The organism is Escherichia sp. 10290, assembly GCF_030295155.1.
Taxonomy (GTDB): Bacteria; Pseudomonadota; Gammaproteobacteria; order Enterobacterales; family Enterobacteriaceae; genus Escherichia; species Escherichia coli_F.
The window spans coordinates 5,117,441-5,232,137 of record NZ_AP025741.1 but is presented as its reverse complement, the minus strand read 5'-3'; the positions used below and the strand labels follow the sequence as shown (position 1 = coordinate 5,232,137).

The window sequence follows — 114,697 nt, the reverse complement described above, 5'->3', positions numbered from 1 at the left end:
ATTTCAGGATAATCCGTAATTTGCTGGCGCGATTCACCTGAGCGCGACATTGAGATTATTTGTTAAGATTGTTGCGGTCGCTTTACTCCATAAACATTGCAGGGAAAGTTTTATGAAAACGTTAGGTGAATTTATTGTCGAAAAGCAGCACGAGTTTTCTCATGCTACCGGTGAGCTCACTGCTTTGCTGTCGGCAATAAAACTGGGCGCCAAGATTATCCATCGCGATATCAACAAAGCAGGACTGGTTGATATCCTGGGTGCCAGCGGTGCTGAGAACGTGCAGGGCGAGGTTCAGCAGAAACTCGACTTGTTCGCTAATGAAAAACTGAAAGCCGCACTGAAAGCACGCGATATCGTTGCGGGCATTGCCTCTGAAGAAGAAGATGAGATTGTCGTCTTTGAAGGCTGTGAACACGCAAAATACGTGGTGCTGATGGACCCACTGGATGGCTCGTCCAACATCGATGTTAACGTCTCTGTCGGTACCATTTTCTCCATTTACCGCCGCGTTACGCCTGTTGGTACGCCGGTAACGGAAGAAGACTTCCTCCAGCCTGGTAACAAACAGGTTGCGGCAGGTTACGTGGTATACGGCTCCTCTACCATGTTGGTTTACACCACCGGATGCGGTGTTCACGCCTTTACTTACGATCCTTCGCTTGGCGTTTTCTGCCTGTGCCAGGAACGGATGCGCTTCCCGGAGAAAGGCAAAACCTACTCCATCAACGAAGGGAACTACATTAAGTTTCCAAACGGGGTGAAGAAGTACATTAAATTCTGCCAGGAAGAAGATAAGTCTACCAACCGCCCGTATACCTCACGTTATATCGGTTCACTGGTCGCGGATTTCCACCGTAACCTGCTGAAAGGTGGGATTTATCTCTACCCAAGCACCGCCAGCCACCCGGACGGTAAACTGCGTTTACTGTATGAGTGCAACCCGATGGCGTTCCTCGCGGAACAAGCGGGCGGTAAAGCGAGCGATGGCAAAGAGCGTATTCTGGATATCATCCCGGAAACCCTGCACCAGCGCCGTTCGTTCTTTGTCGGCAATGACCATATGGTTGAAGATGTCGAACGCTTTATCCGTGAGTTCCCGGACGCGTAATCTCCTGCGCCTCTCCACACGGAGAGGCGTTATTATTCCTGCGCAATATTGATTCTTGTCACTGGCGAACTCTGGCGATTCTCCCACAGCACCGTTAATCCACGCTGTAAGGCAATAAAAATGAACAGCAAAATGCCGATAGCGATTTTCGTCCACCATGAGCTCAGCGTGCCATCAAAGTTTATGTAAGTCTGAATTAGCCCCTGAATCGCCACGCCAAAAAGCGTCCCTAATACCGTTCCAACGCCGCCGCTCAAAAGTGTACCGCCAATCACCACCGACGCGATAGCGTCCAGTTCCACACCTACGCCCGCCAGCGCATATCCAGCCTGGGTATAAATCGAGAAGACTATCCCCGCCAGTGTTGCCAGCCCGGTGGAGAGCATATAAATGCGTATAGTGGTGCTGCGAGTGGAAATCCCCATCAGGTTCGCCGACGTCGCGTTGCCACCAATGGCATATACCTGATTACCAAAACGGGTACGATGCGCGAGGAATATGCCGATAACTACCACCGCCAGCATCAGTAGCCCCATCGCACTTAAGCGACCGCCGCCAGGGATTTTCCATGCAAGGCTTGAGAGCGTGTCATAAACAGGATGGTTTATCGGGATCGATTCTTCCGAAACGAGATAGCTGACGCCGCGCAAAAAGAACATTCCTGCCAGGGTAATGATAAACGCCGGGATCTTCAGGGCGTCGATCAGAAGCCCCATAAATGCGCCGAAGGCACAGCCCATCACCAGCACCAGTGGAAACGCCAGCAGCGGCGAGAGGCCGAAATCGCCAATCACTTTTGCCAGAAACACGCCGGTAAAGGCGATCACCGAACCGACGGAGAGATCGATCCCACCGGAGAGGATCACAAAGGTCATGCCAACGGCGATGATCCCCAGAAAAGCGTTATCGGTCAGGATATTGCAGATCACTCTTGTGGAAGCAAAACCGGGAAACTGCGTCAGACAGTAGAGATAACCCAGCACAAAGACGCCGATGGTGATCATAAGCGGCAGGTTACGTTTTATCACGGCTACGCACTCCTTTAATCAGACTGATAAAGCGTTGCGACTGAACAATCAGCACGCAAAGCACCACCACTGCTTTCACTACCTGGTTCATCTCTGGCGGAAAGCCAGAAAGTAAAATTCCGGTGTTCATCCCCTGAATAATCAGCGCCCCTACCACTGAGAGCAGCAGGTTAAAACGCCCGCCCATCAGCGATCCACCGCCAATCACCACCGCAAGAATGGCGTCCAGCTCCAGCCATAATCCGGCGTTGTTGGCATCGGCACCGCGAATATCCGCCGCCACGATAATGCCCGCAATCGCCGCACACAGCCCGCTCAACACATAAGTGAGCATGACGATGATTCGTGTGTTGACTCCGGCATTTTTTGCCGCCCGAATGTTGATACCAACGGCTTCGATAAACATCCCCAGTGCCGTTTTGCGGGTCAACAGCCAGAAGAGGAGAAGCGTCAGTACCGCAATAATGACTGGTGTTGGCAGGAACACCAGCGATCCGCTGCCAAACCATGAGAGATCCGGCGAGTTAAACGTGACGATCTGTCCGGAGGTGATCAGTTGCGCCACGCCGCGCCCGGCGACCATCAGGATCAGGGTGGCGACAAACGGCTGAATTTTGAGGATCGCTACAAGTATGCCGTTCCACAACCCCGCCAGGATGCCGGTGCCCAGGGCGCTTAACAAAACAATCGGCAGGCTGAATCCCGCGACCGTCATCGCAGCCGTTGTGGCTCCGGCGATAGCCATCACCGCCCCTACGGAGAGATCGATACCACCGGTGGCGATAACCAGCGTCATACCGATAGCCAACAGCGCAACGGGTGCCGCACGGTTAAGAATGTCGATGGGGCTACCGAACAAACGCCCATCCTGAAGCACGACCTGCCAGAAATGCGGGGCCACCAGGCTATCGACCAGCAGCACCAGCAATAGCGCCGCCAGCTGCGGCATTCCCGTTGGCCAGCGAAAGCGCCTTTTCGGCGGCGTAGTGTCCGGGAGAGATTGAGGCATCACACAGTTCTCCTTACGCCGCAATGGCGTTCATGATCGCCGGAACGGAAAGCTCTGCCAACGGGATCTCCGCAACCTGTTTGCGATCGCGCATGATAATCACCCGGTCGGCATAGCCCACCAGCTCTTCCAGTTCGGAGGAGATCACCAGCAGCGCCAGACCATCGGCGCATAGCGTTTCGATCAGGCGGATGATCTCAGCGTGGGCGCCAACGTCAATGCCACGCGTTGGCTCGTCGAGGATCAGAAATTGCGGCCGGGTCAGTAGCCAGCGTGAGAGCAGCACTTTTTGCTGATTGCCACCGGAGAGAAACTCAATCGGCTGTTCGCTGGAAGGTGTGCGAATGCCAAGCTGGCGGATAAAGCGTTCGGCAATCTCTTGCTGTTCTTTGCGCGAAATTGGCCGTAACCAGCCGCGCTGGGCCTGGAGAGCGAGGATGATATTTTCCCGCACCGAGGCGGCGGCGATGATGCCATCGGTTTTCCTGTCTTCCGGGCAGAAGCCGATACCCAGTACCGAAGCCTGATGTGGCGATCGCAGGGTTTGCTGTTTGCCTTTGATCAACGCCGTGCCGCTGTCAGCAGGTTTGATCCCGAAGATCACTTCGGCGGTTTCGGTACGTCCTGATCCCAGCAAGCCTGCCAGGCCAACGATCTCGCCGGGGCGTACTTCGAGATCAAACGGTGCGATCGTTCCTTTTTTGCCGTAATTTTTGAACGCGGCAACGGGTTTGTCGCTCAGCAATGTTCGTCCGGCACGCTGTAGCGCGTGGGTGTCCAGCTCGCGCCCCAGCATCATTTTTACCAGTTCGATCTGCGGTAGCTCGCGGGTTTCCCGACAGCCTACGAAACTGCCGTTGCGTAAGACGGTGATCCGATCGCTGACCTGATAGACCTGATCGAGAAAGTGAGTGACAAAGATCAGGCTGACGCCGCGATCGCGCAATTGACGCATCAGGCCAAACAGTAACTCTACTTCCTGAGTGTCGAGGCTGGCGGTGGGTTCATCGAGGATCAGCACTTTGGCGGAGAGATCGATGGCCCGGCAAATGGCGACGATTTGCTGCATCGCGACTGAAAAGCGGTTGAGCGGTTCCCGCACGTCGAGGGAGAAACCGTAAGATGCCATCAGTTCGGTGGCGCGCTTTTCCATCTCTTTACGGCGTAGAAGGCCGAAACGTTTGGGTTCGCGACCTATGAATAGATTATCAGCGACCGACATATTGGGTAGCAGGTTGACTTCCTGATAGACGGTGCCGATGCCGAGTTGTTGTGCGTGGGCGGTATTTTTCGGTGAGATAGTCTGGCCTTCCAGCCAGATGGTGCCACGATCGGCGTGGTAGACACCGGTTAATGCTTTGATTAGCGTTGATTTTCCCGCCCCGTTTTCACCGAGCAGCGCCATAATTTCACCACGGCGCAGGCTGAAATCAACGTTGTCTAACGCTTTGAGGCCGGGGAAAAATTTACTTAATCCTTCGGTGCGGAGGATTTCCTGGTGTTGGTTAGTATTCATAGTTTCCCCCGTAGTAAAGCGTGCGCCAGATAAGACACAACAGCGTCGCATCAGGCATCTCGCACAACCGCCGGATGCGGCGTGAATGCCTTATCCGGCGGCCCACAAGTCGGCATCAGGCATTGATGCCCCTCAATACCCCATGTTTTTCTTCTTCTCTAACTCTTCTTTTGCAGTATCAGGCAGATAAAGGGTGGACTTGGTCAGGGTCAGCTTTTCAGGCAGGGTGCCGTCTTTTTTATATTTCTCCAGCGCATCAAAAGCGGGGCCTGCCATGTTCGGCGTCAGTTCAACGCTGGCGTTCGCTTCGCCATCAATCATCGCTTTGTAGATGTCCGGCACGCCGTCGATAGAGCCTGTCAGGATATCTTTGCCCGGTTTCAGGCCCGCTTCTTTAATTGCCTGAATTGCACCAATCACCATGTCATCGTTATGGGCGTAAACCATGCAGATGTTTTTGCCGTTGTTTTCCGCTTTGATAAAGCTCTCCATCACTTCTTTGCCTTTACTACGGGTAAAGTCACCTGACTGCGAGCGGATAATTTTGATATTTGGCGCATTCTTAATGGCTTCGGCAAAGCCTTTCTTACGGTCAATGGCGACACTGGCCCCAACGGTGCCCTGCAGCTCCACCACGTTACACGGTTTGCCATTCACTTCTTTTACCAGCCAGTCACCGATCAATTTGCCTTCGAGGATGTTGTCGGCAGTGACGGTGGTCATATAGAGAGATTTGTCTTTCACATCGATGGAACGGTCAAGCAAGAAGACCGGGATTTCGGCATCTTTCGCCTCTTTTAATACCGGCTCCCAACCGGTCGCTACCACCGGAGCGATAAAGATCGCATCCACCCCTTGCGCGACGAAGGAACGTACCGCTTTAATCTGGTTTTCCTGCTTTTGCTGACCATCGGCAATTTTCAACGTAATTCCGCGCTTTTCGGCTTCACTTTTCGCCACATTGGTTTCTGCGGCGCGCCAGCCGGATTCCGATCCGACCTGCGAAAATCCAACGGTTAATGGAGCAGCCAACGCCATAGACGACATGGCTGCCGAGACTGCAGAGACTACAAGTAAGCGTTTCCACATAGGGTTGTCCTCGTCGGGGTAATTATTATTGGTGAAAAGATGTTCGCGAAAAAACTATAGACAATTCGTTATGTAACGGATTGCGTTACATCACACTTCAAAAAAGTAAATAAAACGTTAATCACAAGTTTGTAATCGCTTTCATCTCACTATGAAAAATGCGGCTACGGTTATGGATTTTCCTGCTCTGTAAACCTTCTTAAAACTGGCGAAAAAGGAAAATGAAGACGAAAACAAGCGAAGACATTCGGCGCGAGTTGGCTATAATACTCGGCACTTGTTTGCCACATATTTTTAAAGGAAACAGACATGAGCTTACTCAACGTCCCTGCGGGTAAAGATCTGCCGGAAGACATCTACGTTGTTATTGAGATCCCGGCTAACGCAGATCCGATCAAATACGAAATCGACAAAGAGAGCGGCGCACTGTTCGTTGACCGCTTCATGTCCACCGCGATGTTCTATCCGTGCAACTACGGTTACATCAACCACACCCTGTCTCTGGACGGTGACCCGGTTGACGTACTGGTCCCGACTCCGTACCCGCTGCAGCCGGGTTCCGTGATTCGCTGCCGTCCGGTTGGCGTTCTGAAAATGACCGACGAAGCCGGTGAAGATGCGAAACTGATTGCTGTTCCGCACACCAAGCTGAGCAAAGAATACGATCACATCAAAGACGTTAACGATCTGCCTGAACTGCTGAAAGCACAGATCGCTCACTTCTTCGAGCACTACAAAGACCTCGAAAAAGGCAAGTGGGTGAAAGTTGAAGGCTGGGAAAACGCAGAAGCCGCTAAAGCTGAAATCGTTGCCTCCTTCGAGCGCGCAAAGAATAAATAAGTTCTTCTAGTGCCATAACCCTGAACGCCGGGCTTCGGTTAGTAAGGGTTTTTTATGCCCGCGATAAATAAACTGTCTATTCCCCTATCATTATTCTCAGCGCTTGCAAGGCTTGAACGGTAAGAACAAGCAAACACGACCACCATTTTGCTGTTCATAGCCGCTTGCTGGAAATTAGCCGACCTCACTCATTCTCACCGTTCAAAGCATGCCCCCGTTTTACCCCTACGTAATTGTGAACGCCAGCAGAGTTTTTTATGCGTTTACGGATATGGAAAGCGGCTCGGAGAGAAAAGCTAAAGATAGGGAAGTTACAAAAAAAATCGCGAGATACATCGCATAAAACAACGCCACCCGAAGGTGGCGTGCTTTTATTATTACTTATCCCTGTCTAACCAGTCGCCGCTTTCAATTAGCTTTAATCCATCGACGGGTCGTTGATAAACGTACATCCATGCACTCCCGTACGGCGTCTGAATCAACTGGCGCGCGTATTCACCGCCCCTGGTGCGCAAGGCATCAAGTTCGGCCAGCGTGGCGTTGTCAATACGATAAACTTCACCGTGTACTGTTCCGTTCCCCGGAACTGCGCCTGGATAGTGGCCCAGGCTATACAACTGGTAGTTATCGATACTGAAATCGCCCAGTAACTGGGCATTGGTCATCCAGTGACTGTTGCCTTGTTTGTGGCGTAAACTGCCGTAGACAAATATTCGCATTGCTAAAACTCGAACTGATAGAGCAAATCCAGTGCCTGGTCTACACCAGACACGGCTTCCAGATATAGCTTAGGCATCAGGCGATAACGTAACGTGAGTGTTGCTATTGAGTCAAATATACCCACGCCGTATTTCACTTGCAGACCTGGCAATACATAGCCGCTGACCACCACCTGGGAGGAGTCGCCTACTCCCTCTGTGTCGAGCGCTAAATTGCTTACGCCAAACGTCTCGCCGATTTTACCCACAATCTGACCACTTTGTGCAACCCCCAGACCAATCAGCATTGAGGTCATCGCCGCACTGTCACTCTGATCGCTCTCCAACCCTTGTCCACGTAGCAGGTAGGAAAGCGCGGCCTGTTGCGACATCGCCGGGTCAGAGAAGATCTCCGCTTTCGGTTCGTCTGCCAGACCAGTGACGCGAACTCCGGCGATTACGTCGTCTTCTGTAGCATCCGGGTTACGAATAGCTTCGATATTAAGATACGGTTGATCCGGCGGACCAGAGAACAGTAGCTCACCCTTACGCACAATCAGATCCTGACCATAAGCATGGAAGCGACCTTCAGGGATGTTGATCTGCCCGTTCAGGCCCAGTCCTTGTTTGTCCTGTACGACGTTGAGATCGCCCGTCAGCCGCGCTTTCAGGCCGAAGGCGTCAATGCGCACATTGTTGCCAACGTGGACAATCAGGTTGCTGTTAATCGGAATCGACGCCGTTTTCGGCTCTTCCGGTTGCAGGTTATCGTTAAGCATCACCACATCGCTGGAAACGCCCACCGCGCTTTCCGGCAGCTCATGCACCACAATGCGCGCCCAAGGGACATCCACGCGACCGTCGAGAGTAAACAGGTTTGGTGTAGCCTCGAATACAACATCTGGTGATACATCCATTCGTACCATCGGCGGCACGGTGATACGCACTTTACTGCCCTTCGCTGTTACCCGCGCCCGCCAGTTTTCAATCTGGCTCCAGTCGGCGTCACCGCTCAGGTAGATTTCTCCCTGTTGGGTCCGCACAGTACCAGCAAGCGTCGAGCGCATACCGTTAAAGTTGACCGCAAGCTGGCTCGGTTGCATATCAAACGGCATAAAGTTGCCGTCGATATCCACACCCGTAACCTGGAGCTGACCAAACAACTGCGGGCTTTGTACATCACCCCCCAGACGCAAGTTGGCACTCACCATCCCCGCTGCTTTTTCCCCACGGGTAAAGATGGGGTTTATCATCGCAAGGTTGAAGTTACGGATATTGACGTTACCACCAAGATTACGGCGGCCTTGTGGATCGGTCACCTGCACCTGCCCATCAAACTGGCCGTTATTGGTCAGGCGGATGGTCCAGCCCAGTTCGGCACGGTTGTTACGCAACTCCGCTGTCAGATTCAGCGTCTGAAACGCCACGGGCAGCGCCGCATCGTTGACGGTTTGCGTTACCTGCACGTTACGCCCCGAAAGGGTGATACTCCCCTGTGGCAGCCCTTCTTTAGTGGTGTCCCAGGCGACATCCGCTTTACCCGTGAAGATACCGCTGGCCTGAGTGGTTTCTGGCATAAACGGTTTCAGCATGGCCAGGTCGAAGCGGTTGAGATTCACCACCGCACGCCCTTCAGCCCCGGCATCAATGGTTTGTGGCACGCACAGTTCTGCATTCGGGTTAAGCCAGCAGTGTGGCCCGATGCTGATTTTTTGCTCCTGATTGCGGTAGTCCAGCGCAATATCACGGGTCAGCGTCCACGGACCGACTGGTGTCTGGAAGCGGGTATTGCTAAGTGTTCCCTTCCAGCGTTCTTCTTTGCGATCAAAACTGCCTGCCAGATTAAGCTGCCCGGAAACCGGTTCGCCCTGAATCCGCAACTGTAGCTCATGCTGCTTTTCGCTGCCTTTGGCATTCAGGGTGACGAGGTTGATATTCACATCCGGCTGCGAGATTTGCTCAACGCGCACGTCGAGTTTACCCGCAATCTGGTCGGTGGATTTGATATCACCTTCTACGCGAACCTGCGCCACGGAAAGTTCCTGCCAGCGCAGGCCGCGCGCGGTGATATCGGCCAGCAGCTGCGGTGCTTCCACCGTGCCGCGTACTTTCACCAGCCCTTTCGCTGTACCGCCAAGCCCCGGCAGCGCGTTATCCAGCCCCGGCGCGTTGATGGTAGCATCAAGATTGAGATCTTTTACCCCCAGCTCGCCTTTCACTTCAGCACTGTTTGGCCCCAGTTCCAGATGCAACCCAGGGATCATCCACTGCATATAACTGTTGCCTTTCAGCGTGCCGTCAACGTTCACTTTGTTCTGTTTGACGTTACCAGTCAGCTTCAGTTCTGGCACCTCCATCTGCCAGGTGCCGCCGTAAAGGCTACCGCGGGTTTTAATCAAGCCATTGAGTTTCGACGGCCACTCCGGGAACTCTTTGGCGGTGTTAATGCCGTTAAGCGTTAGCTCACCGCGCCAGCTAATTGCCTGCTGCCAGTCGAGCAACGCCTTGAGTTCAGTTTTCCCTTCCAGCGCCGCGACGGTAAGTTTGTCGAGATTGACCTGCTGTTCATTACCTTTGGCATCAAGGGTAATGGTGGCTGGCGGGATCTCCTGTCCCTTCACTGCCGTGCGCATAGAGAGCGTGTAATCGGTCATTTTACCGGTGAGTTTCAATTTCAGACCATCCGCCTGATACTGTTTCTCACCAGTGAACGGCCAGTAAAGCTGTTTGCTGTTCACTTCCACGTTGAGCGGCAATCCAGCTTCTGCCAGCCGCGTCTGGGCGCGCAGATCCATATCTACCGGGCCAGAAAGGTTAACGCCTATCTCCAGCTGTTCGCGCAGCGCACCACCCACTTTCAGCTTCACCTTTTCGCCTTTCAGCGGCTCCACGTTCAGTGTGCTGTTGAGGGTGATATCCACCGGCCAGTTGTCTGATAGCTGCGCCGTGCCGCTGGCGTTGACGATCCCTTGATTGGAATCGATATCCAGGGCGTCCAGTTTGGTATTACCGTCGATGCTGCTCACTTTCAGCAGCATGGTGCTCACGGTGATGTCCGTGTCGCCCGTCACGCGCAGCTGCTCACCCTTAAACTCTTCAATATTCAGGTTGAGCGGCAAATGCACGTCGGTCATTTCCGGCAATACCGGGTGAGAAAAGAGATCTTTCAGCGTTTCGCCGAGCGGTTTTTCATCCGGCTGCGGATTTTCAATCTTCGGTTCGACCACTTCTTCCTGCGCCACTTCCGCCACTTTCGGCAAAGCAATCAACAGGCCTTTCAGCGACGTCGGTTTCAGGGTCAGGGTTTTCTCCTGCCAGTTCAGGCCGGAGGTGAAGTCCATCACCGACACCGTGGTGTCATCAATCTTGATGTTGACGTTGTCCAGCGCCACCCGCGTCAGGGTGATGGGATAGGGCGTGGAGAGATCCAGCGGCCCACTGTCTTCTTCTTCAACCTGTTCAGAAGGGGGCATTTTTTTGCTGTCGATGTTGACCTGAATGTCTTTCAGCGCCAGGTCATTAATGCAAACGCTGCTGTTCCACAGACAATCCAGCCCGACCGCCAGATGTAGATTACCCGCTTTTACCGCCACGCCTGGCTGCTCATAACGAACATCAGACAAGGTGAGATCGCGCCAGCCACCACTGACCTTGCCAATATCCAGCCCCGGCACCCAGCGATCCGCCGCTTTAAATACCAGATGCAAGCCGCTGGTGGTGCCCACCAGAAACGCCACCGAACCCAGCAACAGTAAAATAACGATAACTACGCCGAGGCTGATTTTTTTCCATAAACTCATAATTCTGGCCCCAGACCGATGTAAAACTGTAATCCGTGTTCGTCTTTATCCGCGACCGGTACGGCAAAATCGAGTTTGATTGGCCCGACCGGCGATTCCCAGCGCACGCCAACCCCGGTGCCAGTTTTAAAGTTACTACGACGGATATCGCTTACCGCTTCGCCGCTATCGACAAACACCGCGCCCCACCATTTTCCGGTGACGTTGTACTGGTACTCCAGCGATCCGGTTATCAACTTCGAGGCCCCTTTCAGGTCGCCGTCCGGGTATTTCGGGGCGATAGATTTGTATTTATAGCCACGAATACTGCGGTCGCCCCCGGCGAAGAAACGCAGATCCGGCGGTACTTTGTCGAAGTCACCCGTTTCAATCCAGCCCAACGTACCGCGCGTAACAAAACGATGGCGATCGTACAGTGTACGGATCCAGACGTTTTGCGCCTGGAAAACGGAGAAATCGACATCTGAGCCCCAGGCGGTGTTGGAGTAGTCGATAGAGTAGCGTTGCGAGTCGCCCCAGGTTGGCATCAGGCCACCGCGAGAACGCGTGCGGCTAATCATCACCCCCGGATAAAACAGCATCGTGGTGTTGGTGACTTCGCCCTGAGTAAAGTGGTCGAGACTCCAGCGCAGGTTAATCGCGCGTTGCCAGCCGCTGGAAAGATCCCAGTAGCGAGAAGCCACCAGCGTCGTGGAGTCAGACTCGGTATCGTTCAGGTCAGTACGCTTAAAACCGCCCTGCACCAAATAATATTGTTCCAGGGGGTTCTTAAGCAGTGGAATTTTATAGCTGAAATCAAGGATCTGCTCCGGTGCAGAAATACTGGTGCTGGTGGTCAGGCTATGACCGTACGAGTTCATCCATGGTTTTTTCCACGTCGCCTTAACTCGTGGCCCCACGTCCGTAGAGTAACCGACCCCGGTTTCGATGGTGTTTTCTGTGCGCGGCGAAACCACGCCCGTCAACGGTAATACTTTCGTTTCGCGCGCTTTATCAAATTGTGGTGCCACCACCACCGAATTAAACCAGCCGGTAGCAGAAAGTCGGCGGTTCAGTTCCGCCAGATCTTTCGATTCGTACTCATCGCCCTCTTTGAACGGCACCAGATTTTGCAGGTATTCGTCACGAATTTGTGATCCTTCAAAGGTCACATGCCCAAAGCGGTAACGTTCGCCACTATTATAATCAATATCCCAGAAGGCTTTATGCAGGCCGAGCGCAATGCCCAGCTGCGCTTTGGTAAATTCGCTATCGAAATAGCCTTTACGCAACGCAATGCTGGTTAAGGACTTTTTGAAATTTTCATAATCGCCCTGGTTCAGAACAGTGCCAATCGCCGGGCGAGTATCGAGCAATTTCAAATAGTCTTTATCGGTCCGCGCGCCACCGCGCAATACCACATCGGTGCCACCAATTAACACCGGAACGCCTGGCGTGACTTTGGCGATCAATACCTGCCGCCCTTTCTTTGGCGGTGGACGGAGATCAAATTCAATGGTCGGCTGGTAATAACCCAGCGCTTTCAGACCTTCGCGGATGGCATCATCGACGCGTGCGCGAAAGCGACGGTCTGGCGTCACTTCATCACTTTCAATTGTTGAAAGCTGTGCACGAACGTTCTTTTCCAGTTGTCCCGATAACCCTTCGACCTGTAGACGGACGTTCGCGGCGAAGGCAGATCCGCTTAAGCAGAGTAAGCTTACACAGCATAACTGTCGGATATAGCGCACATTTTCTCCTGAATATCCTTTATTCCTGCCCCTGGAACGCCGTTAAACGGCTTAACAAAAATCCAGTAATATGGATTAAAAAGCAGACTAAACCCCAAATATTTCTTATGTTTTACTTTAGACCTATTCACGGTGGTTATTGTGTGCAAATACGTCTCTTGTTACAACCTTAACCCCAATGACCGATTTTCGGGAGAGCGACACCATGAGTTTATTTGATAAAAAGCATCTGGTTTCCCCCGCCGATGCCCTGCCTGGACGTAACACCCCGATGCCCGTAGCCACGCTGCATGCGGTCAATGGTCACTCAATGACCAATGTACCTGACGGAATGGAGATTGCCATTTTTGCGATGGGTTGTTTCTGGGGTGTGGAGCGTCTGTTCTGGCAGTTACCCGGCGTTTACAGCACCGCCGCAGGTTACACCGGCGGATATACGCCAAACCCCACTTATCGGGAAGTGTGCTCCGGTGATACTGGTCATGCCGAAGCGGTACGCATTGTTTACGATCCTTCCGTCATCAGCTATGAGCAGTTGCTACAGGTATTTTGGGAGAATCACGATCCCGCCCAGGGAATGCGTCAGGGCAATGACCACGGCACGCAGTATCGTTCAGCGATTTATCCGCTGACCCCAGAACAGGATGCCGCCGCTCGTGCCAGTCTGGAGCGTTTTCAGGCGGCGATGCTTGCCGCCGATGACGATCGTCACATCACCACGGAAATCGCTAACGCCTCACCATTTTATTATGCCGAAGATGACCACCAGCAATATCTGCATAAAAACCCATATGGTTACTGTGGAATTGGCGGAATTGGCGTCTGTCTGCCGCCGGAAGCATAGCGTTACGGTTACAAATTCAGATTGTTGATAAAGTGAGCTTTGTATATGCCGGATGCGGCGTAAACGCCTTGCCAGGCCTACAAAACCCTCAAAATTCAATGCATTGCAGAGACTTCGTAGGCCTGAACAGCATAGCGCATCAGGCAGTTTTGCATTTATCAGTCGTCTGAATTTTAACCCTCTGGCGACTTTACAGTACCTTACGCTATACTAGCCACTGAAAATGCCGGTTCACTTTCTTCGAATCGGCTTTCAATGTGTATTTCACACAAATTAATCAACTTCCCCTTCCGAGGATCTGGCCTGAAAGGTCGGATAAGATATGTTAAACAGTATTTTTGTCATACTCTGCTTGATCGCTGTAAGTGCGTTCTTCTCGATGTCCGAGATCTCACTTGCCGCTTCACGCAAAATCAAACTAAAACTGCTGGCTGATGAAGGCAATATAAATGCCCAACGCGTTCTGAATATGCAAGAAAATCCTGGCATGTTCTTTACCGTGGTACAAATCGGTCTTAACGCAGTGGCGATTCTCGGCGGTATTGTCGGTGATGCGGCGTTTTCTCCAGCTTTTCACAGCCTGTTCTCCCGCTATATGTCGGCGGAACTCTCTGAGCAACTGAGCTTTATTCTCTCTTTCTCGTTAGTAACTGGCATGTTTATCCTGTTTGCGGATTTAACTCCGAAACGCATCGGTATGATTGCGCCAGAAGCGGTGGCTTTGCGTATCATCAACCCGATGCGCTTCTGCCTGTACGTTTGCACCCCGTTGGTGTGGTTCTTCAACGGCCTGGCGAACATGATCTTCCGTATCTTTAAACTGCCAATGGTACGTAAAGATGACATCACTTCTGATGACATCTATGCAGTTGTGGAAGCAGGTGCACTGGCGGGCGTGTTACGTAAACAGGAACACGAGCTGATAGAAAACGTCTTTGAGCTGGAATCCCGTACCGTTCCGTCGTCAATGACACCGCGTGAAAACGTGATTTGGTTTGATCTCCACGAAGATGAGCAAAGTCTGAAGAATAAGGTGGCGGAACATCCGCACTCGAAATTTCTCGTCTGTAATGAAGATATTGACCACATCATCGGCTATGTCGATTCTAAAGACCTGCTGAACCGCGTGCTGGCTAACCAAAGCCTGGCACTGAACAGCGGCGTACAAATTCGCAACACACTGATTGTGCCGGATACATTAACCCTTTCAGAGGCATTGGAAAGTTTTAAAACTGCGGGTGAAGACTTCGCGGTGATCATGAACGAGTACGCGCTGGTCGTTGGGATCATCACCCTCAACGACGTAATGACCACACTAATGGGCGATCTGGTCGGTCAGGGACTGGAAGAGCAGATTGTCGCCCGTGATGAGAACTCATGGTTGATTGATGGCGGCACCCCGATTGACGACGTAATGCGTGTGCTGGATATTGATGAGTTCCCGCAGTCAGGCAACTACGAAACCATCGGCGGCTTTATGATGTTTATGCTGCGTAAAATCCCGAAACGCACCGACTCGGTGAAATTCGCCGGCTACAAATTTGAAGTGGTGGATATCGATAACTACCGCATCGACCAGTTGCTGGTAACGCGGATCGACAGCAAGGCCACCGCCCTTTCGCCCAAACTGCCTGACGTTAAAGATAAAGAAGAAAACGTCGCGTAACCCCAAGAAACATCAACGGCTCCTGAATCAGGAGCCGTCTTATTTACTGCATAGCACTTTGGTTAAGCCATCTCTGTTTGCAGACGCATAACCTGACGGTTAACTTCGGACATCACTGACAAATGCAGCTTATCCTTCACTTTTGGGATAAGAATCTTACCCTTATCAAATTCAAAAGCGCCAACGTCCTTGATGTATAACCGTCCACGGAACAGGATCTTTACGTACTTCGCCACCTGCAGTGGGTTGTACCGTTGGAAAATTTTCATTGTTATCTCCTGCTGAGTATTACGCCTTTGCGGTGCCACAATCGGCCCAACTATTATGAGGCGCAAATTTTAATGCTTAGTGACTATAGACTATCCGGGTAATGTTTCCACCGCGTATAACTTTTTTTACCTAAAGGTTACAATTATTCAGAATTATCTTTTTACCGAAGCGCGGTCTTCAGTATAAGCATTCATTTTTCATATGATTTGTGCGCTTGACCGCAAACTGGCATCACACTTGCGGGAAATTCGATAAATAGCACATATGATTAAAATTCAGACCCCAAGTGGTCGGATCACCTGCATATCATAAGAAGGATACACCATGACCCTACGTAAGATTCTGGCACTCACCTGCCTGCTGTTGCCGATGATGGCTTCCGCACATCAGTTTGAAACCGGTCAACGAGTGCCACCGATAGGCATTACCGATCGGGGCGAGTTGGTGCTTGATAAAGATCAGTTTAGCTACAAAACCTGGAACAGCGCGCAGTTAGTGGGAAAAGTGCGAGTACTGCAACATATTGCTGGTCGCACCTCTGCAAAAGAGAAAAACGCGACGCTGATTGAAGCGATTAAATCAGCAAAGTTACCGCACGATCGTTACCAGACCACCACCATTGTGAACACCGACGACGCGATTCCGGGTTCTGGCATGTTTGTGCGCAGCAGTCTGGAGAGTAATAAAAAGCTTTATCCCTGGTCGCAGTTTATTGTCGATAGCAATGGCATCGCGCGCGGTGCCTGGCAGCTAGATGAAGAAAGTTCCGCTGTAGCGGTGCTGGACAAAGACGGTCGAGTGCAATGGGCCAAAGACGGTGCGCTCACTCAGGAAGAGGTGCAGCAAGTGATGAACCTGCTGCAAAAGTTGCTCAAATAATGTTAATAACATAAATTCTGGAAAAATAAATTTCCCCTATCGATATATATGGGATAGGGGAATTAAGTCTCTGAGTTTTTACGCCGAACTCATACTAGTATCAATAACCCTTATTCGCGTTTAACGGTTTTACCTCTTTTTTAAACGCTTCAATGGTAGATTTATATTTCTTGTGAATCTTGTCTTCGGTATAATTACCGTTTGCGGCCAGATTTGCACTTACAATCGCTTCCACTTGCTCGGTTATTTCCACTTGTTGGTAACCTGCATTAACCAGAAAATTATAAATAAGAGAGTAATCTTCACCCTGCAAAAAAATATAAGAGCCAGTTCGAAGTTCCTCATCCCCTCCATAGATTTTAAGAGCAAAGCCCAAAGATTCTATGACCATGGCATAATTTCCATTATTTATTTTCTCGCAAAAATACCATCCTTCACATTCTTTAATGCTACCTCCTGGCCCTTCAAGTTCAAATTTACCCCGTTTTAATTTGCTTACTACATTCTCCAAATAAGCAGAATCGTAAGATAAGTTACCCGCCGCCTTCCGAAAATAACCGTTAATCCTTTCAGGTATGTCAGACTGTTTTTTCTGCAAAATATCATAGGCATACAATCTTCTATTTTGTGCTAGTGGAAATTCACGGTTTTTAAAGTCTATAAATGAGTTATACTCATTTATTGTTATAGGGATTTCTTCGTATTCAAATCCAGTGCCTCGCAATGTCATTGTATATTCGGCACCGTTATCTTTAAGGCGGAAGCTGATAAGAAAATTATCCATGGAGTGAACGGTTTCATCTTTTAATGAAAGCACCTGATAACTATTTTTATCGATCTGTGTTGCTCTAAGAAAGAACTCCCTTAAAATTAACAGACTATCATAATTCGAAATCCAATCCCTTTTCTTAAATGCATGCTGAATATTATTAAAGAAATTATTTGAATGTATTTTTGTATGCGATGACTTTACAAATAACTCCACTGCACCAAAAAAATTATTGTGTCTAATCTTGGGTAACATATGACAACCTTATTATATTTGGTTATTCTATGTCGCCATTAAATATCTTGTTAAAGAAGTAAACTATCAAAAAATGCTCATTATTAAGATATAACTCATTAGCGTTAGAATATTTACACTTTAAATACAATCCCTTTATATCTATAACTTTTTAGGTTGGAAACAAATCAGGATGGCAGAATCAGGAAATACACTGTTTCTGCCATATATATTTAATAAATAGAGACTCTGAACCCAGGATTCAGGAACGACTCGCGCGGGGTATAATCCAGCGGTTTACCCTGCCAGTCGTGAACGTGCGCTCCGGCCGCTGCCGCAACTGCGTGACCGGCGGCGGTGTCCCAAATATTGGTTGGCCCGAAACGCGGGTAAAGCTGCGCCTGCCCTTCCGCCACCAGGCAGAATTTCAGCGAAGAGCCGATAGACGTGGTTTGATGTTCGCCAAGCTGTTGCAGATACTCTTTCAGCTCCGCATCCGCATGGGAACGGCTGATCACCACCAGCGGCGGGCGCGCATCGCGGACCTGAATCTGCTTGCGTACACCGCACTCTTCTTTCCAGGCTTTGCCGTCTGCCGCGCTGTACATTACGTTCATTACCGGCGCATACACCACACCTAAAATCGGTTTGCCGTGGTCGATGAGCGCAATATTAACGGTGAATTCACCATTACGTTTAATAAACTCTTTAGTACCATCCAGCGGGTCTACCAGCCAGTAACGCTGCCAGTGTTGACGGACTTCCCAACCGGGAGGATCTTCTTCAGAAAGGACCGGAATATCCGGTGTCAGCGTACGTAAACCGTCCATGATAACGGTGTGTGCGGCAATATCCGCTGCCGTTACCGGAGAATTGTCCGCTTTGCTGACGACGTCCATCGGTTTCGTCCCGTCGTAGACCTGCATAATGGCATCGCCTGCATTCCGTGCAAGCTGGCATACTTGATCTAACATTTCTCCACCTCGTCTCTGTGAGCGGTGTTAACTTATTGTTTTACTTATACCCTATCGTTAAAGAATGCGCCAACTGTGATAGTGTCATCATTTTCAAAGCGTTAAATTGTGGCATTCTTCACTGTTCTAAAAGTAAGAGGTTTATTCTCCCTTTTCTTTCGAATTCCCGATGATAAAAGGATGTCCCTGATGATTAAGTTTAGCGCAACGCTCCTGGCCACGCTGATTGCCGCGAGTGTGAATGCAGCGACGGTCGATCTGCGTATCATGGAAACCACTGATTTGCATAGCAACATGATGGATTTCGATTATTACAAAGACACCGCCACGGAAAAATTCGGACTGGTACGTACGGCAAGCCTGATTAACGATGCCCGCAATGAAGTGAAAAACAGCGTACTGGTCGATAATGGCGATTTGATTCAGGGGAGTCCGCTGGCCGATTACATGTCGGCGAAAGGATTAAAAGCCGGAGATATTCATCCGGTCTATAAGGCATTGAATACGCTGGACTATACCGTCGGCACACTCGGTAACCACGAGTTTAACTACGGTCTGGATTACCTGAAAAATGCACTGGCAGGAGCGAAATTCCCTTATGTAAACGCCAACGTCATTGACGCTAAAACCAAACAGCCCATGTTTACACCGTATTTGATTAAAGACACCGAAGTGGTCGATAAAGACGGAAAAAAACAGACGCTGAAGATTGGCTATATTGGCGTCGTACCGCCGCAGATTATGGGATGGGATAAAGCTAATTTATCTGGCAAAGTCACCGTTAACGATATAACGGAAACTGTGCGCAAGTACGTACCTGAAATGCGCGAGAAAGGTGCCGATCTCGTTGTCGTTTTGGCGCATTCTGGTCTCTCTGCCGATCCGTATAAAGTGATGGCAGAAAACTCAGTTTATTACCTCAGTGAAATTCCGGGCGTTGATGCCATTATGTTTGGCCATGCTCACGCCGTCTTCCCGAGTAAAGATTTTGCGAATATCAAAGGGGCTGATATCGCCAAAGGCACGCTGAACGGCGTTCCGGCGGTAATGCCGGGCATGTGGGGCGATCATCTCGGCGTGGTCGATCTGCAACTCAATAATGACAGCGGAAAATGGCAGGTGACGCAGGCGAAAGCGGAAGCACGGCCAATTTACGATATCGCCAATAAAAAATCCCTCGCGGCGGAAGACAGCAAGCTGGTAGAAACACTTAAAGCCGATCACAACGCCACACGCCAGTTTGTCAGCAAACCAATCGGTAAATCTGCCGACAATATGTATAGCTATTTGGCGCTGGTGCAGGACGATCCGACCGTGCAGGTGGTGAATAATGCACAAAAAGCGTATGTCGAACATTACATTCAGGGCGATCCGGATCTGGCAAAACTGCCGGTGCTTTCAGCTGCCGCACCGTTTAAAGTCGGTGGTCGCAAAAATGATCCGGCAAGCTATGTGGAGGTGGAAAAAGGTCAGCTGACTTTCCGTAATGCTGCCGATCTTTATCTCTATCCCAATACGCTGATTGTGGTGAAAGCCAGCGGTAAAGAGGTGAAAGAGTGGCTGGAGTGCTCCGCCGGACAGTTTAACCAGATTGATCCTAACAGCACGAAACCGCAGTCACTCATCAACTGGGATAGTTTCCGCACCTATAACTTTGACGTCATTGATGGTGTGAATTATCAGATTGATGTTACTCAGCCCGCCCGCTATGACGGCGAGTGCCAGGTGGTTAATGCCAATGCGGAAAGAATTAAGAACCTGACCTTTAACGGCAAGCCGATTGATCCGAACGCGATGTTCCTCGTTGCCACCAATAACTATCGCGCTTACGGCGGCAAATTTGCAGGTACGGGCGATAGCCATATCGCTTTTGCTTCACCGGATGAGAACCGCTCGGTGCTGGCAGCGTGGATTGCAGATGAGTCGAAGCGTGCGGGAGAAATTCACCCGGCGGCAGATAACAACTGGCGTTTAGCACCGATTCCCGGCGATAAGAAACTGGATATCCGTTTCGAAACCTCTCCGTCAGATAAAGCCGCAGAGTTTATTAAAGAGAAAGGGCAGTATCCGATGAATAAAGTCGCGACCGATGATATCGGCTTTGCGATTTATCAGGTGGATTTGAGTAAGTAAAACACTTTTCCCGTCTATAGATATGAACCGCATCCGGCATTTATTGGCGGATGCGGTGCTGCTGCATCTTATCCGCCCTACAGGTCATGAACCGTAGGCCGAATAAGCGCAGCGCATCCGGCTGTTATGCCGCACGTTCATCCCGCACTGCCAACACCTCAGGCAAATTCAACTCAATCCAGTCCGCCAGTGCAGCAACCTTTTCGCTCACCTGCTCGCCCAGCGGCGTGAGGCTGTATTCCACATGCGGCGGCACCACCGGATAAGAGATACGGTTAAGAAACCCATCCTGCTCTAACGCCTGTAACGACTGCGCAAGCATCTTTTCACTCACCCCACCCATCTTGCGGCGCAGGTCGCTAAAACGGTGCGTACCTTCGCGAAGCGCGACCAGAATCAATACCCCCCAACGGCTGGTGACGTGTTTCAACACCTCGCGCGACGGGCACTGTTCGGCGAAGAGGTTACCCTCTTTCAGTTGTTGCGACAGGCTAGCCTGGCTCATTCATACTTACCTTTTTGTACGTACTTACTAAAAGTAAGTTTAGGTGGTAGCGTATTTAAACACAAGACAAACCGATGGAGGCTTCCCATGATCGCAATTACCGGCGCAACCGGCCAACTTGGTCACCATGTTATTAACTCCTTACTGAAAACCGTTCCTGCCAGCCAAATAGTGGCTATCGCGCGTAACCCGGCAAAAGCACACGCACTGACAGCACAAGGCATTACTGTACGTCAGGCTGACTACGGCGATGAAGCCGCACTGACATCTGCGCTTCAGGGTGTGGAAAAACTGCTGCTGATCTCTTCCAGCGAAGTGGGGCAACGTGCCCTGCAGCATCGAAATGTTATTAATGCCGCTAAGGCGGCGGGCGTGAAATTTATCGCTTATACCAGCCTGCTACATGCTGATACCTCCCCGCTCGGCCTCGCCGATGAGCACATCGAGACGGAGAAAATGCTGGCTGTTTCTGGCATCGCTTACACCTTGCTGCGCAACGGCTGGTACACCGAAAACTATCTCGCCAGCGCCCCGGCAGCACTGGAGCACGGCGTATTTATCGGTGCCGCGGGCGATGGCAAAATTGCCTCAGCTACGCGAGCTGATTATGCGGTAGCTGCGGCGCGCGTAATTAGCGAAGCAGGTCACGAAGGCAAGGTTTATGAACTGGCAGGTGATAGCGCCTGGACACTGACACAGTTAGCGGCGGAACTCACCAAACAGAGCGGCAAACAGGTTACCTATCAAAACCTGAGCGAAGCTGATTTCGCCGCGGCGCTGAAAAGCGTCGGTCTGCCTGACGGGCTGGCGGATATGCTGGCAGATTCTGACGTTGGCGCATCGAAAGGCGGCCTGTTTGATGACAGCAAAACGCTGAGCAAATTGATTGGCCGCCCAACGACAACATTAGCCGAGAGCGTAAGCCATCTTTTTAATGTTAATAACTAGTTAATTAAAGTGGCATCCTCCCGTATCCTCTCTGATAATGACGGGATGCGGGGAGCAATCATGTCTGCTTCCTGAACTTTCTTCTGACAGACCAATGGATGCCAGTAATGATTAGCGGCGTGCTGTACGCCCTGTTAGCAGGGTTGATGTGGGGGCTTATATTTGTCGGGCCGTTGATCGTGCCGGAATACCCGGCGATGTTGCAGTCGATGGGGCGTTATCTGGCGTTAGGGTTAATTGCGCTACCCATTGCCTGGCTGGGGCGCGTGCGTCTGCGTCAGTTAGCGCGTCGCGACTGGCTTACGGCCTTGATGCTCACTATGATGGGCAACCTTATCTATTACTTCTGTCTTGCCAGTGCCATTCAACGTACTGGCGCGCCTGTTTCCACGATGATTATCGGCACCCTGCCGGTGGTTATTCCTGTCTTCGCCAATCTGCTTTATAGCCAGCGTGACGGTAAACTCGCGTGGGGGAAACTCGCCCCGGCGCTGGTTTGTATTGGCATCGGCCTGGCATGTGTAAATATTGCTGAGTTAGACCACGGACTCCCCGATTTTGACTGGGCACGTTATGCCTCAGGCATCGTACTGGCGCTAGTCTCCGTGGTCTGCTGGGCGTGGTATGCCTTGCGCAACGCCCGTTGGCTGCGGGAAAACCCAGACAAACATCCGATGATGTGGGCGACGGCGCAGGCGCTGGTCACGCTGCCGGTTTCGCTCATCGGTTATCTTGTCGCCTGTTACTGGCTGAATACGCAAACGCCGGACTTCTCCCTACCTTTTGGCCCCCGTCCGCTGGTGTTTATTAGTCTGATGATTGCGATAGCCGTGCTTTGCTCATGGGTTGGCGCACTTTGCTGGAACGTCGCCAGCCAGCGATTACCAACGGTGATTCTCGGGCCGCTGATTGTCTTCGAAACGCTGGCAGGTTTGCTGTACACCTTTTTGTTACGCCAGCAAATGCCGCCGCTGATGACGCTGAGCGGTATCGCGCTGTTAGTGGTTGGCGTGGTCATTGCGGTCAGAGCAAAACCGGAAAAACCCTTAATTGAACCTGTCTCTGAAAGTTGACACGCTTGCAGTGAGTTAAATAAGCCTCTGCTACGTAAGGGTTATAGCATTCACCTTAAAGATGCATTTAAAATACATCTTATCTTATTAAGAATGAGGTATCAGCTATGGCTTATCGCGACCAACCTTTAGGTGAACTGGCGCTCTCTATTCCTCGCGCTTCGGCTCTGTTTCGTAAATATGATATGGATTACTGCTGTGGCGGTAAGCAAACGCTGGCGCGCGCGGCGGCACGTAAAGAACTGGATGTTGAGGTCATTGAAGCCGAACTGGCAAAGCTTGCTGAACAACCGATTGAGAAAGACTGGCGTAGCGCCCCACTGGCAGAAATCATCGACCATATCATCGTGCGCTACCACGATCGTCACCGTGAACAACTGCCGGAACTGATTCTGCAAGCGACTAAAGTCGAACGCGTTCACGCCGACAAACCGAGCGTGCCAAAAGGGCTGACAAAATACCTGACCATGCTGCATGAAGAGCTTTCCAGCCACATGATGAAAGAAGAGCAGATCCTCTTCCCGATGCTCAAACAAGGCATGGGTAGCCAGGCGATGGGGCCAATTAGCGTAATGGAAAGCGAGCACGATGAAGCGGGTGAACTGCTGGAAGTAATCAAACACACTACCAATAACGTCACACCGCCGCCGGAAGCCTGCACCACCTGGAAAGCGATGTATAACGGTATTAATGAACTGATTGATGACCTGATGGAGCACATCAGTCTGGAAAACAATGTGCTGTTCCCGCGCGCGCTGGCGGGTGAGTGATCTAAAAGCTGGATGGCATTGCGCCATCCAGCATGATAAAGCCGTTACTTCCGCAGTTCAGCAGTCCGCTTCTTACCAATAAACAACCAGCCCAACCCCAGCGCGATAAACCACAGCGGGGTAACCAGCAGCGCCTGGCGAGTGTCATCTTCCAGTGTCAGCAGCACGATCACGAACACAAAGAACGCCATACATACCCAGCACATCAGCTTACCGAGCGGCATCTTGTAGATTGATTTCTCATGCAGGTGCGGACGCTGTTTGCGATACACCAGGTATGAGCAAAGGATAATCGTCCAGACGAACATAAACAGAATCGCGGAAACAGTCGTGATCATCGTGAACGCGCCAATTACACTTGGATTCACATACAACATCACCACGCCGCCGAGCAGACAGATACAAGAGAAGGTCAGCCCTTTCGCTGGTACGGCGCGCTTAGAAAGTTTAGCGAACGCTTTCGGCGCAACACCTTCCTGGGCCAGACCAAACAGCATACGGCTGGTAGAGAAGACGCCGCTGTTAGCGGAAGACGCCGCAGAGGTCAGCACCACAAAGTTGATTACGCTGGCAGCCGCAGGCAAACCCACCAATACAAAAAGTTCAACGAACGGGCTTTTCTCCGGGACTACCGAACTCCACGGCGTCACGGACATAATCACAATCAGCGCGAAGACGTAGAACATAATGATACGGATCGGAATGGAGTTAATCGCACGTGGCAGTGATTTCTCCGGATCTTTCGTTTCCGCAGCGGTTGTACCGACCAGCTCAATCCCCACGAAAGCGAAAACCGCTATCTGGAATCCGGCAAAGAAGCCACTTAAACCTTTCGGGAACCAGCCGCCGTCATTCCACAAATGCGCAAACGACGCTTCCACACCGGTCGGTGACTGGAAGTGCATCATGACCATGACCAGGCCGACGACAATCAGTGACACGATGGCGACAATTTTGATCATCGCAAACCAGAACTCCATCTCACCGAACATTTTCACGGTAGCGAGGTTGAGCGTCAGCAGCAGCACTATCACCGCCAGCGAGGCAACCCAGTCGGAGAGATCGGGGAACCAGAACTGAGCATAGGCAGTGATGGCCACCACGTCCGCCATACCGGTAACCACCCAGCAGAACCAGTAGGTCCAGCCAGTGAAATATCCCGCCCATGGCCCCAGTAAATCGGAAGCGAAGTCACTAAAAGATTTGTATTCCAGATTCGAAAGCAGCAATTCCCCCATTGCCCGCATCACGAAAAAGAGCATAAAACCGATGATCATATAAACGAAGATGATCGACGGTCCGGCAAGGCTGATTGTTTTACCGGACCCCATAAACAACCCCGTACCAATGGCCCCACCAATGGCAATAAGCTGAATATGTCGGTTTGTGAGATTGCGCCGTAGCGACTGTTCAGCCGGAGCCTGATCATCGGCAACGACTTTTACCTGATCTACCATGTTTTTTTCTTCCTGTACCTGTCTGTGTTGTTCAGGCTCTGCGGCCTTTAGTCAGTCTATGATACGACGAATCTGTATCGGGACTCATCGATATTAGGTAACAATACGCGGGATGAATACTAAGATTTAGATCTAATGTTAATTTTATGTTTAAAGTGAGTGTCATATCACGGTGATAACGCGAAACAGCTCACAAAAATACACGCTTACGTGGTCTTTGCAACACAAAATAGCGCCATTTGGCAAACTGAAGGGTTTATTGCTGAATGCCTGCTCCCCTCTGGCTCGAGGGGAACAGAATGCGCTGCTTAGAGGATTTCCAGCAGTTCGACTTCAAACACCAGGGTGCTGAACGGAGGGATGGACGCGCCTGCGCCACGCTCGCCATAGGCCAGTTCCTGCGGGATAGTCAGTTCCCATTTAGAACCTACCGGCATCAGAGTCAGTGCTTCAATCCAGCCAGGGATCACGCCGTTAACCGGGAATTCAGCTGGCTCGCCACGGGCAACAGAGCTGTCAAACACAGTGCCGTCGATCAGTTTACCGGTGTAATGAACACGAACGCGGTCAGTGCGTGCCGGAATTGCGCCTTCCCCCTGATTGATCACGCGGAATTGCAGGCCAGATTCGGTGCTATTCACACCTTCTTTTTTGGCGTTTTCTTCCAGGTATTTCACACCTTCAGCAGCCATCGCCTGGAAACGCTGACGACGAACGGCATCGGCGCGTTCGTGGATTTCACGCAGCGCGCGGTGCACCACATCAACCGGAACAGCCGGATGTTTGCCTTCCAGCGCATCGGCAATGCCTGCAACCAGGGCTTCTGGCAGCAGCCCTTCCAGGCCTGATTCACTCAGTTGTTGCCCTACCTGCAAACCAATGCCGTAGCTTGCTTGCGCTTCGATGGTGTCAAAAGTTGGGGTGGTCATCGTATTTCCTTTCTTAGGGTATAAAGTAGCGGGCAGCATATCAGCCACACTTCTTTGGGTAAAACTTTGTCGCGGGAATGATGACAAATCCCGGGGAAAAAGAAACAATAGCAATATCCCGTATGAATATAATAAAGGCGGGTTTACCACGGACATCATAGCGTTAGCTTATTCATAGGCTATGATTGAGGAACAAGACGCGGAGCAGGAGGAAACCATGCCCGGGCGCTTTGAACTAAAACCAACCCTGGAGAAAGTCTGGCACGCGCCGGACAATTTTCGCTTCATGGACCCGCTACCGCCGATGCATCGTCGGGGGATCATTATTGCCGCTATTGTATTGGTGGTCGGATTTCTACTCCCGTCGGATGATACGCCAAACGCGCCGGTGGTGACGCGTGAAGCACAGTTAGATATTCAGTCGCAATCACAACCGCCGACAGAAGAACAGCTGCGGGCGCAATTAGTCACACCACAAAATGATCCTGATCAGGTGGCTCCGGTCGCTCCAGAACCGATACAGGAAGGCCAACCGGAAGAGCAGCCGCAAACCTCGCAAGTGCAACCTTTCCAGCCAGATAGCGGAATTGACAATCAATGGCGCTCTTATCGTGTCGAACCCGGTAAAACAATGGCGCAGCTGTTCCGCGACCACGGACTGCCCGCTACCGATGTCTATGCAATGGCGCAGGTAGAAGGCGCGGATAAGCCACTGAGTAATTTGCAAAATGGGCAGATGGTGAAAATCCGCCAGAACGCCAGCGGCGTGGTGACGGGCTTAACCATTGATACGGGAAATAATCAACAGGTTCTGTTTACCCGCCAGCCGGATGGCAGTTTTATTCGCGCGCGGTAGATGAAGGGTCAACCAGAAGCCAGCTAAGGATCGTCTCTTTGATGACCTTACGCCTGGCTTCCAGTGCCTGCGGTGAAACCATACTGATGTGATAAACCAGGCCAAGCGTATGTTGGTTGATCAAATAATATCCTCCAAGAGCAGCAATATTAATATTCACCTGCAACGGGTCGATATCTGGCTTAAAAATATTGCGCCGTTTGCCTTCAGCTAATAATGACTCCATTAACTGTAAGTGTGCGTGGTTAATTTCTAAAAGGCGCTGTGATTTTGCATAATGCACCCCTTTACTCTGGTTTTCACTATGCACAATTTTTAAAAACCAGGGGTTAGCAATGTAATAATCCCAGGTGAAATCGATAATTTTCTCAATGGCTTTTTGTGGCGGAAGACCTGAGAAATCAAGGGATTTTTCTTTTTGCCGAATATCATTCCAGGTATATTCCAGCACTTCGATAAATAAATTTTCTTTATTACCAAAGTGATGATAAACCGTCTGTTTACTGCACTCCGCGGCCTTGACGATATTATCGACTCTGGCCCCTTCGTAACCATATTCGGCAAATTCATTAACCGCACATAACAACAGCTTTTCCTTCAGGCTTTGTACGTTGCTGGTATCAAGATACATTCCGCTTCCCCACGTCTTCTTCGTGATGACTATCTTAACCCGATTTGTTAGAAGCTCCACTAAAATGGCTAAAAACTCGCAATTTCATCGGGTTATCAAATGCTCTGTGATCATTATCGCATATCAACCAACTAGATGGTTGATCTTTCTTGCCACACATTGCAAGCTAATCGTCACTTAAGGAAATAATATTCAAAAAGAGGGTTATTGTATGAAGTCAACACGTCCTGTTGCTGTCATCACTGGAGCCGCACGTGGTATTGGAAAGGGCTGTGCACTGGAACTTGCGCGTGGCGGATTTAATCTGCTGATTAATGATCGTCCGGATGCCGACAGCGTAGAAAAATTACATGCCACACAACAAGAATGTCTGGCGGAAGGCGTGGAAGTGATTTGCTTCCCTGCTGATGTTGGCGATCTCTCCCTTCATGAAGAGATGCTCGACGCGGCGCAAAACCAGTGGGGACGTCTGGACTGTCTACTCAACAACGCAGGCATTTCAGTGAAAAAACGCGGTGACCTCCTCGACCTCGAACCAGACAGCTTCGACCAAAACATTGCCATTAACACCCGTGCGCCGTTCTTCCTTGCTCAGGCATTCAGTAAGCGATTACTGGCACAGCCGAAACCGGAAGCAGAACTGCCGCACCGCTCGATTATTTTTGTCAGTTCCATAAACGCCATCATGCTGGCGATGAATCGCGGCGAATATACCATTGCAAAAACTGCCGTCTCCGCCGCAGCTCGTCTGTTTGCCGCTCGCCTTTGCAATGAACAAATTGGCGTTTATGAAGTGCGCCCTGGCCTAATCAAAACCGATATGACCATTCCGGCAACGGCTTATTACGACGAACTGATTGCTAAGGGGTTAGTGCCGTGGGGACGTTGGGGTTATCCGGCTGATATTGCCTCAACGGTCCGCGCGATGGCGGAAGGCAAACTGATTTACACCTGTGGTCAGGCGGTCGCCATCGACGGCGGCTTAAGTATGCCGCGCTTCTGAGGCTGAATCATGAGAGATCTGTTACAACGCCCGGATTTATTCAGTATCAATACTGCGACACTGGGCTATAAAACGCCGCTACCTGCCATTATTGATGCCTGCGCCGCACGCGGTATTGGCGCGATTGCCCCCTGGCGCAGGGAGTTGCAGGGTGAAGATCTCCAGCAAATCGCCCGCCAGCTTGCTGCCAGTAACATGAGCGTTTCCGGTTTGTGTCGTAGCACCTATTACACCGCGCCGACGCTGACGGAACGCAAACTGGCGATTGATGATAACCGCCGGGCGCTGGACGACGCCGCTGTACTGAACGCCGCCTGTTATATGCAGGTGGTTGGCGGTCTGCCAATGGGAACAAAAGATCTGTACGAAGCACGGGAACAGGTGAAACAAGGGATTCGCCAGTTGCTGCCACATTCGAAAGAGGTCGGCGTGCCAATTGCACTGGAGCCACTGCACCCGATGACTGCTGCCGATCGTTCTTGTCTGTGCACATTACGTCAGGCGCTGGACTGGTGTGATGAACTCGATCCCGATGGCGAATTTGGCCTCGGCGTGGCGGTAGATGTCTACCATGTCTGGTGGGACCCGGATCTCGCCAGTCAGATCCTGCGTGCCGGAAAACGCATCCTCGCGTTTCATGTTTCCGACTGGCTGGTGCCAACCACCGATTTAGTCAATGATCGGGGAATGCCGGGAGATGGCGTCATTAATATTCCCTCTATTCGTCGGCTGGTTGAAAACGCCGGATTTAATGGCGCTATTGAACTGGAAATATTCTCGCCGTACTGGTGGCAGAAAGATATTAACAGCACGCTGGATATTAGCGTCGATCGCATCGCGCATTATTGCTAAGGAATGATCATGAGTGACCAACCCGTTCTGTTCAGCAGAGCGGCGGCTTCCTGCCGCCTGACATTGAACCGTGAAGATAAATGTCATGCTATTAATGAAGAAATGATCGAATCTCTCGACCATTATTTAAATGAAATTGAAAACGACACCACATTACGATTAGTCGAATTAACGGCAACCGGCGATAAATTCTTTTGTGCGGGCGGCGATATTAAATCGTGGTCAGCCTATTCGCCATTAGATATGGGCAGAAAATGGATTAAACGCGGCAATGACGTTTTTAATCGCCTGCGCAATTTACCTCAATTAACGGTTGCGAATCTCAACGGTCATACTATCGGCGGTGGTATTGAACTTGCCTTGTGCTGCGATATTCGTATTGCCCGCCCCAGTGCGAAATTCTCTAATCCGGAAGTAATGCTCGGCATGGTGCCTGGCTGGATGGGCATTGAACGCGTGCTTAATCAGGTCGGTCCGGTGGTCGGTCGCCAGATGCTGATGCTGGGTAAACGCCTGACGGCGCAGGAAGCTCAGGCGGCGAATTTAATTGATGAAGTGGTAGAAAAAGAACAGGTGGAAAGCTGGATGGCGAATCAGTTAGCGCAGCTGGAAAAATGCGGTCCGGTGGCGCTCGCACATATCAAGCAACTGATTCTGGCTCTAGAAAATAAACATGCTGATTACCCGCACCAGTTACTGGCTGGATTAATGTCCGCCACTCAGGATTGCCAGCAGGCGACGCGCGCATTTGCCGAAAAAAGTAGCGTGAGCTTCCAAAATCAATAAGGAAATTGTATGCGTAAGATAACAACCGCCGAGACACTGGCGGCGCAAATTCAGGACGGCGCAACCATTGCCATTAGCGGTAATGGCGGCGGCATGGTGGAAGCGGACCATATTCTGGCTGCTATTGAAGCGCGTTTCCTGCAAACCGGACACCCGCGCGATCTGACATTAATCCACTCGCTGGGCATTGGCGATCGCGACTGCAAAGGCACTAACCGCTTCGCTCATGCAGATATGCTCAAACGCATCATTGCCGGACATTTTACCTGGTCGCCCAAGATGCAGGATCTGGTGAAAAACAATGCTATTGAAGCCTACTGCTTCCCTGGTGGCGTAATTCAGGCACTGCTGCGGGAGATCGGTGCCGGACGTCCAGGGCTTTTTACCCACGTTGGACTGGGATCGTTTGTTGATCCGCGCAACGGCGGCGGTAAGTCGAACGCCAGCACCACTGAGGATCTGGTAGAACTGATTGAAATCGACGGTGAAACCAAACTTCGTTATCGCCCTTTCAAAGTGGATTACGCGATTTTGCGTGGCACTTATGCTGATCCGCGTGGCAACGTCAGCCTCGAAGAAGAGGCGATTGATATGGATAGCTATTCCATGGCGCTGGCAGCACACAACAGCGGCGGCAAAGTGTTCGTACAGGTGCGCGATGTGCTGGAAGCTGGTGCCATTGAACCACGCCGGGTCAAATTACCGGGCATTCTGGTTGATGGCATCGTTGAACACCGCGAACAACCACAAACCTATCTTGGCGGTTACGATCTGACCATTAGCGGTCAGCATCGCCGTCTAAGTTCTAACGACGCAATTGAACTGGTTAGTCATCCGGTGCGCCGCCTGATTGCCCGTCGGGCAGCACGCGAACTGGTAGCTGGCGCTTCAACCAACTTTGGCTTTGGCATTCCCGGCGGCATTCCTGGGGTTGCACTGCGCGAAGGCGTGCCTTATCAAAGTTTATGGCTGAGCGTCGAGCAAGGCGTGCATAACGGTATGATGCTGGATGATGCTCTGTTCGGCTGCGCCCGTAACGCCGATGCCATTATTCCATCACTCGATCAATTCGAATTCTACAGTGGCGGAGGGATCGATATCACCTTCCTCGGCATGGGAGAGATGGATCAGCATGGTAACGTCAACGTCTCCCATCTCAATGGCAATCTCATTGGCCCCGGCGGATTTCTCGAAATTGCGCAAAACGCCCGTAAAGTGGTGTTCTGTGGCACGTTCGACGCCAAAGGTAGCAAGATTGATGTAACACCAGATGGCTTGCATATCGCCCAGTCAGGTCAAATCCCTAAACTGGTTACCCAGGTGGAAAAAATCACTTTTAGCGCCGCCTACGCACAGCAAAGCGGTCAGGAAGTGTTGTATATCACTGAACGTGCAGTATTCCAGTTAACGGCAGAAGGCGTTGAATTAATTGAAATCGCGCCGGGTGTGGAGATTGAACGCGACATTCTGCCGCATATGGCTTTCCGTCCAATTATCAATCAGCCACGCCTGATGGAAAGTAGCCTGTTTACGCCGATGGAGGATGCATGAGTCAGCTTGATGACACCCTCCTTGATGCGCTGACGCACGTCACTTTCCCGAAGGGTTTTGTGTCAGCAGAGCCAGCGTCAATTGTCACGGTTGAAGATGTCGATTACCCGATCTGGCAAGTTGATGCGCTAGTCGTTGGTAGCGGCGCGGCAGGGCTGCGCGCAGCGGTTGAACTTAAGCGCCGCCAGCAAAATGTGCTGATCGCCACCGCCGGGTTATATATGGGGACATCGGCATGTTCTGGTTCCGATAAACAGACGCTGTTTACCGCCGCTACCGCGGGCAACGGCGATAACTTCGCTAAACTGGCGGAAGCACTGGCGAGCGGTGGGGCGATGGATCACGACACCGCTTATGTCGAAGCGGTAGGTTCTCTGCACACTCTTGGCGGGTTGCAATATCTTGGTCTGGAATTACCGGAAGATCGCTATGGCGCAATTCTTCGTTATCAAACCGACCATGACGAAGCCGGGCGAGCAACCTCGTGTGGGCCGCGTACTTCTCGCCTAATGGTGAAAGTATTGCTGGAGGAAGTGCAGCGTCTTGCCATACCACTACTGACCAGTGCAACGGTGATTAAGCTCCTGCATCAGCACGGAGAGAATGGCGAAGATCGCGTTGCGGGGGCTATTCTCGCAACCGGTTCCCGCGCCTATAACCCTTGGGGGCTGGCTATTGTGACGGCGCCCAATGTGGTACTGGCAACGGGCGGACCGGGCGAGCTTTATCGCGACAGTGTTTATCCACATAAATGCTTCGGCTCGCTGGGGCTGGCGCTGGAAGAAGGTCTGACGCTAACCAATCTGACCGAAAGCCAGTTTGGTATAGGCACGCCGCGCAGCACGTTTCCGTGGAATTTGTCCGGCACCTATGTACAGGTGATCCCATATATCTATTCCGTGGATGCCGGGGGCAACGAGTATAACTTCCTCGCAGATTACTATCGCACCACCCAGGAGCTGGCTTCAAACATCTTCCGTAAAGGCTATCAGTGGCCGTTTCACGCCACACGAGTGATGGATTTTGGCTCCAGCTTGTTAGATATGGCAGTAGCGCAAGAGCAGCAATCAGGGCGTCAGGTATTTATGGATTTCAATCGCAATCCTGAACCTGTGCCGGGTGACCTGCCGTTCTCATTAGATCGACTGGACGACGACGTTCGCGCGTATCTGGAAAATAACGACGCTCTGGCACCATCGCCCATCGAACGACTGCAACGAATGAATCCGCTGTCTATCTCGCTGTATAAGATGCACGGTTACGATCTCACCACGCAGCCATTGCAGTTTGCCATGAATAATCAGCATATGAATGGCGGCATTGAAGTGGATATCTGGGGGCAAACCTCCCTGTCCGGCTGTTTCGCCGTGGGGGAAGTTGCTGGCACACACGGCGTCACTCGCCCTGGTGGTGCGGCATTGAATGCCGGGCAGGTTTTTGCTGTTCGTCTGGCACGTTTTATTGGTTGCACGCAAAAGCGGTCCGTTGAGGATGATGTCGCGCAGCTAGTAGCCTCACCTCTGCATACAATCAGAGAAGTTATCGCTCAGGCACTGGCAAACGAGAACGGAATGACGCTGGCAACGGTAAAAGAAAAAATCCAGGCGCGAATGTCTGATTACGCGGGATTTATTTGCCATGCTGATAAAGTTCGTCACGCCGCCCGTGACGCCATGCTGTTAAATGAATTTGCGCAGCAACATGGTCTAACTATCAACCACGCCGGTGAAATTGCCGAGCTATTTATGTGGCGGCATATGGCATTAACATCCGCTGCGGTGTTAAGCCAGCTATCACATTATATTGATGCTGGCGGTGGTAGTCGTGGAGCGCGGATGATTATTGATCCACAAGGAGAATATCTTCCACAAACTCGTCGCGGCGCAATCGAAGATTGGCGTTTTCGCTCTGAACAAGCTGAAGATAAAAATCACAGACTAACTCTCTCCTTTTCACAAGGTTTATTTATTAATGAAATTAAGTTCTTGAGAAACTTACCGCATATTAAAGGTATTTACTTTGAGAAGAATTGGCCTGATTTTCTTAACGGAACAATTTATCAGACACGGCATGAATAATATTGCAAAGGTTAATCACTATGCGAAATATAATCAGATCTATTAATTCATTGCTTTCCACATTGAACATTACCATTTTGGCAATTATTGTGATGTGCGTTACATGGCAAGTAGTAGCACGATTTATCTTTAAAAGCCCCAGCATTTTTACAGATGAACTTAGTCGTTTACTATTTATTTGTCTTGGACTTTTTGGTGGTGCTTATACTGCCGGACAAAACCGACATCTGGCCATTGATCTTCTGCCAATGATGCTAAAAGGAAAATCCCGACGTTATTTATTCTTATGTATTCAGGCCATTGTTATTCTTTTTGCCTCTATCATTATGGTTTATGGTGGCGGGTTATTAACACTGGACACATTTGATTCAGGGCAAACTTCTCCGGCTTTAGGCTGGCAGATGGGATATATTTACATGAGCATTCCAATAAGTGGCATCCTTATTATTATATACACCATAGATACAGTTTTAACCGAACTTAAACAACCACTCTAAAATAAGTAGGGATGGAGAAAACATGGATTACTGGTTACCGATCATTGTGTTATTTGGTGCTTTCTTTTTTATGTTGGCATTAGGTGTTCCTATTGTCTATGCTATTGGTTTATCAACACTGGCATCAATTACTACACAACTCGATTTCAACTCAGCGTTAAGTGTGGTTTCCCAAAAGTTAGCCTCCGGGTTAGATAGTTTTACGTTGTTGGCAATCCCATTTTTTATTTTGTCTGGCAACATTATGAATCACGGAGGAATAGCGCGACGATTAATCAACTTTGCCCGAATTCTCGGCGGTCGTCTGCCAGGCTCACTTGCCCACTGTAATATTCTTGCCAATATGCTGTTCGGGGCAATTTCTGGTTCAGCCGTGGCTTCGGCGGCTGCGATGGGCGGCGTCATGCATCCGCAACAGGTTAAAGAGGGCTACGACCCGGCATTCAGTACTGCAGTTAACGTTGCCTCTGCCCCGACGGGTTTGCTTATTCCACCCAGTAATACGTTAATCGTCTATTCACTGGTCAGTGGTGGTACTTCTATTGCCGCACTGTTCCTGGCAGGATATGTCCCGGGAATTTTATTGGGCCTGGCGCTGATGACTGTGGCTGGTATTATCGCGGTACGCCGGGGTTATCCAAAACCAGAACGTCCGACTTTGCGCCAGGCTGGAGTGGCAATATGGATGGCGATCCCCAGTATTTTCCTGATTGTATTAATTATGGGTGGTGTACTAAGCGGTATTTTTACCCCGACAGAAGCATCTGCAATTGCGGTAATTTATACCCTTTTCCTTGCACTGGTTCTTTATCGTGAAATATCAGTTAAAGATTTACCTAAGATATTTCTGGAGTCCGTCATTACCACTGCAATTGTCTTGTTGTTAATTGGTTCTTCAATGGGAATGTCATGGGCAATGTCAAACGCTGACGTTCCCTTCCTGATTCTCGATTTGCTTAACACTATTTCTGACAATCCAATAATCATCCTGCTTATTATCAATATTATCCTGTTGATTATCGGCACATTTATGGATATGACACCGGCAGTACTGATTTTTACGCCGATATTTTTACCCGTTGTCACCGAACTGGGTATGGACCCGATTCACTTTGGTATTGTCATGGTACTGAACATGTGTATCGGTATTTGTACTCCGCCTGTAGGCAGTGTGTTATTTGTCGGTTGTAGTGTATCTAAATTACCGATTAATAAAATTATCAAACCTATGCTGCCATTCTATGCCGTGATGGTATTGGTGCTGGCAATGGTTACCTATATTCCGCAAATCAGTATGGCATTGCCAAGAGCACTGGGCTACTGATATGCATTAACTGGCGGCACCTGCCGCCATATTTATTAGAAAAGGAACATCTATGAAAATAAAAGTATCCGCTGGCATTATCGGTGCTGTTCTTATGCTATCCGCAAGCCAGTCCTGGGCAGTAACATTAAAACTTAGCCATAATCAGGATAAATCTCATCCTGTTCATAAAGCGATGGAGTTCTTTGCGAAAAAGAGCAAAGAGTACTCTAACGGTGATATTACTATTCGTATTTATCCAAATGGAACATTGGGTACTCAACGAGAAACAATGGAGCTGATTCGTTCTGGTGCTATTCCGCTGGTAAAAACCAATGCGGCGGAGATGGAAGCCTTCGAGAGTTCGTATAAAATATTTAGCCTGCCTTATTTGTTCCGCGATCGTGATCATTATTATCAGGTCATGCAAGGCGATATCGGAAGGAAAATCCTCGACTCAACGAAAAGCAAAGGTTATTTCGGGCTGACTTTCTATGATGGAGGCGCCCGCAGTTTCTACGGTAATAAACCGGTACTGAAACCAGACGATCTGAAAGGCATGAAAGTCCGTGTCCAGCCAAGTCCTGGCGCAGTTGAAATGATCAAAGTCATGGGCGGTAACCCGACGCCACTGGATTACGGCGAGCTGTATACGGCCTTACAGCAGGGCGTGGTCGATATGGCAGAAAACAGCGTGATGGCACTGACCACTATGCGTCACGGTGAAGTGGCAAAATCCTTTAGCCTTGATGAGCACACCATGGTGCCCGATGTGGTTCTGATGAGTAATGCTGCATTTGATAAACTCAGCCCTGAAAATCAGGCAGTTATATTAAAAGCAGCGAAAGAATCGATGAGTTACATGAAGGAGTTATGGAGCGAGCAAGAGAAACAAGAATTTGCAAAACTGGATAAAATGGGCGTAAAAGTCTACCCGGTTGATAAAGCACCGTTTATCGAGAAAGTACAACCGATGTACGCAAACTTCGCTAAAGATAACCCTGCCCTTGCCCCAATGCTGGCTGATATTCAGGCGGCTAAGTAATTACCTTCATGGGGCTGCTTATTGTGGCCCTTATCGATATCAGCAAGTGCTCGCTATAAAAGCAAAACGCCGACCAATGGTCGGCGTTTTTACGTCTCGTTGAATAACGAATTATTCAGCTACTACGTTTACGATCACTTTCGCGAATACTTCGCTGTGAACCTGGAAGCTCACTTCGTGTTCGCCAGTGGTACGCAGAACGCCGTTCGGCAGACGAACTTCGCTCTTAGCCACTTCAACGCCAGCTGCAGTTACAGCGTCAGCGATGTCGCGAGTACCGATGGAACCGAACAGTTTACCTTCGTCGCCAGCTTTAGACGCGATGGTAACAGTTTCCAGTGCATTGATTTTCTCAGCGCGAGCATTAGCAGCTGCCAGAACTTCAGCCAGTTTAGCTTCCAGTTCAGCGCGACGTGCTTCGAAGAATTCAATGTTTTTCTTGGTAGCTGGAACAGCTTTACCCTGCGGTACCAGGAAGTTACGAGCATAGCCCGCTTTAACGTTTACCTGATCACCCAGGCTACCCAGGTTTGCTACTTTATCAAGCAGAATAACTTGCATTACCTTATCCTCTCAAAGTCGTATTAATGGACCGTGACCGATTACTGATGGCGATCAGTGTACGGCAGCAGGGACAGGTAGCGAGCGCGTTTGATAGCGCGAGCCAGCTGACGCTGGTATTTTGCACGGGTACCGGTGATACGGCTTGGGACAATCTTACCGCTTTCGGTGATGTAGTTTTTCAGCGTAGCGATATCTTTATAGTCGATCTCTTGAACGCCTTCCGCGGTGAAACGGCAGAACTTGCGACGACGGAAATAACGTGCCATATGGCTAGTCTCCAGAATCTATCAATTCAATCTGCTCGGCATGCAAAACCATTTTGCTCAGACCGTTCTTTGCCTTGTGGCATGAAATGAACCCCTGAACGGTTATGCGACTGCCGACCGTTATACTGTGAGTAATGGCCTGGTTTTCGTGTCCGCTAACAATAACGGGCATTTGACACCACGCCTGCCGGTGAAAGCCGGCTTCCTCCTGCACAGAACGATGCTCAAGCACGAACTGGCAGTGAGGAATTCCTGATGGACTGACCTTTCGAAGGGGAGTCCTGCACACGGTGCCGGACAACACCAGACGGTTGGTCATCAGAAATTACTCTTCAGAATCCCCAGCTTCAGCATCATCAGCGGTTTCGTTTGCGAAATCATCGCGACGCTCACGGCGCTCGTCTTTCGCTTTAACCATCGGAGATGCTTCGGTAACAGCGTGCTTGGTACGCATAACCATGCTGCGGATAACGGCATCGTTGAAGCGGAAGGTAGTTTCCAGCTCATCGATCACTTCCTGCGGAGCTTCAACGTTCATCAGAACGTAGTGTGCTTTGTGCAGTTTGTTGATCGGGTAAGCCAGCTGACGGCGGCCCCAGTCTTCCAGACGGTGGATCTTGCCTTCTGCACCAGTGATGGCAGCAGTGTAGCGCTCGATCATGCCCGGAACCTGTTCGCTCTGGTCAGGATGGACCATAAAAACGATTTCGTAATGACGCATCGAATTGCTCCTTACGGATTATTCAGCCTCCTGTCTGGGTCAGCCGAATCCCGGGGAGGCAAGGAACGTGTTAAAGGTCGGCTGAAAAATGACGCGTTATAGTACTGACATACCCCGTTAAACTCAAGGCCAGCCGACAAATAAATCTCATCTTTCACCAAATCGTACTAACACGCTGATTTGAAGTTCATCACACTTCATCATGGTGTTTTTTTGAACAACTGCATCAGAAATGGTCACCATCAACTTCTTTATCATTGATTAAAATTAAATCAGAAGATCACCACAAGAGGAGAGCACACAAAGTCAGCCGTCGAGGAGGTATCTATGTTCAGCCGTGTTTTAGCCCTTCTGGCTGTGCTTTTGCTAAGTGCAAATACATGGGCAGCCATTGAAATTAATAACCACCAGGCCAGAAATATGGACGATGTGCAAAGCTTAGGCGTGATTTATATCAATCATAATTTCGCCACTGAAAGCGAAGCGCGTCAGGCATTAAATGAAGAGACAAATGCGCAGGGCGCAACGTACTACCACGTGATTCTGATGCGGGAACCGGGGAGTAACGGCAACATGCACGCCAGCGCGGATATTTATCGCTAGCACCAGGTATAACCAACGAAACATTGCCATAGTTTGCTTTGCCCCCTTCTCAGGGGGCTTTTTTTGAAAAACGGCTGCGGACTTAGACCAGTTATCTCCCGAAGAAGGAAATTTCCGCAGCGCGTGTTTTACTTCTGCCCGTAATAGGCGTTAGGACCGTGCTTACGCATGAAGTGTTTATTCATGAGATAGCTGTCGATGTGATTCAGTTGTGGGTTAATGCCGCGGGCAATCCACGCCATTTTCGCCACTTCTTCCATCACCACCGCGTTATGCACCGCATCGTGAGCATCTTTCCCCCAGGCGAACGGCCCGTGCTGATACACCACAATTCCCGGCGTATGCAGCGGCTCGGCGTCACCCAGCGTTTCGATAATCACTTTGCCTGTGTTTAGCTCGTATTCCCCCTGCACTTCTTCTTCACTTAACCCACGCGTACACGGGATATCGCCAAAGAAGTAGTCAGCATGCGTGGTGCCTAATGCCGGGATCGCCAGCCCCGCTTGCGCCCATGCGGTGGCATGCGTGGAATGGGTATGGACAATGCCGCCAAGCGACGGATAACGACGGTAGAGTTCAAGATGCGTCGCAGTGTCGGAAGACGGACGATACTCCCCTTCCACCACCTTGCCGCTAATATCAACCACCACCATATCGTCTGCTTTCATGGTTTCGTAGGCGACACCGCTGGGCTTGATCACCACCAGCCCGCGTTCGCGGTCAATGGCGCTGACGTTACCCCAGGTAAAGGTCACCAGCCCGTAACGCGGCAGATCCATGTTGGCTTCAAATACCTGCTGTTTCAGCTTTTGCATTATGCCGCCTCCACCATGCCTGCTTTAGCCATGCGCGCTTTCACCCAATCACGCGCTTTCGCCACTTCTGCCGCCGGGTCTTCCGCCGTTTCGCTCCACATCTCAATCAGGTACGGCCCGCAATAGCCACTCTGTTTGAGCGTTTCAAAGCAACGTTCGAAATCCACCACACCCTCGCCAAACGGCACGTTTTTGAAGACGCCTGGTTTAGTGTCTTTCACATGCACCGCGACGATATGCCCGATTCCGGCCTGCAATTCCATCTGCACGTCGTTGTCCCACGCCGACAAGTTGCCGATATCCGGGTAGAGCTGGAACCACGGGTTGTTAAGATAGTGCGCGTAACCCAGCGCCTTGCTGATGGAGTTCATCAACGGGTAATCCATGATCTCCATTGCCAGCGTCACCTGCGCGCGGCTCGCCATCTCAACGCTCTCTTTCAGGCCGTCACGGAAACGACGACGCGTTTCGTTATTGGCTTCCTGATAGTAAACGTCGTAGCCCGCCAGTTGGATCACGCGAATACCGACATCCTGGGCGAACTGGATAGCTTTTCGCATAATCTCAAGCCCCTGCGCCCGCACTGCGTCATCTTCGCTGCCCAGCGGGAAACGACGATGAGCAGAAAGGCACATGGATGGTACGCGCACGCCGGTTTCAACAATCGCGTTCACCAGCGCCAGACGCTGCTCGCGGCTCCAGTCAAGGCGCGAGAGGCGATCGTCCGTTTCATCTACCGACATCTCGACAAAATCGAAGCCTAACGTTTTTGCCAGTTGCAGCCGTTCCAGCCAGCACTCCCCGGCGGGGAGCGCTTTTTCGTAGATGCCAAGCGGGATTTGTTTGGACAACATATCCGCTCCTTAGCCCCACAGTTCGGCGATGGAACGTTTGAACTGACGCGCGGCTTCAACCGGAGAGGCGGCATCACGGATACTACGCCCAGCGATAAACACATGAATCGGAATGCCTTTGAACAGCGGCAGGTCTTCCAGCGCCAGGCCACCGGTGACGGTGACTTTGAAGCCCATATCGGAAAGACGTTTGATCGCGGTGATATCCGCTTCGCCCCACGCCACGCCTGCGGCCTGCGCGTCACGGCTGCGGTGATAAACCACCTGCTGGATACCTGCGTCGCGCCACTGCTGCGCCTGTTCCCAGGTCCAGTAACCGGTCAGTTCGATCTGCACGTCGCCATTAAACTCTTTTGCCACGTCCAGCGCGCCTTTGGCGGTGTTGATATCTGCACAGCAAATTACGGTCACCCAGTCAGCGTTGGCTTCAAAGCACATACGAGAAAGGATTTTTCCGGCATCGGCGATTTTGGCGTCTGCCAGCACGATTTTGTGCGGATAAAGCGCTTTCAGATCGCGAACCGCACGCACACCTTCGCCCACGCACAGAATGGTGCCCACTTCGATAATGTCGACTTCTTCGGCAATCAGGCGAGTAGTTTCGTAGGCGCTAGCCATAGTCTGGTTGTCCAGCGCGACTTGCAACATCGGTAATGACATTTTCAATTCCTTCTTAAGCAGCCGCGTTGGTGCGGTCAATGAGATCCAGGATTTCCTGCTCGGTACGGCAGGCGCGTAAACGGTCGAAATTCTCTTCATCTTCAAACAGGTTGACGATCTGCATGATGCCCACTTCCTGATGCGTGTTGGCATCGACCGCCGCCATCGTGATGAGGATATCCACCGGGTCGTTATCTTCGTGGTTGAACTCCAGCGGCTTTTTCAGCGTCACCAGCGCAAAACCGGTTTTCTTAACGCCCTCTTCCGGGCGACCATGCGGCATTGCCAGGCCCGGTGCGAGCACAAAGTACGGACCGTGCTGTTCAACCGCATCCAGAATCGCCTGGTAGTAACGCGGCTCTACCACATCTGCCGCCACCAGCAGGTCAACGCCGATTTTCACTGCGTCCTGCCATGTCTCAGCTTCAGCCTGCAGACGGATAGATTTATTCTCCGCCAGCGAATCACGTAATTTCATAGGGCGCCCTTACTTCACGTCCTGCGGGAAATGTTCTTTGATCACTTCCAGCAGTTTCGGGCCAAAGTCAGCAGGAGAGAGCATGTTGCGCACGCCAACGACATATTTGTTGCCGGTCACGGTGATCTCGCCCGCGATGTGCGTAGAAGCGATGATGATATCCGCGCCGCTCAACTCGCTTTTGTATTCACCAACCGCGCAGCTGTTTACCGTATGGTCGATGTTCGACTGGGTTAAAAACTGGTCCACTTTCATTTTCATGATCATGGAACTGCCTTGTCCGTTACCACACACAGCCAGAATACGTACGGTCATAATCAAAACTCCTTATTAAGCAGACTGTTCTGCCAGTTGTTTTTCTGCATCTTCTTCTGCGCGCAGCGCGCGGCCAGCGAAGAACATATAAGCCAGTGCAATGACAATGATGACGGCCATAAAGGCGATGCCGATGGAGAAGAAGCCCTGCATCATCGGTGGTGCCAGAATCGACCAGTCCGCCATGCCCATCCAGGCGCTCATACCGGTGAGTTTCACCGCCCAGACGCAACCAAAGATTTCAATCATCCCCATCACCAGACAAATCTTCAGCGCCGCGCGCCAGCCACCGAAGTGGTTAGCAAACACGCCGATGGTGGCGTTAGAGAAGAACATCGGGATAAAGCCAGGGATAATCAGAATGGAAGAGCCGCAGGCGACCAGGATGCCAACTGCAATCAGTTGACCGATGGTGCCCCACATAAAGCCCCAGACCACAGCGTTCGGCGCGAAGCTATAGATGGCCGCACAGTCAATCGCCAGAACCGCACCGGGGATCAGGCGCTGGGAGATACCGTTAAACGCTTCTGAGAGTTCCGCCACAAACATGCGCACGCCCTGAGTGATGATGAAGATCGCCACCGCAAAGGAGAAACCGGTTTGCAGGATGTACACCGTCCAGTGCACTTTGCCCGCCATCGCCTGCACGGTGTCGATACCGAAGGAGAGCAGAATGGCACCAAAGAAGATGGTCATGACAATCGCCGTGGAGACGATGTTGTCGTGGAAAATGTTCAGCCAGCCTGGCAGTTTGAGGTCTTCAACGCTTTCCTCTTTTTTGCCGAGGAACGGCGCAACTTTATAAGCAATCCATGATGCAAACTGCTGCTGGTGACCGATGGAGAAACCACAGCCGTCGGTGACTTCCTGAGTCGGCTTATACATCATGTTGGAGGTAATACCCCAGTAGAGCGAAACCAGAATCGCGGTGCAGATAATGGTCGTCCACATGGAGTAACCGAAGATAAACAGCGTAACGGCAATCAACCCGGCCTGCTGAAACATGATGTGACCCGTCAGCATGATGGTGCGAATACCGGTAATGCGACGTAGCAGCACGTAACAGATGTTCAGCGCCAGTGCCAGCAACACCGCGTAGCCCACCCAGCTATAGGCATCGCCCATACGTTCGATGGTAGCCATCATGGAAGCGTAAGTATCGGAAATCGCACCATTGATGCCATAAACCTCCGACATTTTCGCCACCACCGGTTTGAAGGTGCTGGTCAGGATGCCGGACCCGGCCTGCAACAACATGAAACCAATAATGGTTTTAATCGTACCTTTGATAATCACGCTGACACTTTTGCGCAGCAGGATGTAGCCCAGACAGGTCACAATACCCAGCAGTAACGGGGCATTAGTCATGACCTGGTTAAAAAACACGGTAAAGATGTTGTAGAGGATCTCCATAACGATCTCCTGAAGAAGAGGTAACCGGGTATTCCGCACACCCGGAATGTTGTGCACTCACTCTAATTTTCAAAAGTAATCACAACAAGATTATTTATGATTAAATGTGACGCGACACGCAAATAATTCCACATGGATAGAGTGGGATTCACACAACGAAACAATTATTCATTTAAATTCATTTAGTTAATTGAATTACACATTCCATTAAATCTTTCCATACTCAAAATCAACAACAACTTCCCTGGCAAAAAGTCAAAAAATGGTCATTGCCTTCCTGAAAAAATAGTGTCAGGATTAATCAAAACCAATCAAATATTGATTCAAATTGAACTATCATGAAGGTAAATGGCGATGAGTAAAGTGAAAAGTATCACCCGTGAATCCTGGATCCTGAGCACTTTCCCGGAGTGGGGTAGCTGGCTGAATGAAGAAATTGAACAAGAACAGGTAGCTCCTGGCACATTCGCGATGTGGTGGCTAGGCTGTACCGGGATCTGGCTGAAATCTGAAGGTGGCACCAACGTTTGCGTCGATTTCTGGTGTGGTACTGGCAAACAAAGTCACGGTAACCCACTAATGAAACAGGGTCACCAGATGCAGCGCATGGCTGGCGTGAAAAAACTGCAACCGAACCTGCGTACCACCCCATTTGTTCTTGATCCGTTTGCGATTCGCCAGATCGACGCGGTACTGGCAACTCACGATCACAACGATCATATCGACGTCAACGTCGCTGCTGCCGTGATGCAGAACTGCGCTGATGACGTGCCATTTATCGGGCCGAAAACCTGCGTGGATTTGTGGATTGGCTGGGGTGTGCCGAAAGAACGTTGCATCGTGGTCAAACCGGGCGATGTCGTTAAAGTGAAAGACATTGAAATTCATGCCCTTGACGCGTTTGACCGTACTGCACTGATCACTTTGCCTGCCGATCAAAAAGCGGCTGGCGTACTGCCAGACGGCATGGACGATCGCGCGGTAAACTACCTGTTCAAAACGCCGGGCGGTACCCTGTATCACAGTGGCGATTCCCACTACTCTAACTACTATGCGAAGCACGGTAACGAGCATCAGATCGACGTGGCATTAGGTTCATACGGTGAAAACCCACGTGGTATCACCGACAAAATGACCAGTGCTGATATCCTGCGTATGGCAGAAGCGCTGAATACAAAAGTGGTTATCCCGTTCCACCATGATATCTGGTCAAACTTCCAGGCCGATCCGCAAGAGATCCGCGTACTGTGGGAGATGAAAAAAGATCGCCTGAAGTATGGCTTCAAGCCGTTTATCTGGCAGGTCGGTGGCAAATTTACCTGGCCGCTGGATAAAGACAACTTCGAGTACCACTATCCACGCGGTTTTGACGATTGCTTCACCATTGAACCGGATCTGCCGTTCAAGTCGTTCCTGTAATCTGTCGTTTATACCGGATGGCGTGGAGAAGTTCGCGCTATCCGGCGTAGTATTTCCTGGCTATTTCAAATATCATCTAAAAAAATCAAATTTTATCGGAATAGCTCATGACTGAAGCACAAAGACATCAAATTCTCCTGGAAATGCTCGCACAATTGGGCTTTGTGACCGTTGAGAAAGTCGTTGAGCGTCTGGGAATTTCGCCTGCTACCGCTCGACGCGATATCAATAAACTTGACGAAAGCGGCAAACTGAAAAAAGTGCGCAATGGCGCAGAAGCCATTACCCAGCAGCGCCCACGCTGGACGCCGATGAATCTGCATCAGGCGCAGAACCATGATGAAAAAGTACGTATCGCTAAAGCAGCCTCGCAGCTGGTTAATCCGGGCGAAAGCGTCGTCATCAACTGCGGTTCCACCGCGTTTCTGCTTGGGCGGGAAATGTGTGGCAAGCCAGTGCAAATCATTACTAATTATCTACCGCTGGCGAATTACCTGATCGATCAGGAGCATGACAGCGTGATTATCATGGGCGGCCAATACAACAAAAGCCAGTCCATCACCTTAAGTCCACAGGGCAGCGAAAACAGTCTCTATGCCGGGCACTGGATGTTTACCAGCGGCAAAGGACTGACCGCAGAAGGGTTGTATAAAACCGATATGCTGACGGCAATGGCAGAGCAGAAGATGTTGAGCGTGGTAGGGAAACTGGTGGTACTGGTTGATAGCAGTAAGATCGGCGAACGTGCGGGGATGCTCTTTAGTCGTTCAGATCAAATCGATATGCTGATCACCGGCAAAAATGCTAACCCGGAAATCCTGCAACAACTGGAAGCGCAAGGGGTCAGCATTCTGCGTGTTTAAAGATGCTGGCGGAAAAATGTCACGGCGGTCTCTAACGCCTCGGGCGTAATGCGGTGACGCACGCCTGGCTGCCATGAACAGGTTAGCTGTTTATCCCGTCCCACCTCGCTTAAGGCCTGCTGCAAACGTAGTGATTCGTCGGCGGGGACGACATCATCGTCAAGGCCATGCCATAAGAGCAGAGGTCTGTTTCCCAACTCTTCCAGGTGGTTTGTCGCTTCCCACTCTGCCAGTGGCGCGATAATGTTATTAAATTCGTTCTGCTGTCCTGTCGTTTCAGATATCAGCGGTGGAAACAGTGAACGGGCGAGTGATGTAAAATAGCCCGATCCCATCATGCTGGCGGTACATTTCACCGTGGGGTAGCGAGCGGTAATTCCCAGAGCCGTCATCGCGCCCATCGATGCACCACCGATTGCCAGACGGTCATCAAGCAGCCAGTTTTCTTCAGCTACTGCCGCACGTAAAGTAATGAATTCCTGCATACTTTGTAGCAAGATTTGCCAAAATTGATTTAACCGCCGCGCTGCGTCGCCCCTAAAACGGCTACCGTGATCGGGCGCATCCGGCATGATCACCCGCAAACCAGCCTGCGCCAGCGCAACGGCAAAATAGCTATACACCAGACTGGACGAAGTAAAGCCGTGATAAAAAATCACGCACGGTAACGGGGTATCTTTTTGCCCGACAGGATAAGCATGAAGAACGGGAATATCTGCCAGCACGCGCGAGTCTATTTCAATCATCTGTCTCTCCTTTTTGTCTGGTATGACATGAAGAAATCCTTAGCACAAGTTTCTGCTGGCGGTATTAGTTCATAATGTTGAGATGTGGGTTACGCTTTCATCACGTTTTCATTCGAAAATCGCGTACCAGGTAACAATTCGGGAACATTCCCCCAAAGTTAAATTAATAAGGCACTACACTATGGTTAGCAGGAAACGTAATAGCGTTATTTACCGGTTTGCCAGTTTATTATTGGTGTTGATGTTAAGTGCCTGTAGCGCACTGCAAGGTACGCCACAGCCAGCACCGCCAGTAACGGACCATCCGCAAGAGATTCGCCGCGACCAGACGCAAGGGTTACAGCGAATAGGTAGCGTAAGCACGATGGTTCGGGGTTCTCCGGATGACGCATTAGCAGAAATCAGAGCGAAAGCTGTCGCTGCAAAAGCTGATTATTACGTTGTCGTCATGGTGGACGAAACCATCGTGACAGGACAGTGGTATTCACAAGCCATTTTGTACCGTAAATAAATCAGACAACTTACATAGTCAGCTTTACATTGCTTTGCGTCCCTATGCGTTTACCTGTGCACAATAAATTACCAGCTGGAAGCTCGGGCGTTTATTACCGCGATGGAATGCCCTGCAACATGTGGGGAAACGAAAAATGGAGCTGACGATGAAACAATTACTTGCCTCACCCTCGCTGCAATTAGTGACTTATCCTGCGAGCACCACGGCACAGTCTGCAGAATTCGCCAGTGCTGACTGCGTAACGGGCCTGAATGAAATAGGTCAGATCTCGGTTAGCAATATTTCAGGGGATCCGCAGGACGTGGAACGTATCGTGGCGTTAAAGGCCGATGAACAAGGTGCATCATGGTACCGCATTATTACCATGTACGAAGACCAGCAGCCTGATAACTGGCGCGTACAGGCGATCCTGTATGCGTGAGTGTCATCTACAGCAAATGAACAATGCCGGATGCGGCACCTGTGCCTTATCCGGCCAACAGTTCCTGAAATTTCATTGTGTTAGTTGATAACACGTAATGCTGCTGTTGCCATTATAAGACGCGCTAGCATCACATCTGGCTGACTCGTTTATAAACATACTCCCCCCGTCGCCCGCAGCAATAAATCATTCTGGATCTGCTCTGACAACCGCACGCCGCCGCGCGTATCAAACATCATCTGACACCACGCCTGCGCCATTGGCGGAGAGGCATATTTCAACATTTGCGCGCCGCAACCCAGCAGGAATAGCTGACGAGTAATCTCTCGCCCCATTTCTTCAGCTGGCTTACGCAGTTGCTGCTGCAAACGACGAACCGCGCGATCAAAATAGCGATCCTGTCCTTTCACTTCCACAAATGCTTCTGTCAGCAAATCGTATACCCCAGCCTGCTTATTGAGAACGCGCAGCACATCGAGGCACATAATATTGCCAGAACCTTCCCAGATGCTGTTCACTGGCATTTCCCGATAAAGTCGCGGTAGTTCGCTCTCTTCGCAATAGCCAATACCGCCCAGCACCTCCATCGCTTCAGCCACAAACGGAATGCCACGTTTGCAGATAACAAATTTCGCCGCAGGCGTAAATAAGCGCGCCCACAGGGCTTCTTTGGCATCGGCACGCCGATCCCACGCTCGCGCAAGACGAAACAGCAACGCTGTTTGCCCTTCAAGTTGGAGCGCCATGCGGCTTAAGACATGACGCATCAAAGGCTGTTGGATCAATGGATTACCAAAAACATGGCGTTGATGGGCATGATAAATCGCCAGCGAAAATGCACGGCGCATCATGGCATGGCTACCCAGGGCGCAATCAAAACGCGTCATCCCACCCATTTTCAGGATCAGACGAACTCCTTCCCCTTCCTGCCCCAACAACCAGCCAATGGCATCCTGAAACTCCACTTCGCAGCTGGCGTTAGAGCGATTACCCAGCTTATCTTTCAGCCGCTCGAGGCGAATCGCGTTGCGTTGCCCGTCAGGCAAAAAGCGCGGCACAAAAAAGCAGGACAAACCGCCCGTAGTCTGCGCCAGCACCAGATGCGCATCGCTTTGCGGCACCGAGAAAAACCATTTATGCCCCACCAGCCGATAAGAGCCATCGTCCAGACGCTCTGCGCGGGTAGTGTTGCTCATCACATCGGAACCGCCCTGCTTTTCCGTCATGCCCATGCCAATCAACAAACCGCGTTTTTGCCCACCTGGCAATAAGTGGGAATCGTAGCGATCGCTCAACAGCGGCGTGGTCCAGTCCTGAAACGGCGCGGGTAACATCTGTAACAGCAATGGCGTGGCGGCAAAGGTCATGGTTATCGGACATAACGACCCTGCCTCAACCTGTGCGTGCAACATAAAACGCGCCGCGCGCGCCACAAATGCGCCGGAGCGAGCGTCTTCTTCCCAGGCAAGATTGTGCACCCGATTGGTACATAGCGCCTGCATCAGCAAGTGCCAGGCGGGGTGAAAACGCACATCGTCCAGACGGCGTCCTTGCGCATCGTAGCGCAATAATTCAGGCGGATTCACATTCGCCAGCCGCCCCAGTTCAAGAGATTCAGCCGTTCCTAACTGCTGACCAATACTGGCGAGAAAATCGCTATCCCAGCCAGCACCTTCACGCGTTACCGCTTCGCAGAGCGCGCCATCAGACAGGTATAAGTTGCTGTTATTTAATGGTATAGGTTGATTAAAAACGGTGTGAGTTTGCCAGTGCACTGTGTCTCCCTCCATCAATGGCAGTCACCCTTAGTATGGTCACTGCCATGGATTCCTGACAGAAAGAGATTGCTAAAACATTCTTACCCAGCAATGTAATGCGGAACGAAACGTGAGGTGTCTTTGGTGATCAGCGTGTTATCTTCACGGATTCCCATTCCGCACGCTTCATCATCGACAATCCAGCTACCGATGAGTGTGTAGCTATCGCCAAATCGCGGCAGAGGTTGAAACGCCTGATAGATCATCGGTTCATCGGCGTAATCACCCTCAGCGTGGTCAACGACGTTATTCTGACCGTCGAAAATGGTGACGTTTCCGCCTTCGCGTGAGTAGATCGGTTTACGCACATAGCTTTCGCCAGCGGCAATCTGCGGTTTTTCGCCATCAAACCAGGATGCAAGTAGGTTAGGATGACCAGGAAAGAAGCGCCAAAGCAGCGGCATTAACCCTTTGTTGCTCAAGATACTTTTCCATAACGGCTCCACCCATTGCTCGCGGCGCTTGCGCAGCAGAGGACCGTTATCGTCACGCATCATCCATTCCAGCGGATACAGCTTAAATGCACGCTGGATGACATTATCATCAAGATCGGTCAGTACACCGCCGACGCCCAAACCGAGATCTTCAATGTAGATAAACCGTGACTCCTGCCCAGCCTGCTGAGCGCAGTCCTGCAAGTACAGCACAGTACTCCTGTCTTCGTCGGTATCCTGACAACAGCAGAAATAAAACGGTTCCCGACTGTAAAGCTCGCTAAAACGCGAAATCAGGCGTTCCTGAATGGCATTGTACTGATCGGCATCACGCGGAATAATGCCGCTACGCCGCGCATCTTCCAGCCACAGCCACTGGAAATAAGCCGATTCATACAACGAGGTTGGCGTATCGGCGTTGTACTCCAGCAGCTTCACCGGCGCATTGCCACACCAGGCAAAATCCATCCGACCATACAGCGAAGGATCGCGTGCGCGCCAGCTTTCAGCGATCACATCCCAGTACAGCGGGGGGATCGCCAGTTGCGTCAGGATTTCTTCGTCTTGAACCGCACGATCCACCACCTCAAGGCACATCTGATGCAGTTCCGCAGTTGGTTTTTCGATCTGCTCTTCTATCTGACGCAGAGTAAAGCGGTAAGCCCGACTCTCATCCCAATAGATTTCATTGTCGATGATATGAAAGTCGAAACCGTTGTCGGCGGCGATCTGGTCCAGATCCCGTCGTACAGGAACGTTGTGTCTCAGCATGATTAGCCTCCCCAGTGCCCACGGGCGCTGGAAGAACGACCATAGCCGCCGCGAGAAACAGTTGACGCTTTTCTGGTGGTAAAGCCGCCCGAGGAGTAAGACTCTTTTTTGCCAGAACCGGAGCGCCAGGAGTAATCACCGGAAGTATTGCGCCAGACGGGGCGGGAAGCAAATGAGGATCCACCGCTGTTATAAACGAACGGCTCATCGCGATCTTTACGAATAACCCGGCTTAATAAAAATCCAGAAATGACCGGGATCCAACTCTGTTCAACATTGTCGTAGTAGCAATTTTCGTACTTAGACTGACAATTCTGCTGAGTCATATTCTTCGGAACATCGGCATAAAATGCCGCTTTGGCATTGTTCCAGCCATGAGCACAGATATCTGAATTATTACCGTCATCAATACAATCCTGCACTGTCGAGTAAAACGTTCCGTCACCGTCGTTATCGACATCACCACTATCGCCACAACCTTTCAATACAAAAAAAGCTGCACCGCCCATTAGCGCCAACGTTAAGTATTTTTGTGCGTAGCGATTGCGTCGCGGCTCAAAAGGATTATTAGGTCTTCCAATGCGACTGATCGCTCCGTGACCAATTTTACTGTTATTTCTTGATTTGCGTTTTCTGGCCATGATCGTCCATTACCATGTCATACAAGCTGCGTTAAAAATACCGCCAGCCAGCGCGGCGGTTCCCATAAACATTCCTGCTGCGGTATTGTGATTAATAATTTTTTCGCTTAATGCTGGCATATAAAGTCTGACGCCAGCAAAAACGAGTAACTGAATCACCAGTGCGATCCCGCCCCAGGCAAAATAATCCGGAATACTCACCGCATTGATTGCCGCACTAGATAATGGGATCACGTAACCCAACAATGTACCACTGAACGCCAGTGCCGCCGCGGTATTATTGTTTTTAATTAACTGCCATTCGTTGTGCGGTGTAATTTTGGAGTAGATAAACAGAAAAATAATCACCATAGCCACGCCAATAAAAAAATAGGCGCTAAAGGCAAGAAGTGAATCCAGTATATGCATCGTAAACGTCCTTGTAATTAACCAATAATATGAAGTGATGTCAGTGGGATATCAACACCCAGTGCGCGCGAAAATAACCACTCCGGCTCGCCGAGATCGTTAAAAGATTCCTCACCATTTAACAGCAAATATTCACAGGTATCTTCGGTCACCTGCCGTTCATAGCCCATGGTAAAATTATGCACTTCCCATTTGGCGTGGTTTTGATTTTCAACTTTTTCCAGCATATAGACGGGTTCGATATTCCCCGGTTCTTCGCTGTTAAAAAATCGCTGCCAGCGTTTTTCCTGCCAGTTTAATGTCATTGCCCCCATCGCTTTGGCGTTGATCGCTTCGCGCCAGTGGCTCTCTTTGCTGATACCGTAGCTCTCTTCATAGACAAAGAGCTTTATATCATCAATGTCATCAATATCTTCGCCGCCGGTGGTATTGATTTGCAGAAATTCATCGCCCGAAGTGTAGTAGCGGAAAATCTGACTACCGCCGCCCAGATCGATGTGGCTGACAGCGGCTACCGTAAATTCTTCACCCGGCAGCGCAATCAGCAATTCATCTTCCAGCAAACGAAACGCTAACGTGTCGAGCGTAAAGCCGCTATTGAGATGAAGTCCCAGCGGGCCACGTGCGGTTACAGGTTTATCATCCTTACCAAACAGACGCTTGAAAAAACTTGTCATATGCTTCCCTCAATGTCCTGCCATACCACTTCTTCAGCCAAAATACGGTTATTGCCAATAAGATGCAGCCACATACCGCCTTTAACTTCCGTTGCAATGACTGGATTCAGTTCCATTCCCCTACCATTTTTACAACTGCTTATTCCCAGGACGGTGGCATCATGATGAAGTTTCATATAATGCATCAATGCGCCATAACGCATCGAGGTAACCCGTTCAGGAATCGGTAAAACAAACCCCGTATCCCCCAGCATTGGATTCATAATCGATGCCACTGATTGAGATGAACCGGGATCTTGTATTGAACGGGAAAGTTGTTCTGCTGAAATATTTCGCACTATTTCAATACGTTGACAATGAACCTCTAATAAACGAGCGTAGCGTTCATCTTCCAGATAAGCGACGATATGGCATCTTTCAGGAATAAAATCCGCCAGGGATAGTGCGGTCGTGAACGTCTGCTCATCTGTTTGCGAAAAGATGATGACACTTTGGCAATTTGCCAGTCCCATGCGGGTATGTTCATGCGGATCATTAAAATTACTAATACGAATGAAATCGACCCAATTATTTCCAGGCATCGGATGTTGAATATCATCCCGCTCACACAAAAGTACCCGGCCAAATGCTCTTCGGGAATCAAACAACAATAATGAAATCATCTTTTCAGTCTGATGCCCGCGCCATCCAATGACCAGCATATGGTTGCGCAAATTGCTGTAGTCGCCCATTCCCGTCATTCCTTTCGCCAATATGTCTTGCACTAATGCAATGACTTTTCCCATTAAAGCGCCAAATAAACCAACACTCACAGGAATCTGCCAGAGCGCTGTGAACAGACGTCCCCCAACCGTTTGGGGTGTGATATCACCAAACCCCAGCGTTGATCCCACAACCGAGCAGTAATAAATAAAATTACTCAGTTGACCTACCAACGCCTCTTCATGCAACGCAGTTAACACCAGATAACAAAACAGATACTGTCCTGTAAATAATCCAGTCAATGCCGGCCAGGTAAGCCTGGAAAGGTGACGTCGGCAGGTTTTAATGATCCAGGAGAAGAACATTACTCGCCCTGTTGGCGTTGCAGTCTTGCTAATACATCCTGGGCGCTACTTTTGTTGCTACCGCCAATTCCGGCTTCCGCCAGTTTTTCATCAAGATCGCGACCATCTGCCACTTTTTCCAGCTGTGCGGCAGCATCCAGGCGAGCTTGACGTTCGGCCTGACGCGTTTGCAGACGCTTTAAGGATTCTGCCGCTGTCGAAACGCTGGAAGATGCGCCAACAGTAGAGGTCGTTACGGCCTGTTGTGCACGCTGCATGGCTTCAGTAGCTTTAACGACTTCCATTTGTTGCTCAAATTGAGCGATACGCTGTGCTGTCGCTGTAACCGCTTTTTCCACACCATCGCGAGAGACCTCCAGATTCGACAACACTTGCTCTTCAGCGGTAATGAGATTCTCAAGACGGGCGATTTCTTCAGCAACTTCGTTAATCAACGACGGATTAACATTCTTGCTTAACGCTTCCAGCGCGCGAGCTTCCAGACTGGCTTTACGCTCACGTAAATCTTTCAGTTTATCGTTGCTCAATTTCACTCTTGCCAGTAGATCGACACGTGATTTACCGGCCTTATCCAGTTCTGCTTTGGCATCGCGTATATGCTGTTCAAGCATTCTAACGCCCTGTGCTTCTTCAATGGATTCTTCCGCTTGCGAGATCACCGATTTACCCAGCGTAAATAAAGTTTTTAAAATTCCCATAAATACCTGTCCTTGTAATTAGTGTGAATATTCTTCTGTAATTTCAGCAAGATCCAAAGCGTTATCTACCAGCGTGGTTATTTCCAGCAGGATATCTTCAAGAGAAGATTTAAGCGATAACGCCCCGAAAACAATGTAATACTCTTCCTCTTGCACGCTGGAGATCCCTACCGATGACAACGGCATCATCTTCTGATTTCTTAATAAGAAGGTATTAAATTCATCTGGATTGCTGATACTACTTACCGGACAAATAAAGGTTTCGATAATCATTTGGCGGGAAGTAAAAAGAATATTGATTTGCAAATCGCCATAATCATTCATTTTAATAATTAATGCGTTTTCATTATTTGTTATATCAATATTTTGTTCAGGTACAGTTTGCAGCGCCGTCGCCAGCGCCAACGGATTCCATGTCATATATTATTCCATATAAATTAAGTTTAAATATTAATAAAATGAATATTTGTAGTACGTAATTATCTTACCAGCTATAGACAAAAAAAAACCATCCAAATATGGATGGTTTTTCATAATTCAGAGAAATTAGCTACGCTGGCGTACCGCTTCAAATAAGCAAATGCCTGTCGCCACAGAAACGTTCAGCGAAGAAACACTTCCTGCCATTGGGATGCTGATCAACTCATCGCAATGTTCACGGGTCAGGCGACGCATGCCTTCACCTTCTGCGCCCATCACCAGTGCCAGCCGTCCGGTCATTTTGCTCTGATAGAGCGTATGATCCGCCTCTCCTGCCGTACCGACGATCCAAATATTCTCTTCCTGCAACATACGCATGGTGCGCGCCAGGTTAGTCACCCGAATCAGCGGAACGCTTTCTGCCGCGCCGCAGGCCACTTTTTTCGCCGTGGCGTTGAGCTGTGCGGAGCGATCTTTCGGCACAATCACCGCATGAACGCCAGCGGCGTCCGCGCTGCGCAGGCACGCGCCGAGGTTGTGCGGATCGGTCACACCGTCGAGGATCAGCAGGAACGGTTGATCGAGCGAAGCGATCAGATCCGGCAGATCGTTTTCCTGATACTGACGTCCTGGCTTCACACGGGCGATAATGCCCTGATGCACGGCACCGTCGCTTTTCTCGTCGAGATATTGGCGGTTTGCCAGCTGGATAACCACGCCCTGGGACTCAAGGGCGTGAATCAGCGGCAACAGACGTTTATCTTCACGGCCTTTTAAAATAAAGACTTCCTGAAAACGTTCAGGGGCGCGCTCCAGCAGGGCCTGCACTGCGTGGATGCCGTAAATCATTTCACTCATTAATGTACTCGTTGTTTACGTTTTGCCTGATGCGCTACGCTTATCAGGCCTACATGATCCCTGCAATGTATTGAATTTGCGTGATTATGTAGGCCGGATAAGGCGTTCACGCCGCATCCGGCATGAACAAAGCGCATTTTGTCAGCAATCTGACCCTCTTCTGTTTGAAGGGGGTAATGATCACTCTGCCACTTTTTTCTTCGCCGCACGCTTCGCTTTAGTTGCAGCGGCTATTTTCTGCGTTTTCGCCGATGGCTTTTTCGCTTTTCTCGCGTCTTTCTTCGCCGCTTTCGGCTTCGGTTTTTTCTCGCCACGGAAGGCGCTGTCTGGCTCAAAGTTTACCTTTTTACCGACCTGGCGACGCTTGCCACCTTTTTTACCTGCATCGCCTTTTTTCGCTTTCTCGCGCGCGGTTTTACCGACGTTGCGCGGTGCGCGTTCGCTGGAGATCAGGCTAAAGTCGATTTTGCGCTCGTCCATATTAACCGCTTCGACGCGCACTTCCACGCGATCGCCCAGGCGATAAGTCTGGCCGCTGGATTCACCCATCAGGCGTTGTCCTACCTGGTCAAAGCGATAGTAGTCATTGTCCAGAGAAGAGACATGGACCAGACCATCGATGAACAAGTCATCCAGGCGAACAAAGAAGCCAAAACCAGTGACGCTGGAAATCACGCCTTTAAAGACGTTACCTACCTGGTCGAGCATGAAGTCACACTTCAGCCAGTCAGCCACATCGCGCGTTGCTTCGTCGGCACGACGTTCCGCCATCGAACAGTGCTGACCCAGTTGCAGCATTTCTTCCATCGAATAATGGTAGCCGCCGGTTTCAGTGGTGTTGCCCTGATGCCCCTGCTCTTTCGCCAGCAGATACTTAATGGCGCGGTGTAGCGTCAGATCAGGATAACGACGAATCGGCGAAGTAAAGTGCGCATAGGACTGCAATGCCAGACCGAAGTGAGCGCGGTTTTCCGGATCGTAAATCGCTTGTTTCATCGAGCGCAACAGCATGGTTTGCAGCATTTCTGCGTCAGGACGGTCAGCAACCGATTCCAGCAGTTCCGCGTAGTCACGCGGTTCCGGCTTGTTACCGCCAGGCAATTCCAGCCCCAGTTCCGCCAGCACTGAACGGAAAGAGGTTATCGCTTCAGTGCTCGGCTTGTCGTGAATACGGAACAGTGCCGGTTCTTTGGCCTTCTCAACGAAACGCGCCGCCGAGATATTCGCCAGAATCATGCACTCTTCAATTAACTTGTGTGCGTCGTTACGCTGGGTCTGTTCGATACGCTCAATACGGCGTTCAGCGTTGAAAATGAACTTCGCTTCTTCGCTCTCAAACGAGATCCCGCCGCGTTCTTCACGGGCTTTATCCAGCACTTTATAGAGGTTATGCAGCTCTTCGAGGTGCTTAACCAGCGGGGAGTACTGCTCGCGCAGATCCTGATCGCCCTGCAGAATATGCCAGACTTTGGTGTAGGTCAGACGCGCGTGAGAGCTCATCACCGCTTCATAGAATTTGTAGCCCGTCAGGCGACCTTTCGACGAAATGGTCATCTCACACACCATACACAGGCGGTCTACCTGCGGGTTGAGCGAGCACAGGCCGTTAGAGAGCACTTCCGGCAGCATCGGGATAACCTGCGAAGGGAAGTACACCGACGTGCCACGGTTACGCGCTTCCCTGTCCAGCGGCGTTGGCGGACGCACATAGTAGCTGACGTCGGCAATCGCGACCCATAAACGCCAGCCGCCGCCGCGTTTTTTCTCGCAGTAAACTGCATCGTCAAAGTCACGGGCGTCTTCGCCATCAATGGTGACCAGCGGTAAATCGCGCAGATCGACACGGCCAGCTTTCGCCTCTTCCGGCACTTCTTCTTTCAGCCCGGCAACCTGTTGCTCAACAGCCTGCGGCCAGATGTACGGAATTTCATGGGTACGCAGGGCGATATCAACCGCCATGCCGGTGCCCATATTATCGCCCAGCACTTCGACGATTTTACCCACTGCTTTGGTACGGCGAGTCGGGCGTTGGGTCAGTTCAACCACCACCACAAAGCCCATCCGCGCGCCCATGATCTGATCGGGCGGGATTAAGATATCGAAGCTCAAACGACTGTCGTCAGGAACCACAAAGCCGACACCCGCTTCGGTAAAGTAGCGACCAACAATCTGGCTGGTTTTTGGCACCAGTACGCGGACAATACGCGCTTCACGGCGGCCTTTACGGTCAGCGCCCAGCGGCTGCGCCAGCACCTGATCGCCATGAATGCATGTTTTCATCTGCTCGCTGGAGAGATACAAATCATCTTTACGTCCTTCAACCCGCAGAAAGCCGTAGCCATCACGGTGGCCAATAACGGTACCTTTCACCAGGTCGAGGCGTTCCGGCAGCGCATAGCACTGACGGCGAGTAAAGACCAGTTGACCATCGCGCTCCATCGCGCGCAGGCGGCGACGCAGGCCTTCAAGCTGCTCTTCGCCTTCAATGTGCAGTTCTACCGCCAGCTCATCACGGCTGGCCGGTTTTTCACGTTTGGTTAAATGTTCGAGGATAAATTCCCGACTAGGGATGGGATTCGCGTATTTTTCAGCTTCGCGTTCCTGGAAAGGATCTTGTGACATCTCGGTTCCTCCGTTGTCATCTCTGATGAAGATTTTCGTCACTCCACCAGCAATAATTTATAAAGCGGTTGATTCTCTTCAACCAAATCGGCAAGCGTGTAGTTATCCAGTTCCGTAAGAAAACTTTGCACGGCCTTAGAAAGTGCCTGTTTCAACCGACAGGCAGGTGTAATGTGGCAAAACTCACTGCTGCAATTCACCAGCGATAAGGGCTCCAGCTCGCGCACCACATCACCAATACGTATCGCACTCGCCGGTTTACCCAGACGAATGCCGCCATTTTTTCCACGAACAGCAGTCACGTAGCCGGCACGACTAAGTTGATTGATTATTTTGACCATATGATTACGGGAGACGCCGTAGACGTCAGTCACTTCAGAAATACTGGTCATCCGCCCTTCTGGCAATGACGCCATGTAGATCAGCGCACGTAATCCGTAATCAGTGAAACTCGTTAACTGCACATCAACCTCAAAAGGGAAAGCGGGAAAAAATACATTTATATTGATGATAAACCAGCCACAAGCTGTGTCGCTAATTTATTTCAGTTCGGGGAAGGAAAAAAGCGAGGATTTAACACTGTGTCGGATAGCATAATGGCTAACCCGACACAGCAATGTATCACACTGTTAGCCCGGCAGGCAAAATATCTGCCAGGCGTACCAGAATTACGCGTCGAACGGGTCGCGCAGAATCATGGTTTCAGTACGATCCGGGCCGGTAGAGATGATATCGATCGGCACACCGGTCAGTTCTTCAATACGCTTGATGTAGTTCAGTGCCGCCTGCGGCAGACCGCTACGATCTTTCACGCCGAAGGTGGATTCAGACCAGCCCGGCATGGTTTCGTAAATCGGCTCTACACCTTTCCAGTCATCTGCTGCCAGCGGAGTGGTAGTCACTTCGCGACCATCCGGCATACGGTAAGCCACGCAGAGTTTCACCTCTTTCAGGCCATCCAGAACGTCCAGTTTGGTCAGGCAGAAGCCAGACAGGGAGTTCAGCTGTACCGCACGACGAACGGCAACGGTGTCCAGCCAGCCGGTACGACGACGACGACCCGTAGTTGCGCCGAATTCGTTACCCTGCTTGCAGAGGAACTCACCAGTTTCATCAAACAGTTCGGTCGGGAACGGACCTGCACCTACACGAGTGGAGTAAGCTTTGAGGATACCCAGAACGTAATCAACATAACGCGGGCCCAGGCCGGAACCGGTCGCCACGCCACCTGCAGTGGTGTTGGAAGAAGTTACGTACGGATAAGTACCGTGGTCGATATCCAGCAGCGTACCCTGCGCACCTTCGAACATGACGAAATCGCCACGCTGACGCGCCTGGTCGAGCAGGTCAGAAACGTCAACCACCATAGAAGTCAGGATGTCGGCAACAGCCATCGTATCATCCAGAACTTTCTGGTAATCAACCGCTTCAGCTTTGTAGTAGTTAACCAACTGGAAGTTGTGATATTCCATCACTTCTTTCAGTTTTTCAGCGAAGGTTTCTTTGTCGAAAAGGTCGCCAACACGCAGACCACGACGTGCCACTTTATCTTCATAAGCAGGCCCGATACCACGACCCGTGGTGCCGATCGCTTTCGCGCCGCGCGCTTTCTCACGCGCGTTATCCAGCGCAACGTGATAATCAAGGATCAGCGGACATGCTTCAGACAGCAGCAGACGCTCACGAACGGGGATGCCACGGTCTTCCAGTTCTTTCATCTCTTTCATCAGCGCGGCCGGAGACAGCACAACACCGTTACCGATGATGCTGGTTACATTCTCGCGGAGAATACCTGATGGAATAAGATGGAGAACGGTTTTTTCACCGTTGATTACGAGAGTATGGCCTGCGTTGTGACCGCCCTGGTAGCGTACAACATATTTAGCCCGTTCAGTCAGAAGATCGACGATCTTACCTTTACCTTCGTCACCCCATTGGGTGCCCAGTACGACGACGTTGTTACCCATTTTTCAAAATCACCGTTTGCTTAAAAATGGATTCTACCATCGCTTTTTCAGAGTTACAGCACTTTTTGCACTCAAAAATGACCTCGATCAGTCTGTTTTTTGTTCAGCCAATCGTTTTCCTCAACATGTAGTAGACCACAACGCCCGCAACCACAAGTCCACCGCCAAAACGACGTAAAATATTATCGGGCAAATTGGTCATCGCAGCGATCATCTTCTTCCATGCCTTCGGGTAAAGCATCGGCCCTAAACCTTCCAGCACCAAAACCAGGGCAAGCGCCAGCCAGATTGTCGAATTCATTCATTATCCTTATAGAAAAAGAAAACCACCGACATCCCTGAGGATGCGGTGGCTTTATTGACCTGTACCGCAGTCGTTATATTAACGCGTTGCGGAAGTCGGCGTCTTCATGTAGCGGAAGAAATCGCTGTCCGGGCTCATGACCATCACGTCCTGATTGCCGGAGAAGCTGTTCTCATAAGCACGCAGGCTACGGATGAATGCGTAGAAGTCCGGATCTTTACTGAATGCATCAGCAAACAGTTTAGCTGCTTCTGCATCGCCTTCACCACGCATGATGCGGCCCTGACGCTCAGCTTCTGCCAACGTTCTGGTCACTTCATAGTCGGCAGTCGCGCGCAGTTTTTCCGCTTCTTCCTGACCTTGTGAACGGTGACGACGTGCTACCGCTTCACGCTCGGCGCGCATACGGTTGTAGATCGCTTCAGACACCTCGGTCGGCAGGTTGATCTGCTTGATACGCACATCGACAACTTCAATACCCAGCGCCGCCATACTGTTCGGGTTGATGACCGGTACTTTACCCTTCGTCTCAGCCGTTACGCGCTCTGCCGCTTCGGCAATGGCGTTATCTGCCGCCGGGGTAGTAACTTCATCTTCTGTACCCGCAGAACCGGAGTTCAGCGCGTCACGTACTTCCAGGGTCAGACGACCACGAGAATCGGTGACGATGTCTTTCACATCCAGACGACCAATTTCAGAACGCAGACGGTCAGAGAACTTACGTTTCAACAGCACTTCCGCTTGCGAAATGTCGCCACCGCCCGTTGCCAGGTAGTAACGGCTAAAATCACTGATGCGCCATTTGATGTAAGAGTCGACGATCAGGTCTTTCTTCTCTTTAGTCACAAAGCGGTCGGCCTGGTTGTCCATGGTCTGAATACGTGCATCAAGCATTTTCACCGTTTCAATGAACGGTATCTTGAAATGCAGACCCGGCTCATAAACCAGAGGTTTGTTGTCATCGTCACGCAGTACCTTACCAAAACGCAGCGTAATACCGCGCTCACCTTCTTTGACGACAAAGACAGACATGTAAAGCACTACCAGCACGATGATGATAATCGCGATAACTGACTTACGCATCGTTATTCCCCCTGACGCTGGTAGTCGTTACGCTGCGCGTTAGCGCGGCGTTGGTCCATAATATCGCCCTGACTGGTGGACGACGTGTTGCTTGCACCACTGGTTGTGGAGGAAGAGGCTGGCGGCAGACGCAGCAGATTGCTGGCACCGTTATCGCTCTTCGCCGCAGGGGCATTGCCACCTTTCAGCATCTGGTCTAACGGCAGAACCATCAGGTTGCCACCTTTATCGTTAACCAGCACTTTGCGGGTGTTGCCCAACACTTTTTCCATCGTCTCGATATACAGACGCTCGCGGGTAATTTCCGGCGCAGCTTTATATTCCGGCAGAAGTTTAGCAAAGCGTGCCACTTCACCCTGGGCTTCCAGGATAGTCTGAGCCTTGTACGCACGCGCCTCTTCGAGGATACGTTGCGCCTGACCGTTCGCACGCGGCTGAACTTCGTTGGTATACGCTTCTGCTTCACGAATGTATTGCTGTTCGTTTTCACGCGCGGCAATCGCATCGTCAAACGCCGCTTTTACTTCTTCCGGCGGACGAGCTGCCTGGAAGTTGACGTCCAGCAGAGTGATACCCATGTCATACGGACGAATCGTCTCTTCCAGTTCGCGCTGAGTATCGCTACGAATCACGGTACGACCTTCCGTCAGAATGCGGTCCATGGTGTATTTACCGATAACCCCACGCAGGGCGCTGTCGGTAGCCTGACGCAGGCTGTCATCCGGACTGGTCACGCTATACAGATATTTTTCCGGATTGGTGACGCGGTACTGTACGTTCATCTCAACGCGCACCACGTTTTCGTCCGACGTCAGCATCACACCGGAAGCAGCCAGTTCACGCACGGCTTCCACGTTCACCGGTTTGACTTCGTCGATAAACGTCGGTTTCCAGTTCAGACCCGGCTCAACCAGATGGCTGAATTTACCAAAGCGTGTTACCACGCCGCGTTCGGCTTCTTTAATGGTGTAGAAACCACTGGCCGCCCAAATAATGACAATCGCTGCCGCTGCGATGGTAACGACACGACCGCCAAGCTGCGGGCGCGGGCCTTGCGATGAATTACCACCGCCAGATCCGGTGCCTTTACCGCCGCCCAGACCACCGAGCTTTTTGCTCAGTTTGCGGAAGATATCATCTAAATCAGGTGGCCCTTGATCGCGACCGCCTTTGTTTCCATTTCCCTCAGAGTTGCCGCCAGGTTTGCTGCTTCCCCACGGGTCGCGGTCTTGTCCGTTATTACCGGGCTGATTCCACGCCATGTTTGTGCTCCATATTTGTTATGCGGTGATCCCTGTTGTCTTTCGACGCCAGAGGATATGACTCCACGCTTCAGACGCTACGCCGTTAGATCAAGTAATCGATCAACGCCGGTTCTTGTTTGCAGAGGCGACGCCAGTCAACGATCGGCATACGAACTTGCAGACTTACGCTGCCGTCCTCCTCCATCCACTCTTTTTCTATTGCCTGAAGCTGATAAAAACGACTTCTCAGACGCCCTTCCTGCGGCGGCAGACGCAATGTATGCTGCGCCACCTCGCCGGAAAGACGCTCCGTCAAAGCCTGAAAAAGCTGTGGTATCCCCGCTCCGGTCTGCGCAGAAAGCCAGACACGGATCGGTTTGTTCTCTTCGTCCCGATCAATACGCGGTTCAAAATCTTCCAGCATATCGATCTTGTTCATCACCAGCAGGGTTGGGATCTCGTGAGCATCGATCTCTTCAAGAACCGTATTCACCGCTTCGATGTTTTCTTGTACTCGCACATCTGCCGCGTCAATGACGTGCAGCAGCAATGTGGCTTGCCGCGTCTCTTGTAACGTGGCTTTAAATGCCGCCACCAGATCGTGCGGCAGGTGGCGAATAAACCCTACGGTATCTGCCAGCACGGTTTCACCGACATCCGCGACGTCAATACGCCGCAACGTCGGGTCGAGGGTGGCAAACAACTGGTCTGCCGCATAGACCCGCGCTTCGGTGATGCGATTGAAAAGGGTAGATTTACCGGCGTTGGTATATCCCACCAGCGAAACAGTAGGAACGTCGGCTTTGATACGCGATTGCCGCCCCTGCTCACGCTGTTTTTCAACTCTTTCCAGGCGCGACTGTATCTGCACGATGCGATTACGCAACAAACGACGGTCGGTTTCGAGCTGGGTTTCACCCGGACCACGCAAACCGATCCCGCCTTTCTGTCTTTCAAGGTGGGTCCAGCCACGCACCAGGCGCGTAGCCAGATGGCGCAACTGCGCCAGCTCAACCTGCAACTTACCCTCATGGGTACGCGCACGTTGGGCGAAAATATCTAAAATAAGGCCGGTGCGGTCGATAACACGACACTCGCACAAACGCTCCAGGTTACGCTCTTGCGCCGGGCTCAGGGCATGGTCAAAAAGAACGACCGAAGCACCCGTCGCTTTGACAGCTTCCGCAATTTCAACTGCTTTACCTTCACCTACAAAATACTTTGGGTGCGGCGCTTTACGGCTACCGGTAATCACCTGCAATGCTTCGACACCGGCGGAAGAGACCAGAGATTCAAACTCCTGGAGGTCTTCCATATCTTTGTCTTGCGTAAAATAGATGTGTACCAGTACCGCCTGCTCACCAGCATCATAACGGTCAAACAAGCGTATAACCCTCTAAATAGATCAGCGGGGAACGCAGGATCGCTGGCTCCCCGTGTAAAAAAAACAGCATGAAACCTTATTCGGTTTCTTCGCTGTCCTGTTGCGCGGAAGTATTCTGCGCACTGCTACCATGATGGTAGTTACTGCTGGTACCGCCACCGGCGTTGTTACTGTGATGAGAAACCGGGCGAGACGGGACAACAGTAGAAATCGCGTGCTTGTAAACCATCTGGCTGACCGTGTTTTTCAACAGGATCACGAACTGATCAAAAGACTCGATTTGTCCTTGCAGCTTAATACCATTCACCAAATAAATAGAAACTGGAACACGTTCCCGACGCAGTGCGTTCAGGAACGGATCTTGTAAAGATTGCCCCTTAGCCATTCTCTCTTTTCCTTATATGCTTATTTGTACTTTGAACCTTTCGATTCTGAAAAAATTGCGCACGATACGTCTCAATTGTACACATTCAGCCTGCGATAGCACCAACAACCTGTAATACTTCGTCACGCGCCTGTTCTGGTTTTTCACTGTCAAGCCAGTGAACCCCTTCCCAACCACGCAGCCAGGTTATCTGCCGCTTCGCCAACTGTCTCGTGGCGCAAACACCTCGATAAACCATTTCATCGTATGAGATTTCGCCTTCAAGGTAAGACCACATCTGGCGATAACCCACACAACGAATGGAAGGCAAGTCCGTATGCAAATCTCCTCGGGCAAAAAGCGCCCGGACTTCTGCTTCAAAACCTGAAGCCAACATCTGATGAAAACGCTGCTCAATTCGTTGATGGAGCAGTTCACGGCTCGCCGGGGCGATGGCGAACTGATGCACCTGATACGGTAGAGCGTCTCCTGACGTTTGCGTCAGTTCCGTTAAAGTTTTACCCGAAATGAAAAAAACTTCCAGTGCCCGGGAAAGCCTTTGTGGATCATTTGGATGAATCCTTGCTGCCGCAACCGGATCTACCTCCTGAAGTTGACGATGCAATGACTCCCAACCTTGCTCTGCCGCCTGTTGCTCAATTCTGGCCCGTACTTCGGGGTCTGCCGACGGTAGCGGCGACAACCCTTCCAGCAATGCCTTGAAATACAACATCGTACCGCCCACTAATAGTGGGATCCGCCCCGCCGCGGTGATATCGGCCATTTCCGCCAGCGCATCGCGGCGAAAATCAGCGGCCGAATAAGCCTGCGACGGATCGCGAATATCCAGCAATCGGTGCGGCGCGGCGAGTAACTCTTCAGCGTTCGGCTTCGCCGTCCCGATATCCATCCCTTTGTAAATAAGGGCAGAATCAACGCTTATCAACTCTACTGGTAAAATTTTACGCAGCTCAATGGCTAACGCCGTTTTACCGGAGGCCGTCGGCCCCATCAAAAAAATCGCCTTAGGCAGGCTCGCCTTACTGATATCACTCATCTTTCAGGGCTTTTATCGCCGGATGTAAATCAACAGATTGTAACAGACCACCCGGCGGCGTTTTCACAAGTTGCGGACATAACCGTTCCACGTCCGCCAGCAGGGTGATGGCCTGTGCCATTGACCACTGCGCATGTTCGCTCATCAGATTTCGTGCAATCCACTGCGCAATATTGCCAGGTTCGAATACGGACTGCTTCGCCAGGTAGCCTATCAGTTCAGGAATCAAGATTTGTAAATTTTGTTGGCGTAAGGGTAAAGGCACGGCCCTGATGGTCACATACTGTGCATCGGACTGGAAATCAATACCCAATTCCGCCAGGGCAGACTGCGCTTTTTCTAATGCCGATTTTTCTTCGCCAGAAACTTTTAGCCGCAACGGAATAAGCAACGGCTGGGCGCAAACTGGCGTTTCACCCGGCGTCAACTGCGCCTGACGCAGCCAACGTTCTGCCACTGGCAGGGCTAAAAGTGAAATGTTGCCGTCGCGCTCCAGCAACGCACAGTCGGAATGGACGATAGTCAGTACCCGACCAAAACTCTGACTGTTCGCCGCAAGCGCTGGCTCCTGCGGTTCAGGTGCTTTTGGTTTTTGCATCGGCGCAGGCGTTTGCAAAAGCTGGCGATACACTTCACCTTGCTGTTTCTGGTAGCCTGGCTGCGCATTTGGCCAGGGGGCAGCCGGACGACTGCCTGAGGCGGGCGCAGGAGTGTAGCGCGGAGCTACTGGCTCACGAACTGCCGGTTCAGCAAAATGATTGCGCCCCGCCGCCACGCGGTTTTCCGGGATGGCGCGCGGTGCGGGTTGTGGTTCATCGTCCAGCGGTAGCGGCGTTTCCAGTTGCTGTTGTAGCACGCTCAGCACGCCCTGATAGATAAAGTCATGCACCAGACGCGACTGATGGAAACGCACTTCGTGTTTGGCAGGGTGCACGTTGACGTCCACCTGATGTGGGTCGATCTCCAGATACAGCACAAATGCCGGTTGCTGATCGGCCCCCAGTTTGTCTTCACAGGCCTGGCGGATCGCGTGATTGATCAGGCGATCGCGCATCATGCGACCATTCACGTAGCAATACTGAATTTCTGCCAGTGTGGGCGTGGTGTGGTTTGGATCTGCCACCCAACCGCGCAGCGTGAGATCGCCGTGCTGCCATTCAATCGCCAGCGCATGTTCGAGAAAAGCGGTGCCGCAAATCGCGCCTAAACGCCGTTCTTTTTGCCCGCCTTCCGGCACTGCGCGGTACTGGCGAACTATTTTGCCGTTATGCGACAGATTGATAGTGACGTCGAAACGCGCCAGCGCAATGCGGCGGATGATTTCATCAATATGGTTAAATTCGGTTTTCTCGGTACGCAGGAATTTGCGCCGCGCCGGGGTATTGTAGAACAGATCCAGCACTTCCAGCGTCGTTCCCACCGGATGCGCCGCCGGTTTAACCGTCACGTCCATATCGCGCCCTTCGGCATACGCTTGCCATGCCTCCTGCTGCTCTGCGGTGCGCGAAGTGAGCGTCAGACGGGAAACTGAACTGATACTCGCCAGCGCCTCACCGCGGAACCCCAGGCTGATAATAGCTTCGAGATCGTCCAGAGAGGCGATCTTACTGGTAGCATGACGCGCCAGCGCCAGCGCCAGTTCATCTTTTTTGATACCGCAGCCGTTATCACGAATGCGGATAAGTTTCGCCCCACCGCGTTCGATATCAATATCAATACGCGTCGCACCCGCATCGAGGCTGTTTTCCACCAGTTCTTTGACTACCGACGCAGGTCGCTCGACCACCTCACCTGCGGCAATCTGGTTCGCCAGTTGTGGCGGTAAGACCTGAATTGGCATCAATCATCCTTAGTTTGGCAGCGTGCGATCTGGCGTCGTCACCGTGCTGGCCGTTTGTGCCGTTGCCCCCTGCGGCGCAGATTGCATCGGATGCGCAAGGAAATAATTGCGCAGGCCTTTGTAAATGGCTTCTGCCAGCTGTTGTTGGTAATCGTCGCTCGCCAGCAAACGTTCTTCGCTGTTGTTGCTGATAAAACCGGTTTCGACCAGTACTGATGGGATATCCGGCGAACGCAGAACGCCAAGGCTGGCATGTTCTGGTCGACGTTTATGAATTTCGCCGATGCGTTGCAACTGACTGATCATACTGGTCGCCACATCATACCCTACCCGCTGGGAATGACCGAACTGTAAATCCAGCACCGCCTGGCTTAAATAGGGGTCAGACTGACTGTTCGCCAGCACATCGCCCGCTCCGCCCAGCAGCTCCGACTGTTTCTCATGCTGCTCCAGCCAGCTGGCCATTTCGCTGTTGGCGCGACGGTTAGAGAGCACCCATACGGAAGCGCCAGTCGCACTGCGGTTCGGTGCGGCATCAGCGTGAATCGAGACGAGGAAATTGGCGTTTTGCTTACGTGCCACATCGCTGCGCCCCATTACCGAGATAAAGTAATCCCCGTCACGGGTTAAAACGCCCTTAAACATCGGATCATCATTGAGTAAAGTACGCAATTTACGTGCGATGGCGATGGTGACATTTTTCTCCCGCGTACCACCAGGGCCGATAGCGCCAGGATCCTGACCGCCGTGTCCGGCATCAATAGCGATGATAATTTTATCGCCTGTGTTAGCCGTCGCGCGCGCTGCCGGACGCGTTACCGTATTACTGCTGATAACACCCGTAGTGCGGTTACTTTCCGTTTTAAACGGATTGCGCGCCGGTTCGCTGACGCGCGGTGCGACAACCGCAGGCGTTTCAACGCGCTTCGCAACCACTGGCGGCGGTGGAGGCGGTGGCGGCGCATCAGCGTTAATCGTAAAGACGACAGTGTAATTGCTACCATTCTGCCGCTTCACCGCTTCGGTTTTACCGTTTTCGGTGAGATCGACCACCAGCCGTAGCGTTTGTGCATCTTTAGGCGTTCCAGAGCGAATCGCCTTCACCAGATTATTACCGCTGAACAACAACGGTAGCCCCTGAATCACGCCCGTTTGTTTGATATCGAGCGCCACGGTGCGTTTGTTTTGATGGCTAAACGCGTAATCAGGATCGCCAGTAAAACTCAATGTTATTCGCGCCTGTTGATTACCGTTAGAAACCTGAATATCAGAGAGCGTAGCGGCGCCAGCCTGCGCGCACAGCAGCAGCAACGTCGCTACCAACCAATTTCTGATGCGATACATCATCCCGCCACCTTTCAAAGGTTAACCGGCTAAACGCGCCAGCAACAATTCACCCGCAGAGGAAACCGCACTCACGCGCGCCTCACGGCCTTGTGCCTGATAATCAATGTGTATTTCGACATCCGGGTCAGGAAGAACACCTGTACCTTGTTGTGGCCACTCCACCAAGCAGATGGCATCGTTGGCAAAATAATCGCGGATCCCCATAAACTCCAGCTCCTCGGGATCGGCAAGGCGGTATAAATCAAAGTGATACACCATTAAGTTGTCGAGCGTATAGGGTTCGACCAGCGTATAAGTGGGGCTTTTGACATTACCCTGATGACCCAGAGCCTGTAAAAAGCCCCGGCTAAAGGTGGTTTTACCTGCGCCTAAATCGCCATACAGATAGATTACGGTTGCACCATCGCAGGCTTTCGCTACCCGCTCGCCCAGGTCTAATGTTGCCTGCTCATCAGGGAGCGGAATTACTCGATTCATCATGGTTTTTATCAGTCACTTCCGGGTTAACAATACGCTGTAGCGTGGAAAAGAGATCGGTCGCCAGCATTCCGCGCGTTCCAAAACGCGCCGCCAGTACGTCAGCTGCCGTACCGTGGGCGACACAGCCCGCGCACGCTGCATCATACGGCGACAGTTTTTGCCCAAGCAATGCGCCAATAATACCAGAGAGCACATCACCCATCCCGCCGCTCGCCATGCCTGCATTTCCGGCATCAATAATGCCTAAAGCGTCAGGATGCGCGGCAACTACGGTTCCGGCACCTTTCAGCACCGCTACGCCGCCATAACGTTGTACCAGACGTTGGGCGCAATGTAAGCGGTCACTTTCAATTTCTGTTACGGAACAGCCCAACAACCGTGCGGCCTCGCCAGGATGCGGCGTGATCACGCGATTGTGACGCTTATCAGGATTGATTGCCAGCAGGTTCAATGCATCGGCATCCCATAACATCGGTTTGCGAAAATTCTCAACTTTTTGCAGGGCTTTTTTCCCCCACTCTTGCTGGCCCAGACCGGGACCAATCACCACCACATCGGCCCATTCCAGGCTTTCGGTAAGAGAGTCCATAGTCAGTTCATGCACCATCAATTCCGGTCGTGCAGTCAGCAGCGGCGCAATGTTCTCACTGCGGGTCAGTACTCGGACTAAACCAGCACCAGCACGCAGTGCCGCTTCCCCCGTCATACGAATAGCCCCCGCCGTGCCGTGATCGCCACCAACAATCACCAGCCGCCCGTGATCGCCTTTATGCGAAGTCGGGCGACGCGGTTTCAGCCAGTGAGAAAGTTGTTCTGCCGAAAACCGCTGAATTTTCGTCTCCTGACCTGCCAACCAACTGTCCAGCCCCAGCGAGTCAAAATGCAGATTTCCGGTAACATCCCGGGCTTTCCCGGTGAGCAAGCCAGGTTTCAGCGCAATAAAAGTGATGGTGTGATCGGCGTTGATTACCGCGCCTGGCGTAGCGCCAGTTTCAGCCAGCAGGCCGGAAGGGATATCAACCGCCACAATCGGCGCAGGGTGAGTATTAGCGTGGTCGATTAACTGGCTAATGGATTCGCGGGGCGCGTGCTGCAATCCGGTACCGAGCAGCGCATCAACAATCAGATCTACTGACTCGGGCCAGACAATATTCGAAGCATGGATCTCGCCTCCCGCGTTTAACCATGCATCGCGTGCCAGCGCGGCCTCTTCCAGTAACGGTTTGTCACTTTCCTGGGCCAGCAGCGTGACCTCAATGCCGACCGCTTTTGCCAGCCGCGCAATCACATAACCATCGCCGCCGTTATTGCCATGACCGCACAGCACCAGCCAGTGGCAGGCATCAGGATAAGCCGAACGACACACCTGAAATGCGGCTTCACCAGCGCGAAGCATCAGCTCATAGAGTGTAAGCCCCAGCGCATCTGCCGCCTCGCGTTCGCCGCGGCGGATATCGTCGGCGTGCCAGACGGTGTGTGGTATACTTACGGGGTTTTTCTTCATTGTATGGTCCGTCATGTCAGAGCCCCTCGATCTCAATCAGTTAGCGCAAAAAATTAAACAGTGGGGGCTGGAACTGGGCTTTCAGCAGGTAGGTATTACCGATACCGATCTCAGCGCGTCCGAGCCCAAACTGCAAGCATGGCTGGACAAACAATACCACGGCGAAATGGACTGGATGGCGCGTCACGGTATGCTGCGCGCTCGCCCCCATGAGTTATTGCCTGGTACGCTGCGCGTCATCAGCGTGCGGATGAATTACCTTCCTGCTAACGCCGCATTTGCCAGCACGCTGAAAAACCCCAAACTCGGCTATGTAAGTCGTTATGCGTTGGGCCGTGACTATCACAAACTTCTGCGCAACCGACTCAAAAAGCTGGGCGAGATGATTCAGCAACATTGTGTTTCGCTGAATTTTAGACCGTTTGTCGATTCTGCGCCTATTCTCGAGCGCCCGTTAGCTGAAAAAGCAGGTCTTGGCTGGACAGGTAAGCACTCACTTATCCTCAATCGCGAGGCCGGTTCGTTCTTCTTTTTAGGTGAATTACTGGTCGATATTCCGCTGCCCGTGGATCAACCGGTCGAGGAAGGATGCGGTAAATGCGTGGCCTGTATGACGATTTGCCCGACCGGCGCCATCGTCGAGCCATATACCGTCGATGCTCGCCGCTGTATCTCTTATCTCACCATTGAACTGGAAGGGGCGATCCCGGAAGAGCTGCGTCCATTGATGGGAAACCGTATTTACGGTTGCGATGACTGCCAGCTTATCTGCCCGTGGAATCGCTATTCGCAACTCACTAAAGAAGACGATTTCAGCCCGCGCAAACCACTACACGCACCGGAACTCATTGAGTTATTCGCCTGGAGTGAAGAGAAGTTTTTAAAAGTCACGGAAGGTTCGGCGATTCGCCGTATAGGTCACCTGCGTTGGCTGCGTAATATCGCCGTGGCATTAGGCAATGCCCCCTGGGATAAAACGATTTTGACAGCGCTGGAAAGTCGTAAAGGTGAGCACCCACTTCTTGATGAGCACATAGCGTGGGCGATTGCGCAGCAAATCGAGAGGCGAAATGCGTGCGTCGTAGAGGTACAACTACCGAAAAAACAGCGTCTGGTTCGGGTGATTGAAAAAGGGTTACCGCGTGACGCCTGATTCATCCACAGCTTGTGAATAAAAATAAAAACGCATTGCAATTCAAGGCGAATAAAATCGTCAAGTGATCGACTCGACAAAACGAGATCTTAATTTTCAACCTATATATCAATAAGTTAAAAAAATACTATTCACCGTGCGAAGTTTCTTTGAAATTAAGATTACGACATGAGGCTGTGGATAACTCTGTTTACAAGAGTTTGTCAGAGACAACAAAAACCAGCAATAACGCATCGCGTCGCTGTGGATATTTTATTGAGAGAAGAATTTGGAGCGGGAAACGAGACTCGAACTCGCGACCCCGACCTTGGCAAGGTCGTGCTCTACCAACTGAGCTATTCCCGCTTGGGTGGTCTGTGCTTTGCAGCACTTTCAAATTTTGGAGCGGGAAACGAGACTCGAACTCGCGACCCCGACCTTGGCAAGGTCGTGCTCTACCAACTGAGCTATTCCCGCTTAATCTTCGTCTTTCGAACCGCTACTGCCTTGGCTGCCTTCACTCACCTTAGTCACTTACTTTTGTAAGCTCCCAAGGATTCGTTCAGTTGCCGCCTTGTCGCAATTCGAAATACTGCGATTGGGTGGTCTGTGCTTTGCAGCACTTTTCAAATTTTGGAGCGGGAAACGAGACTCGAACTCGCGACCCCGACCTTGGCAAGGTCGTGCTCTACCAACTGAGCTATTCCCGCGTACTGCTTAATTTTGCTTTCGTAATTTTCGCATTTCTGCGTCGTTACGGGAGGCGCATTATACGAGAAATCTTTCCCTCTGCAACCCCCCTAAAAAAATTTTTTTGAGTTTTTATCTCAAGTGCTGAAATTATCAGCAAGACGTTCAATTTAGCGTCAAAATCACGCCGCCGCAAGTGGATTCCGGCGCTTACGTGACCAGGAAAAATTTTACAGCTTGATAAAATGCTCGCGGTAGTAAGCCAGTTCTGCCACCGACTCACGGATATCATCCATCGCCTGATGCGTCCCCTGCTTGGTAAAGCCGTCAAGAATTTCCGGCTTCCAGCGGCGCGCCAGCTCTTTCAGTGTGCTGACATCCAGATAACGGTAGTGGAAGTAGGCTTCCAGCTCCGGCATGTATTTAAACAGGAAGCGACGATCCTGGCCGATGCTGTTACCGCAAATCGGCGATTTTCCCGCAGGCACCCACTGTTTTAAGAATTCGAGCGTTGCCAGTTCAGCTTCACGATCGCCCATTGTGCTCGCTTTCACGCGCTCCACCAGCCCGCTGGCGGTATGGGTGCGCACGTTCCAGTCATCCATCAGCGCCAGCTGTTCATCAGACTGGTGTACTGCAATGGTCGGCCCTTCTGCCAGAATATTCAGGTTGGCATCGGTCACCAGCGTGGCAATCTCAATAATGCGATCGCGCTCGGGATCCAGACCGGTCATCTCAAGATCGATCCAAATCAGGTTGTTTTCATTGGCACTCATGCTATTTTCCACCCATTCACAGTGACTATATTGATCCACAATTGCGTGTATCATAGATGTTTTGCCCATCAGGGGCGACCAGGAGTCAGTACGATTGAGTAAAAATAAACTCTCCAAAGGCCAGCAGCGCCGCGTGAACGCCAATCACCAGCGTCGTCTTAAAACGTCTAAGGAGAAGCCCGACTACGACGACAATCTGTTTGGCGAGCCTGATGAAGGTATCGTCATCAGCCGCTTTGGTATGCACGCTGATGTGGAATCCGCCGATGGCGACGTTCACCGCTGCAATATTCGCCGTACCATCCGTTCGCTGGTGACCGGCGATCGCGTAGTCTGGCGTCCGGGTAAACCGGCGGCAGAAGGCGTAAATGTCAAAGGGATCGTGGAAGCGGTGCATGAGCGCACCTCAGTGTTGACGCGCCCGGATTTCTACGACGGTGTGAAACCCATTGCTGCCAACATCGACCAGATTGTCATTGTCTCCGCGATTTTGCCGGAGCTGTCGCTCAATATTATCGACCGTTACCTGGTGGCCTGCGAAACCTTGCAGATTGAGCCGATTATTGTGCTCAACAAGATAGACCTGCTGGACGACGAAGGCATGGAATTCGTCAACGAGCAGATGGATATCTACCGCAATATCGGTTATCGCGTATTGATGGTTTCCAGCCATACTCAGGATGGACTGAAACCGCTGGAAGAGGCGTTGACCGGGCGCATCAGTATTTTTGCCGGGCAGTCTGGCGTCGGCAAATCCAGCCTGCTGAACGCGTTGCTGGGGCTGCAAAAAGAGATCCTGACCAACGACGTCTCGGATAACTCGGGGCTTGGTCAGCACACCACGACTGCCGCGCGGCTGTATCACTTCCCGCACGGCGGTGATGTGATTGATTCCCCAGGTGTGCGTGAGTTTGGTCTCTGGCATCTGGAACCGGAACAAATTACTCGGGGTTTTGTCGAATTCCATGACTACTTAGGTCTGTGTAAATATCGCGATTGCAAACACGATACCGATCCGGGCTGCGCTATCCGGGAAGCAGTTGAGGAAGGGAAAATCGCGGAAACCCGTTTCGAAAACTATCACCGTATTCTGGAAAGCATGGCGCAGGTAAAAACGCGTAAAAACTTTTCTGATACGGATGACTGACAATTAAGCTAACCGTCGTTAGAATCGTCCCCTTTTTTTCAGGATCCGGCATGTAGGCCGGATCAGGAACGACAAAACAATGGCCTGGAGGCTACCTTGTTAAATTCATTTAAACTTTCGCTACAGTACATTCTGCCGAAATTATGGCTTACTCGCCTGGCGGGTTGGGGCGCAAGCAAGCGGGCAGGATGGCTGACAAAACTGGTTATCGATCTGTTCGTTAAATACTACAAGGTCGACATGAAAGAGGCGCAAAAGCCGGACACCGCCAGCTACCGCACCTTTAACGAATTCTTTGTCCGTCCGCTGCGTGACGAAGTACGCCCAATCGATACCGATCCTAATGTACTGGTCATGCCTGCCGATGGCGTTATCAGCCAGTTAGGTAAAATCGAAGAAGATAAAATCCTGCAAGCTAAAGGCCACAACTACAGCCTCGAAGCTCTGCTGGCAGGGAACTATCTGATGGCGGATCTTTTCCGTAACGGTACGTTTGTGACCACTTACCTCTCTCCGCGTGACTACCACCGCGTGCACATGCCGTGCAACGGTATTCTGCGTGAGATGATCTATGTGCCGGGCGATCTCTTCTCCGTTAACCATCTCACCGCTCAGAACGTGCCGAATCTGTTTGCCCGTAACGAACGCGTGATCTGCCTGTTCGATACCGAATTTGGCACGATGGCGCAGATTCTGGTCGGGGCGACGATTGTTGGCAGCATTGAAACTGTCTGGGCGGGCACCATTACGCCGCCGCGCGAAGGCATCATCAAGCGCTGGACCTGGCCTGCCGGAGAAAACGACGGTTCAGTGGCGCTGCTGAAAGGCCAGGAAATGGGTCGCTTTAAACTCGGCTCTACCGTTATCAACCTGTTTGCACCGGGTAAAGTTAATCTGGTTGAGCAACTGGAAAGCCTGTCTGTCACGAAAATTGGTCAGCCGCTGGCAGTATCTACCGAAACCTTTGTTGCGCCAGACGCAGAACCTGCCCCGCTTCCTGCCGAAGAGATCGAGGCAGAACACGACGCCAGCCCATTGGTTGACGACAAAAAAGACCAGGTCTAATCCATCAAAGGAAACGCTGACGTGCGCCTGATTATCACTTTTCTGATGGCCTGGTGCCTCAGTTGGGGGGCGTACGCCGCGACGGCCCCCGATAGTAAACAAATCACCCAGGAACTGGAGCAGGCAAAAGCGGCGAAACCCGCGCAGCCGGAAGTCGTAGAGGCACTCCAGTCCGCCTTAAATGCGCTTGAGGAACGAAAAGGTTCCCTTGAGCGCATCAAGCAATATCAAGAAGTCATTGATAATTACCCGAAACTTTCCGCTACTCTGCGCGCGCAATTAAACAACATGCGTGACGAGCCGCGCAGCGTATCGCCGGGAATGTCTACCGACGCGCTGAATCAGGAAATTCTCCAGGTCAGCAGCCAGTTGCTGGATAAGAGCCGTCAGGCCCAGCAGGAACAGGAACGTGCCCGCGAGATTGCCGATTCGCTGAATCAATTACCGCAACAGCAAACCGACGCTCGCCGTCAGTTGAATGAAATCGAGCGGCGGCTGGGAACACTTACCGGCAATACCCCGCTTAATCAGGCACAAAATTTCGCGTTGCAATCTGACTCTGCACGACTGAAGGCGCTCGTTGATGAACTGGAATTGGCGCAGCTGTCTGCCAATAACCGCCAGGAATTAGCGCGTTTACGCTCAGAGCTGGCGGAAAAAGAGAGCCAGCAGCTGGATGCATATTTGCAGGCCTTGCGTAATCAGTTGAACAGCCAACGTCAGCTTGAGGCGGAGCGGGCGCTGGAAAGCACCGAACTTCTGGCGGAAAACAGTGCCGATTTGCCGAAAGATATCGTCGCGCAATTCAAAATTAACCGCGAGCTGTCGGCGGCGTTGAATCAACAGGCGCAGCGGATGGATCTCGTTGCCTCGCAACAGCGTCAGGCTGCCAGCCAGACGTTACAGGTCCGGCAGGCGTTGAATACGCTGCGTGAACAATCACAATGGCTGGGATCGTCCAACCTACTCGGTGAAGCGTTGCGGGCGCAGGTGGCACGGCTGCCGGAAATGCCAAAACCACAACAGCTTGATACCGAAATGGCGCAGTTGCGTGTGCAACGGTTACGTTATGAGGATCTGCTCAATAAACAGCCGCTGCTACGGCAAATCCATCAGGCAGACGGTCAGCCGCTGACCGCCGAGCAAAACCGTATTCTGGAAGCACAGCTACGCACTCAGCGTGAGTTGCTGAACTCATTGTTGCAGGGTGGTGACACGTTACTGCTGGAGCTGACCAAGTTGAAAGTCTCCAACGGGCAACTGGAAGATGCGCTGAAAGAAGTGAATGAAGCGACGCACCGCTACCTGTTCTGGACTTCTGACGTGCGCCCGATGACCATCGCCTGGCCGCTGGAGATCGCTCAGGATCTGCGTCGTCTCATTTCGCTGGACACCTTCAGTCAGTTGGGCAAAGCCAGCGTAATGATGCTGACCAGCAAAGAGACGATTTTGCCGCTGTTTGGCGCGTTGATTCTGGTCGGTTGCAGTATTTACTCACGCCGCTATTTCACCCGTTTTCTTGAACGTTCGGCGGCGAAAGTCGGCAAAGTGACTCAGGATCACTTCTGGCTGACGTTGCGCACCCTTTTCTGGTCGATTCTCGTCGCATCACCGCTACCGGTGCTGTGGATGACGCTGGGTTACGGCTTGCGCGAGGCGTGGCCTTATCCGCTGGCGGTCGCAATTGGTGATGGCGTAACGGCCACCGTACCGCTGCTGTGGGTAGTGATGATTTGCGCCACCTTTGCCCGTCCGAACGGCTTGTTTATCGCTCATTTCGGCTGGCCACGCGAACGGGTTTCCCGGGGGATGCGTTACTACCTGATGAGCATCGGGCTTATTGTGCCGCTGATTATGGCGCTGATGATGTTCGATAACCTCGACGACCGTGAATTCTCCGGTTCGCTGGGACGGCTTTGTTTTATCCTCATTTGCGGTGCGCTGGCGGTGGTCACCCTCAGCCTGAAAAAGGCCGGCATTCCGTTGTATCTCAACAAAGAAGGCAGCGGCGACAACATTACCAACCATATGCTGTGGAACATGATGATTGGCGCGCCGTTGGTTGCCATTCTGGCGTCGGCGGTGGGTTATCTGGCAACGGCGCAGGCGCTGTTAGCGAGGCTTGAAACCTCGGTTGCCATCTGGTTCCTGCTACTGGTGGTTTATCACGTTATCCGCCGCTGGATGCTGATCCAACGCCGCAGGCTGGCGTTTGACCGGGCGAAGCATCGCCGGGCAGAGATGTTAGCGCAGCGTGCGCGTGGCGAAGAGGAAGCGCATCATCACAGTAGCCCGGAAGGGGCAATTGAAGTCGATGAAAGTGAAGTCGATCTCGATGCCATCAGTGCACAATCCTTGCGGCTGGTGCGCTCAATCCTGATGTTGATCGCCCTACTTTCAGTCATTGTGCTGTGGTCAGAAATCCATTCCGCTTTCGGCTTCCTCGAAAATATTTCGCTGTGGGATGTCACTTCCACGGTACAGGGCGTGGAAAGCCTGGAGCCGATTACCCTCGGTGCGGTGCTAATTGCCATTCTGGTGTTTATCATCACCACGCAGCTGGTGCGCAACCTGCCCGCGCTGCTGGAACTGGCGATTTTGCAGCACCTCGATTTAACGCCGGGTACCGGCTACGCCATCACCACCATCACCAAATATCTATTGATGCTGATTGGCGGGCTGGTAGGTTTCTCGATGATTGGTATTGAGTGGTCGAAATTACAGTGGCTGGTCGCCGCGCTCGGTGTTGGTCTGGGCTTTGGTTTGCAGGAAATTTTCGCCAACTTTATCTCTGGCCTGATCATCCTGTTCGAAAAACCGATTCGCATTGGCGATACGGTGACGATCCGCGATCTCACCGGTAGTGTGACGAAAATTAACACCCGCGCCACCACCATCAGCGACTGGGACCGCAAAGAAATTATCGTGCCGAACAAGGCGTTTATTACCGAGCAGTTTATCAACTGGTCGCTCTCTGACTCGGTCACGCGCGTGGTGTTGACGATTCCGGCCCCTGCCGATGCCAACAGTGAAGAAGTGACGGAAATCCTGCTCACCGCAGCGCGTCGCTGCTCGCTGGTGATCGACAACCCGGCGCCGGAAGTCTTCCTGGTGGATCTGCAGCAGGGGATTCAGATTTTCGAGCTGCGTATTTACGCCGCTGAGATGGGTCACCGTATGCCGCTACGCCATGAGATCCACCAGCTGATTCTGGCTGGCTTCCACGCCCACGGTATCGATATGCCATTCCCGCCCTTCCAGATGCGTCTGGAAAGCCTCAACGGTAAACAAACGGGGAGAACATTAACTTCTGCGGGCAAAGGTCGTCAGGCAGGAAGTTTGTAAGGTCTTTGTGGCCGGATGAACCCATCCGGCTCACAAGCAAAACTGATAGCGCAGAAAAAACTGCCACAACCAGTAGCCGAAAATAGCCAGGGCGGTGGCGTACATAAACCAGCCGCGTTTTTTTCGCCACAAAGCGAACCAGAGAAAAGGGAAAAAGAGCGGTAACGTCATTATCACACCGACATCGCGAGTATCGTCATCTTCGAGATACATCAAAACATCACAGACGTTGTTAATCCCGCGTCCATCAATCATCCACTCTTTGTCCAGCGCGGAGGTAATGGTTATCCAGAGGAACGCCACAATGAACCAGATGCAGCACAAGACAAACATGCGCGCACTCATGAGATAATCGGTCGCTTAATTTCGCTATAGCGCATACGAAATCCCGCTAATTCCCTGTCATTGCGCCCTATCGTCAGGCAGACGATAGGGCATCGGGTTATTCCACCGCCCACTGCGGATTTTTTGCCACTCTGCTGCAATAGTTCTGGTAAATCGCCATCGCTAACAGCGAGAAGAAGACAGGGCCGCCAATCATCCACAATGTGCTGTCCCAGTCTCCGGCTTCAACCACAGGTTGAATGATGGTGAAGACGTTCGCAAATGTCACCACCAGTACGACAACCACTGTCGCAATCATTGCCGACATATGTGTTTTGAAAATCACAAACGGTCTGTCGAGATCCTGACGTGCTTTAAAGAACGGGAAAGCCAGTGCAAGGAACAGGTAAGGAAGCGTCATAGACACGTTCGCCATCAGCGTTAGCTTGTTAAAGAATGCCGATGCGGTGCCACCACCAAACGAAACCAGCAGGATGAAGACAGTAACCAACCCGCACTGCATCCACATGGCGATAGACGGCATGCCCATCGCATTCAGCCGCGTCATCGGTTCCGGCCACAACGCTTTCGGCGTCCCCTGGATGATAGCTTTCAACGGTGAATAGCAAAGCGTAAAGAACGCGCCAGTGTAAGCGAGGAACATCGAAAGCCCGGTAATACGCGCAAACCATACACCCAGCGACAATGACGCTTCAGGTGACAAATGCAGTGCGTTACCCAGCGTCAACCCGAGGCTCTTCATCAGCACATAGGTAATATTGCCAAGGTTAACGGAACCATTACTTAATACCTGCTGCCAGTTTGTGCTGACGCCCCATAAAAATATTGCCAGCGAATAACCGATTGAAATAACAATAGCGGCAAAAACAATACCTTTGGCAAAGTTCTTTTCTGGATTTTCCGTTTTATCGACCAGACCACCAACCGCTTCAATTCCGCCATAGGCAAAAATAGCAAATACCACAAACGATAGCATTGCCAGACCGGACTGATAACCTGGATTCGGTGATGTCAGGAAATTAATATCCTGCGCGAAATGCCCACCATTTAATAACAAAATAGTAATGCTTACTAACAGCAATACTAAATTAAGACACATTACTGCAATACCGCCCACCGCAGTAATACGGGCAATTTTATTAATCCCTTTTGAAGCAACGACGGTGACCAGAATCATCCATGCCACTGCCAGCAGACCAACCACCTGCGTAGGTTCCAGTCCGGCAATACGCCAGTGCTGGGTCATGTCGCTACCGTAGAGAAATGTTGAGAACGGTACCCAAACTTTCGCGGAGGTGCTCACCATCCAGATGATATAAGAGGAAAACCACATAAACGTACCAATGAAGGCAAAACGTGGTCCGACACTATTATTCATCCAGGAATAGATACCGCCTTCTTCTTTGCGATACGCAGCGCCCATTTCAGCCATCATTAAGGCGAATGGAATAAAGAATAACAATGCAGAAAATATATAAAAGGGAATCGCACTATAACCCATTAAGTAATAAGCCGATGGGCTATTGGCAAATCCAAATACAGAAGTAAAGATCATCAATATGAGCCCTATCAGACTCATCTTTTTTATCGTGTGAGGCATGAAACCATCCTTCATTTCAGCGCGTGTCTAAAACGCGCCCACTGAACTGCACTACCCTATCATTGAGTGGGCAGCGTAAAAACCAATACAGAATTGATACCTGGATGATATCAAATATCCAGTCTTAAATTGTGGCCTTTAGCGGAAAAATGAAAACATATGCTACAGAATGGCGCTCATCACGCCATTCTTCGCGGTTAATTCAGTAATTTTTCAGAATTATGCCCGGTCAACGCTAAAGGCGATGACTTCAGCCAGTGTCTCCGCACCCAGCGCCAACATCACCAGACGATCAACGCCTAATGCCACGCCGGAACAGTCAGGCATACCGACTTTCAAGGCTTCAATAAGATTCTCGTCAATGGGGTGCTGCGGCAAACCGCGCGCCGCGCGCTTACGGTTATCTTGTTCAAAACGTTGTTGCTGCTCACGGGCATCCGTCAATTCATGGAAACCATTCGCCAGCTCAATACCTTTATAATAAACCTCAAAGCGTTCAGCGACCCGATGATCTTCGGTACTGATTTGCGCCAGTGATGCCTGGCTGGCCGGAAAGTGGTACACAAAGGTCGGTTTTTCTTTGCCAATATTTGGCTCTACGCCAAAGGTAAACAGCAGTTGTAGCAGCGTGTCGCGGTCTTCTTCGGTATCGGCAACGTTGCTCAAATCCAGTTTCGCTGCCACTTCCCGCAGTTGCGTTTTGTCGGCAGAGAGCGGGTCAATTTCCAGATAACGCAAGAAAGCTTGTTGATAAGAAAGACTTTCTGCTGCCGGGCAGTCCAGCACCTGTTGCAAGAGATCGTCCACCTCGTTCATCAACCGGTACATATCATAGTGCGGTCGATACCACTCAAGCATAGTGAACTCAGGGTTGTGATAACGCCCCATCTCTTCATTACGGAAGCTGCGGCACAGCTGGAATACCGGCCCACAACCGGCAACCAGCAGGCGTTTCATGTGGTATTCCGGGCTGGTCATTAACCAGAGATTCATCCCCTGCGAATGCCCGGGGCCAACGAAACGCGTCTCAAACGGGACCAAATGAATATCGGTTACCGTCGCCTGGCTCATACAAGGCGTCTCCACCTCCAGCACTCCACGATCGGCAAAGAAACGACGGATCTCCGCCATAATCGCCGCGCGTTTTAATAAGTTAGGAATGGATGCGCTCGGCTGCCAGGATGCCGTTTCGCTCATAGTTAAATCTCCATTTTTTGACAAGGGCACGAAGTCTACTCGCAACGCGGCGGCAAGACAAATTTTACGCAGGTATCAATCAACGGTGGGCGGTGACTAAAAAAAGCACGATCTGATGGTTTAGTAATTAAATTAATCATCTTCAGTGATAATTTAGCCCTCTTGCGCACTAAAAAAATCGATCTCGTCAAATTTCAGACTTATCCATCAGACTATACTGTTGTACCTATAAAGGAGCAGTGGAATAGCGTTCGCAGACCGTAACTTTCAGGCACTTACCCTGAAGTACGGGGCTGTGGGATAAAAACAATCTGGAGGAATGTCGTGCAAACCTTTCAAGCCGATCTTGCCATTGTAGGCGCCGGTGGCGCGGGATTACGTGCTGCAATTGCTGCCGCGCAGGCAAATCCAAATGCAAAAATCGCACTAATCTCAAAAGTATACCCTATGCGTAGCCATACCGTTGCTGCAGAAGGGGGCTCCGCCGCTGTCGCGCAGGATCATGACAGCTTCGAATATCACTTTCACGATACAGTAGCGGGTGGCGACTGGTTGTGTGAGCAGGATGTCGTGGATTATTTCGTCCACCACTGCCCAACCGAAATGACCCAACTGGAACTGTGGGGATGCCCATGGAGCCGTCGCCCGGATGGTAGCGTCAACGTACGTCGCTTCGGCGGCATGAAAATCGAGCGTACCTGGTTCGCCGCCGATAAGACCGGCTTCCATATGCTGCACACGCTGTTCCAGACCTCTCTGCAATTCCCGCAGATCCAGCGTTTTGACGAACATTTCGTGCTGGATATTCTGGTTGATGATGGTCATGTTCGCGGCCTGGTAGCAATGAACATGATGGAAGGCACGCTGGTGCAGATCCGTGCTAACGCGGTCGTTATGGCTACCGGCGGTGCAGGTCGCGTTTATCGTTACAACACCAACGGCGGCATCGTTACCGGTGACGGTATGGGTATGGCGCTAAGCCACGGCGTTCCGCTGCGTGACATGGAATTCGTTCAATATCACCCAACTGGTCTGCCAGGTTCCGGTATCCTGATGACCGAAGGCTGCCGCGGTGAAGGCGGTATTCTGGTCAACAAAAATGGCTACCGTTATCTGCAAGATTACGGCATGGGTCCGGAAACTCCACTGGGCGAGCCGAAAAACAAATATATGGAACTGGGTCCACGCGACAAAGTTTCTCAGGCCTTCTGGCACGAATGGCGTAAAGGCAACACCATCTCCACACCGCGTGGCGATGTGGTTTATCTCGACCTGCGTCACCTCGGCGAGAAAAAACTGCATGAACGTCTGCCGTTCATCTGCGAACTGGCGAAAGCGTACGTTGGCGTCGATCCGGTTAAAGAACCGATTCCAGTACGTCCGACCGCACACTACACCATGGGCGGTATCGAAACCGATCAGAACTGTGAAACCCGCATTAAAGGTCTGTTCGCCGTGGGTGAATGTTCCTCTGTTGGTCTGCACGGCGCAAACCGTCTGGGCTCCAACTCCCTGGCGGAACTGGTGGTCTTCGGTCGTCTGGCCGGTGAACAAGCGACAGAACGTGCAGCAACTGCCGGTAATGGCAACGAAGCGGCAATTGAAGCGCAGGCAGCTGGCGTTGAACAACGTCTGAAAGATCTGGTTAACCAGGATGGCGGCGAAAACTGGGCGAAGATCCGCGACGAAATGGGCCTGGCAATGGAAGAAGGTTGCGGTATCTACCGTACGCCGGAACTGATGCAGAAAACCATCGACAAGCTGGCTGAGCTACAGGAACGCTTCAAGCGCGTGCGCATCACCGACACCTCCAGCGTGTTCAACACCGACCTGCTCTACACCATTGAACTGGGCCACGGTCTGAACGTTGCTGAATGTATGGCGCACTCTGCAATGGCACGTAAAGAGTCTCGCGGCGCGCACCAGCGCCTGGACGAAGGTTGCACCGAGCGTGACGACGTCAACTTCCTCAAACACACCCTCGCCTTCCGCGATGCTGATGGCACTACTCGCCTGGAGTACAGCGACGTGAAGATTACTACGCTGCCGCCAGCTAAACGCGTTTACGGTGGCGAAGCGGATGCAGCCGATAAGGCGGAAGCAGCCAATAAGAAGGAGAAGGCGAATGGCTGAGATGAAAAACCTGAAAATTGAGGTGGTGCGCTATAACCCGGAAGTCGATACCGCACCGCATAGCGCATTCTATGAAGTGCCTTATGACGCAACTACCTCATTACTGGATGCGCTGGGCTACATCAAAGACAACCTGGCACCGGACCTGAGCTACCGCTGGTCCTGCCGTATGGCGATTTGTGGTTCCTGCGGCATGATGGTTAACAACGTGCCGAAACTGGCATGTAAAACCTTCTTGCGTGACTACACCGACGGTATGAAGGTTGAAGCGTTAGCTAACTTCCCGATTGAACGCGATCTGGTGGTCGATATGACCCACTTCATCGAAAGTCTGGAAGCGATCAAACCGTACATCATCGGCAACTCCCGCACCGCGGATCAGGGTACTAACATCCAGACCCCGGCGCAGATGGCGAAGTATCACCAGTTCTCCGGTTGCATCAACTGTGGTCTGTGCTACGCCGCGTGCCCGCAGTTTGGCCTGAACCCAGAGTTCATCGGTCCGGCTGCCATTACGCTGGCGCATCGTTATAACGAAGATAGCCGCGATCACGGTAAGAAGGAGCGTATGGCGCAGTTGAACAGCCAGAACGGCGTATGGAGCTGTACTTTCGTGGGCTACTGCTCCGAAGTCTGCCCGAAACACGTCGATCCGGCTGCGGCCATTCAGCAGGGCAAAGTAGAAAGTTCGAAAGACTTTCTTATCGCGACCCTGAAACCACGCTAAGGAGTGCAACATGACGACTAAACGTAAACCGTATGTACGGCCAATGACGTCCACCTGGTGGAAAAAATTGCCGTTTTATCGCTTTTACATGCTGCGCGAAGGCACGGCAGTTCCGGCTGTGTGGTTCAGCATTGAACTGATTTTCGGGCTGTTTGCCTTGAAAAATGGCCCGGAAGCCTGGGCGGGATTCGTCGACTTTTTACAAAACCCGGTTATCGTGATCATTAACCTGATCACTCTGGCAGCAGCTCTGCTGCACACCAAAACCTGGTTTGAGCTGGCACCTAAAGCGGCCAATATCATTGTAAAAGACGAAAAAATGGGACCAGAGCCAATTATCAAAAGTCTCTGGGCGGTAACCGTGGTTGCCACCATCGTAATCCTGTTTGTTGCCCTGTACTGGTAAGGAGCCTGAGATGATTAATCCAAATCCAAAGCGTTCTGACGAACCGGTATTCTGGGGCCTCTTCGGGGCCGGTGGTATGTGGAGCGCCATCATTGCGCCGGTGATGATCCTGCTGGTGGGTATTCTGCTGCCGCTGGGGCTGTTTCCGGGTGATGCGCTGAGCTACGAGCGCGTTCTGGCGTTCGCGCAAAGCTTCATTGGTCGCGTATTCCTGTTCCTGATGATCGTTCTGCCACTGTGGTGTGGTTTACACCGTATGCACCACGCGATGCACGATCTGAAAATCCACGTACCTGCGGGCAAATGGGTTTTCTACGGTCTGGCTGCTATCCTGACAGTTGTCACACTGATTGGTGTCGTTACAATCTAACGCATCGCCAATGTAAATCCGGCCCGCCTATGGCGGGCCGTTTTGTATGGAAACCAGACCCTATGTTCAAAACGACGCTCTGCGCCTTATTAATTACCGCCTCTTGCTCCACATTTGCTGCCCCTCAACAAATCAACGATATTGTGCATCGCACAATTACCCCGCTTATAGAGCAACAAAAGATCCCCGGTATGGCGGTGGCGGTAATTTATCAGGGTAAACCTTATTACTTTACCTGGGGCTATGCGGACATCGCCAAAAAGCAGCCCGTCACACAGCAAACGTTGTTTGAGTTAGGTTCGGTCAGCAAAACATTTACGGGCGTGCTTGGTGGCGACGCTATTGCGCGAGGGGAAATCAACCTAAGCGATCCCGCGACAAAATACTGGCCTGAACTTACCGCTAAACAGTGGAATGGGATCACACTATTACATCTTGCGACCTACACCGCTGGCGGCCTGCCGTTACAGGTGCCGGATGATGTTAAATCCTCAAGCGACTTGCTGCGCTTCTATCAAAACTGGCAGCCTGAATGGGCTCGAGGAACACAACGTTTGTATGCCAACGCCAGTATCGGTTTGTTCGGCGCACTGGCTGTGAAGCCGTCTGGTTTAAGTTTTGAGCAGGCGATGCAAACTCGTGTCTTCCAGCCTCTCAAACTCAACCATACGTGGATTAATGTGCCGCCCGCAGAAGAAAAGCATTACGCCTGGGGATATCGCGAAGGTAAGGCAGTGCATGTTTCGCCAGGAGCATTAGACGCTGAAGCTTATGGTGTGAAGTCGACCATTGAAGATATGGCCCGCTGGGTGCAAAGCAATTTAAACCCCCGTGATATCAATGAGAAAACACTTCAACAAGGGATACAACTGGCACAATCTCGCTACTGGCAAACCGGCGATATGTATCAGGGCCTGGGCTGGGAAATGCTGGACTGGCCGGTAAATCCTGACATTATCATTAACGGCAGTGACAATAAAATTGCACTGGCAGCACGCCCCGTAAAAGCGATTACGCCCCCAACTCCTGCAGTACGCGCATCATGGGTACATAAAACGGGGGCGACCGGCGGATTTGGTAGCTATGTCGCGTTTATTCCAGAAAAAGAGCTGGGTATCGTGATGCTGGCTAACAAAAATTATCCCAATCCAGCGAGAGTTACCGCCGCCTGGCAGATTCTCAACGCTCTACAGTAAAATTTCATCGGGTCCGAATTTTCGGACATTTTTCTCCGCTTTTCCTTGCTGTCATCTACACTTAGAAAAAAACCAGTAAGGAAACATTTATGCGCCTGCTCCCTCTCGTTGCCGCAGCGACAGCTGCATTCCTGGTCGTTGCCTGCAGTTCTCCTACGCCGCCGCGTGGCGTGACAGTAGTGAATAATTTCGACGCCAAACGTTATCTCGGTACCTGGTATGAGATTGCCCGTTTTGATCACCGCTTTGAACGTGGACTGGAAAAAGTCACCGCAACATACAGTCTGCGGGATGATGGCGGCCTGAATGTCATTAATAAAGGCTATAATCCTGACAGAGAAATGTGGCAGCAGAGTGAAGGGAAAGCGTACTTTACCGGCGCACCAACTCGCGCTGCGCTGAAAGTGTCATTCTTTGGTCCTTTCTATGGCGGTTATAACGTTATTGCACTCGATCGGGAATACCGCCATGCGCTGGTTTGCGGCCCGGACCGCGACTACCTGTGGATACTCTCCCGCACGCCAACCATTTCTGACGAAGTGAAACAGGAAATGCTGGCAGTCGCGACCCGGGAAGGGTTTGATGTCAGTAAGTTTATTTGGGTACAGCAGCCCGGTAGTTAGTGAGTGCTGAGTTTCAGACCAATAATCCCCAATACGATTAACGCCAGGCTCGCCAGGCGCATCGGGTTAGCGGACTCACCGAGCAGCACAATACCGGTGATGGCCGCGCCGACTGCGCCAATACCCGTCCACACGGCATAAGCTGTCCCTACTGGTAACGATTTCATCGCCCAGGCAAGTAGCGCCATACTGACAATCATCGCCGTCACGGTAATAACACTTGGCGTCAAACGACTAAAGCCGTGGGTATATTTCAGGCCAACGGCCCATACCACTTCCAGCAGGCCAGCAATAACTAAGATAATCCAGGACATATCAGGCTCCGGAGAATTGGGGCCGTCCCCGGTGAAAAGAGGCGTTTGCAGGTCGTCCTGCAAAGCTGATGGTTGAACGGGTATTTTGCCAGGTGGCAGGGGAATTTCAACTATTACCTTAGTGACTATCGCAAAAAAACAAACGGCACGACACAGCTGTCGTACCGTTATTGCTTATTGCTGTGCTTTTGTTGCTGCACCAGAAATCGCGTTACCGCCATCAGAGATATCTTCACCAACGCCACGCGTGGTGTTGCAGGCAGTTAATACTGTTGAAAGCACCAGAACAGAAAAGATCGCTGCAATTGTCTTCTTCACCATAACGTCTTCCTTTTAGGTAATGTTATTTATGTTTGCCTATAGCAAATTAATAATAGACAACATCGCCAAAAATGATGGAAATCTGATGATTTTTCGGAAGAGAAGAAAAATTAGCTGGCAGCGCGGGAGATGGAGTTGCCGAGATGTTTGATATCTTCGCCGAAACCGCGAGCGGTGTTACAGCCCGTGAGCAGCGTGCTGGCAAGCAAAACAAGAACGATAAGGCGTTTCATCATCTCTGACCAGAATAAGTGATGGTGCAGCCAACAGGCCGCACCAAAACCGCATTACTTCACGCGAGAGACGTATTCACCAGAGCGGGTATCCACTTTGATGACTTCGCCGATCTGCACGAACAGCGGAACTTTAACCACAGCGCCAGTAGACAGGGTAGCCGGTTTGCCGCCAGTACCTGCGGTATCCCCTTTCAGGCCTGGATCGGTATCAACGATTTCCAGTTCAACAAAGTTCGGCGGAGTAACGGAGATCGGCTGACCATTCCACAGAGTTACGATACACTCTGCCTGATCCAGCAACCATTTAGCGTTGTCGCCAATTGCTTTTGCATCAGCAGACAGTTGCTCGAAAGTTTCGTTGTTCATGAAGTGCCAGAACTCACCGTCGTTGTACAGGTAAGTCAGGTTCATATCGACAACATCAGCGCCTTCAGCGGAATCAGTAGATTTGAAGGTTTTTTCTACGCGAGTACCGGTCAGCAGACGACGCAGTTTAACGCGAGCAAATGCCTGGCCTTTACCCGGTTTTACGAATTCACTCGCTTCAACCGCGTAAGGTTCGCCGTCTAACATGATTTTAAGACCAGCACGAAAATCGTTGCTATAGTACGTTGCCATAAGGCCCTCTGAAATTTGTTAATTGGTAGCTAAGCCACAAAATGGCGCATATTGTAACCCTAAATACCCCATCCAGAGAAGATTGGTTAACGCAACTTGCCGATGTTGTGACCGATCCTGATGAACTTCTGCGTCTTTTGAATATAGACGCGGACGAAAAACTGTTGGCCGGACGCAGCGCCAAAAAGCTGTTTGCCCTGCGTGTTCCCCGCTCATTTATCGATCGCATGGAGAAAGGCAATCCGGACGATCCACTTTTGCGTCAGGTACTTACCTCGCAAGATGAGTTTGTCGTCGCGCCCGGATTCTCCACCGACCCGCTGGAAGAACAGCACAGCGTAGTGCCTGGTTTGTTGCATAAATACCACAACCGGGCGCTATTGCTGGTCAAAGGCGGCTGTGCGGTAAATTGCCGTTATTGCTTTCGTCGCCATTTCCCGTATGCCGAAAATCAGGGCAACAAGCGAAACTGGCAGACGGCACTTGAGTATGTTGCAGCGCATCCGGAACTGGACGAGATGATTTTCTCCGGCGGCGATCCGCTGATGGCGAAAGATCACGAGCTGGACTGGTTGCTCACACAACTGGAAGCCATCCCGCATATCAAACGTCTGCGGATTCACAGCCGTCTGCCGATTGTGATCCCGGCACGCATCACAGATGCGCTGGTCGAACGCTTTTCACATTCTACGCTGCAAATCTTGCTGGTGAATCACATCAACCATGCCAATGAGGTAGATGAAACATTCCGCCAGGCGATGGCTAAGTTGCGCCGGGTAGGCGTTACTTTGCTGAACCAGAGCGTTCTGTTACGTGGTGTGAACGATAACGCACAAACGCTGGCAAACCTGAGTAATGCGTTGTTCGATGCGGGCGTGATGCCGTATTACCTGCATGTGCTCGATAAAGTACAGGGCGCGGCGCATTTTATGGTGAGTGATGACGAAGCACGGCAGATTATGCGTGAGCTGCTGACGCTGGTATCTGGATATATGGTGCCGAAACTGGCGCGCGAGATTGGCGGCGAACCCAGCAAAACGCCGCTGGATCTCCAGCTACCCCAGCAGTAACTGATTAAACAGGGAAGTTTAATCTTTGCACGTTGCATAACCTTTAATTATTCATATACATTGCTGTTATTACTTTTTATATAACCAACACCAATAATTAACCTTTCTTTTCTGTTTATATAGAGTGAGCACGGCTATTTATGTTATTTTAACAACTATTACTACCAAGCCCATTTATCTGGCTTATAAATTAAAATTAATTATTTAATTGAGAAATGGTTAGGGAGAACCTACATGGCCATAAGCATCAAGGGTGTTAATACCGGTGTTATTCGCAAGAGTAATAATTTCATTGCACTGGCGCTGAAAATTAAAGAGCCTCGCAATAAAGAATCGTTGTTCTTTCTGTCTGTCATGGAACTGCGCGACCTGCTGATTGCGCTGGAAAGCCGTCTGCATCAAAAGCATAAACTGGATGCTGCAGCACGCCTTCAGTATGAGCAAGCTCGCGATAAAGTCATTAAGAAAATGGCAGAAAATATCCCAGAAATTCTGGTTGATGAGCTTAAAAATGCCGATATTAATCGTCGAGTTAACACGCTGGAACTTACCGATAATCAGGGTGAAAATCTTACCTTCGTATTAACGCTACATGACGGTAGCAAATGTGAGTTAGTCATCAATGAGTTGCAGATTGAAATGCTGGCGCGAGCAATCATTCATGCAATTAATAATGCGGAAATGCGTGAACTGGCATTACGTATTACCTCACTGTTAGATTTCCTGCCGTTATACGACGTTGACTGCCAGGACAATGGCAATCTGGAATATGACACCTATTCCCAACCAGAATGGAAACATAACTTGTTCAACCATTATCTGGCAGTGCTTTATCGCTTTAAAGATGAAAATGGCAAAGAGCAATTTAGCGGCGCGGTGGTGAAAACGCGTGAAGCAACGCCGGGTAAAGAAGTGGAGGCGATCACTCGCCGAATGCTTGATTTCAGCCCTAGACTGAAAAAACTCGCGGGTGTGCCATGTCAGGTCTATGTTCGCACCGTAGCGGCAAATAACACCCAACCGCTAACCCAGGATCAATGCTTACGCGCGCTGCATCACTTACGTGTTCAGTCCATCAGCAAAAGTGCACCACAAGCGAAATAATCTCATCTTTGCTAATGCGAGGCTGGAGTCATCCAGCCTCTGAATCACATCAATTCGGGCACTTATATACCTGGCCGATAATCTGGCTATCCGTCGGGACAAAACTGGACAACATTCCCTGCGACGGGCTGCTGATACCATAAATCACGTTACCACCCATTGCCGCTGCCTGGTTGCGCAGATCGTTTGCCGCACCACGCATAGAACCGCCTTCTTCACCGTGTTGCCCGGAAAGCCAGTTACTTTGCTTACCTGTCGCAGTACCAATCAACTGGCACTCTGCGCCTGGCTGCTCGTCCACAATGCGTACACTCTGACCGGCAGCACTCAATTCGTTGCTGGAGCTACAACCCGCCATCAGTAGCGCGGCACCGACAATCCCTGCTAAGTATTTTACGTGCATGTTATTCCCCATAATCAATGAGCTGGACGCCACTCGCGTCGTCCGTGTCTGAATCTTATACTAGAAAGATGACCAAAAGAAAAACCCCCAGACATTTCTGCCCGGGGGTTTGTTTATTTCTGCGAGGTGCAGGGCAATTACATCATGCCGCCCATGCCACCCATGCCGCCCATACCGCCAGCAGCGCCTAAGTCAGCTGCATCGTTTTTCGGCAGGTCGGTAACCATGCACTCGGTGGTGATCATCAGGCCAGCCACAGAAGCCGCGTACTGCAGAGCAGAGCGGGTTACTTTGGTTGGGTCCAGGATACCCATGTCGATCATGTTGCCGTATTCTTCGGTTGCTGCGTTGTAACCGTAGTTGCCGTCGCCGCCTTTAACGGTGTTAGCAACAACAGACGGTTCTTCGCCGCAGTTCAGGACGATCTGACGCAGCGGAGCTTCCATTGCACGCAGTGCAACTTTGATACCTACGTTCTGGTCTTCGTTCTGACCACGCAGGTCTGCCAGTTTAGACGCTACGCGGATCAGCGCAACACCACCACCAGCAACCACGCCTTCTTCTACCGCAGCACGGGTCGCGTGCAGGGCGTCTTCAACGCGTGCTTTTTTCTCTTTCATTTCAACTTCGGTAGCAGCACCAACTTTGATAACTGCAACGCCGCCTGCCAGTTTCGCTACGCGCTCCTGCAGTTTTTCACGGTCGTAGTCAGAAGTTGCTTCTTCAATCTGCTGACGGATCTGAGCAACACGGCCCTGGATTGCAGCTTCTTCACCCACGCCATCGATGATAGTGGTGGTGTCTTTGTTGATCACAACACGTTTAGCCTGACCCAGGTCTTCCAGGGTTGCTTTTTCCAGCTCCATACCGATCTCTTCAGAGATCACGGTACCGCCAGTCAGGGTTGCGATATCCTGCAGCATAGCTTTACGACGATCGCCGAAGCCCGGAGCTTTAACCGCAGCAACTTTCACGATGCCACGCATGGTGTTAACAACCAGAGTTGCCAGCGCTTCGCCTTCTACATCTTCAGCGATGATCAGCAGCGGTTTGCCTGCTTTGGCAACAGCTTCCAGAACCGGCAGCATTTCGCGGATGTTGGAGATTTTCTTGTCAGCCAGCAGGATGAACGGGCTTTCCAGTTCTACTGCGCCAGTTTCCGGCTTGTTGATGAAGTAAGGTGACAGGTAGCCACGGTCGAACTGCATACCTTCAACCACGTCCAGTTCATCCTGCAGACCGGTACCGTCTTCAACGGTGATAACGCCTTCTTTACCGACTTTGTCCATCGCTTCAGCGATCAGTTTACCTACGGTTTCGTCGGAGTTAGCGGAGATGGTACCAACCTGAGCAATCGCTTTAGAGTCAGAGCACGGTACGGACAGGGCTTTCAGTTCTTCAACTGCAGCGGTAACGGCTTTGTCGATACCACGTTTCAGGTCCATCGGGTTCATGCCCGCAGCAACAGCTTTCAGGCCTTCAGTGATGATAGCCTGAGCCAGTACGGTTGCGGTGGTGGTACCGTCGCCTGCAGCGTCGTTCGCTTTAGAGGCAACTTCTTTCACCATCTGCGCACCCATGTTTTCGAACTTGTCTTCCAGTTCGATTTCACGAGCAACGGAAACACCATCTTTGGTGATGGTCGGTGCACCGAAAGATTTATCCAGAACTACGTTACGGCCTTTCGGACCGAGGGTAACTTTCACTGCATCTGCCAGTACGTTTACGCCGCGCAGCATTTTCACACGAGCGTCGTTACCGAATTTTACGTCTTTAGCTGCCATTATCTTTATTCCTTAAATTCGTATGTTCAGTGTCGTGCGCGGATTACGCTTCAACAATTGCCAGAATGTCGCTTTCGGACATGATCAACACTTCTTCATTGTCGATCTTCTCAGATTTCACACCGTAGCCATCGTTGAAAATAACGATGTCGCCAACTTTCACGTCCAGCGGCTTCACTTCGCCATTTTCAAGGATACGGCCATTGCCGACAGCCAGCACTTCGCCACGGGTAGATTTAGCCGCTGCAGAGCCGGTCAGAACGATGCCGCCAGCAGATTTAGTTTCAACTTCTTTACGCTTGACGATCACGCGATCATGCAATGGACGAATATTCATTGATAACTCTCCTTTGAGAAAGTCCGTATCTGTTATGGGTGACGCCGGACCTTAAGTGGTTTCCCGGCTGGTGACCAGAGAAATGGGGGTGAGGCTTCGCCCCTTCAAGGGGGAAAATGAAAAAAAATTCTGATCAGCACAAAATCAGGTGAAAACACTGATTCACCTCACATTTCATCGCAATTTATTCATCGCCGTCATAAGCGAATCTGATTGTGCTACCATCGAAAATCTACGCAGTTGCCCAAGATTTGGGCGCAATCGGACATCAACCCATGAGTGGACTCAAACAAGAACTGGGGCTGGCCCAGGGCATCGGCCTGCTATCGACGTCATTATTAGGCACTGGCGTGTTTGCCGTTCCTGCGTTAGCTGCACTGGTAGCAGGCAATACCAGCCTGTGGGCGTGGCCCGTTTTGATTATCTTAGTGTTCCCGATTGCAATTGTGTTTGCGATTCTGGGTCGCCACTATCCCAGTGCAGGCGGCGTCGCACACTTCGTCGGTATGGCGTTTGGTTCGCGGCTTGAGCGAGTCACCGGCTGGTTATTTTTATCGGTCATTCCCGTGGGTTTGCCTGCCGCGCTACAAATTGCTGCCGGGTTCGGCCAGGCGATGTTTGGCTGGCATAGCTGGCAACTGTTGTTAGCAGAACTCGGTACGCTGGCGTTGGTGTGGTATATCGGTACTCGCGGTGCCAATTCCAGTGCTAATCTACAAACAGTTATTGCCGGACTTATCGTCGCGCTGATTGTCGCTATCTGGTGGGCGGGTGATATCCAACCTGCGAATATCCCCTTCCCTGCACCTGGTAATATCGAACTTACCGGGTTATTTGCTGCGTTATCAGTGATGTTCTGGTGCTTTGTCGGTCTGGAAGCATTTGCCCATCTTGCCTCGGAATTTAAAAATCCAGAGCGTGATTTTCCTCGCGCGTTGATGATTGGTCTGCTGCTGGCAGGATTAGTCTACTGGGGCTGTACGGTAGTCGTCTTACACTTCGACGCCTACGGTGAAAAAATGGCAGCGGCAGCATCGCTTCCAAAAATTGTGGTGCAGCTGTTCGGTGTAGGGGCGTTATGGATTGCCTGCGTGATTGGCTATCTGGCCTGCTTTGCCAGTCTCAACATTTATATACAGAGTTTCGCCCGCCTGGTCTGGTCACAAGCGCAACATAATCCTGACCACTACCTGGCACGCCTCTCTTCTCGTCATATTCCGCGTAATGCCCTCAATGCGGTGCTCGGCTGCTGCGTGGTGAGCACGTTGGTGATTCATGCTTTAGAGATCAATCTGGACGCACTTATCATCTATGCCAATGGCATCTTTATTATGATTTATCTGTTATGCATGCTGGCAGGCTGTAAATTATTGCAAGGACGTTATCGACTACTGGCGGTGGTTGGCGGGCTGTTATGCGTTCTGTTACTGGCAATGGTCGGCTGGAAAAGTCTCTATGCGCTGATCATGCTGGCGGGGTTATGGCTGTTTCTGCCAAAACGAAAAACGCCGGAAAATGGCATAACCACATAATCCGGCGTTTCGGCATTAATCCTGGCGATCGTCTTTATGATCAAGGCGGTCGCGCTCATCATCCTTTCGCTGGTACTCACCATCAAAAGTATTACCGCCACCGGTCCCGGCGCTAAAACCGCCGCCTGGCATGCGAGAAAAGCGCAAATGCGGCATCAACTTCACCGTCAGATGCTTTTGCACCGGCGGTAATAAAAGCAGAAGGCCGAGGAAGTCGGTGAAAAAGCCCGGTAATAAAAGCAGCAAACCGGCAATGATCAGCGAAACACTTTTAATCATCTCCGCCGCTGGGTTTTCACCTGCCGCCATTTTTTGCTGCATCAGCACGAAATTCTTAAAGCCCTGGTTACGTACCAGTGACATACCGATAACTGACGTGAATATAACCAGCACGAGGGTCAGCAATACCCCCAATACATGGGCAACCTGAATAAAGATTGAAATCTCAATATAGACATAAAGGAAAATGGCAATAAAAGGTAACCAGCGCAAAGGTTTCTCCTGTAATAGCAGCCGGTTAAACCCGGCTACCTGAATGGGTTGCGAATCGCGTTCAGCTTATATTGTGGTCATTAGCAAAATTTCAAGATGTTTGCGCAACTATTTTTGGTAGTAATCCCAAAGCGGTGATCTATTTCACAAATTAATAATTAAGGGGTAAAAACCGACACTTAAAGTGATCCAGATTACGGTAGAAATCCTCAAGCAGCATATGATCTCGGGTATTCGGTCGATGCAGGGGATAATCGTCGGTCGAAAAACATTCGAAACCACATATATTCTGTGTGTTTAAAGCAAATCATTGGCAGCTTGAAAAAGAAGGTTCACATGTCAAACAACATTCGTATCGAAGAAGATCTGTTGGGTACCAGGGAAGTTCCAGCTGATGCCTACTATGGTGTTCACACTCTGAGAGCGATTGAAAACTTCTATATCAGCAACAACAAAATCAGTGATATTCCTGAATTTGTTCGCGGTATGGTAATGGTTAAAAAAGCCGCAGCTATGGCAAACAAAGAGCTGCAAACCATTCCTAAAAGTGTAGCGAATGCCATCATTGCCGCATGTGATGAAGTCCTGAACAACGGAAAATGCATGGATCAGTTCCCGGTAGACGTCTACCAGGGCGGCGCAGGTACTTCCGTAAACATGAACACCAACGAAGTGCTGGCCAATATCGGTCTGGAACTGATGGGTCACCAGAAAGGTGAATATCAGTACCTGAACCCGAACGACCATGTTAACAAATGTCAGTCCACTAACGACGCCTACCCGACCGGTTTCCGTATCGCAGTTTACTCTTCCCTGATTAAGCTGGTAGATGCGATTAACCAACTGCGTGAAGGCTTTGAACGTAAAGCTGTCGAATTCCAGGACATCCTGAAAATGGGTCGTACCCAGCTGCAGGACGCAGTACCGATGACCCTCGGTCAGGAATTCCGCGCTTTCAGCATCCTGCTGAAAGAAGAAGTGAAAAATATTCAACGTACCGCTGAGCTGCTGCTGGAAGTTAACCTTGGCGCAACAGCAATCGGTACTGGTCTGAACACGCCGAAAGAGTACTCTCCGCTGGCAGTGAAAAAACTGGCTGAAGTCACTGGCTTCCCATGCGTACCGGCTGAAGACCTGATCGAAGCGACCTCTGACTGCGGCGCTTATGTTATGGTTCACGGCGCGCTGAAACGCCTGGCTGTGAAGATGTCCAAAATCTGTAACGACCTGCGCTTGCTCTCTTCTGGTCCACGTGCCGGCCTGAACGAGATCAACCTGCCGGAACTGCAGGCGGGCTCTTCCATCATGCCAGCTAAAGTAAACCCGGTTGTTCCGGAAGTGGTTAACCAGGTATGCTTCAAAGTCATCGGTAACGACACCACTGTTACCATGGCAGCAGAAGCAGGTCAGCTGCAGTTGAACGTTATGGAGCCGGTCATTGGCCAGGCTATGTTCGAATCCGTTCACATTCTGACCAACGCTTGCTACAACCTGCTGGAAAAATGCATTAACGGCATCACGGCTAACAAAGAAGTGTGCGAAGGTTACGTTTACAACTCTATCGGTATCGTTACTTACCTGAACCCGTTCATCGGTCACCACAACGGTGACATCGTGGGTAAAATCTGTGCCGAAACCGGTAAGAGTGTACGTGAAGTCGTTCTGGAACGCGGTCTGTTGACTGAAGCGGAACTTGACGATATTTTCTCCGTACAGAATCTGATGCACCCGGCTTACAAAGCAAAACGCTATACTGATGAAAGCGAACAGTAATCGTACAGGGTAGTACAAATAGAGAAGGCACGTCAGATGACGTGCCTTTTTTCTTGTGAGCAGTAACTTAAAAATAACAATCTAATATCAACTTGTTAAAAAACAAGGAAGGCTAATATGCTAGTTGTAGAACTCATCATAGTTTTGCTGGCGATCTTCTTGGGCGCCAGATTGGGGGGAATAGGTATTGGTTTTGCAGGCGGATTGGGGGTGCTGGTTCTTGCCGCTATTGGCGTTAAACCCGGTAACATCCCGTTCGATGTCATTTCCATTATCATGGCGGTTATCGCCGCTATTTCTGCCATGCAGGTTGCTGGCGGTCTGGACTATCTGGTTCATCAGACAGAAAAGCTGCTGCGCCGTAACCCGAAATACATCACGATCCTCGCACCGATCGTGACCTATTTCCTGACAATCTTTGCTGGTACTGGCAACATCTCTCTGGCAACGCTGCCTGTTATCGCTGAAGTTGCGAAGGAACAAGGCGTTAAACCGTGCCGTCCGCTGTCTACTGCAGTGGTATCCGCGCAGATTGCGATCACCGCATCGCCAATCTCAGCGGCCGTGGTTTACATGTCTTCCGTAATGGAAGGTCATGGCATCAGCTACCTCCATCTGCTCTCCGTGGTCATCCCGTCCACCTTGCTGGCGGTTCTGGTGATGTCCTTCCTGGTCACTATGCTGTTCAACTCCAAACTCTCTGACGATCCGATTTATCGCAAGCGTCTGGAAGAAGGCCTCGTTGAACTGCGCGGTGAAAAGCAGATTGAAATCAAATCCGGTGCAAAAACGTCCGTCTGGCTGTTCCTGCTGGGCGTAGTTGGCGTGGTTATCTATGCAATCATCAACAGCCCAAGCATGGGTCTGGTTGAAAAACCGCTGATGAACACCACCAACGCAATCCTGATCATCATGCTCAGCGTTGCAACTCTGACCACCGTTATCTGTAAAGTCGATACCGACAACATCCTCAACTCCAGCACCTTCAAAGCAGGTATGAGCGCCTGTATTTGTATCCTGGGTGTTGCGTGGCTGGGCGATACTTTCGTTTCCAACAACATCGACTGGATCAAAGATACCGCTGGTGAAGTGATTCAGGGTCATCCGTGGCTGCTGGCCGTCATCTTCTTCTTTGCTTCTGCTCTGCTGTACTCTCAGGCTGCAACCGCAAAAGCACTGATGCCGATGGCTCTGGCACTGAACGTTTCTCCGCTGACCGCTGTTGCTTCTTTCGCTGCGGTGTCTGGTCTGTTCATTCTGCCGACCTACCCGACGCTGGTTGCTGCGGTACAGATGGATGACACGGGTACTACCCGTATCGGTAAATTCGTCTTCAACCATCCGTTCTTCATCCCGGGTACTCTGGGTGTTGCCCTGGCCGTTTGCTTCGGCTTCTTGCTGGGTAGCTTCATGCTGTAATGACCAATCGCGGGGCTTCAGGCCCCGCTTTCTTTCCCGCCGACTAACATCCTTCCCCCGTCCGTTGTATAGTGACCTCTCTCTTGCGGTTCCATCTGTTCTTGCGAGGTGTTTATGCTTGATGAAAAAAGTTCGAATACCGCGTCTGTCGTGGTGCTATGTACGGCACCGGATGAAGCGACAGCCCAGGATTTAGCCGCCAAAGTGCTGGCGGAAAAACTGGCGGCCTGCGCGACCTTGATCCCCGGCGCTACCTCTCTCTATTACTGGGAAGGTAAGCTGGAGCAAGAATACGAAGTGCAGATGATTTTAAAAACTACCGTATCTCTCCAGCAGGCACTGCTGGAATGCCTGAAGGCTCATCATCCATATCAAACCCCGGAACTTCTGGTTTTACCTGTTACACACGGAGACACAGATTACCTCTCATGGCTCAACGCATCTTTACGCTGATCCTGCTACTTTGCAGCACTTCCGTTTTTGCCGGATTATTCGACGCGCCGGGACGTTCACAATTTGTCCCCGCAGATCAAGCCTTTGCTTTTGATTTTCAGCAAAACCAACATGACCTGAATCTGACCTGGCAGATCAAAGACGGTTACTACCTCTACCGTAAACAGGTCCGCATTACGCCGGAACACGCGAAAATTGCCGACGTGCAGCTGCCGCAAGGCGTCTGGCATGAAGATGAGTTTTACGGCAAAAGCGAGATTTACCGCGATCGGCTGACGCTTCCCGTAACCATCAACCAGGCGAGTGCGGGAGCGACGTTAACTGTCATCTACCAGGGCTGTGCTGATGCTGGTTTCTGTTATCCGCCAGAAACCAAAACCGTTCCGTTAAGCGAAGTGGTCGCCAACAACGCAGCGTCACAGCTTGTGTCTGTTCCGCAGCAAGAGCAGCCCACCGCGCAATTGCCCTTTTCCGCGCTCTGGGCGTTGTTGATCGGTATTGGTATCGCCTTTACGCCATGCGTGCTGCCAATGTACCCACTGATTTCTGGCATCGTGCTGGGCGGTAAACAGCGGCTCTCCACTGCCAGAGCATTGTTGCTGACCTTTATTTATGTGCAGGGGATGGCGCTGACTTACACTGCACTGGGTCTGGTGGTTGCCGCCGCAGGGTTACAGTTCCAGGCGGCGCTACAGCACCCATACGTGCTCATTGGCCTCGCTATCGTCTTTACCTTGCTGGCGATGTCAATGTTTGGCTTGTTTACCCTGCAACTCCCCTCTTCGCTGCAAACGCGCCTCACGCTGATGAGCAATCGCCAACAGGGCGGCTCACCTGGCGGTGTATTTGTTATGGGGGCGATTGCCGGACTGATCTGTTCACCATGCACCACCGCACCGCTTAGCGCGATTCTGCTGTATATCGCCCAAAGCGGGAACATGTGGCTGGGCGGCGGCACGCTTTATCTCTATGCGTTGGGCATGGGCCTGCCGCTGATGCTAATTACCGTCTTTGGTAACCGCTTGCTGCCGAAAAGCGGCCCGTGGATGGAACAAGTCAAAACCGCGTTTGGTTTTGTGATCCTCGCACTGCCGGTCTTCCTGCTGGAGCGAGTGATTGGTGATATATGGGGATTACGCTTGTGGTCGGCGCTTGGTGTCGCATTCTTTGGCTGGGCCTTTATCACCAGCCTACAGGCCAAACGCGGCTGGATGAGCGTAGTGCAAATAATTCTGCTGGCAGCAGCATTGGTTAGCGTGCGCCCACTTCAGGATTGGGCATTTGGTGCGACGCATACCGCGCAAACTCAGACGCATCTCAACTTTACACAAATCAAAACGGTAGATGAGTTAAATCAGGCGCTCGTTGAAGCCAAAGGCAAACCAGTGATGTTAGATCTCTATGCCGACTGGTGCGTCGCCTGTAAAGAGTTTGAGAAATACACCTTCAGCGACCCGCAGGTGCAAAAAGCGTTAGCAGACACGGTATTACTTCAGGCCAACGTCACTGCCAACGACGCCCAAGATGTGGCGCTGTTAAAGCATCTTAATGTCCTTGGCCTACCGACAATTCTCTTTTTTGACGGACAAGGCCAGGAGCATCCACAAGCACGCGTCACGGGCTTTATGGATGCTGAAACCTTCAGCGCACATTTGCGCGATCGCCAACCGTGAACGACACTTGCAGTGGGAAAGACGGAGGAAAATAGCGTGCAACGTGAAGATGTACTGGGAGAAGCCCTGAAATTATTAGAATTACAAGGGATTGCCAACACCACGCTGGAGATGGTTGCTGAACGTGTGGATTATCCACTGGACGAGCTACGCCGCTTCTGGCCAGACAAAGAGGCAATCCTCTATGATGCGCTGCGCTATCTTAGCCAACAGATAGATGTCTGGCGTCGTCAGCTGATGCTGGACGAAACGCAAACCGCCGAACAAAAGCTGCTGGCACGTTATCAGGCGTTATCGGAGTGCGTTAAAAACAACCGCTATCCGGGCTGTCTGTTTATCGCTGCCTGTACGTTTTATCCCGATCCTGGCCACCCTATTCATCAACTGGCCGATCAGCAAAAAAGCGCGGCCTACGATTTCACCCACGAACTGTTAACCACGCTGGAAGTTGACGATCCGGCGATGGTAGCAAAGCAGATGGAACTGGTGCTGGAAGGCTGTTTAAGCCGAATGCTGGTGAATCGTAGCCACGCGGATGTCGACACCGCACATCGGCTGGCAGAAGATATCCTGCGCTTCGCTCGCTGCCGCCAGGGTGGCGCACTGACCTGACAGAAACACAGAAAAGAAGCGATTTGCCGCAATCTTAAGCAGTTGAATCGCTTTTACTGAAATTAGGTTGACGAGATGTGCAGATTACGGTTTAATGCGCCCCGTTGCCCGGATAGCTCAGTCGGTAGAGCAGGGGATTGAAAATCCCCGTGTCCTTGGTTCGATTCCGAGTCCGGGCACCAAATTCATATAAACGGACCTCCACGGAGGTCCGTTTTTCGTTTCAGGACGCCATGTGATTTAAGCGTTCTGCCTTCAAATCATTTCTAACAATCTCAACCAAATTTTCCCACATCGCCAGCATGTTGCGGGTATACCCCAGCTCTGGGAAATTTATCCCTAAGCTATGAATGACTCTCACGAAATGTCGTGCGGCTGCGTGATGCAGTTGAAAATCAAATGATGTCATCAAGAGCTTAACGGTATCGTTGCCGATGACATATATAAAGCACAACCTCGGGCAGAACGCCGACTGATGAGATTTTCTGAATGAGAACAAAGAGAAATGTATCAGTCCGCTTGCTCATGCAAAGACTAACAATCCATAAAAATAGTAAGCGCGCCGGGCAATTTCCCATGGATTATTTTCTGAACATTTTTCTTTGGCAAAGATGATGAATTTTGATGATAAGGAATATTACTTCTGGTTCTCAGTAAAATCCTTTCGTAATACTATGTAATCAAGAAGTTTATGGCTGGTAAAAATAACGTCTTGCATTCACCAATTATATGTAAATAAAACCATCTATAGATGGTAAAAATAGGTTGTGGCAATTATCATTGAACCATTCCCTTTTCGAATGAGTTTCTATTATGCAACAACCTGTAGTTCGCGTTGGCGAATGGCTTGTTACTCCGTCCATAAACCAAATTAGTCGCAATGGGCGTCAACTTACCCTTGAGCCGAGATTAATCGATCTTCTGGTTTTCTTTGCTCAACACAGTGGCGAAGTACTTAGCAGGGATGAACTTATCGATAATGTCTGGAAGAGAAGTATTGTCACCAATCACGTTGTGACGCAGAGTATCTCAGAACTACGTAAGTCATTAAAAGATAATGATGAAGATAGTCCTGTCTATATCGCTACTGTACCAAAGCGCGGCTATAAATTAATGGTGCCGGTTATCTGGTACAGCGAAGAAGAGGGAGAGGAAATAATGCTATCTTCGCCTCCCCCTATACCAGAGGCGGTTCCTGACACAGATTCTCCCTCCCAAAGTCTTAACATTCAAAGCACCGCAACACCACCTGAACAATCCCCAGTTAAAAGCAAACGATTCACTACCTTTTGGGTATGGTTTTTTTTCCTGTTGTCGTTAGGTATCTGTGTAGCACTGGTAGCGTTTTCAAGTCTTGATACACGTCTTCCTATGAGCAAATCGCGTATTTTGCTCAATCCACGCGATATTGACATTAATATGGTAAATAAAAGTTGTAACAGCTGGAGTTCCCCGTATCAGCTCTCTTACGCGATAGGCGTGGGTGATTTGGTGGCGACATCACTTAACACCTTCTCCACCTTTATGGTGCATGACAAAATCAACTACAACATTGATGAACCGAGCAGTTCCGGTAAAACATTATCTATTGCGTTTGTTAATCAGCGCCAATACCGTGCTCAACAATGCTTTATGTCGGTAAAATTGGTAGACAATGCAGATGGTTCAACCATGCTGGATAAACGTTATGTCATCACTAACGGTAATCAGCTGGCGATTCAAAATGATTTACTGGAGAGTTTATCAAAAGCGTTAAACCAACCGTGGCCACAACGAATGCAGGAGATGCTCCAGCAAATTTTGCCGCATCGTGGTGCGTTATTAACTAATTTTTATCAGGCTCATGATTATTTACTGCATGGCGATGATAAATCATTGAACCGTGCCAGTGAATTACTAGGTGAGATTGTTCAATCATCCCCCGAATTTACCTACGCGAGAGCAGAAAAAGCATTAGTTGATATCGTGCGCCATTCTCAACATCCTTTAGATGAAAAACAATTAGCAGCACTGAATACAGAAATAGATAACATTGTTACACTGCCGGAATTGAACAACCTGTCCATTATATATCAAATAAAAGCGGTCAGTGCTCTGGTAAAAGGTAAAACAGATGAGTCTTACCAGGCGATAAATACTGGCATTGATCTTGAAATGTCCTGGCTAAATTATGTGTTGCTTGGCAAGGTTTATGAAATGAAGGGGATGAACCGGGAAGCAGCTGATGCATATCTCACCGCCTTTAATTTACGCCCAGGGGCAAACACCCTTTACTGGATTGAAAATGGTATATTCCAGACTTCTGTTCCTTATGTTGTACCTTATCTCGACAAATTTCTCGCCTCAGAATAAGTGACTCCCGGGTTGACTCATGCTCGGGAATATTTGTTGTTGATTTTTTGTATGTTATTGTTGATATAATATGTTGCGGCAATTTATTTGCCGCATATTTTTTATAACAGAAATTTAACCGAAAAACATCTCTTAATTCATTGTAAATATTGAATGTTTATCTTTTCATGATATCAACTTGCGATCCTGATGTGTTAATAAAAAACCTCAAGTTCTCACTTACAGAAACTTTTGTGTTATTTCACCTAATCTTTAGGATTAATCTTTTTTTTTGAGTAATCTTGTCGCCAGTTTGGTCTGGTCAGTAAATAGTTACGCATCATGACCCGGACTCCAAATTCAAAAATGAAATTAGGAGAAGAGCATGAGTTCTGCCAAGAAGATCGGGCTATTTGCCTGTACCGGTGTTGTTGCCGGTAATATGATGGGGAGCGGCATTGCATTATTGCCTGCGAACCTTGCAAGTATCGGTGGTATTGCTATCTGGGGTTGGATTATCTCTATTATTGGTGCAATGTCGTTGGCTTATGTATATGCCCGACTGGCAACAAAAAACCCGCAACAAGGTGGCCCAATTGCTTATGCCGGAGAAATTTCTCCTGCATTTGGTTTTCAGACAGGTGTTCTTTATTACCATGCTAACTGGATTGGTAACCTGGCGATTGGTATTACCGCTGTATCTTATCTTTCCACCTTCTTCCCTGTATTAAATGATCCTGTTCCGGCGGGTATCGCTTGTATTGCTATCGTCTGGGTATTTACCTTTGTAAATATGCTCGGCGGTACCTGGGTAAGCCGTTTAACCACTATTGGTCTGGTGCTGGTTCTTATTCCTGTAGTTATGACTGCTATTGTTGGCTGGCATTGGTTTGATGCTGCAACTTATGCTGCTAACTGGAATACCGCAGGTACTACTGATGGTCATGCGATCATTAAAAGTATTCTGCTCTGCCTGTGGGCCTTCGTGGGTGTTGAATCCGCAGCGGTAAGTACTGGTATGGTTAAAAACCCGAAACGTACCGTTCCGCTGGCAACCATGCTGGGTACTGGTTTAGCAGGTATTGTTTACATCGCTGCGACTCAGGTGCTTTCCGGTATGTATCCGTCTTCTGTAATGGCAGGCTCCGGTGCTCCGTTTGCAATCAGTGCTTCTACTATCCTGGGTAACTGGGCTGCGCCGATGGTTTCTGCATTCACCGCTTTTGCGTGCCTGACTTCTCTGGGTTCCTGGATGATGCTGGTAGGTCAGGCAGGTGTGCGTGCCGCTAACGACGGTAACTTCCCGAAAGTTTATGGTGAAGTCGACAGCAACGGTATTCCGAAAAAAGGTCTGCTGCTGGCTGCAGTGAAAATGACTGCCCTGATGATCCTCATCACTCTGATGAACTCTGCCGGTGGTAAAGCATCTGACCTGTTCGGTGAACTGACCGGTATCGCAGTACTGCTGACTATGCTGCCGTACTTCTACTCTTGCGTTGACCTGATTCGTTTTGAAGGCGTTAACATCCGCAACTTTGTCAGCCTGATCTGCTCTGTACTGGGTTGCGTGTTCTGCTTCATCGCGCTGATGGGCGCAAGCTCCTTCGAGCTGGCAGGTACCTTCATCGTCAGCCTGATTATCCTGATGTTCTACGCTCGCAAAATGCACGAGCGCCAGAGCCACTCAATGGATAACCACACAGCGTCTAACGCACATTAATTAAAAGTATTTTCCGAGGCTCCTCCTTTCATTTTGTCCCATGTGTTGGGAGGGGCCTTTTTTACCTGGAGATATGACTATGAACGTTATTGCAATATTGAATCACATGGGGGTTTATTTTAAAGAAGAACCCATCCGTGAACTTCATCGCGCGCTTGAACGTCTGAACTTCCAGATTGTTTACCCGAATGACCGTGACGACTTATTAAAACTGATCGAAAACAATGCGCGTCTGTGCGGTGTTATTTTTGACTGGGATAAATATAATCTCGAGCTGTGCGAAGAAATTAGCAAAATGAACGAGAACCTGCCGTTGTACGCGTTCGCTAATACGTATTCCACTCTCGATGTCAGCCTGAATGACCTGCGTTTACAGATTAGCTTCTTTGAATATGCGCTGGGTGCTGCTGATGATATTGCTAACAAGATCAAGCAGACCACTGACGAATATATCAACACTATTCTGCCTCCGCTGACCAAAGCACTGTTTAAATATGTTCGTGAAGGTAAATATACTTTCTGTACTCCTGGTCACATGGGCGGTACTGCATTCCAGAAAAGCCCGGTAGGTAGCCTGTTCTATGATTTCTTTGGTCCGAACACCATGAAATCTGATATTTCCATTTCAGTATCTGAATTGGGTTCTCTGCTGGATCACAGCGGTCCGCACAAAGAAGCAGAACAGTATATCGCTCGCGTATTTAACGCAGACCGCAGCTACATGGTGACCAACGGTACTTCCACTGCGAACAAAATTGTTGGTATGTACTCTGCTCCGGCAGGCAGCACCATTCTGATTGACCGTAACTGCCACAAATCGCTGACCCACCTGATGATGATGAGCGATGTTACGCCAATCTATTTCCGCCCGACCCGTAACGCTTACGGTATTCTTGGTGGTATCCCACAGAGTGAATTCCAGCACGCTACCATTGCTAAGCGCGTAAAAGAAACACCAAACGCGACCTGGCCGGTACATGCCGTAATTACTAACTCTACCTATGATGGCCTGCTGTACAACACCGACTTCATCAAGAAAACACTGGATGTAAAATCCATCCACTTTGACTCCGCGTGGGTGCCTTACACCAACTTCTCACCGATTTACGAAGGTAAATGCGGTATGAGCGGTGGCCGTGTAGAAGGGAAAGTGATTTACGAAACCCAGTCTACTCACAAACTGCTGGCGGCGTTCTCTCAGGCTTCCATGATCCACGTTAAAGGTGATGTAAACGAAGAAACCTTTAACGAAGCCTACATGATGCACACCACCACTTCTCCGCACTACGGTATCGTGGCGTCCACTGAAACCGCTGCGGCGATGATGAAAGGTAATGCTGGTAAGCGTCTGATCAACGGTTCCATTGAACGTGCGATCAAGTTCCGTAAAGAGATCAAACGCCTGAGAACGGAATCTGATGGCTGGTTCTTTGATGTATGGCAGCCGGATCATATCGATACCACTGAATGCTGGCCGCTGCGTTCTGACAGCTCCTGGCACGGCTTCAAGAACATCGACAATGAGCACATGTATCTTGACCCGATCAAAGTCACCCTGCTGACCCCGGGGATGGAAAAAGACGGCACCATGAGCGACTTTGGTATTCCGGCCAGCATCGTGGCGAAATACCTCGACGAACATGGCATCGTTGTTGAGAAAACCGGCCCGTATAACCTGCTGTTCCTGTTCAGCATCGGTATTGATAAGACCAAAGCATTGAGCCTGCTGCGTGCTCTGACTGACTTCAAACGTGCGTTCGACCTGAACCTGCGTGTGAAAAACATGCTGCCGTCTCTGTATCGTGAAGATCCTGAATTCTATGAAGATATGCGTATTCAGGAACTGGCTCAGAATATCCACAAACTGATTGTTCACCACAATCTGCCGGATCTGATGTATCGCGCATTTGAAGTGCTGCCGACAATGGTAATGACTCCGTATGCTGCGTTCCAGAAAGAGCTGCACGGTATGACCGAAGAAGTTTACCTCGACGAAATGGTAGGTCGTATTAACGCCAATATGATCCTTCCGTATCCGCCGGGAGTTCCTCTGGTAATGCCGGGTGAAATGATCACCGAAGAAAGCCGTCCGGTGCTGGAGTTCCTGCAGATGCTGTGTGAAATCGGCGCTCACTATCCGGGCTTTGAAACCGATATTCACGGTGCATACCGTCAGGCTGATGGTCGCTATACCGTTAAGGTATTGAAAGAAGAAAGCAAAAAATAATTAGCTCGTACAAGGGAAGTGGCTTGCCACTTCCCTTTTTTGCTCATAAGGAGAACACATGAAAACACCCTCACAGCCGCGCGCGATATACTATATCGTGGCGATCCAAATCTGGGAGTACTTCAGTTTTTACGGCATGCGTGCCTTACTCATTCTCTACCTCACCCATCAGCTTGGTTTTGATGATAACCATGCCATCAGTCTGTTCAGCGCATATGCTTCTCTGGTTTACGTTACCCCTATTCTCGGCGGCTGGCTTGCCGACCGCCTGCTCGGCAACCGCACTGCAGTGATTGCCGGCGCGCTGTTAATGACCCTTGGCCATGTGGTGCTGGGCATTGATACAAATTCAACCTTTAGCCTGTATCTGGCGCTGGCAATCATTATTTGTGGCTACGGTTTATTCAAATCGAACATCAGCTGTTTGCTTGGCGAGCTCTATGCCCCTGACGATCATCGACGTGATGGCGGTTTTTCGCTGCTGTATGCTGCGGGCAATATCGGTTCTATCGCAGCCCCCATCGCCTGCGGTCTGGCTGCTCAGTGGTATGGATGGCATGTTGGCTTTGCCCTTGCGGGTGGTGGCATGTTTATCGGTTTGTTGATTTTCTTAAGCGGTCATCGTCATTTCCAGTCAACGCGTAGTATGGATAAAAAAGCGCTCACTCGCGTGAAATTTGCCTTACCGGTATGGAGCTGGTTAGTGGTGATGCTCTGTTTAGCCCCAGTATTTTTTACCCTACTGCTGGAGAACGACTGGTCCGGATATTTGCTGGCGATCGTTTGCCTTATTGCTGCACAAATCATTGCCCGCATGATGATCAAATACCCCGAACACCGTCGTGCTCTTTGGCAAATAGTATTGTTGATGCTTGTCGGAACGTTGTTCTGGGTACTGGCACAACAGGGCGGCAGCACCATCAGCTTGTTTATCGATCGCTTTGTGAATCGTCAGGCATTCAATATTGAAGTGCCGACTGCGCTATTCCAGTCAGTGAATGCGATTGCAGTGATGCTCGCTGGGGTTGTTCTGGCCTGGCTGGCGTCGCCAGAAAGCCGCGGCAATTCAGCATTGCGCGTCTGGCTGAAGTTTGCCTTTGGCTTACTGCTGATGGCTTGTGGCTTTATGTTGCTGGCATTTGATGCCCGACATGCAGCGGCTGGCGGTCAAGCGTCAATGGGCGTGATGATATCCGGGCTGGCGCTAATGGGCTTTGCCGAACTCTTTATTGACCCGGTGGCGATTGCGCAAATCACGCGTCTGAAAATGTCTGGCGTATTAACCGGTATTTATATGCTGGCAACAGGCGCGGTCGCCAACTGGCTGGCAGGCGTCGTGGCACAGCAGACGACAGAGTCGCAAATTAGCGGAATGGCAATTGCAGCTTACCAGCGATTCTTTTCTCAGATGGGAGAGTGGACGTTGGCTTGTGTCGCGATCATCGTGGTATTGGCCTTTGCTACCCGTTTTCTGTTTAGCACGCCGACGAATATGATACAGGAGAGCAACGATTAACTGTCGTAAAAACAATTGGTTATGAATAAATTAACTTTCAGTTTATCACACTAGCAAATCGAGATTAATAAGTCATTTAAACCATTTTTATGGTTATTTATTAGTGATATCAACTTGAGGTAAGCGTTAGTTTCGATAAGATAAACTGAGTTATTAATAGTCGAGGCAGATAATACAGTGTACCGATCTGTCTCTTTATCTACGCTAAATTGAAAGCTGGATTTAGAGGAACCAAAATGTCTGAACGAGAAACACGGGGAGCCAATGAGGCTATTGATTTTAACGATGAACTGAGAAATCGCCGCGAAAAACTGGCAGCACTGCGTCAGCAAGGTGTGGCGTTTCCTAATGATTTTCGCCGCGACCATACCTCTGACCAGTTGCACGAAGAGTTTGATGCGAAGGATAACCAGGAACTGGAATCCTTAAACATTGAAGTCTCGGTTGCTGGCCGAATGATGACCCGTCGTATCATGGGGAAAGCCTCCTTTGTAACGTTGCAGGATGTCGGTGGCCGTATTCAACTGTACGTTGCACGAGATAGCCTGCCAGAAGGTGTTTATAACGATCAGTTTAAAAAATGGGACCTCGGCGACATTATCGGTGCCCGCGGTACGCTGTTTAAGACGCAAACGGGTGAACTTTCCATTCACTGTACTGAGCTGCGCCTGCTGACTAAAGCACTACGTCCTTTACCAGATAAATTCCATGGTCTGCAGGATCAGGAAGTCCGTTATCGTCAACGTTATCTGGACCTCATCGCTAACGATAAATCCCGTCAAACGTTTGTTGTCCGTTCAAAAATTCTGGCCGCTATCCGCCAGTTCATGGTCGCGCGCGGCTTTATGGAAGTAGAAACCCCGATGATGCAGGTAATTCCAGGTGGGGCATCTGCTCGCCCGTTTATTACCCATCATAATGCTCTGGATTTGGATATGTACCTGCGTATTGCGCCGGAGCTATATCTGAAACGTCTGGTTGTAGGTGGTTTTGAACGGGTATTCGAAATCAACCGTAACTTCCGTAATGAAGGTATTTCTGTTCGTCATAATCCTGAGTTCACGATGATGGAACTCTACATGGCGTATGCGGATTACCACGATTTGATTGAACTGACGGAATCACTGTTCCGCACTCTGGCACAAGAGGTACTGGGTACCACTAAAGTCACTTATGGCGAGCATGTGTTTGATTTCGGCAAACCGTTTGAAAAACTCACCATGCGCGAAGCAATCAAAAAATATCGTCCAGAAACCGATATGGCGGACCTGGATAATTTTGATGCTGCTAAAGCATTAGCTGAATCTATCGGAATTACGGTAGAGAAAAGCTGGGGGCTGGGACGCATTGTCACGGAGATCTTTGATGAAGTGGCAGAAGCACATCTGATTCAGCCAACCTTTATCACGGAATATCCGGCAGAAGTGTCACCGCTGGCGCGCCGTAATGATGTTAACCCGGAAATCACCGACCGTTTTGAATTCTTCATCGGTGGTCGTGAAATCGGTAATGGTTTTAGCGAATTAAACGACGCAGAAGATCAGGCGGAACGTTTCCAGGAACAGGTTAACGCTAAAGCTGCAGGTGACGACGAAGCCATGTTCTATGACGAAGATTACGTGACTGCGCTGGAATATGGTCTGCCGCCAACCGCGGGTCTGGGTATTGGTATCGACCGAATGATTATGCTGTTTACTAACAGTCATACTATTCGCGACGTTATTCTCTTCCCGGCGATGCGTCCACAGAAATAAATTTCATTTTAACGAACGAAGCAGTCAGACGACTGCTTCGTTCGTCGTTCCACAAATCCAGTTTCGAGGAGAGACGCTTCGTTTCAAGATAACCAGCGGGTCCACTCAACTACAGCTCCTAAAAGAGAGAAAAAAGTAATGCCACAGGCAGGCTCATTGGCCAGGTTATTCCGACCAGAAATGCACTAAGTAAACGAATATGTGTTTTCTCATGTGAGATAAACCAGATAATGACAAAGGATATGTTCACACCAATCACATAAAAAATTAATATTTTAGAGAATAGTGCCATTTTTTATGTTCTTCTTATCCTTCCTGACTACTTGTAAAACTGACGGAAATAGTCATCAACGGTCATAATGTTGAGGTCAAAATCAATATCCGGTAAGTCTAAGCATTTGAGCCTGATTAAATCTTCGATTTCACTTGCGGCTAACGATGTCGTTATTGCGAAGGAATTTTCATTCAATTGTCGTGGTATCCCATATTCATCAGCCACGATAGAGGAGAAATTCATATCATACATCAATGATCTTAACCTTAAGAACACTGAGGAATAAGATGATGGATAATCAAAAGAAACAACATAAGTATTGAACTTGTTTTTACCTTCCATAATATGACTCCTATCAATATTAAAACGATCTGGGGACGCACAACTTATTAACCCCGATCGATGATTCTCATATAGGAGATATTCTTTTTTTTTTGCTCAGTAAAGGGGATGACTTGGGACAAGAAAACGCTCTCTCTGACCATTCTTTGTGCATCCCCCTACCCTTCAGATTCTCTCCTGCATCACACCGCGGAGAGCATGAAAAATATCGTGACTCTGTACTCTCCCATCAACTGCGAATATCATCATACTCCCGCGTTTTATCAAATTCGTGTTTCGCAAATGGACATAATGGGATAATTTTTCGTTTTTCCCGACGCATTTTTTCCACGACTTTCGCAACCAGCTGTTTACCAATCCCCTGCCCTTTCAGGCTTTCATCGACATCGGTATGTTCGATAATCGCTAAATTCTTGCCGGTCGGCACAAAGACAATTTCAGCAATTTGCTTGCCCTGTTCGTCATTAATGTAAAATTTATTGTGGCCTTCGCGTATTTCCATTTTACCCTCGCTTATTTATGACGGTATTTCAGCGCGCCGCTCGGGCACGTATCAATCACTTTAACCACAGTGGCAACGTCGACTTCATCCGGCATGATCCACGGCTTTCGTTTGAGATTAAATAACTTGCCGTTGCCACGTACGCAATTGCCAGAATGCTGACATATCGCAGTGTTGAAATAGACATCGATCTTTTCGCCGGTATAACAGCGATAACCCCCGTCCAGTAGCGCCTGATCCATGACCTTCCCTCTCTCATCAGTATGGTTTTCACTATAAGCATAGCCCTGGAATCTTCATACAGCACTGGCAGTTTCCGTTGCCAGAGTCTCTTCCCCTATATAGCCAATCATTCTTACTCCCTTTGAATTACCCGCCTCATCAGAGATAATGCTTAAGAAATTTGTCACACAAGGAAGCTGATGAGACATTCATTGCCCTACCGTATGTTACGCAAACGTCCGATGAAATTGAGTACCACTGTGATCTTAATGGTCAGCGCGGTACTGTTCTCGGTGCTATTGGTGGTGCATCTGATTTACTTCTCGCAAATCAGTGATATGACGCGAGACGGGCTAGCCAACAAGGCACTGGCAGTGGCGCGTACTCTCGCCGACTCGCCGGAAATCCGTCAGGGCTTGCAGAAAAAACCGCAGGAGAGCGGCATCCAGGCCATCGCGGAAGCCGTGCGCAAACGCAACGATCTGCTGTTTATTGTCGTTACCGATATGCAAAGTCTTCGCTACTCGCATCCTGAAGCCCAGCGTATTGGTCAGCCATTTAAAGGTGATGACATCCTTAAAGCGCTGAATGGCGAAGAAAATGTCGCTATCAATCGCGGTTTTCTGGCGCAGGCTTTACGCGTATTTACCCCCATCTACGATGAAAATCATAAACAAATTGGCGTGGTGGCGATCGGCCTTGAGTTAAGTCGCGTGACCCAACAGATCAATGACAGTCGCTGGAGCATCATCTGGTCGGTATTATTTGGCATGCTGGTCGGGCTGATTGGCACCTGCATTCTGGTTAAGGTACTGAAAAAAATCCTTTTCGGCCTGGAACCCTACGAAATCTCCACGCTGTTTGAGCAACGCCAGGCCATGTTGCAGTCTATCAAAGAAGGCGTCGTTGCCGTGGACGATCGCGGCGAGGTCACGCTGATCAACGATGCCGCACAAGAATTGCTGAATTACCGTAAGTCGCAGGACGATGAGAAACTGTCGACGCTAAGCCACGCGTGGTCACAGGTGGTAGATGTCTCGGAAGTGTTACGCGACGGTACCCCGCGGCGCGACGAAGAGATTACGATTAAAGACCGGCTATTACTGATCAACACCGTTCCGGTGCGCAGTAATGGCGTTATCATCGGTGCCATTTCAACCTTCAGGGACAAAACTGAAGTACGTAAACTGATGCAGCGACTCGACGGTCTGGTCAACTATGCTGACGCGCTTCGTGAACGATCCCACGAATTTATGAATAAATTGCATGTGATTCTCGGATTATTGCATCTGAAGAGTTATAAGCAGTTGGAAGATTACATTCTCAAAACAGCCAATAACTATCAGGAAGAGATTGGCTCTCTGCTGGGTAAGATCAAATCTCCAGTTATCGCTGGTTTTTTAATCAGCAAGATTAACCGCGCGACCGATTTAGGCCATACGCTGATTTTAAACAGCGAAAGCCAGTTGCCAGACAGCGGCAGTGAAGACCAGGTCGCGACGCTGATTACCACGCTGGGAAATCTGATAGAAAACGCGCTGGAGGCATTAGGGCCGGAACCCGGTGGCGAAATTAGCGTAACATTGCACTACCGTCACGGCTGGCTGCACTGTGAAGTTAACGATGATGGACCGGGGATCGCACCCGACAAAATCGATCACATTTTTGACAAAGGTGTCTCGACAAAAGGAAGCGAGCGAGGCGTCGGTTTAGCACTTGTCAAACAACAGGTAGAAAATCTCGGCGGCAGCATCGCCGTGGAATCGGAACCCGGGATTTTCACACAATTTTTTGTCCAGATACCCTGGGATGGGGAGAGGTCGAACAGATGATCAATGTATTAATTATTGATGACGACGCAATGGTCGCGGAGCTGAATCGTCGATACGTGGCACAAATCCCAGGCTTTCAATGCTGTGGAACGGCCTCGACGCTGGAGAAAGCCAAAGAGATTATCTTCAATAGCGATACGCCTATCGACCTGATATTGCTCGATATCTATATGCAAAAAGAGAACGGGCTCGATTTACTGCCTGTTCTGCATAATGCGCGTTGCAAAAGTGATGTGATTGTTATCTCTTCCGCTGCCGATGCCGCAACCATTAAAGATTCGCTGCATTACGGAGTCGTGGATTACCTGATCAAACCCTTCCAGGCTACCCGCTTTGAAGAGGCGCTCACCGGCTGGCGGCAAAAGAAAATGGCGCTGGAAAAACATCAGTATTATGACCAGGCCGAGCTTGATCAGCTAATCCACGGCAGCAGCTCCAACGAGCAGGATCCTCGTCGCTTGCCAAAAGGCTTAACACCACAGACGTTACGCACGCTGTGCCAGTGGATTGACGCGCATCAGGACTATGAGTTTTCAACCGACGAGCTGGCTAATGAGGTTAACATCTCGCG

112 protein-coding genes and 4 tRNA genes (1 of these 116 only partly in view) are annotated in these 114,697 nt (G+C 50.6%); 49 read left to right on the top strand and 67 right to left on the bottom strand.

What is annotated here, in order from left to right; all coding sequences use genetic code 11:
- Positions 1-112: 112 nt before the first annotated feature.
- On the top strand, positions 113-1,111 hold the full coding sequence (gene fbp, locus QUE74_RS26015; RefSeq protein ID WP_000853753.1) for a class 1 fructose-bisphosphatase: 999 nt from the start codon (positions 113-115) through the stop codon (positions 1,109-1,111).
- Between the two features lie 32 nt (positions 1,112-1,143).
- Here the strand turns inward: fbp and yjfF are convergent, their stop codons facing one another.
- From yjfF to ytfQ, 4 genes are all read right to left on the bottom strand, one after another.
- Positions 1,144-2,139 carry a galactofuranose ABC transporter, permease protein YjfF gene (gene yjfF / locus QUE74_RS26010; RefSeq protein WP_000596019.1) on the bottom strand — a complete coding sequence of 332 codons (996 nt, stop codon included), beginning with the start codon at positions 2,137-2,139 and terminating at the stop codon, positions 1,144-1,146.
- The gene (gene ytfT / locus QUE74_RS26005) at positions 2,126-3,148 is read right to left on the bottom strand and encodes a galactofuranose ABC transporter, ATP-binding protein YtfT (protein ID WP_001316039.1); all 1,023 of its coding nucleotides are present in this window, start codon (positions 3,146-3,148) and stop codon (positions 2,126-2,128) included. The genes yjfF and ytfT overlap by 14 nt, the downstream gene beginning before the upstream one ends.
- Before the next feature lie 13 nt (positions 3,149-3,161).
- Positions 3,162-4,664, bottom strand: a complete 1,503-nt coding sequence (gene ytfR / locus QUE74_RS26000) for a galactofuranose ABC transporter, ATP-binding protein YtfR (protein ID WP_001095658.1) — start codon at positions 4,662-4,664, stop codon at positions 3,162-3,164.
- A gap of 132 nt (positions 4,665-4,796) precedes the next feature.
- Entirely contained in the window at positions 4,797-5,753 is a 957-nt protein-coding gene (ytfQ, locus tag QUE74_RS25995) for a galactofuranose ABC transporter substrate-binding protein YtfQ (RefSeq protein WP_000265930.1), read from the bottom strand.
- A gap of 309 nt (positions 5,754-6,062) precedes the next feature.
- Here ytfQ and ppa point away from each other — a divergent pair, with 309 nt between their 5' ends.
- Positions 6,063-6,593, top strand: a complete 531-nt coding sequence (gene ppa / locus QUE74_RS25990; protein WP_000055072.1) for an inorganic diphosphatase — start codon at positions 6,063-6,065, stop codon at positions 6,591-6,593.
- A gap of 377 nt (positions 6,594-6,970) precedes the next feature.
- Here ppa and QUE74_RS25985 read toward each other — a convergent pair whose 3' ends face one another.
- The 3 genes from QUE74_RS25985 to tamA are packed head-to-tail and all read right to left on the bottom strand — an operon-like array spanning position 6,971 to position 12,821.
- Positions 6,971-7,312 carry a gamma-glutamylcyclotransferase family protein gene (locus tag QUE74_RS25985; RefSeq protein ID WP_001219160.1) on the bottom strand — a complete coding sequence of 114 codons (342 nt, stop codon included), beginning with the start codon at positions 7,310-7,312 and terminating at the stop codon, positions 6,971-6,973.
- A gap of 2 nt (positions 7,313-7,314) precedes the next feature.
- A complete protein-coding gene (gene tamB, locus QUE74_RS25980) occupies positions 7,315-11,091 on the bottom strand; it encodes an autotransporter assembly complex protein TamB (protein ID WP_000060847.1) in 3,777 nt (1,258 codons plus the stop codon).
- Entirely contained in the window at positions 11,088-12,821 is a 1,734-nt protein-coding gene (tamA, locus tag QUE74_RS25975; protein WP_001269294.1) for an autotransporter assembly complex protein TamA, read from the bottom strand. Before tamA ends, tamB begins: the two co-directional genes overlap by 4 nt.
- A gap of 205 nt (positions 12,822-13,026) precedes the next feature.
- On the opposite strand from tamA, the gene msrA reads away from it, so the two are divergent.
- Positions 13,027-13,665 (top strand): peptide-methionine (S)-S-oxide reductase MsrA, encoded by a 639-nt coding sequence (gene msrA, locus QUE74_RS25970; protein WP_001355104.1) that lies wholly within the window; start codon positions 13,027-13,029, stop codon positions 13,663-13,665.
- A gap of 322 nt (positions 13,666-13,987) precedes the next feature.
- The gene (gene paeA / locus QUE74_RS25965; RefSeq protein ID WP_000934983.1) at positions 13,988-15,331 is read left to right on the top strand and encodes a polyamine export protein PaeA; all 1,344 of its coding nucleotides are present in this window, start codon (positions 13,988-13,990) and stop codon (positions 15,329-15,331) included.
- A gap of 62 nt (positions 15,332-15,393) precedes the next feature.
- On the opposite strand, the gene QUE74_RS25960 is transcribed toward paeA, so the two are convergent.
- Positions 15,394-15,600, bottom strand: coding sequence for a DUF1107 domain-containing protein (locus QUE74_RS25960; RefSeq protein ID WP_000689228.1), 207 nt, complete (start codon positions 15,598-15,600; stop codon positions 15,394-15,396).
- A gap of 325 nt (positions 15,601-15,925) precedes the next feature.
- Between QUE74_RS25960 and QUE74_RS25955 the strand changes: the two genes are divergently transcribed.
- Positions 15,926-16,480, top strand: a complete 555-nt coding sequence (locus QUE74_RS25955; RefSeq protein ID WP_000175278.1) for a YtfJ family protein — start codon at positions 15,926-15,928, stop codon at positions 16,478-16,480.
- A 100-nt stretch (positions 16,481-16,580) separates the two neighbouring features.
- On the opposite strand, the gene QUE74_RS25950 is transcribed toward QUE74_RS25955, so the two are convergent.
- Entirely contained in the window at positions 16,581-17,504 is a 924-nt protein-coding gene (locus QUE74_RS25950) for a hypothetical protein (RefSeq protein WP_001355103.1), read from the bottom strand.
- 212 nt (positions 17,505-17,716) lie between these two features.
- Positions 17,717-18,457: a 3'(2'),5'-bisphosphate nucleotidase CysQ gene (gene cysQ, locus QUE74_RS25945; RefSeq protein WP_000886904.1), complete on the bottom strand. Its 741-nt coding sequence runs from the start codon at positions 18,455-18,457 to the stop codon at positions 17,717-17,719.
- A gap of 189 nt (positions 18,458-18,646) precedes the next feature.
- Here cysQ and cpdB point away from each other — a divergent pair, with 189 nt between their 5' ends.
- Positions 18,647-20,590, top strand: coding sequence for a 2',3'-cyclic-nucleotide 2'-phosphodiesterase (gene cpdB / locus QUE74_RS25940; protein WP_000589418.1), 1,944 nt, complete (start codon positions 18,647-18,649; stop codon positions 20,588-20,590).
- 124 nt (positions 20,591-20,714) lie between these two features.
- Here cpdB and QUE74_RS25935 read toward each other — a convergent pair whose 3' ends face one another.
- Positions 20,715-21,095, bottom strand: coding sequence for a winged helix-turn-helix transcriptional regulator (locus QUE74_RS25935; RefSeq protein WP_000075980.1), 381 nt, complete (start codon positions 21,093-21,095; stop codon positions 20,715-20,717).
- 87 nt (positions 21,096-21,182) lie between these two features.
- Between QUE74_RS25935 and qorB the strand changes: the two genes are divergently transcribed.
- From qorB to ytfE, 3 genes are all read left to right on the top strand, one after another.
- Positions 21,183-22,043, top strand: a complete 861-nt coding sequence (qorB, locus tag QUE74_RS25930; RefSeq protein WP_000560538.1) for an NAD(P)H:quinone oxidoreductase — start codon at positions 21,183-21,185, stop codon at positions 22,041-22,043.
- A gap of 107 nt (positions 22,044-22,150) precedes the next feature.
- On the top strand, positions 22,151-23,116 hold the full coding sequence (locus QUE74_RS25925) for a DMT family transporter (RefSeq protein ID WP_001355102.1): 966 nt from the start codon (positions 22,151-22,153) through the stop codon (positions 23,114-23,116).
- A gap of 107 nt (positions 23,117-23,223) precedes the next feature.
- On the top strand, positions 23,224-23,886 hold the full coding sequence (gene ytfE / locus QUE74_RS25920; protein WP_000331461.1) for an iron-sulfur cluster repair protein YtfE: 663 nt from the start codon (positions 23,224-23,226) through the stop codon (positions 23,884-23,886).
- 44 nt (positions 23,887-23,930) lie between these two features.
- Here ytfE and cycA read toward each other — a convergent pair whose 3' ends face one another.
- Together cycA and bamJ are read right to left on the bottom strand one after the other, a co-directional pair.
- A complete protein-coding gene (cycA, locus tag QUE74_RS25915; RefSeq protein ID WP_000228352.1) occupies positions 23,931-25,343 on the bottom strand; it encodes a D-serine/D-alanine/glycine transporter in 1,413 nt (470 codons plus the stop codon).
- A 308-nt stretch (positions 25,344-25,651) separates the two neighbouring features.
- Positions 25,652-26,272 (bottom strand): BamJ family beta-barrel-assembly machinery protein, encoded by a 621-nt coding sequence (gene bamJ / locus QUE74_RS25910; protein ID WP_000211225.1) that lies wholly within the window; start codon positions 26,270-26,272, stop codon positions 25,652-25,654.
- Positions 26,273-26,489: 217 nt separating this feature from the next.
- Here bamJ and ytfB point away from each other — a divergent pair, with 217 nt between their 5' ends.
- Positions 26,490-27,128 (top strand): cell division protein YtfB, encoded by a 639-nt coding sequence (ytfB, locus tag QUE74_RS25905; RefSeq protein WP_001119472.1) that lies wholly within the window; start codon positions 26,490-26,492, stop codon positions 27,126-27,128.
- Here ytfB and QUE74_RS25900 read toward each other — a convergent pair.
- Complete coding sequence (locus QUE74_RS25900) at positions 27,112-27,759, bottom strand: TetR/AcrR family transcriptional regulator (RefSeq protein WP_001355101.1); 648 nt, start codon at positions 27,757-27,759, stop codon at positions 27,112-27,114. The genes ytfB and QUE74_RS25900 overlap by 17 nt on opposite strands.
- A 211-nt stretch (positions 27,760-27,970) precedes the next feature.
- Between QUE74_RS25900 and QUE74_RS25895 the strand changes: the two genes are divergently transcribed.
- From QUE74_RS25895 to QUE74_RS25860, 8 genes are read left to right on the top strand one after another with little or no spacing between them, the layout of a single operon-like run.
- Positions 27,971-28,762, top strand: a complete 792-nt coding sequence (locus tag QUE74_RS25895) for a 3-ketoacyl-ACP reductase (protein ID WP_000843394.1) — start codon at positions 27,971-27,973, stop codon at positions 28,760-28,762.
- A gap of 9 nt (positions 28,763-28,771) precedes the next feature.
- Positions 28,772-29,614: a sugar phosphate isomerase/epimerase family protein gene (locus QUE74_RS25890; RefSeq protein ID WP_001205239.1), complete on the top strand. Its 843-nt coding sequence runs from the start codon at positions 28,772-28,774 to the stop codon at positions 29,612-29,614.
- A gap of 9 nt (positions 29,615-29,623) precedes the next feature.
- Complete coding sequence (locus QUE74_RS25885) at positions 29,624-30,400, top strand: enoyl-CoA hydratase/isomerase family protein (protein ID WP_001283556.1); 777 nt, start codon at positions 29,624-29,626, stop codon at positions 30,398-30,400.
- A 9-nt stretch (positions 30,401-30,409) separates the two neighbouring features.
- Positions 30,410-31,951, top strand: coding sequence for an acyl CoA:acetate/3-ketoacid CoA transferase (locus tag QUE74_RS25880; RefSeq protein ID WP_001226980.1), 1,542 nt, complete (start codon positions 30,410-30,412; stop codon positions 31,949-31,951).
- Positions 31,948-34,029 (top strand): FAD-dependent oxidoreductase, encoded by a 2,082-nt coding sequence (locus QUE74_RS25875; RefSeq protein WP_000080364.1) that lies wholly within the window; start codon positions 31,948-31,950, stop codon positions 34,027-34,029. The genes QUE74_RS25880 and QUE74_RS25875 overlap by 4 nt, the downstream gene beginning before the upstream one ends.
- Before the next feature lie 20 nt (positions 34,030-34,049).
- A complete protein-coding gene (locus QUE74_RS25870) occupies positions 34,050-34,526 on the top strand; it encodes a TRAP transporter small permease (RefSeq protein ID WP_001244360.1) in 477 nt (158 codons plus the stop codon).
- A gap of 22 nt (positions 34,527-34,548) precedes the next feature.
- Positions 34,549-35,850: a TRAP transporter large permease gene (locus QUE74_RS25865; protein WP_000386860.1), complete on the top strand. Its 1,302-nt coding sequence runs from the start codon at positions 34,549-34,551 to the stop codon at positions 35,848-35,850.
- 52 nt (positions 35,851-35,902) lie between these two features.
- Positions 35,903-36,874, top strand: coding sequence for a TRAP transporter substrate-binding protein (locus QUE74_RS25860; protein ID WP_000695897.1), 972 nt, complete (start codon positions 35,903-35,905; stop codon positions 36,872-36,874).
- 111 nt (positions 36,875-36,985) lie between these two features.
- Here the strand turns inward: QUE74_RS25860 and rplI are convergent, their stop codons facing one another.
- The 4 genes from rplI to rpsF are packed head-to-tail and all read right to left on the bottom strand — an operon-like array spanning position 36,986 to position 38,425.
- Positions 36,986-37,435, bottom strand: a complete 450-nt coding sequence (gene rplI, locus QUE74_RS25855) for a 50S ribosomal protein L9 (RefSeq protein ID WP_001196062.1) — start codon at positions 37,433-37,435, stop codon at positions 36,986-36,988.
- 41 nt (positions 37,436-37,476) lie between these two features.
- A complete protein-coding gene (gene rpsR, locus QUE74_RS25850; RefSeq protein ID WP_000135199.1) occupies positions 37,477-37,704 on the bottom strand; it encodes a 30S ribosomal protein S18 in 228 nt (75 codons plus the stop codon).
- Positions 37,705-37,708: 4 nt separating this feature from the next.
- Positions 37,709-38,023, bottom strand: a complete 315-nt coding sequence (gene priB, locus QUE74_RS25845; RefSeq protein ID WP_001296681.1) for a primosomal replication protein N — start codon at positions 38,021-38,023, stop codon at positions 37,709-37,711.
- 6 nt (positions 38,024-38,029) lie between these two features.
- Entirely contained in the window at positions 38,030-38,425 is a 396-nt protein-coding gene (rpsF, locus tag QUE74_RS25840) for a 30S ribosomal protein S6 (protein ID WP_001216676.1), read from the bottom strand.
- A gap of 327 nt (positions 38,426-38,752) precedes the next feature.
- Here rpsF and yjfY point away from each other — a divergent pair, with 327 nt between their 5' ends.
- Positions 38,753-39,028 carry a DUF1471 family protein YjfY gene (gene yjfY / locus QUE74_RS25835; RefSeq protein WP_000492917.1) on the top strand — a complete coding sequence of 92 codons (276 nt, stop codon included), beginning with the start codon at positions 38,753-38,755 and terminating at the stop codon, positions 39,026-39,028.
- Between the two features lie 128 nt (positions 39,029-39,156).
- On the opposite strand, the gene ulaF is transcribed toward yjfY, so the two are convergent.
- From ulaF to ulaA, 6 genes are read right to left on the bottom strand one after another with little or no spacing between them, the layout of a single operon-like run.
- Positions 39,157-39,843: an L-ribulose-5-phosphate 4-epimerase UlaF gene (gene ulaF / locus QUE74_RS25830; RefSeq protein WP_001170793.1), complete on the bottom strand. Its 687-nt coding sequence runs from the start codon at positions 39,841-39,843 to the stop codon at positions 39,157-39,159.
- Positions 39,843-40,697 (bottom strand): L-ribulose-5-phosphate 3-epimerase UlaE, encoded by an 855-nt coding sequence (gene ulaE / locus QUE74_RS25825; RefSeq protein ID WP_000949498.1) that lies wholly within the window; start codon positions 40,695-40,697, stop codon positions 39,843-39,845. Before ulaE ends, ulaF begins: the two co-directional genes overlap by 1 nt.
- Before the next feature lie 9 nt (positions 40,698-40,706).
- Positions 40,707-41,357, bottom strand: coding sequence for a 3-keto-L-gulonate-6-phosphate decarboxylase UlaD (ulaD, locus tag QUE74_RS25820; protein WP_000056740.1), 651 nt, complete (start codon positions 41,355-41,357; stop codon positions 40,707-40,709).
- Positions 41,358-41,370: 13 nt separating this feature from the next.
- On the bottom strand, positions 41,371-41,835 hold the full coding sequence (gene ulaC, locus QUE74_RS25815; protein ID WP_000776504.1) for a PTS ascorbate transporter subunit IIA: 465 nt from the start codon (positions 41,833-41,835) through the stop codon (positions 41,371-41,373).
- Between the two features lie 9 nt (positions 41,836-41,844).
- A complete protein-coding gene (ulaB, locus tag QUE74_RS25810) occupies positions 41,845-42,150 on the bottom strand; it encodes a PTS ascorbate transporter subunit IIB (protein ID WP_000218362.1) in 306 nt (101 codons plus the stop codon).
- 15 nt (positions 42,151-42,165) lie between these two features.
- Complete coding sequence (ulaA, locus tag QUE74_RS25805; protein ID WP_001355100.1) at positions 42,166-43,563, bottom strand: PTS ascorbate transporter subunit IIC; 1,398 nt, start codon at positions 43,561-43,563, stop codon at positions 42,166-42,168.
- A gap of 354 nt (positions 43,564-43,917) precedes the next feature.
- Here ulaA and ulaG point away from each other — a divergent pair, with 354 nt between their 5' ends.
- Positions 43,918-44,982, top strand: coding sequence for an L-ascorbate 6-phosphate lactonase (ulaG, locus tag QUE74_RS25800; protein WP_001353507.1), 1,065 nt, complete (start codon positions 43,918-43,920; stop codon positions 44,980-44,982).
- A 107-nt stretch (positions 44,983-45,089) separates the two neighbouring features.
- Positions 45,090-45,845, top strand: a complete 756-nt coding sequence (ulaR, locus tag QUE74_RS25795; protein WP_000133635.1) for an HTH-type transcriptional regulator UlaR — start codon at positions 45,090-45,092, stop codon at positions 45,843-45,845.
- On the opposite strand, the gene yjfP is transcribed toward ulaR, so the two are convergent.
- Positions 45,842-46,591 carry an esterase gene (gene yjfP / locus QUE74_RS25790; protein ID WP_000569638.1) on the bottom strand — a complete coding sequence of 250 codons (750 nt, stop codon included), beginning with the start codon at positions 46,589-46,591 and terminating at the stop codon, positions 45,842-45,844. The genes ulaR and yjfP overlap by 4 nt on opposite strands.
- Before the next feature lie 181 nt (positions 46,592-46,772).
- On the opposite strand from yjfP, the gene bsmA reads away from it, so the two are divergent.
- Both bsmA and yjfN read left to right on the top strand, forming a co-directional pair.
- Positions 46,773-47,102, top strand: a complete 330-nt coding sequence (gene bsmA, locus QUE74_RS25785) for a biofilm peroxide resistance protein BsmA (RefSeq protein ID WP_000254636.1) — start codon at positions 46,773-46,775, stop codon at positions 47,100-47,102.
- Between the two features lie 148 nt (positions 47,103-47,250).
- Positions 47,251-47,526: a DUF1471 family protease activator YjfN gene (gene yjfN, locus QUE74_RS25780; RefSeq protein WP_024166233.1), complete on the top strand. Its 276-nt coding sequence runs from the start codon at positions 47,251-47,253 to the stop codon at positions 47,524-47,526.
- A gap of 149 nt (positions 47,527-47,675) precedes the next feature.
- On the opposite strand, the gene QUE74_RS25775 is transcribed toward yjfN, so the two are convergent.
- The 22 genes from QUE74_RS25775 to nnr form a co-directional block, all read right to left on the bottom strand.
- A complete protein-coding gene (locus QUE74_RS25775) occupies positions 47,676-49,301 on the bottom strand; it encodes an isovaleryl-CoA dehydrogenase (RefSeq protein WP_001355098.1) in 1,626 nt (541 codons plus the stop codon).
- 83 nt (positions 49,302-49,384) lie between these two features.
- Entirely contained in the window at positions 49,385-50,548 is a 1,164-nt protein-coding gene (locus QUE74_RS25770; protein ID WP_000943973.1) for a glutathionylspermidine synthase family protein, read from the bottom strand.
- Between the two features lie 2 nt (positions 50,549-50,550).
- The gene (locus QUE74_RS25765) at positions 50,551-51,189 is read right to left on the bottom strand and encodes a DUF1190 domain-containing protein (protein ID WP_000101673.1); all 639 of its coding nucleotides are present in this window, start codon (positions 51,187-51,189) and stop codon (positions 50,551-50,553) included.
- A 9-nt stretch (positions 51,190-51,198) separates the two neighbouring features.
- Positions 51,199-51,597 carry a DUF350 domain-containing protein gene (locus QUE74_RS25760; RefSeq protein ID WP_000547753.1) on the bottom strand — a complete coding sequence of 133 codons (399 nt, stop codon included), beginning with the start codon at positions 51,595-51,597 and terminating at the stop codon, positions 51,199-51,201.
- A 17-nt stretch (positions 51,598-51,614) separates the two neighbouring features.
- Positions 51,615-52,274, bottom strand: a complete 660-nt coding sequence (locus tag QUE74_RS25755; protein WP_000200292.1) for a YjfK family protein — start codon at positions 52,272-52,274, stop codon at positions 51,615-51,617.
- A complete protein-coding gene (locus QUE74_RS25750) occupies positions 52,271-53,341 on the bottom strand; it encodes a potassium channel family protein (protein WP_000466339.1) in 1,071 nt (356 codons plus the stop codon). Before QUE74_RS25750 ends, QUE74_RS25755 begins: the two co-directional genes overlap by 4 nt.
- Positions 53,341-54,039, bottom strand: coding sequence for a PspA/IM30 family protein (locus tag QUE74_RS25745; protein WP_000511992.1), 699 nt, complete (start codon positions 54,037-54,039; stop codon positions 53,341-53,343). The genes QUE74_RS25750 and QUE74_RS25745 overlap by 1 nt, the downstream gene beginning before the upstream one ends.
- Positions 54,040-54,057: 18 nt before the next feature.
- Positions 54,058-54,459: a YjfI family protein gene (locus tag QUE74_RS25740; protein ID WP_000220118.1), complete on the bottom strand. Its 402-nt coding sequence runs from the start codon at positions 54,457-54,459 to the stop codon at positions 54,058-54,060.
- A gap of 126 nt (positions 54,460-54,585) precedes the next feature.
- Entirely contained in the window at positions 54,586-55,317 is a 732-nt protein-coding gene (gene rlmB, locus QUE74_RS25735; protein ID WP_001293282.1) for a 23S rRNA (guanosine(2251)-2'-O)-methyltransferase RlmB, read from the bottom strand.
- A gap of 180 nt (positions 55,318-55,497) precedes the next feature.
- Positions 55,498-57,939, bottom strand: coding sequence for a ribonuclease R (gene rnr / locus QUE74_RS25725; protein WP_286331876.1), 2,442 nt, complete (start codon positions 57,937-57,939; stop codon positions 55,498-55,500).
- A gap of 38 nt (positions 57,940-57,977) precedes the next feature.
- Positions 57,978-58,403 carry a nitric oxide-sensing transcriptional repressor NsrR gene (gene nsrR, locus QUE74_RS25720; protein WP_001177639.1) on the bottom strand — a complete coding sequence of 142 codons (426 nt, stop codon included), beginning with the start codon at positions 58,401-58,403 and terminating at the stop codon, positions 57,978-57,980.
- A 204-nt stretch (positions 58,404-58,607) separates the two neighbouring features.
- Complete coding sequence (gene purA, locus QUE74_RS25715; protein ID WP_000527955.1) at positions 58,608-59,906, bottom strand: adenylosuccinate synthase; 1,299 nt, start codon at positions 59,904-59,906, stop codon at positions 58,608-58,610.
- A gap of 103 nt (positions 59,907-60,009) precedes the next feature.
- Positions 60,010-60,207: a DUF2065 domain-containing protein gene (locus tag QUE74_RS25710; protein WP_001089292.1), complete on the bottom strand. Its 198-nt coding sequence runs from the start codon at positions 60,205-60,207 to the stop codon at positions 60,010-60,012.
- 81 nt (positions 60,208-60,288) lie between these two features.
- The gene (gene hflC, locus QUE74_RS25705) at positions 60,289-61,293 is read right to left on the bottom strand and encodes a protease modulator HflC (protein ID WP_001232412.1); all 1,005 of its coding nucleotides are present in this window, start codon (positions 61,291-61,293) and stop codon (positions 60,289-60,291) included.
- Positions 61,294-61,295: 2 nt separating this feature from the next.
- Positions 61,296-62,555, bottom strand: coding sequence for an FtsH protease activity modulator HflK (gene hflK, locus QUE74_RS25700; protein WP_000312477.1), 1,260 nt, complete (start codon positions 62,553-62,555; stop codon positions 61,296-61,298).
- A gap of 85 nt (positions 62,556-62,640) precedes the next feature.
- The gene (gene hflX, locus QUE74_RS25695; RefSeq protein WP_000460360.1) at positions 62,641-63,921 is read right to left on the bottom strand and encodes a ribosome rescue GTPase HflX; all 1,281 of its coding nucleotides are present in this window, start codon (positions 63,919-63,921) and stop codon (positions 62,641-62,643) included.
- Between the two features lie 76 nt (positions 63,922-63,997).
- Entirely contained in the window at positions 63,998-64,306 is a 309-nt protein-coding gene (gene hfq, locus QUE74_RS25690) for an RNA chaperone Hfq (protein ID WP_001051883.1), read from the bottom strand.
- Between the two features lie 85 nt (positions 64,307-64,391).
- Positions 64,392-65,342: a tRNA (adenosine(37)-N6)-dimethylallyltransferase MiaA gene (gene miaA / locus QUE74_RS25685; RefSeq protein ID WP_001280345.1), complete on the bottom strand. Its 951-nt coding sequence runs from the start codon at positions 65,340-65,342 to the stop codon at positions 64,392-64,394.
- A complete protein-coding gene (gene mutL / locus QUE74_RS25680; RefSeq protein ID WP_001355096.1) occupies positions 65,335-67,182 on the bottom strand; it encodes a DNA mismatch repair endonuclease MutL in 1,848 nt (615 codons plus the stop codon). The genes miaA and mutL overlap by 8 nt, the downstream gene beginning before the upstream one ends.
- 9 nt (positions 67,183-67,191) lie before the next feature.
- A complete protein-coding gene (gene amiB, locus QUE74_RS25675; RefSeq protein WP_000990284.1) occupies positions 67,192-68,529 on the bottom strand; it encodes an N-acetylmuramoyl-L-alanine amidase AmiB in 1,338 nt (445 codons plus the stop codon).
- Positions 68,530-68,547: 18 nt separating this feature from the next.
- Positions 68,548-69,009, bottom strand: a complete 462-nt coding sequence (gene tsaE, locus QUE74_RS25670; protein ID WP_000981977.1) for a tRNA (adenosine(37)-N6)-threonylcarbamoyltransferase complex ATPase subunit type 1 TsaE — start codon at positions 69,007-69,009, stop codon at positions 68,548-68,550.
- The gene (gene nnr, locus QUE74_RS25665) at positions 68,981-70,528 is read right to left on the bottom strand and encodes a bifunctional ADP-dependent NAD(P)H-hydrate dehydratase/NAD(P)H-hydrate epimerase (RefSeq protein ID WP_001355095.1); all 1,548 of its coding nucleotides are present in this window, start codon (positions 70,526-70,528) and stop codon (positions 68,981-68,983) included. Before nnr ends, tsaE begins: the two co-directional genes overlap by 29 nt.
- On the opposite strand from nnr, the gene queG reads away from it, so the two are divergent.
- A complete protein-coding gene (gene queG, locus QUE74_RS25660; RefSeq protein ID WP_001294196.1) occupies positions 70,527-71,666 on the top strand; it encodes a tRNA epoxyqueuosine(34) reductase QueG in 1,140 nt (379 codons plus the stop codon). The two genes, nnr and queG, sit on opposite strands and share 2 nt — an antisense overlap.
- On the opposite strand, the gene QUE74_RS25655 is transcribed toward queG, so the two are convergent.
- The 5 genes from QUE74_RS25655 to orn form a co-directional block, all read right to left on the bottom strand.
- A complete protein-coding gene (locus QUE74_RS25655; RefSeq protein ID WP_010723271.1) occupies positions 71,649-71,702 on the bottom strand; it encodes a hypothetical protein in 54 nt (17 codons plus the stop codon). The two genes, queG and QUE74_RS25655, sit on opposite strands and share 18 nt — an antisense overlap.
- 233 nt (positions 71,703-71,935) lie before the next feature.
- Positions 71,936-72,011: transfer RNA gene (locus QUE74_RS25650), tRNA-Gly, on the bottom strand.
- 35 nt (positions 72,012-72,046) lie between these two features.
- Positions 72,047-72,122 (bottom strand) — tRNA-Gly (locus QUE74_RS25645).
- A 157-nt stretch (positions 72,123-72,279) separates the two neighbouring features.
- Positions 72,280-72,355 (bottom strand) — tRNA-Gly (locus tag QUE74_RS25640).
- Positions 72,356-72,565: 210 nt separating this feature from the next.
- Positions 72,566-73,111 (bottom strand): oligoribonuclease, encoded by a 546-nt coding sequence (orn, locus tag QUE74_RS25635; protein WP_001295188.1) that lies wholly within the window; start codon positions 73,109-73,111, stop codon positions 72,566-72,568.
- A gap of 94 nt (positions 73,112-73,205) precedes the next feature.
- Here orn and rsgA point away from each other — a divergent pair, with 94 nt between their 5' ends.
- The 3 genes from rsgA to mscM all read left to right on the top strand — a co-directional run bounded on the left by rsgA (position 73,206) and on the right by mscM (position 78,668).
- Entirely contained in the window at positions 73,206-74,258 is a 1,053-nt protein-coding gene (gene rsgA / locus QUE74_RS25630; protein WP_000041977.1) for a small ribosomal subunit biogenesis GTPase RsgA, read from the top strand.
- Positions 74,259-74,354: 96 nt separating this feature from the next.
- Positions 74,355-75,323: an archaetidylserine decarboxylase gene (gene asd, locus QUE74_RS25625; protein WP_000934932.1), complete on the top strand. Its 969-nt coding sequence runs from the start codon at positions 74,355-74,357 to the stop codon at positions 75,321-75,323.
- A gap of 21 nt (positions 75,324-75,344) precedes the next feature.
- On the top strand, positions 75,345-78,668 hold the full coding sequence (mscM, locus tag QUE74_RS25620; RefSeq protein WP_001236835.1) for a miniconductance mechanosensitive channel MscM: 3,324 nt from the start codon (positions 75,345-75,347) through the stop codon (positions 78,666-78,668).
- Positions 78,669-78,698: 30 nt separating this feature from the next.
- Here the strand turns inward: mscM and QUE74_RS25615 are convergent, their stop codons facing one another.
- The 3 genes from QUE74_RS25615 to epmA form a co-directional block, all read right to left on the bottom strand.
- Complete coding sequence (locus QUE74_RS25615) at positions 78,699-79,013, bottom strand: YjeO family protein (protein WP_001276175.1); 315 nt, start codon at positions 79,011-79,013, stop codon at positions 78,699-78,701.
- Between the two features lie 97 nt (positions 79,014-79,110).
- The gene (gene yjeM / locus QUE74_RS25610; protein ID WP_024166232.1) at positions 79,111-80,613 is read right to left on the bottom strand and encodes a glutamate/gamma-aminobutyrate family transporter YjeM; all 1,503 of its coding nucleotides are present in this window, start codon (positions 80,611-80,613) and stop codon (positions 79,111-79,113) included.
- A 219-nt stretch (positions 80,614-80,832) separates the two neighbouring features.
- On the bottom strand, positions 80,833-81,810 hold the full coding sequence (gene epmA / locus QUE74_RS25605) for an elongation factor P--(R)-beta-lysine ligase (RefSeq protein WP_000004768.1): 978 nt from the start codon (positions 81,808-81,810) through the stop codon (positions 80,833-80,835).
- Between the two features lie 324 nt (positions 81,811-82,134).
- On the opposite strand from epmA, the gene frdA reads away from it, so the two are divergent.
- The 6 genes from frdA to blc all read left to right on the top strand — a co-directional run bounded on the left by frdA (position 82,135) and on the right by blc (position 87,265).
- Complete coding sequence (frdA, locus tag QUE74_RS25600) at positions 82,135-83,943, top strand: fumarate reductase (quinol) flavoprotein subunit (RefSeq protein WP_001192973.1); 1,809 nt, start codon at positions 82,135-82,137, stop codon at positions 83,941-83,943.
- Positions 83,936-84,670: a fumarate reductase iron-sulfur protein gene (gene frdB, locus QUE74_RS25595; protein ID WP_000829498.1), complete on the top strand. Its 735-nt coding sequence runs from the start codon at positions 83,936-83,938 to the stop codon at positions 84,668-84,670. The genes frdA and frdB overlap by 8 nt, the downstream gene beginning before the upstream one ends.
- Positions 84,671-84,680: 10 nt before the next feature.
- A complete protein-coding gene (frdC, locus tag QUE74_RS25590) occupies positions 84,681-85,076 on the top strand; it encodes a fumarate reductase subunit FrdC (protein WP_000208757.1) in 396 nt (131 codons plus the stop codon).
- A gap of 10 nt (positions 85,077-85,086) precedes the next feature.
- Entirely contained in the window at positions 85,087-85,446 is a 360-nt protein-coding gene (gene frdD / locus QUE74_RS25585) for a fumarate reductase subunit FrdD (RefSeq protein WP_000609663.1), read from the top strand.
- 62 nt (positions 85,447-85,508) lie between these two features.
- A complete protein-coding gene (locus QUE74_RS25580; RefSeq protein WP_001355093.1) occupies positions 85,509-86,642 on the top strand; it encodes a BlaEC family class C beta-lactamase in 1,134 nt (377 codons plus the stop codon).
- A gap of 89 nt (positions 86,643-86,731) precedes the next feature.
- Complete coding sequence (gene blc, locus QUE74_RS25575) at positions 86,732-87,265, top strand: lipocalin Blc (RefSeq protein ID WP_001238369.1); 534 nt, start codon at positions 86,732-86,734, stop codon at positions 87,263-87,265.
- Here blc and sugE read toward each other — a convergent pair.
- The 4 genes from sugE to efp all read right to left on the bottom strand — a co-directional run bounded on the left by sugE (position 87,262) and on the right by efp (position 88,754).
- Complete coding sequence (sugE, locus tag QUE74_RS25570; protein WP_000118482.1) at positions 87,262-87,579, bottom strand: quaternary ammonium compound efflux SMR transporter SugE; 318 nt, start codon at positions 87,577-87,579, stop codon at positions 87,262-87,264. The two genes, blc and sugE, sit on opposite strands and share 4 nt — an antisense overlap.
- A gap of 174 nt (positions 87,580-87,753) precedes the next feature.
- Complete coding sequence (ecnB, locus tag QUE74_RS25565) at positions 87,754-87,900, bottom strand: lipoprotein toxin entericidin B (protein WP_000239596.1); 147 nt, start codon at positions 87,898-87,900, stop codon at positions 87,754-87,756.
- A 110-nt stretch (positions 87,901-88,010) separates the two neighbouring features.
- On the bottom strand, positions 88,011-88,136 hold the full coding sequence (gene ecnA, locus QUE74_RS25560) for a lipoprotein antitoxin entericidin A (protein WP_000977757.1): 126 nt from the start codon (positions 88,134-88,136) through the stop codon (positions 88,011-88,013).
- 51 nt (positions 88,137-88,187) lie between these two features.
- A complete protein-coding gene (gene efp / locus QUE74_RS25555) occupies positions 88,188-88,754 on the bottom strand; it encodes an elongation factor P (protein WP_000257278.1) in 567 nt (188 codons plus the stop codon).
- A 41-nt stretch (positions 88,755-88,795) separates the two neighbouring features.
- Here efp and epmB point away from each other — a divergent pair, with 41 nt between their 5' ends.
- Positions 88,796-89,824, top strand: a complete 1,029-nt coding sequence (gene epmB / locus QUE74_RS25550) for an EF-P beta-lysylation protein EpmB (protein ID WP_000940517.1) — start codon at positions 88,796-88,798, stop codon at positions 89,822-89,824.
- A gap of 234 nt (positions 89,825-90,058) precedes the next feature.
- On the top strand, positions 90,059-90,928 hold the full coding sequence (locus QUE74_RS25545) for a YjeJ family protein (RefSeq protein ID WP_001008024.1): 870 nt from the start codon (positions 90,059-90,061) through the stop codon (positions 90,926-90,928).
- Positions 90,929-90,977: 49 nt separating this feature from the next.
- Here QUE74_RS25545 and QUE74_RS25540 read toward each other — a convergent pair whose 3' ends face one another.
- The 3 genes from QUE74_RS25540 to QUE74_RS25530 form a co-directional block, all read right to left on the bottom strand.
- Positions 90,978-91,331, bottom strand: a complete 354-nt coding sequence (locus QUE74_RS25540; protein ID WP_000558209.1) for a DUF4156 domain-containing protein — start codon at positions 91,329-91,331, stop codon at positions 90,978-90,980.
- 137 nt (positions 91,332-91,468) lie between these two features.
- Complete coding sequence (gene groL, locus QUE74_RS25535; RefSeq protein WP_000729117.1) at positions 91,469-93,115, bottom strand: chaperonin GroEL; 1,647 nt, start codon at positions 93,113-93,115, stop codon at positions 91,469-91,471.
- 43 nt (positions 93,116-93,158) lie between these two features.
- Complete coding sequence (locus QUE74_RS25530) at positions 93,159-93,452, bottom strand: co-chaperone GroES (protein ID WP_001026276.1); 294 nt, start codon at positions 93,450-93,452, stop codon at positions 93,159-93,161.
- 275 nt (positions 93,453-93,727) lie between these two features.
- Here QUE74_RS25530 and yjeH point away from each other — a divergent pair, with 275 nt between their 5' ends.
- Positions 93,728-94,984 (top strand): L-methionine/branched-chain amino acid transporter, encoded by a 1,257-nt coding sequence (gene yjeH, locus QUE74_RS25525; protein ID WP_000015862.1) that lies wholly within the window; start codon positions 93,728-93,730, stop codon positions 94,982-94,984.
- Positions 94,985-94,999: 15 nt separating this feature from the next.
- On the opposite strand, the gene QUE74_RS25520 is transcribed toward yjeH, so the two are convergent.
- The gene (locus QUE74_RS25520; RefSeq protein ID WP_001267448.1) at positions 95,000-95,476 is read right to left on the bottom strand and encodes an FxsA family protein; all 477 of its coding nucleotides are present in this window, start codon (positions 95,474-95,476) and stop codon (positions 95,000-95,002) included.
- Positions 95,477-95,812: 336 nt separating this feature from the next.
- On the opposite strand from QUE74_RS25520, the gene aspA reads away from it, so the two are divergent.
- From aspA to lysS, 11 genes are all read left to right on the top strand, one after another.
- Positions 95,813-97,249, top strand: a complete 1,437-nt coding sequence (gene aspA, locus QUE74_RS25515) for an aspartate ammonia-lyase (protein WP_000069437.1) — start codon at positions 95,813-95,815, stop codon at positions 97,247-97,249.
- Positions 97,250-97,366: 117 nt separating this feature from the next.
- On the top strand, positions 97,367-98,668 hold the full coding sequence (gene dcuA / locus QUE74_RS25510) for an anaerobic C4-dicarboxylate transporter DcuA (protein ID WP_000961957.1): 1,302 nt from the start codon (positions 97,367-97,369) through the stop codon (positions 98,666-98,668).
- Positions 98,669-98,782: 114 nt separating this feature from the next.
- Positions 98,783-99,121, top strand: coding sequence for a divalent cation tolerance protein CutA (gene cutA / locus QUE74_RS25505; RefSeq protein WP_000883404.1), 339 nt, complete (start codon positions 98,783-98,785; stop codon positions 99,119-99,121).
- Entirely contained in the window at positions 99,097-100,794 is a 1,698-nt protein-coding gene (gene dsbD / locus QUE74_RS25500; protein WP_000068957.1) for a protein-disulfide reductase DsbD, read from the top strand. The genes cutA and dsbD overlap by 25 nt, the downstream gene beginning before the upstream one ends.
- A 36-nt stretch (positions 100,795-100,830) precedes the next feature.
- On the top strand, positions 100,831-101,406 hold the full coding sequence (locus QUE74_RS25495) for a transcriptional regulator (protein ID WP_001317578.1): 576 nt from the start codon (positions 100,831-100,833) through the stop codon (positions 101,404-101,406).
- Between the two features lie 106 nt (positions 101,407-101,512).
- Positions 101,513-101,588: transfer RNA gene (locus QUE74_RS25490), tRNA-Phe, on the top strand.
- Positions 101,589-102,219: 631 nt separating this feature from the next.
- Complete coding sequence (gene cadC / locus QUE74_RS25485) at positions 102,220-103,758, top strand: lysine decarboxylation/transport transcriptional activator CadC (protein WP_001187202.1); 1,539 nt, start codon at positions 102,220-102,222, stop codon at positions 103,756-103,758.
- A 364-nt stretch (positions 103,759-104,122) separates the two neighbouring features.
- The gene (gene cadB, locus QUE74_RS25480; RefSeq protein WP_000092915.1) at positions 104,123-105,457 is read left to right on the top strand and encodes a cadaverine/lysine antiporter; all 1,335 of its coding nucleotides are present in this window, start codon (positions 104,123-104,125) and stop codon (positions 105,455-105,457) included.
- 79 nt (positions 105,458-105,536) lie between these two features.
- Positions 105,537-107,684: a lysine decarboxylase CadA gene (cadA, locus tag QUE74_RS25475; protein ID WP_001355092.1), complete on the top strand. Its 2,148-nt coding sequence runs from the start codon at positions 105,537-105,539 to the stop codon at positions 107,682-107,684.
- Between the two features lie 58 nt (positions 107,685-107,742).
- Positions 107,743-109,200 (top strand): dipeptide/tripeptide permease DtpC, encoded by a 1,458-nt coding sequence (gene dtpC / locus QUE74_RS25470; protein WP_000856811.1) that lies wholly within the window; start codon positions 107,743-107,745, stop codon positions 109,198-109,200.
- 236 nt (positions 109,201-109,436) lie between these two features.
- Positions 109,437-110,954: a lysine--tRNA ligase gene (lysS, locus tag QUE74_RS25465; protein ID WP_000003806.1), complete on the top strand. Its 1,518-nt coding sequence runs from the start codon at positions 109,437-109,439 to the stop codon at positions 110,952-110,954.
- Positions 110,955-111,072: 118 nt separating this feature from the next.
- Here the strand turns inward: lysS and ghoT are convergent, their stop codons facing one another.
- The 4 genes from ghoT to yjdI all read right to left on the bottom strand — a co-directional run bounded on the left by ghoT (position 111,073) and on the right by yjdI (position 112,314).
- Complete coding sequence (ghoT, locus tag QUE74_RS25460) at positions 111,073-111,246, bottom strand: type V toxin-antitoxin system toxin GhoT (RefSeq protein ID WP_001173343.1); 174 nt, start codon at positions 111,244-111,246, stop codon at positions 111,073-111,075.
- Between the two features lie 27 nt (positions 111,247-111,273).
- Positions 111,274-111,570 (bottom strand): type V toxin-antitoxin system endoribonuclease antitoxin GhoS, encoded by a 297-nt coding sequence (gene ghoS / locus QUE74_RS25455; RefSeq protein WP_000398619.1) that lies wholly within the window; start codon positions 111,568-111,570, stop codon positions 111,274-111,276.
- A gap of 229 nt (positions 111,571-111,799) precedes the next feature.
- On the bottom strand, positions 111,800-112,072 hold the full coding sequence (locus QUE74_RS25450) for a GNAT family N-acetyltransferase (RefSeq protein ID WP_000405650.1): 273 nt from the start codon (positions 112,070-112,072) through the stop codon (positions 111,800-111,802).
- An 11-nt stretch (positions 112,073-112,083) separates the two neighbouring features.
- Positions 112,084-112,314: a 4Fe-4S mono-cluster protein YjdI gene (yjdI, locus tag QUE74_RS25445; protein ID WP_000371704.1), complete on the bottom strand. Its 231-nt coding sequence runs from the start codon at positions 112,312-112,314 to the stop codon at positions 112,084-112,086.
- A 180-nt stretch (positions 112,315-112,494) separates the two neighbouring features.
- Here yjdI and QUE74_RS25440 point away from each other — a divergent pair, with 180 nt between their 5' ends.
- A complete protein-coding gene (locus QUE74_RS25440; protein WP_001216471.1) occupies positions 112,495-114,126 on the top strand; it encodes a sensor histidine kinase in 1,632 nt (543 codons plus the stop codon).
- Positions 114,123-114,697: the 5' portion of a two-component system response regulator DcuR gene (dcuR, locus tag QUE74_RS25435; protein WP_000611290.1), read on the top strand. The gene runs 145 nt beyond the window's last position; only the first 575 of its 720 coding nucleotides appear in the window; its start codon is at positions 114,123-114,125; its stop codon lies off the right edge, out of view. Before QUE74_RS25440 ends, dcuR begins: the two co-directional genes overlap by 4 nt.

What these genes read in the sequence shown, in the direction of transcription:
- fbp (WP_000853753.1), top strand. Translation starts at nt 113, where the DNA reads ATGAAAACGTTAGGTGAATTTATTGTCGAAAAGCAGCACGAGTTTTCT.
- ytfT (WP_001316039.1), bottom strand. Translation starts at nt 3,148, where the DNA reads ATGCCTCAATCTCTCCCGGACACTACGCCGCCGAAAAGGCGCTTTCGC.
- ytfR (WP_001095658.1), bottom strand. Translation starts at nt 4,664, where the DNA reads ATGAATACTAACCAACACCAGGAAATCCTCCGCACCGAAGGATTAAGT.
- ytfQ (WP_000265930.1), bottom strand. Translation starts at nt 5,753, where the DNA reads ATGTGGAAACGCTTACTTGTAGTCTCTGCAGTCTCGGCAGCCATGTCG.
- ppa (WP_000055072.1), top strand. Translation starts at nt 6,063, where the DNA reads ATGAGCTTACTCAACGTCCCTGCGGGTAAAGATCTGCCGGAAGACATC.
- QUE74_RS25985 (WP_001219160.1), bottom strand. Translation starts at nt 7,312, where the DNA reads ATGCGAATATTTGTCTACGGCAGTTTACGCCACAAACAAGGCAACAGT.
- tamB (WP_000060847.1), bottom strand. Translation starts at nt 11,091, where the DNA reads ATGAGTTTATGGAAAAAAATCAGCCTCGGCGTAGTTATCGTTATTTTA.
- msrA (WP_001355104.1), top strand. Translation starts at nt 13,027, where the DNA reads ATGAGTTTATTTGATAAAAAGCATCTGGTTTCCCCCGCCGATGCCCTG.
- paeA (WP_000934983.1), top strand. Translation starts at nt 13,988, where the DNA reads ATGTTAAACAGTATTTTTGTCATACTCTGCTTGATCGCTGTAAGTGCG.
- QUE74_RS25960 (WP_000689228.1), bottom strand. Translation starts at nt 15,600, where the DNA reads ATGAAAATTTTCCAACGGTACAACCCACTGCAGGTGGCGAAGTACGTA.
- QUE74_RS25955 (WP_000175278.1), top strand. Translation starts at nt 15,926, where the DNA reads ATGACCCTACGTAAGATTCTGGCACTCACCTGCCTGCTGTTGCCGATG.
- QUE74_RS25950 (WP_001355103.1), bottom strand. Translation starts at nt 17,504, where the DNA reads ATGTTACCCAAGATTAGACACAATAATTTTTTTGGTGCAGTGGAGTTA.
- cysQ (WP_000886904.1), bottom strand. Translation starts at nt 18,457, where the DNA reads ATGTTAGATCAAGTATGCCAGCTTGCACGGAATGCAGGCGATGCCATT.
- cpdB (WP_000589418.1), top strand. Translation starts at nt 18,647, where the DNA reads ATGATTAAGTTTAGCGCAACGCTCCTGGCCACGCTGATTGCCGCGAGT.
- QUE74_RS25935 (WP_000075980.1), bottom strand. Translation starts at nt 21,095, where the DNA reads ATGAGCCAGGCTAGCCTGTCGCAACAACTGAAAGAGGGTAACCTCTTC.
- qorB (WP_000560538.1), top strand. Translation starts at nt 21,183, where the DNA reads ATGATCGCAATTACCGGCGCAACCGGCCAACTTGGTCACCATGTTATT.
- QUE74_RS25925 (WP_001355102.1), top strand. Translation starts at nt 22,151, where the DNA reads ATGATTAGCGGCGTGCTGTACGCCCTGTTAGCAGGGTTGATGTGGGGG.
- ytfE (WP_000331461.1), top strand. Translation starts at nt 23,224, where the DNA reads ATGGCTTATCGCGACCAACCTTTAGGTGAACTGGCGCTCTCTATTCCT.
- cycA (WP_000228352.1), bottom strand. Translation starts at nt 25,343, where the DNA reads ATGGTAGATCAGGTAAAAGTCGTTGCCGATGATCAGGCTCCGGCTGAA.
- bamJ (WP_000211225.1), bottom strand. Translation starts at nt 26,272, where the DNA reads ATGACCACCCCAACTTTTGACACCATCGAAGCGCAAGCAAGCTACGGC.
- ytfB (WP_001119472.1), top strand. Translation starts at nt 26,490, where the DNA reads ATGCCCGGGCGCTTTGAACTAAAACCAACCCTGGAGAAAGTCTGGCAC.
- QUE74_RS25900 (WP_001355101.1), bottom strand. Translation starts at nt 27,759, where the DNA reads ATGTATCTTGATACCAGCAACGTACAAAGCCTGAAGGAAAAGCTGTTG.
- QUE74_RS25895 (WP_000843394.1), top strand. Translation starts at nt 27,971, where the DNA reads ATGAAGTCAACACGTCCTGTTGCTGTCATCACTGGAGCCGCACGTGGT.
- QUE74_RS25890 (WP_001205239.1), top strand. Translation starts at nt 28,772, where the DNA reads ATGAGAGATCTGTTACAACGCCCGGATTTATTCAGTATCAATACTGCG.
- QUE74_RS25885 (WP_001283556.1), top strand. Translation starts at nt 29,624, where the DNA reads ATGAGTGACCAACCCGTTCTGTTCAGCAGAGCGGCGGCTTCCTGCCGC.
- QUE74_RS25880 (WP_001226980.1), top strand. Translation starts at nt 30,410, where the DNA reads ATGCGTAAGATAACAACCGCCGAGACACTGGCGGCGCAAATTCAGGAC.
- QUE74_RS25875 (WP_000080364.1), top strand. Translation starts at nt 31,948, where the DNA reads ATGAGTCAGCTTGATGACACCCTCCTTGATGCGCTGACGCACGTCACT.
- QUE74_RS25870 (WP_001244360.1), top strand. Translation starts at nt 34,050, where the DNA reads ATGCGAAATATAATCAGATCTATTAATTCATTGCTTTCCACATTGAAC.
- QUE74_RS25865 (WP_000386860.1), top strand. Translation starts at nt 34,549, where the DNA reads ATGGATTACTGGTTACCGATCATTGTGTTATTTGGTGCTTTCTTTTTT.
- QUE74_RS25860 (WP_000695897.1), top strand. Translation starts at nt 35,903, where the DNA reads ATGAAAATAAAAGTATCCGCTGGCATTATCGGTGCTGTTCTTATGCTA.
- rplI (WP_001196062.1), bottom strand. Translation starts at nt 37,435, where the DNA reads ATGCAAGTTATTCTGCTTGATAAAGTAGCAAACCTGGGTAGCCTGGGT.
- rpsR (WP_000135199.1), bottom strand. Translation starts at nt 37,704, where the DNA reads ATGGCACGTTATTTCCGTCGTCGCAAGTTCTGCCGTTTCACCGCGGAA.
- priB (WP_001296681.1), bottom strand. Translation starts at nt 38,023, where the DNA reads ATGACCAACCGTCTGGTGTTGTCCGGCACCGTGTGCAGGACTCCCCTT.
- rpsF (WP_001216676.1), bottom strand. Translation starts at nt 38,425, where the DNA reads ATGCGTCATTACGAAATCGTTTTTATGGTCCATCCTGACCAGAGCGAA.
- yjfY (WP_000492917.1), top strand. Translation starts at nt 38,753, where the DNA reads ATGTTCAGCCGTGTTTTAGCCCTTCTGGCTGTGCTTTTGCTAAGTGCA.
- ulaF (WP_001170793.1), bottom strand. Translation starts at nt 39,843, where the DNA reads ATGCAAAAGCTGAAACAGCAGGTATTTGAAGCCAACATGGATCTGCCG.
- ulaE (WP_000949498.1), bottom strand. Translation starts at nt 40,697, where the DNA reads ATGTTGTCCAAACAAATCCCGCTTGGCATCTACGAAAAAGCGCTCCCC.
- ulaD (WP_000056740.1), bottom strand. Translation starts at nt 41,357, where the DNA reads ATGTCATTACCGATGTTGCAAGTCGCGCTGGACAACCAGACTATGGCT.
- ulaC (WP_000776504.1), bottom strand. Translation starts at nt 41,835, where the DNA reads ATGAAATTACGTGATTCGCTGGCGGAGAATAAATCTATCCGTCTGCAG.
- ulaB (WP_000218362.1), bottom strand. Translation starts at nt 42,150, where the DNA reads ATGACCGTACGTATTCTGGCTGTGTGTGGTAACGGACAAGGCAGTTCC.
- ulaA (WP_001355100.1), bottom strand. Translation starts at nt 43,563, where the DNA reads ATGGAGATCCTCTACAACATCTTTACCGTGTTTTTTAACCAGGTCATG.
- ulaG (WP_001353507.1), top strand. Translation starts at nt 43,918, where the DNA reads ATGAGTAAAGTGAAAAGTATCACCCGTGAATCCTGGATCCTGAGCACT.
- ulaR (WP_000133635.1), top strand. Translation starts at nt 45,090, where the DNA reads ATGACTGAAGCACAAAGACATCAAATTCTCCTGGAAATGCTCGCACAA.
- yjfP (WP_000569638.1), bottom strand. Translation starts at nt 46,591, where the DNA reads ATGATTGAAATAGACTCGCGCGTGCTGGCAGATATTCCCGTTCTTCAT.
- bsmA (WP_000254636.1), top strand. Translation starts at nt 46,773, where the DNA reads ATGGTTAGCAGGAAACGTAATAGCGTTATTTACCGGTTTGCCAGTTTA.
- yjfN (WP_024166233.1), top strand. Translation starts at nt 47,251, where the DNA reads ATGAAACAATTACTTGCCTCACCCTCGCTGCAATTAGTGACTTATCCT.
- QUE74_RS25770 (WP_000943973.1), bottom strand. Translation starts at nt 50,548, where the DNA reads ATGCTGAGACACAACGTTCCTGTACGACGGGATCTGGACCAGATCGCC.
- QUE74_RS25765 (WP_000101673.1), bottom strand. Translation starts at nt 51,189, where the DNA reads ATGGCCAGAAAACGCAAATCAAGAAATAACAGTAAAATTGGTCACGGA.
- QUE74_RS25760 (WP_000547753.1), bottom strand. Translation starts at nt 51,597, where the DNA reads ATGCATATACTGGATTCACTTCTTGCCTTTAGCGCCTATTTTTTTATT.
- QUE74_RS25755 (WP_000200292.1), bottom strand. Translation starts at nt 52,274, where the DNA reads ATGACAAGTTTTTTCAAGCGTCTGTTTGGTAAGGATGATAAACCTGTA.
- QUE74_RS25750 (WP_000466339.1), bottom strand. Translation starts at nt 53,341, where the DNA reads ATGTTCTTCTCCTGGATCATTAAAACCTGCCGACGTCACCTTTCCAGG.
- QUE74_RS25745 (WP_000511992.1), bottom strand. Translation starts at nt 54,039, where the DNA reads ATGGGAATTTTAAAAACTTTATTTACGCTGGGTAAATCGGTGATCTCG.
- QUE74_RS25740 (WP_000220118.1), bottom strand. Translation starts at nt 54,459, where the DNA reads ATGACATGGAATCCGTTGGCGCTGGCGACGGCGCTGCAAACTGTACCT.
- rlmB (WP_001293282.1), bottom strand. Translation starts at nt 55,317, where the DNA reads ATGAGTGAAATGATTTACGGCATCCACGCAGTGCAGGCCCTGCTGGAG.
- rnr (WP_286331876.1), bottom strand. Translation starts at nt 57,939, where the DNA reads ATGTCACAAGATCCTTTCCAGGAACGCGAAGCTGAAAAATACGCGAAT.
- purA (WP_000527955.1), bottom strand. Translation starts at nt 59,906, where the DNA reads ATGGGTAACAACGTCGTCGTACTGGGCACCCAATGGGGTGACGAAGGT.
- QUE74_RS25710 (WP_001089292.1), bottom strand. Translation starts at nt 60,207, where the DNA reads ATGAATTCGACAATCTGGCTGGCGCTTGCCCTGGTTTTGGTGCTGGAA.
- hflC (WP_001232412.1), bottom strand. Translation starts at nt 61,293, where the DNA reads ATGCGTAAGTCAGTTATCGCGATTATCATCATCGTGCTGGTAGTGCTT.
- hflK (WP_000312477.1), bottom strand. Translation starts at nt 62,555, where the DNA reads ATGGCGTGGAATCAGCCCGGTAATAACGGACAAGACCGCGACCCGTGG.
- hfq (WP_001051883.1), bottom strand. Translation starts at nt 64,306, where the DNA reads ATGGCTAAGGGGCAATCTTTACAAGATCCGTTCCTGAACGCACTGCGT.
- miaA (WP_001280345.1), bottom strand. Translation starts at nt 65,342, where the DNA reads ATGAGTGATATCAGTAAGGCGAGCCTGCCTAAGGCGATTTTTTTGATG.
- mutL (WP_001355096.1), bottom strand. Translation starts at nt 67,182, where the DNA reads ATGCCAATTCAGGTCTTACCGCCACAACTGGCGAACCAGATTGCCGCA.
- amiB (WP_000990284.1), bottom strand. Translation starts at nt 68,529, where the DNA reads ATGATGTATCGCATCAGAAATTGGTTGGTAGCGACGTTGCTGCTGCTG.
- tsaE (WP_000981977.1), bottom strand. Translation starts at nt 69,009, where the DNA reads ATGATGAATCGAGTAATTCCGCTCCCTGATGAGCAGGCAACATTAGAC.
- queG (WP_001294196.1), top strand. Translation starts at nt 70,527, where the DNA reads ATGTCAGAGCCCCTCGATCTCAATCAGTTAGCGCAAAAAATTAAACAG.
- nnr (WP_001355095.1), bottom strand. Translation starts at nt 70,528, where the DNA reads ATGACGGACCATACAATGAAGAAAAACCCCGTAAGTATACCACACACC.
- orn (WP_001295188.1), bottom strand. Translation starts at nt 73,111, where the DNA reads ATGAGTGCCAATGAAAACAACCTGATTTGGATCGATCTTGAGATGACC.
- QUE74_RS25615 (WP_001276175.1), bottom strand. Translation starts at nt 79,013, where the DNA reads ATGAGTGCGCGCATGTTTGTCTTGTGCTGCATCTGGTTCATTGTGGCG.
- yjeM (WP_024166232.1), bottom strand. Translation starts at nt 80,613, where the DNA reads ATGCCTCACACGATAAAAAAGATGAGTCTGATAGGGCTCATATTGATG.
- epmA (WP_000004768.1), bottom strand. Translation starts at nt 81,810, where the DNA reads ATGAGCGAAACGGCATCCTGGCAGCCGAGCGCATCCATTCCTAACTTA.
- frdB (WP_000829498.1), top strand. Translation starts at nt 83,936, where the DNA reads ATGGCTGAGATGAAAAACCTGAAAATTGAGGTGGTGCGCTATAACCCG.
- frdC (WP_000208757.1), top strand. Translation starts at nt 84,681, where the DNA reads ATGACGACTAAACGTAAACCGTATGTACGGCCAATGACGTCCACCTGG.
- frdD (WP_000609663.1), top strand. Translation starts at nt 85,087, where the DNA reads ATGATTAATCCAAATCCAAAGCGTTCTGACGAACCGGTATTCTGGGGC.
- QUE74_RS25580 (WP_001355093.1), top strand. Translation starts at nt 85,509, where the DNA reads ATGTTCAAAACGACGCTCTGCGCCTTATTAATTACCGCCTCTTGCTCC.
- blc (WP_001238369.1), top strand. Translation starts at nt 86,732, where the DNA reads ATGCGCCTGCTCCCTCTCGTTGCCGCAGCGACAGCTGCATTCCTGGTC.
- sugE (WP_000118482.1), bottom strand. Translation starts at nt 87,579, where the DNA reads ATGTCCTGGATTATCTTAGTTATTGCTGGCCTGCTGGAAGTGGTATGG.
- ecnB (WP_000239596.1), bottom strand. Translation starts at nt 87,900, where the DNA reads ATGGTGAAGAAGACAATTGCAGCGATCTTTTCTGTTCTGGTGCTTTCA.
- ecnA (WP_000977757.1), bottom strand. Translation starts at nt 88,136, where the DNA reads ATGATGAAACGCCTTATCGTTCTTGTTTTGCTTGCCAGCACGCTGCTC.
- efp (WP_000257278.1), bottom strand. Translation starts at nt 88,754, where the DNA reads ATGGCAACGTACTATAGCAACGATTTTCGTGCTGGTCTTAAAATCATG.
- epmB (WP_000940517.1), top strand. Translation starts at nt 88,796, where the DNA reads ATGGCGCATATTGTAACCCTAAATACCCCATCCAGAGAAGATTGGTTA.
- QUE74_RS25545 (WP_001008024.1), top strand. Translation starts at nt 90,059, where the DNA reads ATGGCCATAAGCATCAAGGGTGTTAATACCGGTGTTATTCGCAAGAGT.
- QUE74_RS25540 (WP_000558209.1), bottom strand. Translation starts at nt 91,331, where the DNA reads ATGCACGTAAAATACTTAGCAGGGATTGTCGGTGCCGCGCTACTGATG.
- groL (WP_000729117.1), bottom strand. Translation starts at nt 93,115, where the DNA reads ATGGCAGCTAAAGACGTAAAATTCGGTAACGACGCTCGTGTGAAAATG.
- QUE74_RS25530 (WP_001026276.1), bottom strand. Translation starts at nt 93,452, where the DNA reads ATGAATATTCGTCCATTGCATGATCGCGTGATCGTCAAGCGTAAAGAA.
- yjeH (WP_000015862.1), top strand. Translation starts at nt 93,728, where the DNA reads ATGAGTGGACTCAAACAAGAACTGGGGCTGGCCCAGGGCATCGGCCTG.
- aspA (WP_000069437.1), top strand. Translation starts at nt 95,813, where the DNA reads ATGTCAAACAACATTCGTATCGAAGAAGATCTGTTGGGTACCAGGGAA.
- dcuA (WP_000961957.1), top strand. Translation starts at nt 97,367, where the DNA reads ATGCTAGTTGTAGAACTCATCATAGTTTTGCTGGCGATCTTCTTGGGC.
- cutA (WP_000883404.1), top strand. Translation starts at nt 98,783, where the DNA reads ATGCTTGATGAAAAAAGTTCGAATACCGCGTCTGTCGTGGTGCTATGT.
- dsbD (WP_000068957.1), top strand. Translation starts at nt 99,097, where the DNA reads ATGGCTCAACGCATCTTTACGCTGATCCTGCTACTTTGCAGCACTTCC.
- cadC (WP_001187202.1), top strand. Translation starts at nt 102,220, where the DNA reads ATGCAACAACCTGTAGTTCGCGTTGGCGAATGGCTTGTTACTCCGTCC.
- cadB (WP_000092915.1), top strand. Translation starts at nt 104,123, where the DNA reads ATGAGTTCTGCCAAGAAGATCGGGCTATTTGCCTGTACCGGTGTTGTT.
- cadA (WP_001355092.1), top strand. Translation starts at nt 105,537, where the DNA reads ATGAACGTTATTGCAATATTGAATCACATGGGGGTTTATTTTAAAGAA.
- dtpC (WP_000856811.1), top strand. Translation starts at nt 107,743, where the DNA reads ATGAAAACACCCTCACAGCCGCGCGCGATATACTATATCGTGGCGATC.
- lysS (WP_000003806.1), top strand. Translation starts at nt 109,437, where the DNA reads ATGTCTGAACGAGAAACACGGGGAGCCAATGAGGCTATTGATTTTAAC.
- ghoT (WP_001173343.1), bottom strand. Translation starts at nt 111,246, where the DNA reads ATGGCACTATTCTCTAAAATATTAATTTTTTATGTGATTGGTGTGAAC.
- ghoS (WP_000398619.1), bottom strand. Translation starts at nt 111,570, where the DNA reads ATGGAAGGTAAAAACAAGTTCAATACTTATGTTGTTTCTTTTGATTAT.
- QUE74_RS25450 (WP_000405650.1), bottom strand. Translation starts at nt 112,072, where the DNA reads ATGGAAATACGCGAAGGCCACAATAAATTTTACATTAATGACGAACAG.
- yjdI (WP_000371704.1), bottom strand. Translation starts at nt 112,314, where the DNA reads ATGGATCAGGCGCTACTGGACGGGGGTTATCGCTGTTATACCGGCGAA.
- QUE74_RS25440 (WP_001216471.1), top strand. Translation starts at nt 112,495, where the DNA reads ATGAGACATTCATTGCCCTACCGTATGTTACGCAAACGTCCGATGAAA.